Origin of the sequence: Gimesia fumaroli, from assembly GCF_007754425.1 — a bacterium.
In the GTDB taxonomy this organism is placed as follows: Bacteria; Planctomycetota; Planctomycetia; order Planctomycetales; family Planctomycetaceae; genus Gimesia; species Gimesia fumaroli.
This window is the reverse complement of record NZ_CP037452.1, coordinates 3,781,607-3,896,949: the sequence shown is the minus strand read 5'-3', so window position 1 is coordinate 3,896,949 and position 115,343 is coordinate 3,781,607. Positions and strand designations below refer to the sequence as shown.

The window sequence follows — 115,343 nt, the reverse complement described above, 5'->3', positions numbered from 1 at the left end:
TGGCTCTCAGTCGTCTGATTGAAGTCGTAATGTGTATTCCCACATTGATTTTAATTCTTGCGATCATCGCTATTATTGATTCACCAACCATCTGGCACATGATGGCGATTATCGGTTGTACTGGCTGGACCGGGATTGCCCGTCTTGCCCGCGCAGAATTTATGAAACTGCGAGAAAGTGATTTTGTCCTGGCAGCAAGAACAACAGGTGTTGGACAGTTCCGAATTATTTTCCGCTATATTTTGCCAAACTCACTGGCGCCAGTCCTCGTTCCGATTACCTTCGGAATCGCTGCTGCCATTCTAATCGAAAGCGGTCTTAGCTTTCTCGGATTTGGTGCGCCTCCCCCAAATCCCAGTTGGGGTACCTTGCTGAACCTGGGACGACAAAACCTGCAGATGTGGTGGTTGATCGTCTTCCCCGGAATGGCCATCTTCCTCGCTGTTCTGGCTTATAACCTGATTGGAGAAGGGCTCCAGGAAGCTTCTGACCCTCGACTGCGGGATGCTTGAATAGTCCCATTTAACTTTGTGACGGTTCTTCTTTGAGCAATACGGATTCGAGTGTCGTCAACTTACGCTGAATTTCTTCAGATTCCTGTGGCTCTAGAGAATGATCGCCATAACGGACCTGATAATAGAGTTCGGTTACCTGATCGGGATAATCAGTGATATGAGCTTCTGAGAGTTCTGATAGCAGGTCTGTTTTCACTTGAATTGAAAACTCTTTTTGCGTTTCTGAACGCTCTCGTACCAGTCCTTTCTTGGCGAGTAAGTTTTGAAACTTCTCATAGAAGGCAACATTGGCCGAATTCAGAACCCCGGATTGCTTTGTTTCTTTATTGAACAAAAATCGAAACACCCTGATTGTGATCTTGAATAACCATTTCAGTCCGAAGAAGAGACCAGCGATAATAAATACGGCAGCACCACCCTCCCAGCTAAACCAGCGACGAGGTGAAGACAGAAAACTTTTGACAGTTGTTACAGCGGCAGTCAGAGTTGCTCGAATATCCAGTAACTGTTTTCCGAGTTTTTTTCCCGCTCTGACAATAGGATCATAAAAAGCACGCTTTTGACGCTGAAAAGAAACGCCAATCACGTAATCATTCCAGAATTGGGACAACATTTTATTCGCCCCTTTCCAGCTACTTAACGAAGCGGCATTCTTTGCGACCATTTCCGCCCGTTGTAAAGCGGGAGTCGCATCCATCGTTTCCCAATGGTCATCCAGATAGACCTCAACCCAGGAATGAGCGTGGCGTTGTTGAACTTCGAATTGATTCGACAAATATTTTGGTTCGCCACCTTTAAATCCGGTGATTACACGCGTCGGAATGCCAATGGCGCGTAACATCAATGCCAGAGCCGACGCATAATACTCACAATGCCCCGACTTACGATTAAAGAGAAAGTCTTCCACAGGATCAATTGTGGGATCCTCGATGGACATATTCAGGGTGTAACTATAATCGCCGGAATCACGTAAATGTGATTCTAGAAATCGCGCTTTGTCAGTTTTGGTTTTTAATTCAGGGTGCGCTGCAATTAAAGATCTCGTATATTTTATCAGCCTCTTCAAATCATTCCGCGGCAACTCCAGATATTGCCTCTGGCGATACAACTGGGACATTTCGCTATTTTCTTGTGGTCTTTTCGCGGTAAACAGATTGTACTTGGTACTCTCATCTTTTCGCGGAAGCATCTTTTGTCGAATCTCATAAGACTCGACGTCTAACGTGTTTTCACTATCACTGAGCATATCCATGGCAACAAGTGGCTGCATGATAAACAAGACTCGTGTCCCAATCGGTTCGAGGATATATTCCTGCCGATAAAGGTCTTGAATATCGAGCTCTTTCGATCTCGTCGGTCGCCATTCAGAATAACCGCGTCTTAGTCTCCGTCTTTGGGCCTTACTCCAACTTCCATTCTGGTAATTGGAAAGCACAGTGCCTCGAAAGAGAGGTTCGTCTAAACCATATTTCTCAACAAATTCGGTGACGGTTACCGGCTCGTCAGTTTCATTATCATAAATTGCCAGTTCCAGCACACGCTCAGTGCTTTCAAGAATTTCTCCCATTTCACCAAGCTGTACCTTCTCAGTGAAACCGACAAGCGGTTTATTCCCGCCTTGGACGGTTTCATTATTGAAGATAGACCGATTTACCCATAACCGTGGTATCAGAAGAAAGAAACACATTGAAATCGATAAAGCAGCAATCGAGCAGCCAAATGTTGCCCAGAAGAATTCGGCGGTGAGCCATCGGCGACTTTGGTCTGATTGGACTCCCCCTTGAACCTGACTGAACTGTTGAAATGGTGAAACAGCAGCCTGTTCGACCTTCAGCCGGGGAAGCCCCACAGGTGCATCCTGTTTAAAAAATGTGTTTCGTGTTCTATAGAGCGAGAATACAGACAGTGTCCAGATTGATAAAAACATATAGACGACGAGCAAGCTACCATAGTAGCCGGATTCGGTAAGTACCGCTCCAACCGCGATCTGCAGGAAGCCTAACGCACAAAGCCACCAGTATTGAGGGTCACTTTTCTTCTGGAGAAGAATAATCCAGGTGAGATACACTAAAAAATGGGCGCCGGAAAGCAACCGTCCCTCGATATTTGAGAAAAACTCGGCACAAACGATCAAAAATGCCAGTAACCCCAAAATATTGGCCCAGAGAGGAGTCAAGCTGAACTTCTCCCACCGATCTGTAAAGAACAGCGTCAACATCCCTAAAGGGATTGTTAACAACTGTGGAAACAGTCCCCCTTCGGCCATCATGAACATGATGCTGGATAAAGCGACAAGCAAATAGATACTAATTTGAAATGTGAGCGTTAAATTCACAAGTGTTTCTCAGCTACTAGATGATTCAGAGGGCAATTCAATCTGTTTCCAGAACAAGCCAGCGGGATAGTATTTCAGGGGCCGCTTCAATCATTCTCCATTGCCCATGGACTTCGACTCCCTGTTCCTCAAAAATGGTTTGCAAGCGATTGTGTTTTTTGATCCCACTTTCATCACGCGTTGTGAGTAAAACCGTTCGCGAGCGTGGGGAACTCATTTGTGAAATTAATTTTGCAAATTCGCCCTCTGTCTGCGACTTGCCTGGTTCCAGGGTTGCCAGAAAATCCAATAAATATTCCAGTCCCATTGAACCAATGCCGACTTCTAACAGTTCCAGCGTTTTCCCCTGGGAAACCAAAGTCAGTTTCGTGTCGCGGCTGTATCGCAAATGTTCTCTGCAAAGTGTTCCCACAAAACTGATGGCCCATTCCACACGCTCAGCCTGTTCTGCATTGAAGTAGGATGGTAACCATAAATCCAGACCGATGATCAGGTCATAATTACGATTTTGGTGGTATTCCTGGACCATCAATTCTCCTTGACGGGCAGAACTTCTCCAGTGAATCGATCGTTGGCTGTCACCAGATCGGTATTCGCGAATATGGTTGAACTCATCATCAAACACACCACGTCGACTCTGATTCTGCTGAGCCAGTTCTGCGATTGAAAAAAAGTCATCGGCCCAATTCGTGCTTAATCTACCGATTTGTGGATGAACAATAATTTCACTGAATTCGGAGAATACAGCACCTCGTTTGACCAGCCCCAATGGATAACGTGTTGAGACCTGTAACGGGCCAAACTGATAAATCCCTCTTTGGCTCAATTTCGCATAGTAGTGCGCAGATAATTTCTGGCGGGGACCAACGCGTCTGAAAACAACCGAGGCTTCCAGTTTGTCATTGCGATTTGTGAACGAATCATTTACTTCCATTAAATAAGCTGCGATGAGTCGTTTATTATTCTCTAAAATGATCTCAGCGGTAAAGGTCTCGCCAACCATCACTCTCTGAGGAATGATTCGCTTTAATTTAATCTTCTTCAGCATGCTGTAGGTGATCCAGCCATTTAAAACAAAAGGCCCCGTCATCATCGCAAACACCAGCATTAACATATTTTCGCGCGAAAGCACAGACCCCACGAAAAGTACCATCATGATCAATAAATAGACGACACCATCTCGCGGGAGAGAAACACGATTTCGACCGATCCGTTTTAACTGATAGCGTTTTAATTTCGGAAAGAAAGAAATCAGAACCTGCTGAAACCCCCAGAGAAAGATGCTGCCCGACAGGATCCTCAGGATCAAAGGCAAATTGTGATGAAATCGCCCCAAAGTGACTGGAGCCTGGAATGTGTAGGTGAAAACAAACGCAGTAACGAGCATGACAACCAGCCCCGGACGCCATTCCGCACGTTTTTGCCAGAATTCGAGTAATCGATGATTCATATAGTATGATCTAAATACAGCGTCACTAATACCAGAAAGACATGAAACGATCTCATTGTGTTACATTCATTTTATCAGCAAGTAAAGAAAGATCTACGGCGAATCAGGCCGAAAAACAGGGATTAATGCGTATCCTCAACTGAATGAAATCTCAGTTTCAGAATTTACTTTAACGAGTGAAGTCCCGCCTGCTGTCGCATTTGATTCACCCAGCTCAACGCGCGTGGCTCTTTCTTGCAGAACTTGATCAATTGGGATGAAGAACATCCCAGAAACTGACTGGCGGATTTCACATCAAACTGAAAATGGGTAATCGTGTCGAGCGCTTCCGCTAATAACGCCGGAAAATCATGATGCTCCAGATTGACTTTGACTGTTCCACTACTGAGGCGTCGTTTCCAGAGCGTCGAAGGGTGTTCGGGAATGTTCTCCAAACGGCATTCCACGGCCAGATTGACCCGCAATCGGAATAATGCCGCCTGACGATTCCGAGCCTGCTGTCGTGTTTCAGACGCTTCCCCCATCACATTTGTCGGAAGATGCTTAATCACAACGCCGGTTTCGACTTTATTGCGATGCTGTCCTCCTGGGCCGGATCTTTTGACATGCTGGATCTTACAGTCTTTAAGCAACGCATCTTCGTCCAGGCATGCAGGATGGATCTTTCCTGAAAGCAGGTTGATGTTATCAGCAGAGGTCATCTCAAATTGATCTACTTTGCAAAAGAAATCTGGATCTATTTTCAGCGTGCTTCACAGAGCTGAATTTTCCGATTATGATACAAGGACGATTTGCTATTATAAATCATCTGGATTGTCTTTCGCTAGAAGTATCCGGCCAGAATAACTGGCTCTATCAGAACCTGGGAGTGACATGCTGAACCTGATCACCAAGCCGTTAGCTATCAGACTCTCTTCTGAAGTCTGTTTAATCATGATCTGCCTTCTGGCCGGTGGTTGTGGAAAGACTCATGACCCAAACAGCAAGGCAGTGACAGAATTTGTTCTAAAGGCCGGAGGAAAAGTCATTCCAGTCAATAGTGATCTTCCCATCGACACTCCGGGAAAAATACCGGAAGGAGATTTTGCTGTTCGCGAGATCGATTTAACAGATACCAAAATCAAAGATCTAGACATGAAAAAGATTGTCGATTTACCATATCTAGAGTCGCTTAATCTTCATGGGACCAATCTGACTGATAAAGGTCTGGCAGAGCTCTCGGGATTACCAGAACTAAAATCATTAGAAATAGCCTACACTCGCGTCGGTGATGAAGAAGTCAGCAAGCTCACTCGGTTTCCCAAATTAAGAAAGATCTTTCTCTACGGAACCGCCTTAAAACCTCAGACGATCGAAGACCTCAAATCGAATTTACGCGGCTGTGTGATTTACAAATAGACATTCTCAATCTCATTCAGATGGCGATGTCTTCGAGATTGGTTTCTGCCAGGGCACGCTGCCATAACGCTGGATCTCAGCCCGCAAAAGTGCCGACATCTGGTTGAACTTATTTCGGTTTTTCCCGGCTAGATTATTTTGCTCCAGCGGATCTAATTTTAAGTTGTAAAGCTCCAGCGGTGCGAAGGGACTGTTCTGCAGCAGCTTCCAATCACCGCTTCTCACTGCCTCAATCGTCTTTCCTCCGTACCGCGTTCCTCCTTCTCGTCGGCGAAAGAACCAGTCCCGGCGTAACGGGGTTTGGCTCTTGCCTTCAAGGATTGGCAAAAAACTGACCGCATCCAATCCGGCAGGAACCGTAATTCCAGCTGCTTCACACACCGTCGGAAACAAGTCCATGCTCATTGCCATGAAGTCGCTTTGAGACTGGGGGGCGATTCGATTTTTCCAGACAACACCAGTAGGAACTTTCAGTCCCCCTTCGTAAACGCTCTGTTTACCATCACGAAGATTTCCATTATTCGCGCCCACGCTTAATTGTCCGCCGTTATCAGAGCTGAATACGATGATCGTACTTTCGCTTAAACCCGCTTGATCCAGTGTCTGAATGACTTTTCCGATTCCAGCATCCAGGTGTTCAATTAGTGCAACCAGCTTCGCGCGTTTAGGATCAATACCGGGTTCACGTCGAACAACTTTTTCAACCCACTCTTCCGGAGGCTGAATAGGAGTATGGGGTGCATTGTAAGCCAGATACAAAAAAAACGGCTTTTGGCTTGATGCCTGTTGCTGTAGAAATTCACAGGCCCAGTCTGTAAACAGGTCAGTGGCATGTCCCTTTGGATCAATCGTCTTCTGATTGAGTCGCATGTAATTCACATTATGTCTGCGGTGCTGGTAATAATCATCCATCATGTCACCGAGAAATCCATGGAAGTGATCAAAACCACGTTCATTCGGTGTGTTGGGAGATTCCAGCCCCAGATGCCACTTCCCGATGATGCCTGTATAATAGCCTGCCTGATGAAACACATCTGCTAATGTGATTGCCGTTGGCAATAAGTATCCCCAACTGTTCTCGGGATGTGTTCTGATGACTCCCGGAACGCCGACCAGGTCTTGATAGCGCCCGGTCAATAAAGCTGCTCGCGTCGGAGAGCATACAGGACAGTTTGCATAAAAATTGGTGAATTTCATCCCGCGGCTAATCAGCTGATCGATCTGCGGCGATTTCAGATCTGAGGCACCATAGCTACTCAAATCACCATAGCCTAAATCATCCACCAAAATCACCAGCACATTCGGTCTGGCTGACTTTTCTGCTGCTTGAATCACAGACCCCGTCCAGAGAAAAACTGAAAACAGGAAAAATATCCCTTTGAGCATATTTGTTAGACGCATTGATTCAATCTCTTTCATTTAGATGATTCGTTGAAGTTTAGTCTCTTCGAGTTCAATCCAGGATTAAAGTTCAAATTCGTCCCAGAGTTTTTCAAACTCAGATTCAAAACGTAACAACAGGGCAGGGTCATTTGTGATAACCAGGTTTTCGGAATTATTTTTTGATGCACTGCGGGTCCAGTTATAGCTGCCTGTTAACACGAATTCAGAGTCAAACAAGGCAAATTTATGGTGCATGTGAAATTCCGTTTTATCAATCCGAACGGGAATTCCGGCCCGGGAAAGCTGTTCGATATCTGACCCCAGATCATAAGATTTATCATTATCGGAGATAATGCGAATGTTGACTTTACGCTGATGGGCTTCTTGGATTGCACGAGTGACTCGGTCGTCGGTGATGGTGAAGACACAGATATCAATTTGCTTTCTTGCCGAATCAATCATTCGACCAATACGATGCGAACAATCATCACGAGGACTGAAGAGCGCTTCTGATTTTAAATCTGGCTCCCGACTTTTGGTCTTTGCCAGAATTTTCATCACATCTTCCAGCCAGGCCAGGCTCTTCTCATCAGGCACCGTGGCAGGCTTGTGCTCCCGAAAAATCTCAAACGCTTCTTTACGGATCAGAGCCAGATTATGGTCTGTGAGGGTAATATGTGAAAAGATTTGGCTTAATGCGGAGCGTTCACTGCGTGTCATCTGAAAATCTGCAAAGGTTTGCAGCAACATATCCCGAATTTTTGAACGATCCATAATTTAGTCTTGATCCTGCGAGATTAATTGGAATGATTACGATTGATATCTAGAATGTCATGCCGCTCCTTTTATGGTAGCGTGAATACTCTTACTGGAAAAGACTCTCGTATGAAACTATTAATCTCAGGTAGCTCTGGACTGGTCGGTTCACTGTTATGTCAGAGCCTGGATTCCGATTCTGCTTTTGAAATCGTGCGGCTGGTTCGTTCTCCTTCTTCGAAGGGGATTGGCACATCCGTGATCTGGAAACCTTCCCAGGATCGTCTCTCTCCGGATTTGTTTTCTGGAATCGATGCCGTAATTCATCTGGGAGGGGCAAATATTGCAAATCAACGCTGGTCTCCTGAAGTCAAACAATCGATTTACAACAGTCGTGTGCAATCGACCAGTCTGCTGGCCAATACGCTGGCTTCACTGGAAACGCCGCCATCTACATTTTTGTGCGCTTCGGCGATTGGCTTTTACGGCGATCGTGGAGCAGACCGACTCAATGAAAGCAGCCCCAAAGGGCAGGGGTTCCTGGCGGATGTGTGTGAAGCCTGGGAGCATGCGACTCAACCCGCAGTAAAAGCTGGGATTCGTGTCGTGAATATGCGGTTTGGAATGATTCTGGATCAATCAGCGGGAGCCCTCTCCAAAATGCTGACGCCGTTCAAACTGGGAGTCGGTGGGAAAATTGGCGCGGGTTCACAATATTGGAGCTGGATCGCCTTACCCGATGTCATCAAGGCGATTCAATTCTGCCTGCAAAATGAAACGATGCAAGGACCGGTTAACTTTGTTGCCCCAGATGAAGTAACCAATCTGGAGTTCACAAAAACGTTAGGCAAAGTTTTGTCGCGTCCCACATTTTTTCCGGTTCCCACTTTTGGAATCAAAACCCTGTTCGGTGAAATGGGGCGGGAACTGATGCTCAGTAGTGCCCGTGTTACTCCTGAGAAACTTCAGTCTGCCGGTTTCGAATTCCAATATGCAAAACTGGAAGATGCGCTGCGCGCCATATTGTCAAGCTAAGCAGAACTCAGTTTGAGACGGCTATGAATTACTGCAGAATCGGAAGCGAGGAGCCTGGGTTATGTTGAAACTCTTTCGTGACGATCGATCCAATTAACGTGGTTGGCGTCACGTCAAAGATTTCCACACGAGCCAGAGTACCCGCTAATCGCGGATTGCCGTCAAAGACAACGATGCGATCACAGTTGGAACGTCCCATCAACTGTTCGGCCAGAGTGTCACCGGCGTCTTCACTGGCTTTCAGTGCTGATTTACTGGGCCCTTCGACAAGAACCTCGACTTCTTTGCCAATAAACTCGGCGTTATCTTCTTCGCTGACTTCATTTTGCAGCTTCAACATTTCGTTGTTGCGGCGTTTCTTGACTTCGTCCGGAATGTCATCCTGTAAACGCTCTGCTGCTTTGGTCCCCGGTCGCTCGCTGTATTTGAAAATAAAGCTGTTCTTGAAGCGAAACTCCCGAATTGACTCCAGGCTTTTCTGATGTGATTCTTCCGTTTCTCCCGGATGCCCGACAATAAAGTCGCTGGAGACAGAACAGCCAGGCAGAATTTCGTTGACCCGCTGCATCATGTCGCGGTAATCCTCAACGGTGTAGCCTCGCTTCATGATTTTTAATACATCGTTGCAGCCATGCTGCAGGGGAACATGCAGATAACGCGTCGCTTTGGGGAGATCACGGATCGCTTCCAGAAGATCGTTCGTCATATCTTTGGGATAACTGGTGACGAATTTGATGCGTGAAATCCCCTCGACATCGTGAATCAGATACAGCAGATCAGAAAGCCGAAACAGTTTGCCATCTTGTGTATGTTTATAGCTGTTAACTGTCTGTCCCAGCAGCGTGACTTCTTTCACCCCCTGATCAGCGAGGACTTTGACTTCCGAGAGAATTTCGCGAGGGGAACGGCTCTGTTCCGGTCCTCGTGTTGAAGGCACAACACAATAGGAGCAAAATTTATCACAGCCAATCATAATCCGCACAAACGCCTGATAGGGTGAGGGGCGCATTTCCGGATCACGCAGGGGATCATAGCTTTGGAAACTGTTGGTGATCTCAGCCAGCTTGCCATCTTTGCGGCCTAAGCCTACGGCAAGTTCACGGCTGCGCTCACTTTTACTGTGATGAACGCGTGCTTTATCGATCAGTCCGGAAACTTGCGCCAGCTGGCCTGTCCCCACGACAAAATCGACCTGGGGGGCTTTTTGAAAGATCAGTTTTTGATCTTTCTGTGCCATACAGCCCATGACTCCGATGACTTTCTTCGGGTTTTTTCGGGCACCATATCGCAGTCGGCCTAAAGAGCTGTAGATTTTATGCTCTGCATGTTCGCGAACACTGCAAGTATTGAATAGAATCGTCTCTGCTTCTTTTACATCCTGCGTGAGTTCATATCCCCGTTTGCGAAGGTCTGCGACCACCAGTTCGCTGTCCAGCATATTCATCTGGCAGCCCACGGTTTCAATATAGAGCTTATGGTTATGGTCTGTCACAACATCTGGCTCGACTTCTGTCGCATTGACAGGAATCTGCTCTGCATCGAAGTTACTTGTTTGATCGATCTGAGACATGAACTGATTCAACTACTGGAAAAAAGAAAAACGCATCTCAAGCGGAAGAACGTTTCCACCAGATCTGCGAATATTCAAGGGCCTGTAAAAGCAGAGTCTAAGCTGCTGATGCATTTTGATCTACTGAAGCAGGGTTTGCTTCCGCGTTTAACGACTCACTATCGGACGCATTCTTCCCGTTTGAAGAGAGTTCCTGCGTGTACTCAACGGCCAGTTGCTGGACAACAACTTTCTTGTGATGCGTCATCAACGAAGCCAGAGACTTCAAAGCCATAAGTGACGCGACAACGTACAAGATCAGATTCCAGACATCCATGTCAATCCTCCTTGAGATCCATGGTGGCACTAAATAGTGATTTTGGTTGCGACCTTTAGTTAACAACTCCCTTAAACCCGTCGCTCACAAGCTGATACAAGGCTTGAACAGGTATTTTGGCAACACCTGTTAATATTTCAATATCATTTAAGCCAGTTTCATGAAACCCACACAAAAGAATCACAGAAAACAGGCATTTCGAGTCTGATTGGGGAGTTTGAGAAGCGATTTAAGCTCAATCAACCTTCCCAGACTCCTATTTGACTAATCGCGAATTCGTTCTACATACGAACCAGTCGCGGTATCAACTTTGATTTTTTCACCCACATTGATAAAGGCCGGCACATTAACCGTAGCCCCTGTTTCAATCGTGGCTGGCTTCGTCACGTTCGTTGCCGTGTTCCCTTTGGCGGCTGGTTCCGTGTAAGTCACTTCCACAATCACCTGCTGAGGCGGGTCCATTCCAATCAGCTGATCATTCCAAAATAACAGGCTGCAGATCGCCCCATCCAGAAGATATTCTGCGGCATTTCCACAGACCGATTCCTCAATGGTATATTGTTCATACGTTTCATTGTCCATGAAATGCAGCCCGTTCGCATCTTTGTAGAGAAACTGTCCATCGCCTTTGCGGATATCAGCTTGTTCCAGGCTCTCACCACCACTTTTGTAAGTACGATCGAGAATGGTTCCTTTGAGCAAATTTCGCAGTTTCGTTTTGTACAAGGCTTGGCCTTTGCCTGGTTTGACGAAATTGACTTCGATCATTTCATAAGGATCACCTTCGACGATCACCTTAACGCCCTTACGAAAATCGCCTGTACTGATTTGTGGCATCGCTTCATTTCTCTGACAATAAAAGTGTTGTGAAAAAGACATTTGTGTTTTGTTTCCAAGCCCGAGAGAATAACATATCTTAATCCGGTTGCAAACGGAGAGCAGGGGAAATGTCGACCAATTTCTGGCGCCTCCTCATTTCTGCTGATGCCGTTTCGCAAAAGAACGATCTCGCTGATACCTCGCTTTTTATAAACCACGTATGGCTTCTATCTGCTGAATTATTTGGAAAATTGCCTTAAATGACCTCGACGCTTTCAGAATCCACCTGGCAAAAGTCACTCGCACAGGCCATTCGTGACCCCCGGGAACTGATTTCCCAGCTCAAACTCCCCGAATCGCTGTTACTCCCGGCCCTCGATACTGTTCAGTCGTTTCCACTCATGGTCCCTTTGAGCTATCTGAATCGCATTGAGCCAGGCAATCCAGAAGACCCGCTTCTCAAGCAGGTTCTGCCTGTTGATCGTGAAAATCAGACCGTTCCGGGGTTTTCTGATGACGCGGTCGGTGATCTGCAAGTTCGCCCCACGCCGGGGATTTTACATAAATACCAGGGCCGCGCCCTGTTAATGGTGAGCGGGGCCTGTGCCATCAACTGCCGATACTGTTTTCGCAGGCATTATCCCTACAGCAATGAGCCGCGCACGCTGGCTGAGTGGGAACCAGTCTGGGATGCACTCAGCGCAGATTCATCGATCCAGGAAGTAATCCTGAGTGGAGGAGACCCACTTTTACTGACTGATCTTCGACTACAGGATCTCTGCAACCGAATCGCGGGGATTCCGCATGTGAAACGGTTGCGGATTCATAGTCGCCTGCCCGTGGTGCTGCCTGATCGAATTCACCCTGGTTTGCTGGAACTATTTCAACGACTCTCAGAAAACGGAACGCTCGTCTGGATGGTGATTCACGCCAACCACCCGAATGAAATTGCACAAGATGTTGAAACTGCACTCAAACAACTTGTTTCCGCAGGGATTCCGGTTCTGAATCAATCCGTATTACTAAAAGGCATCAATGATTCAGTTGACGAGCTCGTCAGTCTCTCGGAGCGATTAATCAATCTGGGAGTGACACCGTACTACCTGCATCAACTGGACCGCGTTGCCGGTGCTGCGCACTTTGAAGTGCCTGAAGAGCAGGGGAGAGCGATCATCCGCGAGTTACGCACCCGGCTGCCAGGTTATGCTGTACCACAATATGTACGAGAAATCGCTGGGGAAGCTCATAAAGTTTCGTTACTCGGTTGAGTCTCGCATTCTGGCATTCAGCTCAAAAAACAGTTTCACAAAACGTTCTCCTCGTTCGACGAAACTGGAAAACCAACCGTAACTGGCACATCCCGGCGATAGTAAAATCACGTCCCCTGGTCCAGATTGCCGAATTGCCCAGTCAAAGGCGGCTTCAAACGAAGTTTGCTGAGGGGAAATCACTGTCGAAGAATTTACGTCCGACCGCTCCTTCAAATTATACATCAGCTCAGAAAGCACCGGCCCCGTCTCTCCCATTAATGCAGTCGCTTTAGAATGCTTCAGGATCTGAGTGGCAAAATCCGTCAAATCTACTTTTTTGTCTGAGCCTCCTGCCAGCAGGATGATGGGACAATCCTTAAACGCATCCAAAGCACAAATGGCAGATTCCGGGGTTGTTGCCAGGGAATCGTTATAAAAACGACGTTCGAGAAATTCTCCGACGAACTGGAGTCGGTGGGGCAGTCCCTCGAAATTTTTCAGTCCCACCTGAATCGCAGCAACTTCCACGCTGGCACAAGTACAAGCAGCAATCGCTGCTGCCGCATTCATCCGATTATGCATTCCAGGAACATTCAAGTGTGGCAGAATTGTGTAATTCTGTTTCGTCAATTCAAATGCTTCTCCCTTGATCAGGAGATCGAGTTGCGTATCCGGGGCAGCTCCATACCGAACTACTTTTCCGGCTGCACTCCAATTTTGCAGTTCCCCTTCGTCGGCATTGAGAATGCTGAAATCGTTTTGTGTCTGCCAGCGAAAAATAGTCTGCTTTGACTCACGATAGTGCTCGACCGTCTGATGCCAGTCCAGATGATTCGGACTGAAATTAGTGACGACACCGATCTGGGGGCTGGCCTGAATCCGATTCAACGCTTCCAACTGGAAACTGCTCAGTTCCAGAATCACCCAGTCGTCAGGTTGAATCTGATCGACCACCGGCAGCAGGCTAATGCCGATGTTTCCACCCAACCAGCAGCGGGCACCTGAAGCTTGCATGATCGCATGAATCATGGCTGTCGTTGTCGATTTTCCATTACTCCCAGTCACGCCAATCACTCGCGCGGGGTTCAACTGCCAGAAGAGTTCCATTTCACTCGTCACAGGAATTTGCAGCTCTTCTGCGTTTTTCAGCAGGGGATGACAGGGAGGAATCGCTGGGTTGACGACCAGCAGATCGGTTTTCGGCAGTTCGTGTGTCTCGCTTCCCAGTTGATATTTGACCTGAGATAGACTTTCGAGCTGCTGCAGGGAATCGGTAAGTGACGCTTCGTCTTTGCCATCGATAACCGTAATCTGTGCCCCTTGAGCCGCCAAATATCTGACCGCAGCGACCCCGCCACCGAACCGGCCTAATCCCAGCAGGGTGATGAGACGTCCCTTCAATTCAAAATCTTGGATCAAAAATGGTTTTAATGGCATAACGAATTGCGACTCTTTCTCGAGTCAATGAATTGATAACGGTATTCAGAGGGGCCTTGCATCAGTAGGTTTGCATATTAGGCCGATCCTCGGTAGTCTGATTTCGGAATTAAATTTATTAATCATCCCTCTTTCAGAGGATCGGTCAATGATACTCGCTGCCGAAAAGAATGCCTGGCTGGGACTTCACCCTGCCGACTGGATTGTACTGGCTTTGTACTTCGTCGTCATTCTTGCCATTGGTCTGTGGTCAATCAAAAAAGTAAAAGATATGACCGACTTCTTCATGGGCGGCCGCCGGTTCGGCAAAGTCTTCATGATGTTCTTTGCCTTTGGATCGGGTACAAGTAGCGAACAGGCCATCAGTGTGGTGGCAGGAACCTGGCGCGCCGGTCTGGCGGGAATCTGGTGGCAGTTTCTCTGGCTCTGGGCGACTCCCTTTTATTGGATCGTCGCACCGATCATGAGACGCATGCGCGCGTTGACCACTGCTGATTTCTTTGAAACTCGGTTTAATGGCCCCACGGCTGTTCTGTATTCTTTCTATGGGATTGCGATCTCGATCACGTTTATCGCCGGCGGTTTATTCGGCACGGGAAAAATGGTGGATGCCCTGACGGGTAATGAACTCGATCGCATGGCGATTCAAGCCAATATAATGGTTCCTGCCGCTGAGTGGGATGCGAAAGAGAAAACATTTCAGATCACAGAACGTCGACTGCAAGGATATGAGTATGCGATCCTGGCAGTGACCGTCATGTTCGTCATCTATGGAATGGCGGGCGGGCTGGGCGCAGCGATTATCACCGACTTCATTCAGGGTATTCTGACAATCATTTTCTCTTTTTTACTACTCCCCTTCGTCTTTTTTGAGATCGGCGGCTTCGGCAAACTCCACCCCCAGTCAGAGCTCAAACCAGGTATGCTGGATCTGATTGCCAGCCCGGAAATCGCCGCCACACTAGGCAGCGAGCCGATCACCCCGTTTTATGTCTTTATGTTATCAGTCACCGCACTGGCGGGAATTGTGATTCAACCGCATATTATGGGCGTCTGTGGAGCAGGGAAGACCGAATTCGAAGGCCGCTTCGGATTCACAGTGGGTAACTTTCTGAAACGCTTTTGTACCGTCGCCTGGACCTTTACCGGCCTGGCATGCATTATCTGGTACATGGGGGACAGCAGCCCCCTGAAGACATCCCCCGATCCTGCAGATCAGGCGATTTATCAATCATTGATCATGCGGGCCAGTCCCGATTTTCACGACTTACCTGCGGAAGAGAAAGCGAAAATCGAGACCACTGATCGTAATTTCGCCGACCGTCTCTTTGGAATGGCGGCCCATGATATTCTACCTCGGATCGCACCGGGACTGATTGGTTTGTTGCTCGCTTCGTTGCTGGCGGCTGTGATGAGTACCAGTGACGCCCAGATGATTATCTCCAGTGGCCTGTTTACCGAAAACATCTACAAAAAAAGTTTGGTAAAAAATCGTTCGCAACGACACTATCTCTGGGTCGGGCGTATCGCGGGGCTGGTGATTGTGATCCTTGCACTCATTTTGCAGACGACGTTTACGGATATCATTGCGGCTTTGAAAGTCATTGTAAAAACTCCCGCCTGTATCGGGATCAGCCTCTGGTTTGGAATCGTCTGGAGACGCTGGAATGTGATCTCCGTCTGGGTATCCACGGCAACCGGAATACTGGCGTGGATTGTGGTTGCCTTCTATCCCGACTGGTTACATCAATCAGGACTGCTGCCGGAATTAATGTTTAAGATCGATGGTACTTCCGTCAAAATGTGGGACGTCTGGCAGATGTTTTCTTTCATGAGTCTGGCGGTTCTCAGTGGGATCATTGCCAGCTTTCTCACTCCGCGCCAGTCACAGGAAAAACTGGACCACTTCTATAATTTGATGCATACTCCCGTCAAACTGAACGAAGTCATCGAGTCACCCTGTACCCTTCCAGAGAACCCGGAACCGGTCGGGAAGAAACTCTTTCCCAATTCAAAAGATATCGAAATTCCCAAACCAACATTTCAGGATCTCGGCGGCTTTATCCTGGCCTGGTGTGCCGTGGGTGCCATTATCTGGTTGACGAAATTTCTCGCTGCAGTCGCTTAAGATGGGACGAAACGGTTTCTGGTTGACAAACTCAAGGCTCTGTTTTTCTGAAAAGAAGTCGAAATACGCCTGTTTTCAAGGACGGCGGAACCTGCTTGACGCTCCGAAGCAGAGCCCTATAAATGTCGCACATGCGTCGCGCGCGTGAGAGAGCTTACAATCAGCCCCGTTTTCCTGAACAGTTTGAATCTGTTCTCTTCACCTCGAACATGAGCAGACGATTGAAAAACGCCTGAATTCAAGACCAATTTATAAATTCTCCTGTTCGCAGGAAGCTCTGGTTAGCGTTGAAAAACGCGTCTATCGATTGCTTTCACAGGCACTTCAAAGTAGATCACAACAGCTTCTGTGTCTATCAAAGGGGATCACGGGGTGTTCATTTTCGGTCAGGGTTTTCATCTGTGCCAAGCGGAAACTACTCAAACCTGCAGGCAATCACTTTTCAGAGAGCGCATAAAAAAACAGCCAGAAACGAAATGTTTCCGGCTGTTCAAAATTGTGATGAAGCTACTTAATTCTTAATTAACTGCGATAAGTCACAGTTACTTTTCCACGTCGTGATTCAACCACAACGCTGTATTTACCATAATCAAATACTTTACGATGGCCATCTTTACTGCAGCGAACACACTCGCAGGCACAAGCTGGAGCACAAATTTCTACAGCAACACACCCAGGCTCACAACAGCTGTGTTTGGGAGCACAAGGATCAACAATGGTGACCAGTTTCGGATTTGAGCAGGGGGCAATGTTGCGAGGCCGCTTATATTTCACACAATCGAATAGCGGAATCGCGGGGGAAGCAGCATGATGCGAATACGGTTGGGGTGGCAACTCTGGCATCGGCTCAGGTGCAATTGCAGTCGCAGGGGGCGCTGCAGTTGTTTGACTCAAATAAACACCCTGTCCCAAATCAAATGCAGGACCTTGTGCCTGAGCAGCCGTAACGGTAAAGGCGATCATGCCCAATGTGTAACAAACAATCTTGTTCATCTCTGTGTACTCCTTTTGCTACCATGGTGAACTCCATGAAGGTAGCGGATTGATAAAAATCAATAAGGTCTCTCCCGGACAACGTGCCTGGCCATTCTCCAGAATGTTAAAATTCAGGCAATTGAATAGTCGGGATTTTTTCGCGGTTGTCCACCACCAAATTATAACCTACCTGAAACAGGCGGCTGATATTTTCGAGCTAGATAATGAAAAACCGGTATCAGTTACGAGTCTGATAATGGTCAGAGATAATAAGTCAACTTTGAGATGACAAGGCTGGTTCGTACTTTTTTTACGCAAACTGTCAAACAGCCCCGAACCGCCCGATCGGAATATTTTTACACTATCCTATTTCAAGCTCTTTTACTGCAAGTAATTGTGTCATTCGAAGTGCAAATTCCGACTGTTCGACACATGGTATATTTGAAAAATGGTAATTTAGGTACCCCACACGTCACAGGAAACACGAAAATAGGATTTAAACAAATGAGGTAAGCTGGAGTTGCATCAGCGGCTGAGATCACACATAATCTAATTGGTTTAATTTCAAGGACTTGAGGGAGATATCCATGAACGAGCCGGCAAACCGGTTGAAACAGAAACCAATCGTGTGGTCAATTTCAGCGTCTTATGCCTGTCTGTCTGTTTTGTTGCTCTTTACAGGCTGCGGTGGCAGTACACCACCGGCAACACCTGCGCCACAGCCTCAAACAAACACAGCTCCCGCTGCAGCGCCAACGACTCCCGTTACTCAGACGGCGCAAGCACAACCTCAAAAAAGTGAAGAGAAAAAAGATGGCCGCAAAATGATTGACGGCATCCCATATGACGTTTGGTTTGATAACCCATTAGCCGTCGCCGGTAATAATCAGTCCGTTACCCCGGTTGCACTACCCGGTAATACGGTCGCTGCAAATTCCACAACCCCCGCTGCCGGCAAAATGAAACCAGCAGCGAATCCAGAAGCACCTGCTGCAGGGGGAGTTGACTGGAAAACGATCATTCCGATGCCGGTATTGGAATCCCAGGTAAAAGACATACGCAATCGACTGACGAAAAATATGCAGTCGGTCGGTACTTACAACAACAGTTATCTGGAAATCCCTACCTTCACCACAACTCTTGCTGCACTGGCAGGGATCGTTACGGAACACCCGGAAGATGTTGGCTGGAAAAAAAATGCCAAATATCTGCGTGATCTGGCTGCCGGTATTTCAGCAGAGCCACTAAAACGCGGCGCGAAATCTTTCCGTGAAATTCAAGTTCCCTACGAACAAATGATTGTGATCTTAAATGGGAGCGTGCCAGCCGGTATTGCGGATGCAGATGAAAAGAAACCTCTCTCTGAAGTCGCTTCGATGGGCGATTTGATGAAACGCGCCGACATTGCCTCCAAATGGCTGAAATCAAATGTCGGAAATGCAGACGCTTTGAAATCAGAAAAAGAAAAAGTGATTGAGGAAGCACACCTGTTGGCAGCGATTTCGAAAATCATTACGACTGAGGGATATGGTTATGTTGACGATGAAGGTTTTCTGAATCATGCCAACCCGATGGCAGACGCCAGCCTGCAAATGGTCGCTGCGGCAAAAAGTGACAATTTCCCTGAATTCGATAAAGGCTTAACACGAGTCTATAAAGCCTGCACTGAATGCCATAGCGAATATAAAGAGTAAAACCATTCGACGTGAGGTCACTGCTGACTCAAAACACCAATACCAGCAAGCAAGTCACAGAGAGGAAATCGAAGGAATGATACAAAACTGGTGCCATACAGGGCTGAGAACCTGCTTGTTAATTATAATTCTGGCTACCTGCAATTCGGTTCAGGCAGATTGGATTGAGCTCGTCAGCGGGCACAAAATTCAGGGTGATGTTCTCAAAGAGAACAACAAGCACTTACTTGTGGATATCGGAATCGAGGTCTTGCGGATTCCCGTTGAGCAGGTTCGATCCCGGACCAAATCCGAACCCGTTGCAGATGGCAAAAAAATGATTACCAAGAGTAAAGATAAAATTTACTCTGTTGCCGAACTCCCGGTTAAAAGTATCAAGGAACTGGCGCGAATCTATGGGGAAGCGGTCACACTGGTCCAGACACCGAGTGGACTGGGCTCCGGCTTTATTATCAATGATCGCGGATATTGTGTCACGAACTACCATGTTGTCGAGAAAGAGACTCGTATCGCCGTCACCATATTTCACCGTACTGCCAGTGGTGAGTTTCAACGCCGCCAAATTAAAGATGTGGAGATTGTGGCGTTAAACCCGTTTTTTGATTTAGCATTACTACGCATTCCTCGCCAGAAGGATGTCCCATTTCGTACCGTCTATCTGGCGGAAAATGACCAACAGCGCGAAGGTGAAGAAGTCTTTGCAATCGGGAATCCACTGGGGCTGGAACGGTCTGTTTCACGAGGGATCGTCAGTACCCGTAATCGTAACATGCAGGGGATTGTCTATATCCAGACGACGACCCAGATCAATCCGGGGAATAGTGGCGGCCCGCTGTTTAATTCGCGCGGGGAAGTGATTGGCGTGACCAATATGAAGTTGATTCTCGGAGAAGGCCTGGGCTTTGCGATTCCGATTACCTATGTGAAACATTTTCTGGATAACCGCGATGCCTTTGCATTCGATAAAACGAGTCCCAATACAGGTTATCGCTATTTTGATGCCCCCCGTAGAAAAACAGTTGATTCTGTAAAATAAGCGTTATTTTTTGCAACCAAAGTCTGTTTTGGCTGGTACTCCCTGATGAGCTTCTCTTGCCAATATTTTTCACCTGAGCAGGATGCCGGGCAGGTTGGGGTTGTCAGAAAAAACAGAAATGCTACAAATAAACAGTATTTATCATCGTCGCGCTCTTTTGTTTCGACAGGGCCTTTTAGTCGAAGCAAGCGGACGGTCTTTTAAATTCCCTTCTTGAAAAGAGAAAGAATGAAGGCTCCAATGAGAAAGCCACTTTTGTTTTTCACTTTAATGCTGATGCAGGCGATGTTCCTGCTGACAACGGTTCAGGACAGCTTTGCACAAGACAGAGTCAAGGCAGCTCAACGTATCCCCGCTGATGCTCTGCTCTACTTTTCAGTCCCCGATGTAGAAACACTGGGCGATAAATGGAGCCAGTGCTCCATGGGCCAGATGACTCACGATCCCGCATTTGCGGATCTTAAGAAAGATCTGATCAAGCTCACCGAAAAATTCTCCGAAAAATTTGAAGCAGAAACCGATTTGAGCCTGAGCAATGTTCTGAGTATCCCCAGCGGCGAAGTCAGCCTTGCCTTTGTCAAAAGTGACGAAGGGAAATTTGGCGGCCTGGCCCTGATGGAATACGGCGAAAGTGGCGAAATCCTGGAGAAGATCCTGGAAAAAGCTGCAGAAGGTTTTGATAAAGAAGGTGCGCAACGCTCCATTCGCAGTGTTGATGGAACAAAAGTCGTTGTGTTTTCCTTTGAATCAGACGAAGATGATCAAGCACCTGTCAAAGTTCCTCTGGCAAAGAAATTTGCTTACTTCCTCAAAGACAAAACATTTGTTGCTTCAAACGATGACAAAATTCTGGAATCAGTTTTAGCCAAGTGGGATGGTCAGGGACAAAACACATTAGCCAGTAAAAAAGAGTACCAGTACATCCAGACAAAATGTGCTGATCCAACGGCTCCTGCTGTGATGCAATGGTATATGAATCCCATTGGGGCACTGCAGTCAATCCTGGGAGTTGCCAGCCGCGTCAATCCGCAAGTGGGGATGGTTCAGGGTTTTCTTCCTGCATTGGGGATTACCAATCTGAAAGCAGTGGGGGGATCAACTTATCTTGCCACGAAAAATTATGATTCCATTTCTAAATCATTTACCTATGTCGAAATGCCGACCTCCGGTATTATCGATATGTTTAAGTGCCCGGCTGTTGCTCAGCAACCACCCGTCTGGGTATCAGACAAAGTTTCAACCTACTACTCGATCAACTGGAGCATCAGCGGTGCTTATGATTCGATTGAAACCTTGTTTGATGGTTTTCAAGGACGACCGGGCGCACTGGCAGCAATCATTGATCAGATGGCTGACAAACCCGAAGGTCCCAAAATTCACATCAAAAAAGATATTGTTGATAACATGAGTGGCCGAATTCAGGTCGCCACTGAAATGATTGAAGGCGAACAATTGGACCTGACGAAAATGTCTGGCCAGTTTACCGTGGCGTTCGGTCTGAAAAACTCTGATGCATTCCAGAAAGTCGTTGCCTCTCTGACTGCCAGAGATGACTTCCCTGGCCAGACACGCGAATTTCAGGGAACGACACTCTACGAAGTTCCTGGAGCAATCCTGAGCTCTCCTACCGATGCAGCATTCTGTATCGCAGAAAACCAGCTCTTCATTGCCAATGATGTCAAGCAGATCGAAAATGTATTACGCAAAGACCGTGGCGTTGGTTCACTGGTCAATAGTGATAACTACAAGCGAATTTCAGAGAACTTCCCTGAAAAGACCTCGATCATCACTTACCAGAATTCCGACGCACAGGTTCATGCTCTCTATGAATTGATGAGAAAAAATGACAACAACGTCGATCTGCAAGGGCTTGATTTATCGAAGTTGCCTTCATTCGAAGTGATTCAAAAATATTTACCGATTTCAGGTGGATACACAGTGCCCGATGATCAAGGGTTCTTCACTTCTACATTTGGCATTAAAAAATCAGAAAAGTAATCAGCTTTTCATCGCTTAGTTGAGATACAAAACCCGGTGAGGCCGCTCACCGGGTTTTTTCGTTTTAGCTCGCCTTTTGACAATTTAGCCAATACTTTCCAAAGAATTCTGTGTTTAATACTCTAACAGTAGACTTATTAATCAGGTTTCTGGTCCTGTTTTGATCTCAGCATTCCCACGAAAGGGGCTGTAATGAAACGTTCTTACCCGTTTTTAGCCTTGTTGGCCCTGCTTGGCCTTTCTGTCAATCCGCTCTCCGCAGCGCCGGAGGATGCAGAGTCGGCCTCGCAGAGCATCTTTCAGCAACTTGACAAAAACTCAGATGGAACAGTCACTGCGGAAGAAGTACCGGAGGATAAAGAACGGTTCTTTGATCATCTGATTCGCAAGGGAGACCAGAACAAAGACGGAAAACTGTCAAAGGACGAATTCGAAGCAGGGCTAAAAAAAGAAGAACAGAAATTTCCAGCAGGCGAAGGCCTCAATCGTAATCGGGGGCCCCGCAACTTTGACTATAAAATGTTCCTGAGTCGTCTGGACCGTAATGGTGACAAGAAAATTTCTAAAGAGGAACTTCCCGAACCGTTACGGGCACGAATGGAACCGTTGTTTGAACGCTTAAATAAAGAGGAAATTTCACTGGACGAATTTGAGAAATTCGGAATTCGGTTCAGAGGAGGCAGACCACCTGGAAATCCTTCTCCCAAGCCGGGAGAGATGTCGGAAGGTGCACAGCGGTTTTTCAATATGCTGGATACCAATAAGGACGGGAAACTCACCTTGGACGAAGCCCCCGATCGCGGTAAACGGATCTTGAAAAGCATCCTGGAGAAATCCGGAAAAGGGAACAATGCAGAACTGACGAAAGAGGAATTTCAAAAAGGGCTGGCAGCCTTTCGTCCCGATCAACGACGTCCCGGTCGCGAAGGCGACAAAGAAATGAAACGTCCGGAGATGAGAAAGGATGCTGAAAACCGTCCCACTCGTTCTTCAAGCCGTTCGCCAAAGCGTAGTGAATTGCCGGAAGGTGCACAGCGATTTTTCGAAAGGTTGGACACGAATAAAGATGGTAAACTTACACTCGATGAGGCTCCTGTAAGAGGAAAACTTTTTGTTCGCCAACTTTTGGACAAATCAGGAAAAGGCGCGGATGATGAACTGACGATGGAAGAATTCAAGGGCGAGTTCACTTCGTTCCGCCCTGACCAACGTCGTCCTGGCCGTGAAAACGAGAAAGAAATGAAAGGTCGGACAATGCGCGCCCCCCAAATACGTGATCAAGCGAAAAACCAGCCGAGTGAGCCATCCAGGCGGCGTCCCGGTTCCAATTTCTTTCAAACGGTTGACCTGGATAACGATGGAAAACTGAGCAAATACGAGTTAAATCAAATTGATCGCGTCTTTGATAGACTGGATCGAAATCGGAATGGATATCTCGAAATTGATGAGGTCGTGGGGCAAAGGCGAGGTAGAATCAATCCCATTCGTATTGAGTATGGACAGCAAAAATTGAAGCTAAAAACTGAGACTGAGGGGAAAAAAGCATCGGAGTAAAATAGCTACCGATTGATTTCCAGTCAAGATTTGAGTTCCTCAGAGGCAGTCTGCTCTACCAGCGTTGGACTGCCTTTTTCTTTTTGCAGATGCTGTACCCAGGCAGGCGGCAGATTGAACCAGACCCAGTCGGTTTGAATACGGTACAAGCTGGTGTAATGACGCATAATGTCATCAATCTGTCGAATCCGCTGATTCTCTTCACCCCGCGAAATCACTTTCCGTACAGGCCGCACATACATATATTCAAAATACGACAAGACGCCGCCCGGCTTGAGCAGACGGAAATAGGATTCGAAGATCTCCCCCACCAGATCCGTGGGAAAATTATTCAGTGGCAAACCGGAAACAATATAATCGTATTCTTCGCCCGCACCATATTCCTGCAACGGGCAATTATGGATCGACGTCTGATCCTTGATCTCCCGAAAGCCCTGTTCGCGATCAAAGCGTTTATGCAGAATCTCGACAAACTTATCATTCAATTCTACCAGGTCCAGTTGGTCTCCCGGCCGAATCTGTTTGACGATCTGCCTGGTCACAGCCCCTGTCCCCGGACCAATCTCCAACACTTTCTTTGACCCATCATGCTGCCTCATCGGTCCCGCCATATCGCTTGCCAGGAAACGGCTGCTGGGGGCAATTGCACCGGTGGTTTCAAATGTCGTACGAAACTGTTTGAAAAATTCCAGATAGTGTGACACGGTAATGGTTCCTGGTATGTAATCAAAACAACGGGAATAATTTGAAACCGGCATCGGCTAAAGTGCGTTCCGTCGCGCGTCGCCAATCTGTATAGCCTGACTTTTTATGTCGACTCCGACGGCTGCGCTCCACGCCGACAACAACTGATTAAAAACAGGCCCTGGAACGCCACCCGAAATTGGTGTTTCGCCGAAACGAGTCACAGGCATCAGACAATACCCGGTCGAAGACGTCAATGCTTCGTCGGCTTCAAGAATGGCATTTGACGAAATATCTGTTTCTTCATAGCGAAGTCTTAATTGTTTCGCTAATCGGATCACCATTTGCTGACTGATTCCTCCCAGCACATGCTCCGGGCGGGGGGACACGATGACATTCTCTTTCACGAGATAGAAGTTCCCAATTGTGGTTTCCGCGACAAATCCTGATGCATCAAATAATAGTGCGCTGGCCTGGGTCTCTTGCTGGCGAACCAGTTTGTCAGCGCGATATAGATGAATGCGGCTGCGCGACTTGACCCGGGGATCAAATACCGCTGCATTCAGCTGTTGCACTTCGGATTTCACTAAATGTTGACCGGTAGTATATTTTTGATCCCAAAGCTCAAACGCCAGAGGAAAAGTATGCACGCAAATCGTCGGTGTACGGCAGGTCTCCTGTTCTGCCAACCCCAGGTAAGGCAGATTCTGGCCGGCAGTCAGGAAAATCGTCAAACCCAGATCCTGATCTGCCGGTAGCAATGCTGCATTGTTTTCGACCAGACGCTCACTGATTTGCTTGAGTTCCGACTTTGACAGAGGAGACTCAATACAAACATAGTCCAGCGCCGCGTAGAGACGGTCCAGATGTGCTTCCAGCATAAAGGGGCGATGCGCGAAGGTGCGTATCATCTCAGTCACCGCAGCGCCGTACACAATTCCCAGGTCAGTAACTGACAGCTTGGCTTCTGAAAAAGGGATCAAGACGCCATTGAGGTACGCCAGTGGTTCAGTCATTTCGGAAATTTCATCACAAGAGGAGAATTCGTTAAAACGAATAGATCGAATCGCATCGACAAGTCGATTTAGTAACCAGAATACACTGGATACGAATAAACGGGGACAGGCGTCTGGTACTGTGGATACTGTGAATTCAAATAAGGCCGTCTACCATAAAGTCGGACCTGCAAGTACATGAAATTGGACACCATCCGACAGCCGAGTGGAAATGCGGAATAATCACAGCGGCGGTGCAACTCCTGTCGAAACTGCAAATCACAATACCGTCGACTGATACCCGGAATTTCATAACATCGATCATGCTGATAGCAGCTTCCCCGAAAATCGGCGCCCATGAATCCCTGAGGCGTTAAATACTGTAAGAGCGGTGCACCATCTGGCCCACAGGGATAGCCCCATCCCTGGGCATAAACGGCTCTTTGATTATCTGCAGTCAGCAACAGCCAAAGCGCCAGAAAGAGTATCGGTAGTTTGAATTTCATGTGAGAACTCGCTTTAACATCTGAAAATTAGTCGACTGACACCGAAATGAGGAGCGGGGCAGGTGCTGATGTCGATTCTTACGATTTTCCCTACTTGGCGTGTGAATCGCAAGTTTCTTTTATCACCTCTCTTTAAATCCCACACAAAAGACCAACTCGGGGTAATTGTTCTCAAAAAAATGAACCAGTGGTATGACTTCTGAGTCAGAGCTCGATATACTGCCAAGGAGAAATATTGTGCTAACTTGAGATCTGGCAATCATTTTTTTACGATTTCCAGTAGTCGATTGTGAATCAAAATACGAATCCGAACTGAGAGCTAGAGGAATTGAATAATATGGCGATACCAGCAATTCAACCAGGAACAACGAAAGTCGGCTGGATTGGAACAGGGGTAATGGGTGCCAGCATGGTTGGACACCTGATGGACGCCGGTTTTTCCGCCACAGTTTACAATCGTAGTAAATCAAAAGCAGAGCCGCTTATTAAAAAAGGTGCTAACTGGGCCGATTCTCCGAAAGCGGTCGCTGAAGCATCCGATGTCATCTTCTCCATTGTCGGGTTTCCTGCTGATGTAAGAGAAGTGCTTTTGGGTGAGCAGGGGGCATTAGCCGGAGCCTCTGCGGATAAAATTCTGGTCGACATGACGACCAGCGATCCCTCATTAGCCGTCGAAGTTGCTGAAGCCGCATCTGCCAAGGGAGTCTATAGCGTTGATGCCCCTGTTTCTGGTGGAGACGTCGGCGCCAAAAACGGCACCTTGTCCATCATGATTGGCGGAGAGCAGGCCGTGGTTGAGGCACTGAAACCCTGCTGGGATGCGATGGGTAAAACCATTGTATATCAGGGTGAAGCGGGATCTGGTCAGCACACGAAAATGGTGAATCAAATTCTGATTGCCACCAATATGATCGGTGTCTGCGAAGCCCTGTTATATGGCTACAAAGCAGGACTGGATCTGCCCACCGTTCTGGAATCTGTTGGCAGTGGTGCCGCAGGCAGCTGGTCACTTTCAAATCTGGGTCCGCGTATTATGGATAATAATTTCGATCCGGGATTCTTTGTGGAACACTTTATTAAAGATATGGGCATCGCACTGGCAGAAGCGAAAGCGATGAACCTGAGTCTGCCTGGCCTGGCATTAGGTCACCAGTTGTATCTGGCGGTTCAGGCTCAGGGACATGGTCGCGATGGAACCCATGCCCTTCAGCTGGCACTGGCGTCTTTATCCAATGTCGACTGGGAAAATCGTTCCTGATTGAAAGCGGATTATCAACTAGAAAAAGATTATAGATCTGGTCGAACAGGACTGACCAGTCGAATTTGTTTTGAGGTAGAATAAGCATGTCTAATCAAAGTGACCTTTTTGCAGGTCTTGCGGTGGCAATGATCACCCCTTTTAAGAATGGTGAAATCGACGAAGCAGGCCTCTGTGCCTTGGTCGACTACCATATTGAAGAAGGGACTGATACCTTGTGCCCCGTCGGAACAACCGGTGAATCGCCGACACTCTCCCACGATGAACATAAGCAGGTAATTTCGATTGTTTGTAAGCATGCTGCTGGCCGGATTAAGGTCATGGCGGGGACCGGCTCCAACAGCACCCGTGAAGCCATCGAACTGACCAAATACGCCCAGGGAGCAGGTGCCGATGGAGCACTGCATGTTGCTCCGTACTATAACAAGCCGACCCAGGAAGGCTTCTTCCAGCATTACAAAGCCATCGCAGAATCGGTTGAGATCCCGATTGTGATTTACAATATTCCGGGTCGAACTGCCAAGAATATCGAGCCTGAAACGATCATTCAGTTAGCGGACATCCCTAACATCGTCGCAGTCAAAGAATCGACCGGTTCTATGGATCAGGCATCACACATTCTCTCTGCCTGCGATCTGGCCGTGCTATCAGGCGACGACAGCCTGACCCTGCCACTGATGGCTCTCGGGGGGAAAGGCGTTGTTTCGGTTGTCGGAAACATCGTCCCCGGCGACGTCAAAAGCATGGTGAATGCCTTCAATGCCGGCGATTTGAACCTGGCGCGCGAATGGCACTTTAAACTGTTCACGCTCTGCCGCAACCTGCTGGGGCTGGCCACAAACCCGATTCCAATCAAAGCTGCCATGCAGCTCTTGGGCCGCGATAACGGCGAAGTCAGACTTCCGATGACGCCACTTGACAGTGCTTCGATCAAAGTTCTGGAAAAAACACTAAAAGATTACGGTCTACTGTAATCGGTTCGCTGCTGAGTCTTCCGGCGTCGGCTGGGTAAAATGCCTGTCACTCCTGGCTGAGAGTCATCAGAAAAGAATTTCAAGTCAGATATGTTCCCCATTTGAAAGAGGTATCGCTAGTGATATTTGGTTTTGGAAAATCCCGGGAAGAAGAGGATGATGAATTCGAAGAGGAAATCGAGCCGGTCTCCTTCCAAGGCGCTTTAAATGGTCAACCAGCAAACCTGAAAGACAATGCACGACTTGTAAAAGCAGGCCTGATGGCTGCTAAGGATATTGTCACTGACGGTCTTGCTCTGCGTGCTGAACTGATTCGGTTTGAGCCCAAAGGGGAACGATATCAGGTTGCTTTTTATATCGATGGAGTTGCGAGCCCGGGGCCCAAACTGTCGAAGCAGCAGGGTATGGCTGTCGTCCAGGTAATCAAGTTACTGTCGGGCCTGAATATTCAGGAACGCAAACGCCCTCAATCCGGAGGCGTTCTGGCGGAACTCGAAGAAGTTCCCTACCAGCTCCGTGTTTCTACATCCGCTACACCGGGCGGAGAACGCTTAGCCCTTAAAGCGATCAATATGAACCAGCCATTAGATCGCGCTGATGACATTGGTATTACCGAAGAGATGCGGGAGCGCATTCGTGAGCTTAGCAAAGGCCGTCACGGTTTGATCCTGGTCAGCGGGGCTCCCAGTTCCGGCACCACGACGACAACGGTGGGGGTTGTGCGTTCTGTCGATGCATACCAATACACCATCTTTGCGCTGGCAGATCCGGAACACCGTGAACTGAGCCATATCGCAACACTGGACGAAAAAGAAGGGGATACGTTTGACGATGAACTGCGTCGCATCATCCGCATGGAAGCAGACATCATTTACCTGAACCCTATAACAGATGAAGCGTACGTCGGCAGTATTCTGAATGTTGCAGATGAAATCACCATGATCGCTGAAATTTCAGCCAAAGACGCGGTCACCGGCTTGCTCAAATTCTGTAAATTGGCTGGTAGTGTGGAAAAAGGCGTTAATGCACTTCGCTGTGTGGTTGGTCATAAACTGATTCGCACGCTGTGTGATGAATGCAAAGAAGCATTCCGGCCGAATCCCAAACTCATCGCGAAAATGGGCCTGCCTAAGACCACCAAAATGCTATATCGGCCTCCGCGTCAAACTGTTGACGAAGAAGGAAACGAAATCGAACCCTGCGAGAAATGCGATGGGTTGGGGTACTACGGACGTACCTTGATGCTGGAACTGATTGAGATGACTGACGAAATGAAAAAACTCATCATCAGTGATCCCGATCCGGCAAAAATCAAAACCTACGCCAAAAAAGCAGGAATGCCCGGCTTCCAGCAGGATGGAATACGCCTGGTCGCTGAAGGCAAAGTCTCACTCGACGAATTACAGCGTGCCTTTAAATCATAGGCGAACTGTTTTCAGATATGAGATTGTCCGATTAATATTGGCGTCAGACAACACTGCTGTTACGATCCGTCACGAAACTGACAGTCTTTTCAGGAGCTGACGATCAATGGCTTATTTACCCCACGCCAAACGGACTGGTATTTGTCTGGGACTGCTGCTTCTTTTTGGTTGCACATCCGAATCGGAACCGATCCTGGAACTCTCTCCGTCCGTGACTTTGATCAGTAACGGAAATCCGACTGAAGTCTATCCAATCAGTCCCGAAGAGCAGCAAAAACTGCTGGAGGAAATGTTAAAATACCAGCAGGAGAAGAAACGGTCTACAAGACCTTAGTCTCCCGTGATTCCCCCTAAGTTACCATTCGAGCTTCTCTACCGACTCAGATAGTGTTCATGCACTCCACCTCTGCCATATCTATGCCCTGCGGACTTTCTTTATACAAAATATTGTCCGATTAGGCAGAATGTACCGAAGATTCCGGTTTTAAGTGTCGATAAACCTAATACACACATTGCACTCATGTGTGGCCTTGTGTGTGACTTCCCGAACAAGTCACTGGATTCAGTATAAGGACAGACTGATCCCAAGGTATTCCCGGCTCCTGTCTTATCCTGTTTACACAAATCTCCCCAACAGGTGCCTTTCGACAACTTTCAATTCCGAGGAAAATCATGGTCATTCGCCAGTTTAAAAATTGGTCAAGTGTAGGAGTTCTGGGTTTAGCATTAATCGGACTAACCAGCACCGGTTGCCAATCCAGCATCGGCGGCCAGACGCTGCCTTCTGCCTATTACCTCAATGATGATGTTCAGTTCTATCCAGCCGGCCCTGAAGAACAGCTTTACAACCAGCGTGAAGTTCTGGAACAATACAAACTGGAGCGAAAGCTTCAAGAGGATCAATAAAATCCTTAACTTATCAAATTAGAACAGGCACGCTGTTTGAAACGTGTGCCTGTTTCTTTTTTCTTGCCCTCAATAAGACAGGGGGGACTCCTTTCGCGTTCTCTATTGCAGTCTCATGCGCTGGAATTACATGGACTGCATGCGAAAGGAAATTAGCCGGGCACGGAGAACGGGACTCTCGCCCGGCTTTTTTACGTACCAGTTTAAATCAGGCTACCTAGTGGAGTGTCATTTTTAAATTTTGGGTTGATCGATATCACGAGAGTGCGACAACGGAGCACGCCCCCCAACCCTCAATTCCTAGCTTGACAAAGCACTAGAGCTGCTTTGACATCTTATCTGCCAAGCGGGTAAGTGCCGGGCTGACGTCTGTTGGCTTCAGATGCACGTTGATTACGCTCAAACTGTCCCTATTCGCTAACGCTGCTTTGATGGCTTTTTCCAGATCACCTTCCGTGCTGACCTCAAAGCCCCAGCCCCCACCAATCAGGTCGGTGATGTTATGATATTTCCAGTCTGGGATATCATTAAACGGGCCTTCCTGCAGGAACCGCTCGGTTGTATAGCCTTTGTTATTCAAAACAATGACAATTGGATTGTAACCCAGCTTGAGCGCCGTTGAGAGCTCAAGGCAAGTCATCTGGAACGCCCCATCGCCAACAAGGACAATCGGTCGCAGATCCGGATTGGCCACCTGCGCCCCAATCGAAGCCGGGATTGCAAACCCCATCGACGTATAATAGGCAGGACTCAGGAACTTCGTATGCGTACTGATCATCAAATCAACGGCGCCGAACAGACAGTCTCCCACATCGGTAACTACAACCGTGTGGTCGCCTAGAATTTGATTGATACTTTCAAACAAGTGTTTTGTGGTGATCGGCTGGGAAGGTTTCACCTGAAACTCCACAGGCTGAGGGCGCACATTGTCCGGAATTTTACGCACGACCACCTTCATTTTCTGCTTGCCCAACTCCTTGACAAAATCAGAGAACACCACATCGTGGAAGTGATGATAACTGATCCTCAGCTTTTCGCTGGTCGCATAAATGCACTTACCGGGGTCCAGGTGAGCCGTATAAATACCCAGGTTGATGTCCGTCATGAACGTGCCGAGCAGAATCACGCAGTCACTCTCTTCGACATATCGCTGGACCTCATTGCGCCCCATTGCCCCTTCATAAACGCCCAAATACAGCGGGTGAGACTCACTTACGACCGACTTACCCAGAATCGTCGCACACATGGGAATCTTGTTTTTCTCGACAAACTTCAATACCTCTTCCCGCAAGCCGAAGCGATGCACTTCGACGCCTGCAATAACCACTGGTTTTTTGCTCGCCTGAATTAACTTCTTCGCTTCCGCCAATGACTCACGCAACGCGTTTTCATCACTGATCGGTTGCCGATCATCGGGAAGATGTGGAATCACGGCTTTCTTGTGAACACAATCACGAGGAAGCTCCAGGTAGACGGGACGTTTATACCTGACACAAGCTTCCAGGCAACGGTCAATCTCCTGAAAGGCTGTCAGGGGATCATCAAGCAAGGCGGTGGCTACCGTGATCTTTTCGAAGACATCCCGCTGCGTGTGAAAGTCTTTTACGCGATGGTGGAGCAGGGGATCGGTTTCCCGTTCTTCCATTCCCGGCGCACCGCTAATGACTACAACAGGTGACTTTTCAGCATAGGCACCGGCGATCGAATTACACAAACTCAATCCGCCTACACAGTAAGTGACACACACGGCTCCCAACCCATTGACGCGTGCATAACCATCGGCAGCATAACCGGCATTGTCTTCTCGTGTTGTTCCTACAACCTTAATCGGACTCTCTTCAAGCATCCCGTAAAACTGCAGGACAAAGTCCCCCGGTATGCCGAACATCTCGTTGATCCCATAGTCCTGCAAACGCTGAATGAGATAGCTGCCAATCGTGGGAACCTTACCATTATCCTTCGTAGAGGTACGTTTGGGACTTTTTTTCGTTGCAGCACGCGACTTTGCAGCACCTGACTTGGACTTGGATGTTGTTTTTCGAGCCGCCATATCAACCCCTTCCTTGCAGAACTAAAATCACCGTAAATACTGTATATGACTTCATATAGTCATTATAACACGATAAACGGTTTGATTAAGGGCAGATTTCGTAAGTCATTGTTTTACATGATGATACAACACAAGAATCGCATTACGGCAGCAGAATTCATGAAATTAGCGACGGATCAGCTTTCGAATCCCACGCCGCTCGGCATGCTTTAGCGGCTCAACATCCTGATCTGGAACGGATTGAGGCAAGACCGGCTCACTTCCAAATTGCCCCCAGTAACTGTTCAACAGGCGATAGCAGTCCAGATACCGCTCGGAATCCCAGGCAAACGAAAGGGTCGAGACAAGCTTTGTTAACTGCCTGTCGTCTTCGGGAGAAATCTGATGAATCTGCAGATCGACATCATCAATCCACAATTTCTCAGCCCCCAGTTTTTCAATCAGAATATGGGCATTCGTAATCTGCTGAGATGGGATATCCTTCACCCGAAACAGATATTTTCGCCACTGCTGATCCACTGAAATAATCGCCGATTGAACTTTGAGTTTTCCATTCTGCTCTGCTTCTAATGCAATCCGAACCTGCATATCTTTCGAATTGGTTTTCATCCAGACGCTCATATTCAAATAACGGCAATCTTGCAGCGGAATCGCATTTGTCTTGAGAGAATTATTTCCCGCTGTTCGATCCAAGAGCAAAGACGCCTTTCCGGAATGCGACTGAGTTTGATCCAGATTCCAGGAATGCGGCTTCTGCCCTTTCGATTCCCAGCCAGCCAGAATGTAATCACGGGATTGCGATCCTTCAAAGCCCGCTTGCAACACAACAGCAGTAGCGTCATTCATCGACTGATGCAACTTGATCAAACTGCGTTTCTTTTGATCAATCATCGCCTGCAAACGCACCAGGTTCTGGCTTGCTACTTTTGAGCCAACCGAAATGATTTGAACCTGGGAATCCTGAACTTCAAACGCCTGAAAATCAAAGGCTGCTAATTCAACCGAATGACTCACATGCCCCTGTGCCGACTTGATCGTGTCGACTTGACTTCCGCTTGCCAGATGAATTACCGGCTTACCTGAAGGCACATTCAGTTCAACCGTGACTTGACTGGCATATGGAAAATCATTGACCAGATAGTAAAATGTTTTGTTTTTCCCACGTGACAATCGGGCAACAACAGGCTGTTTTGCTACCTGAATTGTTTGAAAGGGTCTTGCCGGCAATTGCTGCAACTGGGTACGGATTGAACGAGTCACCTGCTCCTGCCCAAAAGGAATCGTCCAGCCACCATCGAAGACAAGATAAGGATCCTGTTGTGCAATCGAATGCACATAACGCATCCGATTTGAGATGCCGACAGGTGATGCTTGTGAGACGAGCCAGGTAAAGGCAGGTTGCCACGGAGAAAGTGAGTCAAACTCAGAAATACGAACTTCCACCGGATGGTGATAGTACAAAGTGCCATTGACGCGTGTTTTAAAAGCATCATCAACGGTTGGATGCGTATTGAGAATATGTGCAGCTGACATTTTTTCCTGCGCGGAATAATACTGCTTTGGTCGCAAAACGACACCATTACTGATTTGATCATAGCTGGAAAAATCAAGTCCCATTTCCATTAAAACCGGTTGAATCTGTCCCCCCGCTTTCAATGAAGAAATCACATCACCGGCTTTACTCCGTGATGGCAGCAGCTCTCTGGCAGCAAACACAATCTTTGCATCAGGACGTGCCTTTAACAGTATTTCGGCCAGTCGCTGGTGCAACCCCTTAATCTTCTGACACCGCCATTGTGTCCACTGTGGGAATGCCGATGTGGTTAAATACTGATACCGTTTTTCATATTTCTGTACCCCGGAAGCGACAGGAACTTTAACGCCTGTCTCTTTTTCAAACTGAGAAACCGTAAAATCATCATAGCCCCAGTCCAATCCCGGCAGCTGGAGATAGCCATTCAGACTCAATTGAATCGCCACGCCTTGAAAGGAAGCATGTTTGCTGTAACGTGTTACCAATTCCTCGAAAATACAGGCGATCTCATCCTGAACTCGGGGATGCAGGGGATTGTAATAAGGGGCTTGTCCTCGGGGTGCCCCCTTGGAGTGCCTCCAGGTCTGTCCGTGTTGATTCACCAGTTCAACTCCGACCGCTTGTTCTGAATCATCCTGAATCGTCTGCTCCAAGCCTGCTAAAATCGAAGAGAACTGCAACTCGGGCATTAAGGTCAACCGCTCGCGGTCAAAAATCTGATACAGCAGTTCCAGCACATCTTTTTGTTGAATGTCCTGACCAGTGGAATGATACACACCGGAATCATAACGGGGAGTCGGCGACAGATATTTTGAAGGATAAATCGCGCTTCCGTCAGCAGAAACTGATAACAAAACACTGTTAAAATGATGGTACTTCAAATAAAAAGCCAAACGATTGCCGGCCTCATAAAATGTTTGCCAGTCATCCAGACTACGATTACTACTCTGATCCAAGGCCTGAGACGCACCAAAGATTTCCGGTAACAATGGTTTTTGCAAATACGGGCCTACCAGTCGTTTGTTTTCTCGACCGGAATCTGCTGAATCCTTTCGACCTGCTTCCGAAATGGGCAATTCATAAACCTGCACCTGCAGCACCTCTGGCGCGACTTGAGTTCCCAGACTATGAAATAAAAGAATCGGATTATCGACTTTCGGCCAAAACAGCACTTCCGTTTGATACTCCCCAGACTGAGTCTCAGACGACGATACCAGCTCAGTTCCTGAGAGATACACTCCGGAGTCCACTCCGACTGGCACCAACTGGCCGGATGCATCCGGCTCCAGAATACTAAACCCAACATGAGCCTGAGGCCGACGGGGGTAGCTGATCACCAGCCTATGAGGCCGCCCTCGATGATTCAATTTTAAATGATATGCTGACCAGGGAGGGGAAAGACTTGCCGGATTGCCTGTATTCGCTCCCGCTTTAAATAGTGACTTGAACGAATTGCGGATTCGCTGGCGGGGTCGTCGGGTGACGAGCGCGTGATGATTCTGGATCCCCTCCAGCTCTATTTCATCTACGAGCACTTGCCCCTCGTGATGAGAGGCACTTTGATCAAACTGTTTTGTTTCACTTGAGAGCACAATAAACTGAGCAACCGCTTCATGCTCATCGCCCATCCTGACGACCAAATCATAAACTCCTTCCGCAGGCGCTTCGACAATCAACGGAACCCCCAGCTTCAAAAGCTCATTTTGGCCCTGAGGTAAGACGGGTTTGGAACCTGAGGCAATCAACTCTCGCGTACGAGACCGATGCAGAGACCACTGAAGCTCCGCTCCAACCGCTTCTCCTGAAGTCATCAAATACTTCGGAAATGCCTGAATTTGAATCTGTTCGCCCGGTGCAAATACCAGATGGGGACGATCGATCTTCAAAGCAAAGGAATCACCAGGGGCTTGCTGTACTACCAGCTGTGTTCCTGTTGGAGGAACCGGTAGAATTATTTTTTGCTCCAGAATTTCCTGCAGCTGAAACTGATGCTTGACCTGAATGCGTGGATCATTCCGATCCTGCATCAGCACTTGTAACCGGGTCGACAGAGTGCCGCGAATCTGAAATTCCATACTATTAAACACACGGCTGGCACGAGGTTGATAAACGACTTTTCCATCAACGTGCGACACTACGGCTGCTTCATCCGCATCAACGCCTAGAGAACTCACAGAGACAAACTCGCCACCAGTTAATGCGAACCGGGCATTCCAGAGCCGGGGAGTTTGTTCTCCCCATTCAATACGCAATTTGACTGAAACCGGCGGGTCGGGTGCAGCCCAGGCAAAAGCGACTGCCTGCACACAATACAAAAACATGATCGAGGTCAGTATCTGAATACGATTCACAGAAAACCCGCTATTCCATACCAGAAAAATCAGGTATTTAAGATCGAACGAAAGCCAAAGGAGAGAAATTGAAAGGCGCCAAAACAGGCATTGCGAAATGAGCTTTGAAGTGAAGTCCGAGAGTATAGTTATTTTCGATAATCAGCCAAGGCCAATTATTTTTATGAGAACTTACTCAAAATCAGCCCTGATTTTCGGAGAATCCTCTTGACCTAAACCCCGAAAAATGCAAAAAAACGCATCCTCTCTCAGGCAGCTTACTTTTAACTCTCAATATAAAGTGAGTTGCAGATAGTTCAATATTTGACCTCAAGGTAAATCAAGCTGATTTTCCTGAAAATCAATATTGCAACAACAAATCCTCGTTCCTCTCAAATCCAATACCTACCTGGACTGATCATGATGTTAAAAAACGGTTTCTCTCTGGTAAGCGGCATTTTACTCCTCACACTGATGACCGGTTGTGCTTCCCTGGTCGAAACACAAACCATCGAACAGTTTGCCAAAGCGATCGAAAATGAGGATATCAAAACGCTGAAACATCACAGTACGATGAAATTTTCGAAAGTAGCTTTGAGAAACCCGTCTTCTATGGATGATTTGAAAATCCTGAAAATTCCGACAGGAGAAACCACTGTCGTCGAAATCAAAGACGTCTCTGAGAATCACAAAAAAGTGGTTGTTGAAGTTGGTAAAAACAAAAAGAAACTGCTATACGATCTCAAAAAAGTAACCAAGACTGGTGAGTGGGTCGTTGATGATCTTTATATCAACCAGAAACAGAAAAACCTGAACGTCATGAAATCGGTTACCGAGCAGATGGATCTGCTGTTAACCGTGCGTGAATTCGTCGAAGCCTGGGAAACCGGAAATCGAGACGACATCCTGGCGACAACTGATGGTGAATTTAAAGAAGACCTTGATCAGCTGCATCCGGGGTTCCTGGCAAAGCTCGCCAGGAAGGTTGCCGGCGAATCGCGTAAGTCTAAAAAACAGCGTCCTGATGCCCAACTGGACAAAGATATCGCCATTGTCACACTGCCACGTCGCTCAGGCCAGATGGTCATTTCCATGAAACTGAAAGAAGGAAAATGGAAGGCGACCGATGTTGCTGTCGAATCAAAGTCTGATGGAAAACACCTGAATTCAGCCCACAAACAGGCCAAAATGCTATTAACCATCAGCAATTTTCTTGACGCGTACAATCAGAACGACAAAGAGAAGCTCAAAAAATATACCGACAGTAAGTTCTATCGCGGCAGTCTGGATTTCGGAGACCTGACAATTGCACCATTACCACATGCTGATGAGGCTGCAGCCGACTACGAGCTGAAGATCGAAGGTAATCTTGCCAACTTTGTCACACACATTCAGGGAAAAATGGTTAACCTGTCTGTCATTAAAATTGAGTCTGATGAAATTGATATTCCTGATAAGTATCTCGTAGAAGAAGTCACGCTGTTCCAGGATCAGGGGAATCAGCAAATTACTTTGACTTCACTATTCTCTGCACGTGCTATTGCCCAATTATTTAGTGAAGCACTCTCAAATCGGGATCTCACGATCCTTGACTTCAGTTCAACACCGGACTTTTCCGCACGGGTTTGGAAAAAAGTAGTGCCCAAACTAGTCGCACAGTTGCCGGTACAGGATATCACTGAGCCCGGTTTTAGCATTTTAGATATCAACTTTAATGGAGCTGTCACAAAAGTCTCAGCAAGACAGGGGAACCTTCCGATCACTTATATCCTGCGGGAACACTTGGGTAAGCTGTTAGTCGATGATGTTCTGGTGGACCTGAAAGGCAGACCCAGTTCCATCAAAGAGACTCTGGAGTTGATGGTTCAGGTACAAAATTATGCCTACTACATGCACGAGGATAACATCCGCAACCTGCAACGCTATTCGTCACGCGATTTTAATGAGCTGGTCTGGCGCCAGGTAGCCCAGGTTCCTCAGACTTCGTTTGAGATCCCCGAACTATTGATGTCAAAGCTGACAAGCCTGGAGCGAAATGACAACGATGGATACGCACGGATTCAACTGGGTACGAATCAGCGAGGAGTGACCGTGATTCTACAAAAACAATACGATCAGTTCGTGATTGATGATATCATGGTGAATTCCGACAAGGTTGCATCCAATTATGTCTCAGCGAAAAAAGAATTGCGATTAGCCATGGCCGCCACTCCCGGAATGCTTCGACAACCAGCCGTTCAAGCAACCTATACTATTTCCAACAAGACTGAAGTAGAGAAACCAGCAGTCCCCGTAATTGAGCCTGCGGCTTTTGAACTACCTCAACAGGAGCCTTAAAAAGGATCAATCGGGCCTTCTTCGTTCCCCGAACTCAGATATCGAATATGCTTGTGGATACCGACGTTGACACTTTGATACCGGGATTTCAAATGCCCGGTATCAAACAGATCTTCCCGTAAGATTTCCAGATCGTCTGAACCAATGGCATTGTCAAAGATCCTGGAAAGATAGTTGACCCCCAGTTTCGAAGGTTGATATCGGTGTTCGTCATAAAAAGAAGGATGTAACAAGCGTGGATGAATTCCGCGCCAGGAGTCTCTAAGGGCGTTTCCATTAATCGAACTGACATGAAACCCCTGTTGTTCATTCCACTGTAGAATGGCCACATAGTTGTTTTGACGCTGGACGAGCAGATCAACGGCCTTTCCCCCCAGTTGTGTTGCATAATATCGATCAAAGCGAATCGGCCGCCCGCCACGTTGTGTATGACCGATTTTACGTGTGAAGGTAGCTGCCGCAGCCTGTTCATGCCGCTTACGTGAAACAAAATAATGGTCGCCCATCGAATCCACGAGCATATTCTGGAGCACTTCCGCAGCCCCGCTGAAAATGATATTCCCTGCCGGGTCAACACTCTGGGAAATATCACCTAACCGCTTTCCATCCTGATCACGTAGCCCTTCGCCGATCACAATCACGACATTTTTCTGTGCATCATAGAGGTCGCGCACGCGGCGTTCAAACCGTTCATAATCTAAGGGAATTTCCGGGATCAGAATAATATCGGGTTGACCATAGGCGGCTCCCAATGCAAGATAGCCTGACTCTCTTCCCATCACTTCGACAATGGCAATCCGGCGATGGCTTTCCGCCGTGGTTCGAATGCGTTGAACGCCCTGGACGCAGACATAGACTGCTGTGGCGTATCCCGGAGTCGCGAAGTTCACGATATCTTCCAGATCCAGATCCTGCTTGCTCGGAAGCTTCCGAAATTTTTCCTTTTTACTTTCCGGATCGACTTCACGTACCCATTCGTTCGGCTCGTCCAGATAGTTCAAACCCAGATCGTTGTCGATTGTTTTCGGCGCCAGCACACACGGCATGAACTGCGAAATGGGCTGCATCCCGTTCAGAGTGCCATCACCGCCAATACAGATCAAACCTTCGATGCCTAATTGATCAAGACGCTTCTTGACGAGCTGCAATTCTCCTGCATGAGAATCATCAATATAGGTTCGGGAAGAGCCAAGAATTGTTCCGCCGCAACGTGGATCAAGTTCGGGAATCGTCGAATACAAGGGGTTGAGTCGAAGATGGGGCACATTCGGGTCGAGTAAACCGCCAAACCCTTTGATGATCCCGACGACCTGTACCCGAAGTTCATTTGCTCGCTCGACGGCTCCAAAAATGGTCGCATTCAGAGCCGGTGTATCTCCACCTGCTGTTAAGAGGGCAATCCGACGCATATTGATCCTTTCATGCTGAACTTCGGGTTGATCGTTGAAAACGTCATTGTTTTCAATGTTTTTTCATTCTTCCGGGTAGCCTTGAACTTGATCGTGTGTGAATCCCTATTTACCCCTCAGACAAATTCAGGATAATATTAGTTATCGAAACTGTAGACTGAGAACTATAATACGGACAAAATTTTCTCTGGTAAGCTGGCATTGAATTATGATGTAGTTCCTTCCAGAATTCATGTGCTATTTGATAAAACTTCGCAAATCATTTATCAAATAGCACTACGCATGAAGCACCCTGACCTCTTGTTTTACCCAGATTCCATGAGTCCAGTGTCATACGAGGTATAACATGAAATACATTATCGGTTGTTTTTTCTCAGCAGTGCTAGGCGGCTTGCTTGTCACTTCCTTTGAATCACCATCTTCGATCTGGATTACCTCCTCTGAAGCACAAGTCGGAGTGAAACCAAACGGGCCACGGATTATCCCTCCCACACCGCTGGACTCCACCCCGTCGAAGCCGGCAGCCCAAAAAACAGAACAGACTCTCTCGCCCCCATTATTCAACGAACGTGGGCTGTCACCTGAAGAAGAAATCAACGTTAGCGTCTACGAAAAATTAAACAAGAGCGTCGTTCATATCACGACCAAAGGCACAAAAACAGATGGCTTCTTCTTACTCGAATACGACACGGAAGGAGCGGGCTCTGGCGCTATCATAGATAAAGCAGGGCATATATTAACCAACTATCATGTCATCGAAAACGCACAACAAGTGAACGTGACGCTATTCAACGGTCAGTCTTACACAGCAACGTTTGTTGGCGCGGATCCAATTAATGATATTGCTGTCATCAAAATCGAAGAGGCCCCTCAAACACTGCAGCCCGTAACAATGGGAGACTCCAGTCGGCTCAAAGTGGGCCAGCGGGTCTTTGCGATCGGAAACCCGTTCGGGCTGGAACGCACCATGACCTGTGGCATTATTTCCAGTTTGAACCGTTCTCTGAAACTGCGTGGCAATCGCACGATTAAATCAATCATTCAAATCGATGCCGCGGTCAATCCCGGTAACTCGGGAGGCCCCTTATTGAACTCGCATGGCCAGTTAATCGGTATCAACACGGCGATCGCCAGCAGCACCGGCCAAAGCTCTGGTGTCGGGTTTGCGATCCCTTCCAACCTGGTGGCCCGCGTTGTTCCCCAACTTCTCACACACGGCCATATGATCCATCCGGAAATTGGTATTCAACGCGTGTATGAAACCGAACAGGGTTTACTTGTCGCCAAGTTAACTCCGGAAGGCCCCGCCGAAAAAGCAGGATTACGAGGTCCTAAAATTGAGCGGCAGAGAAGGGGATTGATTGTGATCGAACGCGTGGACCGAACAGCCGCGGACTTAATTGTAGCCGTAGACGGAAACCAGATCAAAACGGCTGCCGACTTTCTGGACTACATCGAAAGCAAAAAACCAGGAGACACCGTAATCGTGACCGTACTACGAGGCAAAGAACAAACACCAACCAAAGTCTCTGTAACATTGACGGCCAGCCATCCACAACGAAAATAAAAAAGGCTTCCTGAAAATAACTTCAGGAAGCCTTTGATGTGTCTCTTAGTGGAACCAGTTTAGTTCAAGGCAGGCTCAACGTTGATACGTCGACCCTCTTTGTCGAAATAAACCTTGCCTTCAACCAGAGAAAAGATGGTATAGTCTCGTCCCATACCAACATTTTTTCCGGGATGCCATTTGGTGCCACATTGACGGGCAATAATGTTTCCTGCCAAGACGCTTTCCCCACCGAATTTTTTAATTCCGCGGCGTTGTGCTTCTGAATCGCGTCCGTTACGGCTGGACCCTTGTCCTTTCTTATGAGCCATTGCTTTTATCCTCAGGTAGCAAAAGATGCCCGCTAAAGGGGCGAATTCAATAAAAAGATGTTATTTGAGGGCGTATCTTGGCGAATTGGGCCTGAAGTTGCAAGAGATAAACGGTTTTCCAGAGAACTTACCGCTATTTTCCAGTAAGAAAACCGAGTATCAGGGCGTCGGCTTGGCCGAATCGTCGATTTTAAGCTCTTTTTTCATTTTGGCAGCCATTTGCGGGTCATCGGGAAGGTAAACCCAATAAGGGTTCCCTTTAGGACGAAATTCCTGTTCCTGCTGACCGAATTCATCGCCGGGCCGCCAATACTGCTGAACAAGTACTTTTCGCAGAGTGAGCTTCTTGCCATCGGAACCGTCCACAATTTTGTACCCATTGGAAAGCCCTGAAAACAAGAGTGTGAAATAATCGGTACTGGGATCCACACCCGTCCAGACACAAACACCATAGATGGCATGTTCCTCTTTTGAATCTGCGGGAGTGACGGTGGGTAATTCGCCGATAATGTCGACCGCGTTCTTAAATTCTCGTCGCTCCCGCTTGTTGATAATCGCTTCGGCCTCAGGCAGAATCTGGTTGGGATAGATCTTCTGCTGGCCGTTATCGTTTGTGATCAGGGTAATTTCAGGAACAAATAACGCAGGTCCCGGTGGAGGCACTTCGGCATTTTCCGGAGTAAATTCATCTTTATCGCTCGGACGTTCAATCGGTCGCAGCACACACTTGTAAACAATGTACCAGACCAGTGTTTTCTCTTTTTTACCCGTCTTGGGGTCAGTCAGATCCATTCGAACCATACGCATTGGCTTGAAGGTCGCATCCAGCACCCACAATGATTTCTGAGCAGCACGTTCTTCACCAGTTGCCGCAATGTCGGCTTTAATCGTGAAACCACGATTCAGTGTCTGCTGTTGAGCAAAGCTCTGATTGCAAACCGAAGTGAGAACTAGACAACCACAAAACAGGGTTGCCAGAACAGATTGTCGCAAAGAAAAACGCATGAAATACCCCAGAGCTTCTGACGATACAATAGTGTGTACTGTTTTTGAAAATATCAGTATATCGACTCTCTGATCGAGATTCCTGTAAAAGCTTGCCGAATCAAAGAGAAATTCTTAGAGAGTTGAGACAATTCAGATTCCAGCCAATGTACGGGTTATCGAAACCTGAACATACACACAAGAACAGACTTCTCTGCTCTTACTGCAGCGCAATCGAGGCTGATTGGCCAATATTGACTATATCAGTGGTTTGAATGGACGGTCAAGATCTTGATTTATGATCTCACTGATTTCATCGGCAAAATCAGCCCGAAACTGTGGTTCAAGCCAATGATGAGCCCCTTTCGTATCTCTCAGAAGCGGACAGAAGTTCGAGGAAAAGCAAAAAGCGGATTGATGACTCAGCCAGTCAGCACGAGTAAAGAAGAATAAGCGGCATAACTGTTATAAACGGCCGATGCTCAGCTCAGCTTTCCCGATGCGTTGTGCTTAATGTAAGTCATGACCGGTGAGCTGATGTTCGATTTCATCAGCGTGGTGTGCGACAGCCATGACACTCTTGCGAATGTCTTCTGCATCCACAGTCGAGCGGGGGAACGTATCAACCATCACAAACTTGGATTTGCCGTTGACTTCACGAATGGAAATCCCGCCGTGGGATATTTCCGCATTCAACCTGAGTGCTTCTTCATAGTATTCGGGTTGCGCATCACAACAGGTGCTGTAAATCAGCAGGAGCCGCTCATGCATTTGATGATTGCTGGGCTCGATGAAAACTGTCTGCTTTCGTTTCGCAGCCTGTCTGACTTCTAAGATGTACCGCGAACCATCTCGGATCCAGGAAACGCTCTGATTCTCGCCAAATGCCTCATGCAGCATGACCTCAATATTTTGAGCCTGTCCCAGAATGGCGTTCAGATAGAGTGCCGCCATAAAGCCATTTTGAAATCGATTAGCGGGGCTCTTATCTAACATGAGCGAAACACATTCTGAGATTTCCAGTGGAATCTTGGGACATAAATCACGCACGCTCGGTGCAGGCTGAGATGTCACGGCCTGAATCAGTGAATTAAAATTTTCACCACGATGGGGAAGTTGTCCGGTTAATAACACAAAAAAGCAGACTCCCAGCGAGTAGACATCGGAGGTCGCGGTGGCCGGGCTTCCTTGAAATAACTCGGGAGCCATATAATTGGGAGTTCCCGCCAGATACTGCTGAGCTGAAGCACTCTCTTCAGCGGAAATCCGTTTCGCAAGTCCGAAATCGGCGATCTTAGGGACGCCGGAACTGGTTAACAGGATATTTTCCAGCTTCAGATCCTGATGAATGATTCCTTTGGCATGTGCCGTCCCCAGGCCAGAAGCCACCTGGGCAATCAACGACGTGGCATGCAGGGCACTCAAAGGTCCATCTTCGCGCACCACACGGCCTAACGCCCGGCCCGCAATCAGTTCCATTTCCAGAAAACGATAGCCCCGTTCTTCCCCGATCGCATGTGCTGTCACAATATTGGGATGGCTCAAAGTCGCAACGGCGCGACCTTCATGTAAAAATCGTCGGACATAATCGGGATCTCGTTCGGCCAGGCGCGGCATGAGGATTTTCAAAGCACAACGCCTTCCCAGATCACGGTGCGTTGCCAGATACACCATTCCCATTCCGCCACGGCCGATCATCGATTCGCATTGATAAACATGCAGGTCGGTCCCAGAAATCGGATCGTCCTGATCGCACTCCGATGACAGTTGCTGCGGAAGTCGGTCTGCCAGATCATGAGTGACGATGGTTTCCTCTAAATTGGAAATCGCCACGCCGTCGGCTTTGGCGCCACACACGGGACAGTTTTCGACACCTGCTTCCTGAAAGAAGGTGGAATTACAGTTGGCGCAGTATTGCAACTGGCAATTAGGGTCGGCTGTATCTGCTTCAAGATCTTGATCTGGTAACATTTCTGAAACTTGCCCGACAGAACAGATGGGATCTGTAGTTATTGACTCGTTCATTGATTTGGCCCTGTTAATATCATACTCGGTTTTGAGGTAAAAGCGACAACGAGTTTTCTGGAGACGGGATTGTTACACTCTCTTATTCGCTGCTGATCACCTGTTATTTGCGTCGAATCTCATTTTTCCTGAAAAAAACTCGAATTCGCACTTCTGAAATGCGACTATAAAGACATAGACTGAACGGGAAGGGGCTGATGTGCTATTTCATAATGTCAGGGACCCTATACCATTTGGCTGATACAGTTTACGTCGACTACGCCGTTTTAGTCATGCTGAAGCAGTCAACCAACCAATTACCCTGAAGCAGAATTTCTCTATGGCAGCTCCTGAAAACAGACCTTCCGAAGACTCGGAATCCGAATTGAAGACTCGGAATCCGAATTATCGAATCTGGAATTCCTGGATAGCGACAATTCTGAAAATGCAGACACCTCTTCAGACTCAGACAATACTGCGACTGATATCGAGCAGGTATTTCAGGATGCTATCGAAGTTGCTGCCCGTTCAGAAGACACGATACAGCAGCCTGTAAATCGTCGTCCACCAGGTCCTGGTCTGTTTGAATCCATAATCTGGATGTTTGGAGTCTTTGGCGCCCATTTCGCGGGCATCATGCTGTTTATTGTCGGTGCGTTCATTTACTTAATGTTGACGACCGATCTGGGACAGAACGCCGCCACTATTCAAAAACAACTGACTCAGTTTTTCGAAAGTCACCCTTTAGAGATGGCGGGAGTCGAGCAGGGGGTGTTTGTCTTCATCGCCATGGCTGCGATTGGACTCCGTCTGAACAAAGGGGTTTTAGCAAAAGTCAATTTACAACCCTTTGCACTCTCGACGGGTCTGCTTCTCTTCATTTGTGTCTTACCACTTTCTATGCTTTCGGGGGAATTTTACCGTATCGCCTTCGATGCATGGAGCTCGTTCACAGAGCAGATCCCCTTGTTGAAACAGTTCAACGAGATGCAAACAATGGAAATGGTCAAGCAGATGGCCGAAAACAGTCCTCTCTGGGCACTGGTTCTGGTCATCGCCGTCTTTCCTGCGATCGGTGAAGAGATCATCTTTCGCGGCGTGATCGGTCGCGGACTGTTGGCGCGCTGGGGACTGATCCCCGGGATTCTGATCACGTCGATTATGTTTGGTCTCGTGCATGCACACCCGGCGCATGTCGTCGCCGTTATTCCCTTAGGCATGTTTATGCACTTTGTGTACTACGTCACCCGGAGTTTCTGGGCACCGATTCTGGTCCATTTCCTGAACAATGCATTCGCCGTCACCATGGCCAAAATGATCAGTGAGCTTCCGGAAAATGCGGCCAAACTTGGCGATGAAACACAGGCCGTCCACCCGATGATTACCCTGGCAGCAGCACTGTTTATTACCGTCGTCTGCGTGTACTTATGGAAGACACGAGCTAGATACGTCACACGGGCTGGTAACGAATGGACTCCCGGTTACGTCTCCAACGAACAACCACCAGAGGGTCATGGCATTACGCTCGAGCGAAAGTCGGCATCGCTGGCATATTTTCCTGGTATTGCTCTGCTCTATCTGATGTTCCTGGCGACGATGGGCATGTTTGGACTGCAATAAGCATCCAACAGTCGCGTTTATCGATCACAGTTCGTCGGATCAGAGTGTTTTCAAATATTCGAGCACAGCCTGTTTCTCAGTCGGATCGAGCGCATTGGGGTAGTCATGGCCACTCGCTGCTTTGCCAAACTGCGAAGTATCAAAATAGCTTCGCTTTTGCATGATGGATAAGTTGTCTGGCAACTTGGGAAACGTTGAAATTTCCAGACCGACTTTCTGTTTATCGTAGCCGTTTTCGGTACGCTTCCAGATTTTGGGTCGTGCTTCCGGATGCAGCACATGCCACAACGTCGGCACCGACCCATTATGAAAATAGGGAGCAGACGCCCAGACGCCGTTCAACGGGGGCGCCACATAGCCGCCCGGATCTTCGACGACCGGATCTTTTCCATACCGCGAGAGCCAACTCTGATTCAAGGCGGCTCGATAAGCAGGCGGCAGCGATTTCAACCGCACTGGGTCTGTTTTCAGTTCCGCAATTGCGATTGTTTTCTCAGGATAGTCAGAGTTTTCTCCATAGGTACCATGACAGCGTGCACAATGATCATTGAATACCAGCTTGCCCCGGTGCGCCAGCGATTCATCAACGGGCCAGCGATAGCGGGGGGCTTCTAATGATTCGATGTACGCCAGAATGTCTTCAAAGTCGGCTTCCCACTGCTTGATCTTCTGCGCGTTGTTGCGGGGAATGAGAATGAACTGCATTAAGACGCGGTGGTTCTTGGTCATGAATGCGTCGGCATAAATTTTCTGCTTCCGCTTCACATTCCACCACGCCGGTGGATCCATGTCATGATGCAATAACTGGGGGACTTTGCGGGTGCGATCAAAATTCATATCGGGATCACGGAGTGAATCAAGAACTACGCCAAAGATTACCGAATTGGTGGTTCCATGCGTCGTCCCCAGAGGAATACCCACTGCTGCCAGATCCAGATGACTCAATTTTTTCAACTGCTGTAACTTAATCTTACTCACATCTTCCGTCAATGTATGCAAAGCAACATGGCTGTTGGGGGCGCCCGGAATCACAGTTCCTGCTACTTTTCCACCATGACAGTTGAAACAGTTCATGACCCATTTCTGCTCTGGAGTGACTACATATCCCAGTGGAGACGATTCCGAGTCAGGCCGATGCATGATCCCATAATACGAGAAGATCATTTCACGCCGTTCTTCAGGCGACGCCTGTTCTGCTTTGGCGCGCAGTTCTGCAGGCCAGACTTTCCAGAGATCTGCCAACACGGCCTGATCAAAATCAGGCGGCAGATAGGCTTTTGATGTCAAAATACGATAACCGCGTTCGGCTGCCGTTTCTTCCGCCGCCAGTGAGCGGATACAACACAGCACTATCGTCAAAACACAGATCAACTGAACTCGATTTCGCATAGACACGTGGCTCTTCAAATATGATCAGGGTAGGAATGGAAATAACGTTTTGGTGTTTTCTTCTGTTAATGGTGAGCCGTATTCACAAGGCTCAAATGCTTCGATCAATTGAATTTCGTTGCCTCGTTTTTCACCGTAGGTTTGAATAATCAAATCACGATAGCGGTCGGCCAGAGGAGCAATGCGGGCCTTCATTTTTTCGCTGAGCCAGGCTTTACGTTGTGACTCGTCGGCTGGCACTTCCTCTTCATAGAAATGATTATAAGGCAGCCAGTCGTAAAACTGGGAACGATGGCTGTCGAGCGCATCCACCAGTCGATCCCAGACCGGTTCAACATCGGCCACCACGGTGGGAGAGAAGGGGTAGGGGCGCGTAAAATGATCGGACAAATAGGCAATCACGGGGTTCGTTCGCAGTGCGGGAACCTCAGGAACGATGGGAGGCACCGTGACCATATAAGCTGCATCACATACCAGCTGTGAGGTATACCGGTGATCGGGATGATAATCATTGGGACGATGTGTCAAAATCAGATCAGGCTGAAACGTGCGGATCAGCCGAATGATTTCAAATCGTGCTTCAATGGTAGGCTGCAGATACCCGTCCCGGTTTTGGAGTACTTCGTATTCAACTCCCAGTGATTTCCCAGCGGCAGCCGCTTCTGCACGACGGATGTCCGCCAGTTCAGGCCCGGAAAGGCGCTGATGGCCCGATTCACCATTCGTGACACTGACAAATTTCACCGTGTGCCCGGCTTGTTGATATAAGGCAGCTGTCCCCCCCGCCTTGATGTCACAATCATCAGGGTGAGCGCCAAAAACCAGGATTCGCAATGATTGATCTGCCATAGAGTTCTAAACCTTCACACAATTATATAGAATAATAGCAACTTGACGAGGATCTTTTTTCGTCAACAATAGTACTAAAGTTGTACCGGAAGAGTTTCAAATTCTCCAGTATAAGTTAAATGAAGTCTTGAACTTTTGACGGCGATCTCCTGTCCGTACTTTAAGTTCTGTTATGAATCAGCGTTTTTTGAGGGCCTGCGCCAATGTCATTGCCAACAATCGATAACAATGAAGAAGTCTATGAAGATCCACTCGATCTGATGGACGAAATTGACGCCCTCAAAAAAGAAAAAGATGCGACGCTACTGGCTCACTTCTACATTGATGGCGATATCCAGGAAATTGCGGATTTCACAGGTGACAGCCTGAAACTGGCCCGGGACGCCGTGAAAGTGGAGACATCGACAATTGTCTTCTCTGGCGTACATTTTATGGCTGAATCAACCAAGATTCTGAGCCCGGAAAAGAAGGTGCTTCTGCCAGACCTGAATGCCGGCTGTTCTCTGGCTGACAGTTGTCAATACGGAGACCTGCTCCAGTTCCAGGAAAAACTGCGGGCGGAAGGACGCGATTTCGAAACCGTCGCCTACATTAACACGACAGCCAAAGTCAAAAGTCTCTGCGACTGGATTGTGACCAGTGGCAATGCACGGGAAATTATCGACCGCGTTCCTAAAGACAAAGAAATTCTGTTTGTTCCCGATCAGCACCTGGGACGTTACCTGCAGGAAGTATCAGGGCGTAATATGATCCTCTGGCCCGGCTCCTGCATGGTCCACGAGATCTTCAGCGTGCAGGATCTTCTGCGTGCCAAAAAGAACAATCCTGGTTCGATCGTATTAGCACACCCCGAATGTCCGCATCGTATTCTGGAAGTCTCTGATTTCATCGGCGGTACGGAAAAGCTGCGACAATACGTCATGTCCATCAAAGAGCCGGGAACTTTTCTGGTTGCCACCGAAGCAAATATGATCCACCCGCTGCACAAGTCAGCGCCTCAACATACGTTTATTCCAGTTCCGGGAATCATGTCTTCCACCGGTGAAACCTGTGCCTGCAATCGCTGTCCGCATATGGCCCTCAATACACTGCAGAAGGTCCGTGACTGCCTGAAATACGGTAAGCCAGAAATTGAATGGCAGCCATATTTCGATAAAGCAAAAGACGTGCTCGAACGTAGCCTGCTACAGTAGTCATTCAGCGCGCCATTGCACACAAAACCTGCCCATTCTCTAAGCATTCAGCTTTGTTTCTGCTCAGAAATCAGACTGGACATTCGCCTCTCCTAATATTTTTTGAGTGGTAAAAATCCTCTTTTCCTGTCCAATAATAGAGTTTTTCTTTCAGAAAGACTCTATTCCCATTTTCTAAATATAGTTGTCTTATTTTCTGGCACATGCTTTGCCTTTCAAGTATTTCATCTAATTTACCCCCTGATGATCATGCATCGTTGGAGGTGTGGGCCACTCTGATCTCTTCTGCGCTTTCAGGAGATTCAGACATGAAGATAGAGAATGAACACAAAGATCACTCACAATTAAAAACCACTGAAAATCGACCCATTTTTTGTGCAAGCTATCAGAGCCGCGCTCCCCTCTTCAGCTTGTAGAAGAGATCCAGGCTGATCCAACCGGCTCTTCTTATTTTCGATTCAAAACACTGTGATCGCATTGCGCGCAATGGATTTCAGTCTTTTTAGAAGAGAAGGAACTGAGACAGCCCCCCTCAAAGAGAACCAGCTCAAGAAAGCCTTTACGAAATGGATATTCCAAACAAAGCAACCAGAATCAATCTGTTTAATTTTACGACGCCTCAGATGCGGGCATTTCATATGTCCTGGTTCGCCTTCTTTCTCTGTTTCTTTGCCTGGTTTGGAATCGCCCCGTTGATGAAAGTCGTACGGGAAGAAATGCTGCTGACCAAAGAGCAGATCGGCTGGTGTATTATCGGCTCGGTTGCGATCACAGTTATTGCCCGACTGTTTATTGGTTGGCTCTGTGATCATATTGGTCCGCGGCTGGCTTACACCTGGCTTTTGGTTCTCGGAGCCATCCCCGTGATGGGAATTGGATTCGCTCATGATTATACCACATTTCTGATCTTCCGAATTGCCATTGGTGCCATCGGTGCCTCGTTTGTCATCACTCAATATCACACCTCAGTCATGTTCGCACCGAATTGTGTGGGAACAGCAAACGCTACCACGGCCGGCTGGGGAAACCTGGGTGGCGGTGTCACTCAAATTATCATGCCCCTGATTTTCACCATGTTTATCGGCATTTTCGGTTTCAGTGAATCTCTTGGCTGGCGAGCCTCCATGTTTTTAGCCGGGCTAGTCTGTGCTTTGACGGGCGTCGCTTATTTCTTCCTGACGCAGGACACCCCGGATGGAAATTTCAAAGACCTGCGAGCAGCAGGCAAGTTGCCACAAAAAGAAGAAAAGAAAGGCATGTTTTTAAGTGCCTGCAAAGATCATCGTGTCTGGGCATTGTTTGTGATCTACGGAGCCTGCTTCGGAATCGAACTCACGCTCAACAATGTCGCAGCACTCTATTTTCTGGATTACTTTGATTACTTCAAGAATATGGATACCACGAAAGCCATCAAAATGGCCGGTCTGTTTGCCAGTATGTTCGGGTTGATGAATATTTTCGCCCGAACTCTGGGTGGGGCCTTTGGTGACCGCTTCGGCAAAAAATGGGGACTCAGCGGACGTGTCAAATGGTTATTCATCGCGATTTTCTGTGAAGGGATTGCTCTGATGGTCTTTTCACGAATGGATGTTCTGGCCATGGCATTACCAACACTTATCGTCTTTAGCCTGTTCGTACAAATGTCGGAGGGAGCGACCTACTCGGTTGTCCCGTTCATCAATAAAAAAGCCCTCGGTCCTGTTTCCGGGATTGTGGGTGCGGGTGGGAACGCCGGGGCAGTGGCGGCCGGATTCCTGTTTAAAACCCAGGCCATCAACTGGCCTACGGCTCTGTTTATTCTGGGTGCCATCGTTACCAGTTGTGCGTTTCTGACGTTCCTCGTTCGGTTCAATGAAGAATCCGAAGAAGAGGCTCGTCTGGCAACAGAATCGGCAATCACCCTCAAAACGGGAGAGAAAGAACTGGCAGCATCGATGGGGAATTAGTTCCTCACCGATACCGCGTTTAAAATAAAAAAGTGCTCTGATTTAAAGGTGGACTCTCAGTGATTCAGCGAAATTCTGAACAAAAACAAAGTGTAGTTGTAATTGGTAACGGCATGGTCGGCTTGCGGTTTTGTGAGCAACTCATCGAGAAAGACCAGTCACAGGAATATAAAATTGTCACGTTTTGCGAAGAACCCCGGGCCGCGTATGACCGGGTCGGCTTAACACAGTTTTTTGCCCATAACGATGCCGAAAAGCTGATGCTGGCACGCAAGGAATGGTACGCGGAAAACAACATCGACCTGCATCTGGCCGACCGTGCAGTCAGCATTGATCGCGAAAACAAAATAATTCGCTCTCAAAAGGGAGTCGAGATCCCTTATGATAAAGTCGTGATCGCGACCGGCTCTTATCCATTTGTGCCAACGGTCCCCGGAATCAAAAACCGGGGCGTTTTCGTTTATCGAACGATCAACGACCTGGAATTAATCATTGATTACGCGTCTCACTCCAGGAAAGCCGCGGTCATTGGTGGGGGACTGCTCGGCCTCGAAGCCGCCAAGGCGGCTCTGGACCTGGGACTGGAAACACACGTTCTGGAATTCGCCCCGCGACTCATGCCACGTCAAATTGACGATGCGGGCTCCAAAATTCTGGTTCAAAAAATTGAAGAACTGGGCGTCAAGGTCCATCTGAATAAAGCCACCGACGAAGTTCTCGGCGAAAACAAAGTGACCGGCATTCGTTTCCAGGATGGAGAAGAGCTGGATCTCGACATGATCATCGTCTCGGCCGGGATTCGTCCCCGCGATGAACTGGCGCGGGAATGCGATCTGGAAGTCGGTGAGCGGGGCGGCATTCTGGTGAATGATCATCTGCAGACTTCCGATCCCGACATCTACGCAGTCGGCGAAGTCGCTCTGCACTCCGGTATGGTCTATGGACTGGTTGCACCCGGCTATCAAATGGCCGAAGTCGCAGCGACGCATTTGTGCCAGAGTGGGGAAACGCAATTCACGGGCAGCGATCTCTCTACAAAATTAAAATTAATGGGCGTCGACGTGGCCAGTTTTGGTGACTACGAAGCTGATCCGGCCCATTCCAAAAGCCTGACCTTCGAAGATCCCTTCAAAGGCGTCTATAAAAAACTCGTGTTTAATACAGAGGGAACCCAGTTACTGGGTGGCATACTAATTGGAGACGCTTCTGATTACGGTAGCCTCTCTATGCTGGCAAAATCAGAAGACGTATTACCTTGTAGCCCTCACGAACTTGTGGTCGGTGCAGGAGGCGGCATTCCGGGTGGTAGTGCCGCTGATATGCCCGACGAAGCACAGATCTGTTCCTGTAATAATGTCACCAAAGGACAAATCTGTTCTGCGATTCAAGACGGAAGCTTAACCTCGGTCGATCAGGTGAAAGCCTGCACCAAAGCCGGGGCAGGCTGTGGGGGCTGTCTGCCTCTGGTCACCGATGTGTTTAAAGCAGAAATGGCGGCCTCTGGTATTACCGTTAACAATCACCTCTGTGAACACTTCGAATATTCGAGAACAGAATTATTCGATATCATCAAAATCAAACAGCTGAAAACTTTTGCCGCTGTGATTGATGACTGCGGTTCGGGCTCCGGCTGCGAGGTCTGTAAACCCACTGTCGCCTCGATCCTTGCCAGCCTCTGGAACGATCACATTGTGGAGCATGCCAATCTGCAGGACACAAACGATCGTTTTCTGGCGAACGTACAACGCGGCGGTCTCTACTCGGTTGTCCCCCGAGTCCCGGGTGGTGAAATCACGCCCGAAAAACTGATCGTCCTGGGAGAAGTCGCGAAGGAATACGGACTCTACACCAAAATCACCGGTGGCCAACGTGTCGACTTATTCGGTGCGGAAGTGCACGATCTCCCCGGAATCTGGGAAAAACTGATCAATGCCGGCTTTGAGAGCGGCCACGCTTACGGTAAGGCACTGCGCACGGTTAAAAGTTGTGTAGGTACGACCTGGTGCCGCTACGGGGTCGGAGATTCGGTTGGTTTCGCAATTCGACTGGAAGAACGTTATCGTGGTATTCGTGCTCCCCATAAAATTAAAGGGGGCGTCTCGGGATGTGTGCGTGAATGTGCGGAAGCACAAAGTAAAGACTTCGGACTCATCGCCACCGAAAATGGCTACAACCTGTATATTTGCGGAAATGGCGGCTCAAAGCCCCGGCACGCCGACCTGTTTGCTTCTGACCTGGATGAAGAAACCTGTATTGAATACCTGGATCGCTTTCTGATGTATTATATCCAGACCGCTGATAAGTTAACCCGCACTGCAACCTGGCTGGATAAACTGGAAGGTGGCATTGAGTATCTGAAAGAGGTCGTGATTGAAGATAAGCTGGGAATCTGTGACGAGCTGGAATCCATGATGCAATCGCTAGTCGACACGTATCATTGTGAATGGAAAGAAGTCGTCGACAATCCTGAGAAACGGCGACTGTTTGAACAATTCGTCAATACCGACGAGCATCAGCCTTCAATTGAACTGATCCCGCAACGGGGTCAACACCGTCCTGTCGACTGGGCACCTGACTTTATCCCCGTTGATGACCTCAAGCCATTAGAATCATCCAAAGATGAATTAAACACGGAGCCCCGGGAATGGATTCGTGTCGGAACCGTCAGCGACTTTCCTGCCGATAATGGTTCGACCGTGAAATATGGAAATTCTCAAATCGCTGTCTTCAACTTTACCAGTCGCGGCGAATGGTATGCCTGCCAGCAGATGTGCCCCCATAAAAAAGCCATGGTACTGTCACGGGGAATCATCGGCGATCAGCAGGGAATCCCTAAAGTCGCCTGCCCGCTGCACAAAAAAACGTTTTCTCTGGAAAACGGTGCCTGCCTGGGTGGCGAAGAACAGTATTCAGTCAATGTGTTTCAAGTTAAAGTAGACGAACAGGAAAATGTGTATCTGGAACTTCCCGAAGAAAAAGTACTCGATGAATTATTGAGTCAGGTAGAATGTGCTGGCGCTCACTAAGCACAGGTAAAAAAATGATCGATTCACAACAACAAGATTTCAAAAAGCAAAACGAACAACTGGTTTCACTTCCCGTAATCGAAGTCATTCAGGAAACAGATGAGGTGCGCACCTTTCGGCTGGATAATTTGAAGGGGCAACTTGCCCCTCACAAGCCAGGTATGTTTGTGAAAGTCTGTCTCAACATTAATGGAGCTGAGGTCTGGCGGAGTTTTTCAATCAGTTCGTCGCCTCGACACCCGGAGCGAATTGATCTCACCATCAAACGGAATCCATTGGGACAGGTAGGCAATTATTTTTTTGACCATATCGGGCCTGGCAGCAATATTCTTCTCAAAGGTCCACTTGGGAAATTCTATTTTGATCCGCAAGAACATACCGAACCACTCGTGCTGTTATGTGCGGGAATTGGGATCACTCCCATGATCAGCATGGTGCGTTACTTGAAAGAAGCAGAAATCAATAATCCCTGTTACTTATTTTATGGGGCCAGAACTCACAACGATATTATCTTTGATGAAGAAACCAGGTCGCTCATTACGGAAATGCCCGACTTTCATTATTTCCTGACGCTTTCCCAACCCGCGCCACACTGGCTCGGTTACTGTGGTTATCTCAATTCTGATTTCGTTTTGTCAAAAATCCCCCAGGTGCAGATGTCTCGCTTCTTCCTGTGTGGCCCCCGACGATTCAATCAGGACTTTGAAATCAGCCTGTTAGAAAACGGCGTCCCACATGAAATGATTCACAGCGAGCAATTTCACAAAAACCGAAAGCCTAAATAAACAGACATGAATTTCAACGCTGAGGGAAACAATCAGAACCTTTCATTTAATCTGGATGAAGCTGCGATACATCCACAAGGAAATGCTTCCTGTGGGACAGAACTAAATCTGATTGCACAGCTGCTGCAGGAACAGCAGTCTTTAACAGCCGTTGATCAATTTGCAAGACACTATGAATCTCAAACCAGTCCAGCCCAGTCACGCTATTACGCCGATCTGATTCCCTCCGCGAAGCCAGAAACAGGCGAGCAATATGCGTTTGAAGTCGATCTAGATCGCTGTTCCGGCTGTAAAGCCTGTGTCACGGCCTGCCATTCACTGAATGGACTGGACGAACATGAGACATGGCGCGATGTCGGCTTACTGATTGGGGGATCGAGTCAGGAACCCATTTATCAGCATGTCACCACCGCCTGTCATCATTGTCTGGAACCCGCCTGTATGCATGCGTGTCCGGTGAATGCTTATGAAAAAGACCCGCAAACGGGAATTGTAAAGCATCTCGACGATCAATGTTTTGGTTGTCAGTATTGCACCTTGGCTTGCCCGTATGATGTTCCCAAATATCAAAGTCATAAAGGCATTGTTCGTAAATGCGATATGTGCAGCCAACGCTTGTCCGACGGCGAAGCGCCCGCGTGTGTGCAGGCCTGTCCACATCAGGCGATTTCCATTGAAATCGTCAATCGAGAACAGGTCATTGCTGATTCAGAAATCAATTCCTTTCTGCCGGCGGCTCCTGATCCACAACACACATTTCCAACGACGACTTATAAATCGAAAAATCCGTTTCCCCGTAATGTCTTGCCCGCCGATTACTATTCTGCCAGCCCGCAGCATGCCCACCTGCCGTTGGTGATTATGCTGGTGCTGACCCAGCTTTCGGTCGGTGCGTTTCTTACCGGCTCGGCGCTGGAATATTATCTCAACGGTGAAACCACAGCCGTGATGACTCGAATTCAAGCGACAAGTGCCCTGTTCTTTGGCTTAGTCGCATTGGGGGCCAGCACACTACATCTGGGCCGCCCCCAGTATGCATTTCGTGGCATCCTGGGATTGAAACATTCCTGGTTGAGCAGAGAAATCCTCGCCTTCGGTGCCTTCGCAACTCTGGCAATGGTAGATGCCGCTTTGACCTGGGTCTCCGCATCATCGTTTCCGGAATTGAAATCATGGCAGCCTCTGACAGGACATACGGCGGAGGCAGTCGGCGTCGTTGGCATTTTCTGTTCGGTCATGATCTATGTCTTTACCAAACGCGAATTCTGGAGCTTTGAATCGACGGCGATTAAGTTTTCACTGACAGCCATCCTGTTAGGAATTGCATCGACCTGGTTAACCCTGTTTATTTTAGACATGAAGAACAACTCTCCCGAGTCAAATCGACTCATGGCAGAAGCAGGACCGCTTCTCTCCAAGGCCTTAATCATTACCACGCTGATTAAGCTCGGTTTTGAAGCGTCCATATTCCGTTATCTGCTGCGTCTCCAGAATTCGCCACTCAAACGTTCTGCTTTACTCATGAGTGGTGAATTGTCGAACGTCACTCTCGCCCGTTTTGCCTGCGGTATTCTGGGCGGCATTCTGATGCCGGCCTTCCTGTTGAATCATCAGACAGAGCCGCTTCCCAATATCACTCTGTGTATTATTGTCTGCATTTTATTTATTGCCTGCTTAATTGGCGAATTCTTAGAACGATACCTTTATTTCTCCGCGGTAGCCGCTCCCCGCATGCCCGGTGTATTACGATAAAACTCCTTTGCCATACTGGAATCGATTTCATGTCAATCATCGATCGATCAAAATTGACTTCGCTGATCCATCAAAAAGAGGGACACCTGACCCGCGAGCTACTGCTCTCTCCCGGCGGGTTTGGTCTTGGTAAGGTCCCTGAAAAAAATCTCCCCGATGCAACAACACAAATGGTCTGCGGATTTTGTGGAACCGGCTGTAACCTGAATGTCCATTTGAAAGATGGGGAAGGCGTCTGCATTACACCGACCACAGAATACCCTGTGAATCTGGGAATGGCGTGCCCCAAAGGCTGGGAAGCCTTATCGGTTCTCAAATCTCCTGATCGGGCAGTGAGCCCCTTAGTCAAAAAGTCGCCCAGTCATTGGGAACCGGTCGACTGGGATACCGCTCTGAGTCTCTTCTCGAGAAAGTTCAAAGCAATCCAGGAACAACACGGGGCCGATTCGGTCGCTTTCCTGAGTACCGGCCAGATGGTCACCGAGGAAATGGCGTTTCTGGGAGCACTTGCCAAATTCGGTATGGGCATGGTTCACGGCGATGGCAACACGCGGCAGTGCATGGCCTCTGCAGTGACTGCCTATAAGCAATCGTTTGGCTTCGATTCGCCTCCCTTCACATATCAGGATCTGGAAGAGTCAGACGTTCTTGTTTTCGTTGGTGCCAATCCGTGTATCGCACACCCGATTATGTGGGAACGTGTGATGCGCAATCCCCACTCTCCGAAAATCATCGTTGTTGATCCACGCCGTACCGAAACAGCGATGCAGTCCACGCTACATTTACAAATTGCTCCCAAATCCGACCTGCCGCTCTTTTATGGGATTGCGAATATTCTTATCGAACGCGGCTGGATCAACGAGGAATATATTCAGGCACACACGGACGATTTTGAAGCGTTCACAGCCCACGTCAAAGCATATCCGATTGAACGGGTTGTTACCGAGACGGGGCTCACTCAGGAAACCATCGAACAATTTGCGGAATTGATCCACTCCGGAAAACGCGTTTCCTTCTGGTGGACGATGGGCGTCAATCAAAGTTATCAGGGTGTTCGCACGGCTCAGTCGCTCATCAATCTGGCGCTGATGACAGGAAACATCGGGAAACCAGGCACAGGCCCCAATTCAATCACCGGCCAGTGTAACGCGATGGGGTCCCGTTTATTCAGCAACACCACCAATCTGTTAGGTGGGCACGACTTCCTGAATGAAGAACATCGCAACAAGGTCGCTGATATTCTATCGATCCCTGTGGATCAGATTCCTGCGGAAAACAGTCTGCCTTATCACAAAATTATCGAAGGCATTCTGGCGGGAAAAATTAAAGGGCTCTGGGTTATCTGCACGAATCCCGCGCACTCTTGGATCAACCAGGGACAGATTCGCGATATTCTGGACCGACTGGACTTTCTGGTGGTTCAGGATATGTACCATAACACAGAAACGGCGCGGCACGCCGACCTAATCCTGCCCGCTGCGGGGTGGGGAGAAAAAGAGGGGACCTTCATTAATGCCGAACGTCGGATCGGTCGGGTCAAACGGGTGACCCGTGCGCCCGGCCAGGCATTGTCTGACTTTTCGATCTTTAAATTGATCGCACAATACTGGGGTTGTGCGGATCTCTTTTCAGAATGGAAATCGCCGGAAGATGTATTTCAATTCATGAAACAGCTCTCGGCTGATCAGCCCTGTGATTTTTCCGGAATTGAAGATTACGCAGAAATTGAGGAGCAGGGGGGCATTCAATGGCCGCTTGCCGAAACGGAAGCGAAGCCGCCCGAACAACAGCGACGATTATTTTCTGATGGCCAGTTCTTTCACTCCAATGGACGGGCCAGATTCATGTTTTCGGAACCCACTAAAATGCCGGAGCCGCCGAACGAGCAATATCCGTTTATCTTACTCACAGGGCGGGGAACGGCCTCTCAATGGCATACACAAACCAGAACAAAGAATTCCGACGTCCTGCGCAAACTCTATCCCAACCAGATCTACGTCGAAATGAATCCACAGGACGCAACACATTATTCCATCAAACCCAACGAAGTGATTTTTGTGGAATCGCAACGGGGCCGCCTCAAAGCACGAGCGTTTGTAACACAGTCGGTCCAACCCAAGCAGCTGTTCATTCCGATGCACTATGAAGAAACGAACCGACTGACCGACGCCGTCTTCGATCCGTATTCCAGCCAACCCTCGTATAAGTGTTGTGCGGTTCGCGTGGTCAAAAATTAGAAACAACTCTACGATTCTTCCAAAACTACCTGCCTTTCCTCATCTCAGACTGACTGTGTCTGCCTCACCACATGGCACTTTAGTCTGATTGCATCTTTTTTCGCTCTCCCCCCAAAGAAACAGGGCTGCAACCCCTAAAACCGGAGATTGTATCAAATTGCGCTATTATAAGTGGGAGAAGACCGATACCCCTTAAAAGCACTTCGTGCATTACCAGACAGATAATGCGCGCTGCATGAGAGAAAAGATGATCTTGAGCACGCCAGGGGAATCGATCACGGTCTCGGTTTCACGTTGCAGCTCAAATGGTTCTGAAAGCCAACACCAAACCCGACTTCGGGCTTGTCCCACTCATCCATTGAATTGAATAAATCAGGCCAATGAATTTATTGAATACTCAATCCATGCAGATCAAAGCATTCCTCTGCTTTTGCCTGCTGCTCTGCTCCACTCAACTGTTTGCGCAAGGTGTACCAGCGGCTCCTCCGGTTTGTGCGACCGAGGAAAGCCCCTGCGTTTCGGCCCCCGACTGTACTTCGTGTGTAACCGAGGTCAATTACTGGGTTGTCAGTAGCCGCTGTTGTATTCAGAAAAGTGAATGTTGCTGTCCCTGTTGTGAATTTGATGTGTATCGCTCCAGCGAAGAGGGTTGTGTGACGGAATCTACGTTTGAGACGATGACCCAGGCCCTCAACCCCAATGCACCGATTTGCATCATGGTGCATGGCAGTTTTGTCGAATGGGAAAGTGCCCTGACCGATGCCTATAACACCTACTTCTGGTTGAGAAACGCGGCACCACAGGCACCGTTGAACGTAATCTTTTTTACCTGGCCCAGTGATGAACTGAAAACAAAGATCTTACCCATCGATGTCAATATTCTTGGGAAACGGGCAGAATACAATGGCCACTATCTGGCACGTTTGATTTCCGAATTACCTCCACATCATCAAATCAGCCTGCTGGGACACAGCCATGGTGCTCGCACCGTCTCTTCAGCGATGCACCTGATGGGAGGGGGCTCGATTCAAGGGGTCTCTCTACAGGAATGTGGAATTCACATCTGCTGTCGTTGTCGGCAATTTCGCGCTGTTTTTGCCGCCGCTGCGATCAATCACAACTGGTTGAACCCGGGACAACGATACGGCTGTGCCTTGAACTGTACCGACTGCCTGGTGAATCTTCGCAATAAAAAAGACCGCATCCTGCTGTTCTATCCGATCCTGGCCCCCATCTCTCGACGCGCTTTAGCTCGCACTGGATTCACCTGGCTCGATCGCCGCGCATTGGGTGATGAATACAACCGCGTCCACGATATTGATGTTTCCAAGTGTGTTGGTGCCGGCCACATGTTCCCCAATTATTACAGTCACCCCGAAATCGCCGAGACAATTGTGCCTGCGATTTACTTCCGTCAATAACACCTGAGAGAGACTGCTCTCCTGCCCGCCTTTTTCCATTCACGCATTGAACGACAATGCCTCATAATGGACCTTCCCGGAAGTGCACGCCCGTCACCTCCCACTGAGTGATTCTCCAGTTCCAACGCCGATTTCCTCATTTCTTTTTGCATAACGGCCTTGAGATGCTTATTCTTTCTGAGGTTTTACAGGATGACCACAAACTGATTCATGCTGTATCGTAATGTCTTTATTAGACTTACACTCTCTTATGCCCAAATGAACTTTTTGGAAAATCTAATGAGTTTCTGAAAATAATTCGGGCAGGTCGCGCATCATGATTACTAAAAGCCGTGGTTTTGTTATGAGACGGGAGTAGAAATTGGCCACCGGTAACGATGGCAAGCTCGCCCCCGAGATCGTCCATCAATTAGTCGAAACACATGCGGTTGAGCTGCGCGCTTTTTTGACGGGGTTACTACGCAACCATGATCTGGTTGATGAAGTATTCCAACTGACGTTTTCCAAGGCACTCCAATCGGGAGGGCAATCAAAGGAAGAGACACGTAAAGGCTGGCTATTTCGAGTGGCTTATCATGAATCCATGGCGTTGCTCCGTCGCAATAAGATTCATAAAAAATCGCTGAACAATCTGAGTCATACAACCAATGCCTTCTGGACAGAGACGCCAGAGCAGGGGCTTTTAGAGGATGAAAATCGAGAACAGATCAGACAGGCGTTGAGTAACCTGCCTGAAAATCAACAAGCTATTGTCATCGCCAGAATTTATCAGAATAAAACGTTTAACGAAATCGCTCAAGAATTCGGTCTTCCACTGGGAACCGTGCTGACTCGCATGCGACTCGCCATTAAAACCCTGTCGAAGCAAATTGATCATCCATCCGAGAATCCTTGATCTCGTCTATTACTTAAGTTGGTTATTATGAAAAACCATTTCAGCAACGCAACACCTGACAATGATCCTGTCGATCTGGACTGGGTCGCGTTTCAATACCTGTCAAATGAACTTTCTGAACAGGAATCGGAAGCCTTTGAATTGCTACTCTCAGAACGGCAGGAGGCCCGCGAAGCATTAGCCACGGCGACGCAACTGCTGGCAGGACTGAAAACGCTGGAGCCCGTACCAGTCGTCAACTCCTCAGCCGCCAGAACAACACAGGCAACCCTGAATACACGTAGCACTCTTGTCTCACGGCCCCAACAATGGGCTCTGATCAGTTGCGCCGCGGTCCTCTTAGTGACTGTCACGTTTCTACTGACCAGGCCAGCCGCTGATGACACACCAGGCACAACGCTCGCTCAAACAGAACCCTCACAGGAAGACTTGGAACATGTGCTGGATCTCTGGTCTGAATCGGCTGAAGACAGCAGCATTACCGTCGCTTTGACTCCCAGTGCCGAATCGATTGATTTCATCGATCAACCCAACGCCCTGGCCGAGAACCAGTCACTGGATATTCCTGAATGGCTTTACACCGCCGTCTCTCTCCCGGAAGAAAGTGTGAATTGATTTGATGTTATTCACTCATATGAAAATTCGAAATCTTTCCTGTCTGATCGCCGGTCTGGTGTTCTGCCTCTGCGGTTCACTGGTCTCTTTTGTGAATGCAGAAAAACCAGCTCAGTCGGAAACTGTTTCGATCTCGAAAGGCGACTCATCCAAAGGCAAACCATCCAAATCAAGCGAAAAAAATCGCAAGAATTCCCATCCTCTTAACGTGGAGCGGGAAAAACTGGCACTCGAATTCGCAAAGTCGCATCACCCGGAACTAGCAAAACTGATCCAGCGTCTCAAAAAACATAAGCCCCGCGAATACAAACGCGCCATTCGCGATCTGGATAATACGCTCACCCGACTGGAACGTTTTAAAAATCGGGACGGTGAACGCTATCGGCTGACGTTAGAACGCTGGGAAATTGATTCCCGCATTCGCCTGCTGGCAGCCCGTGTTTCCGTGATGGGAAGTTCGGAAGATAAATCCGAATTAAAATCGTTAATTAAACAACGCGTTGATCTGCAACTGGAATTATTAAAACACGATCAAAAGCTGGCGGAAAAGCGAGTTCAAAAACTGCAGAAATCCATTGAAGAGATCGAACAAAACCGAAACAAATTTGTTGATGCAGAATTTAATAAGATTAATCGCAGCATCAAAAAATCGGGTCAAAAAGACAAGAAACAAAAGTAAACGGATTACCCTTTGGCTGACATTATGTCGTCCCTTATGCAAGGTGTGTTATGAAATCAATCAGAATGACAAGTTACTGTTTTACATTCATGGCCGGTTTACTGGCATTGACTGCAGCCGCGACTGCCGCAGACATCAAACAGCCAGTCACCCAGAGATTCGCTGCACCAGAGACTAAGGAAACACCTCAGTTCCAGCAGCATGTCGTTCCTTTACTAGGCAAGCTGGGCTGTAACGGCCGTGCCTGCCATGGCTCCTTCCAGGGAAAAGGAGACTTTCGACTTTCCCTGTTCGGCTATGACTTTGCCATGGACCACAAACAGATGACGGCCGAAGATGTCGCTCGAATCAATCTGAAAGATCCTGCTAAAAGTTTAATCCTGCAAAAAGCACTGGAAGAAGTCGACCATGAAGGGGGCCAGCGTTTTAAACCCAACAGCTGGCAGCATCGGCTCTTGTCGCGCTGGATTGAAAATGGCGCACAAGGAGTTCTGAAAGACGCGCCGAAATTTGAGCGACTGGAAGTCACTCCCAATGCCATTCAGTTCAAGAAAGAAGGGGAGACGGTTGCTTTGCGGGCTGTCGCTGTCTGGTCGGATGGCACAAAAGAAGATGTCACACCTCTGTGTCGCTACCAGACCAACAATGAGCAGATCGCTACGATTTCTGAAACAGGTGTTGTCATCGCCGCCAAGCCCGGAGACACACATGTTGTCGCCTTTTATGACTCAGGTGTGATCCCGGTTCCTGTTCTGCAGCCGGTTTCGGATCAATACGGTAAGAACTACCCGCAAATCGCTGCCAACACTAAAATTGACAAGCTGGTTATTGCTAAACTGCAAAAACTAGGCATGGTCCCCGCTGAGACCTGTGATGATGCTGAATTCCTGCGTCGTGTCAGCCTCGACCTGACCGGTACGCTGCCAGCCCCTCATGAAATTGAAGCGTTCCTCAATAACAAATCGCCCAACAAGCGATCGGAAAAAATCGACGAGCTGATCGAAAGCCCCGGCTATGCTGCCTGGTGGACGACCAAGCTTTGTGATTTCACACAAAATAACTATGACGATTTGATTAACGCCGCTCCTGTCCGGGAACTCCCCAGCCAGCACTGGTATGACTGGATTAAAAAACGCGTCGAGGATAACGAAGGCTATGATAAAATCGTCGAAGGCATCCTGCTGGCGACCAGCCGGGAGCCTGGCGAAGATTTCGACCAGTTCACCAAATCGATGAATAAGATCTATCAGGAGAAACCAGGACAGGAATTCGCAGACCGCGATCATATGCCGTACTACTGGGCCAGACGGAATTTCCGCAACCCCGACGACCGTGTACTCGGTTTTGCCTACACATTCCTGGGCATCCGGATTCAATGTGCCCAATGCCACAAACATCCTTTTGATCAATGGACACAAACCGACTTTAAAGAATTCCGTGGCTTCTTTACACGGGTCAATTTCGGCGTGAACCCCGAGTCACGTCAGGAATACACGGCCATGGTGGAAGAACTCGGTGCCGACAAAGTACGTGGTAACCAGTTGGTTCGCGAGTTGAATAAACAGATTAAAAACGGCAAAGAGGTTCCTTTCATGGAAGTGTATGTGCCTAAGGCACGCGTCCAGAAAGCGAACAATAATAAGAACAAAAAACAAAAGAAACGACGTAACAACAGACAGAGCCCGGCTACTGCCAAGCTGCTGGGAGCCGAAGTGGTAGAAATCAATAAAATGGATGATCCACGGACGGCTTTGATGGAATGGTTACGCCGTGAAGATAATCCCTATTTCGCCAAGGCGTTCGTGAATCGGGTCTGGGCGTCTTACTTCAATCGGGGCATTATCGAACCCGCAGATGACTTGAACCTGGCGAATCCTCCCAGCAATGGTCCACTGCTTGATTACCTGTCTCGCGAGTTTGCCCGCCGTGACTTCGACATGAAGTGGCTGCATCGCGAAATCGCAAACAGTGATACTTATCAACGCAGCTGGAAAACCAACAAGACGAACGAGCTGGACGAAGTGAACTTCAGCCACTTTATCCCCCGTCGTATGCCGGCGGAAGTTTTATACGATGCCATTCATCAGGCAACCGCTTCTGACGATGCCATCGATTCCTTCAAAAACAGCATCGACAGTCGTGCGATCGGAATTGCCGCTTCCGGTGTTCGTAATCGCGCAATACGCGACAAGCAATACGCCTTGACGATCTTTGGCCGCTCAACACGCGAAAGTAACTGTGACTGTGATCGCTCCGTCGATCCCAGTCTGCTCCAGACGATGTACATTAAAAATGACAACGATGTCTATTCCGCGATCAACCGTTCTAACAGCAGTTGGTTGTTCCAGGTCGGACAGCAACTGGGTGCCGTTCAAAAACCCAACGAGCAAAAAGAACACATGAATGATCGAATGGATCAGGTTAAAGAACAGGCCAAAGCGGCAAAACAGAGAGTCAATCAGTTGAAAAATCAGGAAGACAAGAAGAAGCAGCTGCAACAGGCTCAAAAACGGTTACGCACTTTGACTGCTCAGTTGAAGAAGATGAAGCAGCTATCGTCTCGCATGGGCAAAGGACCAGCCCGGATGCAAACTCTCGAAAAACCAATCCCCGCTGACAAAACAGAGGAGATTATCACAAGAACGTATTTGAGAAGCTTGAGTCGGTATCCTACTGAATCAGAAAGAACGGCTGCCAGAAAATATCTGAATGAGTCTCAAGATAAAATGGCAGGAGTTTACGATCTGATCTGGGCGGTACTGAACACTAAGGAATTCATGCTCGTTCATTAAACAAAACTCAAAGCAACAGCTTCGATATTACAGCAGACACAAACATCTCACGCCTGAATAAAACAGATCAGGCACTTCAATGTGAAAGGAATTCAAATGGCTTTATCAATGACATGCGATGGAGTGAAACGCCGCGACTTTCTCAAAATCGGCACACTCGGTTTTACAGGATTGACGCTCTCTTCGTATTTGCGAATGGTCGATGCAGGCCAGGCCAAACCGCAGAAGGCAAAGTCCGCTATCTTTATAGAACTTTCCGGCGGTCCTTCGCATATGGATACATTCGATTTAAAACCCGAATCATCCAACGAGTATCGCGGTGAATTCAAACCAATCAAAACCAACGTGGACGGCATTGAAATTTCCGAGCACCTGCCGAAACTTGCTGCCTGCATGGATAAATTCGCCTTGCTGAGAGGCGTCTCTCACTCGGTCGCAGCACATGCACTGGGTCGTTCCTACGTGAATACAGGAAATCGTCCTCTGCCTTCACTGGAATACCCGGGCTATGGCGCGGTCTTCACCAAAGAGAATCCCGGACCGGACAACCTGCCGCCTTATGTCTCGATTCCCAATTCGACACAAAAACCAGGCTTCCTCGGCGTGAAACATGCTCCGCTGAATACAGGTGCTACACCACGCCCCGGTCAGCCCTTCAATGTCCGTGGCATCTCTCTGCGGTCCGGTTTGACTGTGGAAAACATCGAACGACGTGAGTCTTTATTACGGGATATTGATCAGACCTTCAACAGTCTGGAAAAGAACTCGCAGCTTATTGAAGGCCTGGACCGCTTCGGCCAACAGGCACATTCGATTATCACCTCAAAGCGAGCTCGTGATGCGTTTGACATTTCCAAGGAATCACCGACATTCGCCAAGCAGTTCGGCGAATCCAGCTTTGGGCAAAGCTGCCTGCTGGCTTCGCGACTGGTAGAATCCGGAGTTCGTTTTGTCACCGTTTCCATGGGCGGCTGGGATACCCACCGCAACAACTGGGACAGTCTGGAAAACAGATTGCTGCCTCCCTTTGATGAAGGTCTGGCGGCACTGTTTACCGGACTGGAAGAAAAAGGACTGCTGGAATCGACGGCCGTTTATGTCACCGGCGAATTCGGGCGTACTCCCAAAATCAACACAACCCGCGGCGGTCGTGACCATTATCCACGTTGCATGTTCATGCTGATGGCAGGCGGACAAGTCAAAGGGGGACAGGTCATCGGCAAGAGTACTGAAAACGGTACCGAGCCTGCTGATGAAGGGCGTTCCCCAGATGATGTGGCCGCTTCTTTCTATCACAATCTTGGTATCGATTTCACAAAAGAATACCACACCAATACAGGTCGTCCGATTACCATCGTCCGTGATGGGGCTGTGATTGACCAACTATTTTCCTAACTGAAGAGTCTTCTTTTTTAGCCAATATCGATGTTGTATATCTGGCATACCATGTAATTTCCTGAGGGGGAATGAGAATGTTGAAAGTAACCAAAGCGCTTGTGACTATGGCCTTAATCCTGGCTTGTGTCACTTCTATTGATGCCGCTGAAAAAGGGGCCAAAAAGAAAAAAGGAAACAAACAGCGCACCGTCCAGATTCAGGCGCTGAAATTACCCGCCACCATTGAACTTTCTGCAGATCAGAAAGAAAAAGTGGCTGCACTGAAAAAAGAGTACTCACCCAAATTCGTCGCTTTGCAAAAGAAAAATCGTGAGATTCTGACTCCCGATCAGGTCAAAGCACGTCGCACAGCAATGAAAGAAGCGAAAGATGCTGGTAAAAAAGGCAAAGAACTCCGTGAAGCAGTCAACTCGGCTTTGAAGCTTTCTGATGAACAGTCAAAGCAAATGAAAGAAGTAACGGGAGAAATACGAAAGCTGAATGGAGAAGTTCGCGGTAAACTGGAATCCGTTTTAACCGCAGACCAGCTTGCGAAGATCAAAAAACCCGCCAAAGGTGGCAAAAAAAAGAACAAGAAGAAGAAAAACAGCTAACTCAACCAGCAAATGCATTTTTGTGTGCTGAATGAGTTCTGTGGTCACTAAGCGATCTTCGCGAAATCCCCCGATTCCAACCCTGGAATCGGGGGTATTTTATTTTCCGGTCATTCTGAAGTGAAAAACAGGCTCTGCCTCCCTCTGATCCTACCCGAAAAGGAGTTGTTTTCACCCCTAAACCATGATATAAACATAAGTTGATTCGCCTTAACTTTCAAATAATTCCCGACTTTCATTCCACTAAGGAGCATGCGTAATGCTACGGTCTGAACCAGGTTTCAGCTTGAAACGGGTCCTTGTCATCATTGCCGTCATGATGTCAAGCGGAGCGCAGGTTGCGACCGCCAAAGACGCACCTGAGAAAGACCGGGGAATTGAATTTTTCGAAGCCAAAATCAGACCCGTTCTGATCAAACACTGCTACGAATGCCATGCCGCTGATGCCAAGTCGATTCGCGGGGGCTTATTACTGGATACCCAGGCTGGAACATTAACGGGCGGGGATTCCGGCGCATCAATCGTTCCCGGCAAGCCGGAAGAAAGTCTGCTGCTGGAATCGCTTCGATTTGAAAGTTTCGAAATGCCGCCGGCGGGTAAACTGGCTCCGGAAATCATCGCGGACTTTGAAACCTGGATCAAAATGGGCGCGCCTGACCCGCGAGAAGGGGAAAGCAAAGTCGTCAAGCAGACGATCGACCTGGAACAGGGGAGAGAGTTTTGGTCCTTCAAGCCAATTGCAAAGCAACCGGTCCCGCAAGTTACTGACGCAGACTGGTCGCATACCGAGATTGATCGGTTCATCCGCGCCCGGCAGGAACAACAAAACCTCAACCCGGCGTCTGTCGCTGATCGCACGTCGCTGGTCCGCCGTCTCTATTTTGATTTGATTGGTCTACCACCTACGCCCGCTCAAATCGATGCATTTCTAAACGACAACAGTTCTGATGCAGTCGCGAATCTGGTTGATGAATTACTGGCGTCGCCTCACTTTGGAGAACGCTGGGGCCGCTACTGGTTGGATGTCGCCCGATACTCTCAATCAACGGGAGGCGGACGTTCGCTGCTTTATAACTCTGCCTGGCGTTATCGTAATTATGTGATTGACGCCTTCAACAAAGACAGACCCTTTGATCAATTTATCAAAGAGCAAATTGCCGGCGACACACTCAAGTCAAATGATTATCGGCAACAACAGGAACAATTGATCGCGACTGCCTTTCTGCTGCTGGGCCCGACTAACTATGAGCAGCAGGACAAAGAACAGCTGCGAATGGACGTGATTGACGAACAGATTCAGACTGTCGGCCGTGCCTTTATGGCGATGACGCTGGGCTGTGCCCGCTGCCACGATCATAAATTTGACCCGATCCCCGCCAGCGACTATTACGCACTGGCAGGGATTTTTCGCAGTACGCACGTCTTGACTCCCGGCAATGTGTCCGGCTGGACCAAACGTTCGCTGCCTGTTCCCGCTGAACAACAAAAAGCACGCGATGCCTATGACCAGAAACTGGCCAGTCTGACTTCCCAACAGAAAAAGAAACAGAAGCAACTAAAAAAACTGGAACTCCAGTTAAACAGTATTGTGCTTGACGATTCCGCAGCCACGCTGGTGGGTGACTGGAAAGAGTCAACGTTCATGAAAGACTACATCGGCAAAGGCTATATCCACGACCAGCACCAGGCCAAAGGCAAGAAGCTGGTCAAGTTTGTTCCGAAAAAGCTGAAGTCAGGCCGCTACGATGTGCAACTGGCCTATAATTCTGCAGAATCCCGTGCCTCACGTGTGCCCGTGACGATTAAAACGGCCAAAGGCAAACATACCGTATATGTGAACCAGCGAGTGGAACCGACTGATGGCGCATTTTCTTCGCTGGGGCAGTTTGAATTTACCGGCACAAAAGATGAAGAAATCATTGTCTCCAATGAAGGTACCGATGGTTTTGTCATCGTCGATGCGATCCGTTTCATCTCCGCTCCCGTTGAGGCAGAAAAAGACACACAGCAGCAGGCGGCAGTCGCACATTACAAACAGACCACACTCAAAATCACACAAACCAAAAAACAGCTCAAACAACTGAAATCGGAAATCGCACAGACAAAGAAATCAGCTCCCCCTCAAATTCCAGAGATCATGTCTGTTTATGAAGGGGAAGAACCCGGCGACTATCATCTCTTGATTCGCGGCGACGTGCATAATCTGGGAAAGAAAGTGCCCCGTGGTTTTATTACGGTAGCCCAATCAGATAAGCCGGCAGACAAACCGGTTTCCATTCCAGAGACTGCCAGTGGACGACATGAACTGGCCGATTGGATTGCCAGTCCCCAGAATCCACTCACCGCGCGGGTTTATGCTAATCGAATCTGGCACCATCTGTTTGGTTCAGGACTGGTTCGCACGGTCGATAACTTTGGCTTTCGAGGCGAAACTCCTTCGCATCCAGAATTACTTGATCATCTGGCTTTGAAATTGATCGATCAGGGCTGGTCCACCAAGTCTCTGATCCGTGAGATCGTCCTGTCCAGAACCTATCAGCTCGCCAGTGAATCGACAGAAAAACAACGCGCAGCCGACCCTGATAATCGGCTGTTAACACATCAGAATCATCGTCGCCTCGATGCGGAATCTATTCGCGACACGATTTTGTTTGTCAGTGGCAATCTCGATCTTTCACAACATGAGCAGACCATCAGACCTGATACCAAAACGGAATATGGTTACGTCTTTCAAAAACACTATCGGAGCATCTACATTCCGGTATTCCGAAACCGCTTACATGATTTACTGGCTGTGTTTGATTTCCCCGACCCGAACCTTTCCGTGGGACGCCGCAATACCAGCACACTTTCAACGCAAGCGTTGTACCTGATGAACAACCCTTTTGTGATGGAACAGTCACAAGAACTGGCAAGCCGTCTAATCAAGGACTATCCTGCTGACGAACCAGCCCGTATTGATGCGTTGTTTCGAACCACATTAGGGCGACTGCCTGGCCAAACGGAAAAAGCCAACGCAACGCGTTTTCTCCGCCAATCGCAGACATCGGGAGGCCCTTCTGAAACAGAAGTCTGGTCTGCGCTTTGTCAGACAGTCATTGCCTGCATTGATTTTCGCTATATTAAATAAATCTGGAGTAATTCCATGATGGATACAAACAGTCTCGTTTCACGACGTCATTTATTAGGCTCGTCCGCCTGTGGATTTGGCTCTCTGGCGTTATCAGGCATGCTGTCTCAAGCGAAGGGAAATACTCCCAGCATCACTCATCAGAATCCGTTGGCACCACAAGAGCCAATGTTTCCTCCCCGTGCGAAACGCGTGATCTTTATCTTCATGCAGGGGGGGCCGAGCCATGTGGATACGTTCGACTACAAGCCTCTACTGGAAAAGAAAAACGGCGAAGAGCTGGAGTTCAAGGACTCACGCTCGATTGCCAAAACGGGAAAGTATGGCAAAGAGAAGGTCATGCAGTCGCTCTGGAAATTCCGCCAGTACGGTGAATGCGGTCACTGGGTCTCCGACCTGTTCCCGGAAATTGGCCGTCAAGTCGATGACCTGTGTTTCGTTCACAGCATGCACACCAACGGGGTTGCGCATGGCCCCAGTACGTTGTTTCTGCATACGGGAACGACCAATTTGATTATGCCTTCGGTGGGCTCCTGGATTACCTATGGTCTGGGCACGGAAAACGAAAACATTCCCGGCTTCATTACGATTTCGCCTTCTTCCTCGAATGGCGGTCCTCGAAATTTCTCCAATGCATTCCTGCCTTCGCATTACCAGGGAACGGCGCTCGGCAGAGCAGGGCAACCCGCTGACAAAGCACGCTTTAATAATATCAAAAATGGACAATGGTCGTTGAATAAGCAGCGCCAGCAACTTCAGCTTCTGCAGTCACTCAACCAGAGTCAGTTGCAGTCGCATAAAGAAGACGATGAGCTGGCGGCAGTGGTGAATTCATTCGAACTGGCCTTCCGCATGCAGCAACATGCGCCGGGATTAACAGACCTTTCCAGTGAATCCAAATCCACATTTGATCTGTATGGAATTGGAACCCCCGAAACCGATGACTTCGGTCGGCAATGCCTCTTGGCACGGCGTATGGCAGAGGCGGGCACGCGTTACATTCAAGTCAACTATGCCGATAACGGCAATAACCCGCGCTGGGACCAGCACAGTAAAATTCAAAAACATGCATTTCACGCCAAAGCGACAGACAAACCTGTTGCTGGCTTGATTCAGGACATGAAACAGCGTGGCTTGCTGGAAGACACATTGATCTGGTGGGGGGGAGAATTCGGTCGAAATCCGTTTTTACAAAATGGCGATGGCCGTGACCACAATCCCAAAGGATTCACACATTTTCTGTGTGGTGCTGGTGTGAAATCGGGCTTCTCATATGGGGCTACCGATGAATTCGGGCATGAGGCCGTAGAAAACAAAGTGCACATGCATGATATGCACGCCACTATCCTGCACCTGTTGGGCATTGACCACGAACGCCTCACCTATCGCCATGCCGGCCGGGATTTCCGTCTGACAGATGTGGAAGGCCGTATCGTCACTGATCTTATTGCCTGATTAAATAAAACCGGTTCGCAAATGCCCCCCATTTGCGAACCGGTTTTTACTTTGTTAACTCGGCTAATTCGATAAGATACCTCCTGCTAAATCAGTCTGGTCAAGAAGAGCGAGGCTACTCTGATTGTGAAACGACTTTAGAAAGTCAGAGTCAATGTCACTGTGGTTCGGCTATCCAGCAAATCCTTTCTGTTGGAAATCGGAAATTCCCAGACACCAGCGAGTGACAGACAATCGTTTAATTTATAGTCGGCACCGAAGGCGGTTGTGACAACGTTATTGCCGGCGACATTATTTGAGCCGAGGTTAATCCAGTCGCCGCCTTCAAAGCTGGCAGGAAATGCCCCACCGCTGCGTGTGTACACAATCCCGTTTAACTCTGCGATCGCAGAAAGTTTTTCGGTAAGGGGGTGATCATAATGCAGGCTGTACCAGAAGGATGTTGACTCATCCACATGATCAGCAGGCAGGTGAAAACCAGCGTTAGCGATAAAGTGTCCGCCGCCGTAAAGCTCTTTCCCTGCGGTCAGGAACGGATTCCAAACTCCCTGGCCGTTACCCTGAAAGACTCGCAGACTGCCATTATGGGCTTCATAAATCAGTCCGGTTGAAAGCAGGAACTGATTTTCGACGTCCCGCACCAGAACATATTTGACCCCCAGAGCAATATCGGCCCAGCCACGCGAATTCCCAATTCCGCGTGTCTGCAGCGTGTTGTAGCCATCTTTGACGGCAATAATCGAAAGCCGCTCGTTCAATGCAATCCCCAACTGCAATGCATACACCTGCAGGTCGCCAGCTCCTAATACGGGGGTCGTAGAATCAATCATCTGATTTACAAAAACGCCACGAACATATGTCAACGACCGTGGATCAATAGACCAGACTGGATTACTGACCGGCATCACCCAATGCTTGAAACAAGGGTCACTGGGAAGTTTACTGAGTAGGGGAATCCGGTCGCAAAGCGTGCATGCACTACAGGAGTCACAGCTGCAACACTGACCACAGCGACAAGCTGACTGGCAGGTCTGACAAGACTGGCAAGCCGCTTCCGGAGCAACACTCTCATACGAAACAAAAACTTCGTCGGGGCTTACTGTAGACTGATCTTTGACGTCGGCTGATTCAATTTTGACTTCATCAGCCGTTGTACTCACCAGATCAATTCCGAGTGGATTCGCATCCGTATTCTCGTCCGCGTTCACCGGCATTAAGACACAGTTAAGCATCAGCACCGTCGCTGCACTGACTATTAACTTGAAATTCATTTCTCTCTCCCTGAGATTCTTATATTTACCGTTAATGAGAAAATGTTCCTCGGCCGGTATGTTTTATTCTTTTTACTGAGACAGCACTACAAATTCCGATAATTCTATCTTCAAATATTATTTCGCCCCTAATAGAATGCGCGCGTGAGGACGAATATAACCCTAGTGATATATTTACCGAAAAGCACAATCAGTAAGCCGCAAGGTTTCACAATGGATGTCGTTTGCGGTTTGTTAGTTCAGTGGGTGGGGTATATCCCTGAAATTAGTAAGTCCCGCCTCTCATCCCCCGAATCGGATAGGCGGAATTTATTAATTGGCTAGAATATCCCCTTTTCGTAACTACTGCTTAATAAAAGAGATCTAACGTTTTTTAATACGGTCCATTCGAGTTCAGGAGCAGAGGAGCACACGTGTCGGCTGAACCATCTATCGAAACTGTCACAAACAGCGGGAATCTGGAGAAATTCATTTACGATGACCAAATTGCAAGGATGTTTGCTCTCGCGACACTCGTGTGGGGGACCGTCGCATTTCTGGTTGGAATTATCATCGCGAGTGAACTCGCTGCCCCTTCAGTCAATATGGGGTTCGATTTAATCACCTTTGGCCGTTTACGCCCTCTGCATACCAACGCTGCCATTTTCGCTTTTGCCGGGAATGCCATTTTCACTGCTGTCTACTATTCGACTCAGCGTCTCTGCCGTGCCCGTATGTGGAGCGATAAACTATCGCGACTTCACTTCTGGGGCTGGCAACTGATTATTTTGGCAGCCGCCCTGACGCTACCGTTTGGGATTACCCAAAGCAAAGAATACGCTGAACTGGAATGGCCCATCGACATCGCGATTGCCGTTGTCTGGGTCGGATTCTTCGGCGTGAACTTCTTTATGACACTTGCCAGACGCCGAGAACGGCACATGTATGTCACACTCTGGTTTTATATCGCCACCATTGTGACCGTGGCATTGCTGCACGTGTTCAACAATCTAGTGATTCCCATCGGACTGTTTAAAAGCTATTCGGTTTATGCCGGCGTGCAGGATGCCTTCATGCAATGGTGGTATGGCCATAACGCGGTGGCGTTTTTTCTCACGACCCCGTTTCTGGGGCTCATGTATTATTTTCTTCCCAAAGCAGCAAATCGCCCGATTTACTCTTATAAGCTTAGTATCCTCCATTTCTGGTCGCTGGTCTTTATTTACATCTGGGCTGGCCCACACCATCTGCATTACACCGCATTACCACAGTGGGCCTCCACTTTAGGCATGCTGTTCTCGATTATGCTCTGGATGCCTTCCTGGGGTGGAATGATCAACGGTTTACTAACTCTACGAGGGGTCTGGCAGAAAGTGACCTCCGATCCGGTTCTCAAGTTTTTCGTGGTCGGAATTACATTTTACGGAATGTCAACTTTTGAAGGCCCTGTGCTCTCTATCAAATCGGTGAATGCCTTATCCCATTACACCGACTGGACCATCGCACACGTCCATGCGGGTGCTCTGGGCTGGAACGGCTTCATGACATTCGGCATGATCTACTGGCTGCTTCCCCGTTTATTCCAGACACAGCTTTGGAGCCAGAAACTGGCGAATCTGCACTTCTGGTTGGGTACCGTCGGTATCCTGTTATACATTTTCCCGATTTACGTTGCCGGACTGACTCAAGGGTTGATGTGGCGAGCCATCACGGAAACCGGCCAGTTGGCGTATCCCAACTTTGTCGAAACCGTCCGCGTGTTGATTCCCTTGTACTGGATTCGCGTTGCAGGCGGGCTGGTTTATCTCTCCGGCTCTCTGTTACTGGGTTATAACTTCTTCCAAACCTGGAAAACACGTCCCGCTGTTTACGAGGAAGAAGTTCATACTGCGCCCCCATTGGAACGTCATTATGAGGATGAACCGGCTACCAAGTCTGATTTGACCGGCGTACTGGAAATTGCCAAATCAATCGATGTCTTTGAAAAGCTGAACTGGCACCGAAGATGGGAACGCTTACCGCGGCTGATGACGATCTGGGTGATCATCTCTGTCGTCGTCGCCTCGCTCTTTGAAATCATTCCTACTTTCCTGATCAGATCGAACGTGCCTACGATCGCGACGGTGACTCCTTATACACCGCTGGAACTGGCGGGCCGGGATATCTATGTGGCGGAAGGCTGTTATAACTGTCACTCACAAATGATTCGGCCTATTCTTTCCGAAACAAAACGGTATGGGGAATACTCCAAACCGGGTGAATTTATTTATGACCATCCGTTCCAGTGGGGATCACGCCGCATTGGTCCTGACCTGGCTCGCGAAGGGGGACAACGTTCCAATCTCTGGCACCTCGTCCACTTCCGGGACCCGGCAAAGATGACCGATGGGTCTATCATGCCGCCTTACCCCTGGCTGGAAACGCGGAAATTGAATTTCAAAACGATTCCCGACCGTGTCTGGGCTGCCTCTTATCTGGGGGCGCCCTACACGCGTGCCCTGGATGATTCGATTGCCATGGCGAAAGAGCAGGCGAAAGCCATCGCGGATGACATCGAAAAACAGAAAGGTCCCACAGGCCTGGAAGACAAGCAGGTGATTGCTCTGATCGCGTATATGCAACGCCTGGGAACCGATATTTATAAAACACCGGCTGCACCGAAGAAATCAGAGTCTACAGAACCGCCGCCGGCCGCGAATAAAACGGCACAAAAATAATTTGTGAACGAGGACCAAGACCATGATTAAACAAGTAATGGAACTCTTGAATTATGATTACTGTGCTGAGATTGCACTCGTCCTGTTTTTGATTGCATTCACGCTGGTCATTATCAAAACCGCATTCACAAGTAAAAAAGAAATCAAACACCAATCAGAAATTCCGCTTTCTGACGACTAATACTGATTCGGAGAAAAACATGTCAGAGTTAGAGAAAGATCAGTTAAGAACCCACGTTTATGACGGGATTCAGGAATACGACAATCCGATGCCGGGCTGGTGGGTGATGCTTTTCTGGGGATGCATCTTTTTTGCGATTCCCTATTGGATGTATTATGAGTCGGGTGTTCCCGGGCGTTCGATCTATGATAATTATAATGAAGCAGTCGCCGACAACTTGCGACTGCAGTTTGAGGAGATCGGTGAACTCAAACTGGACTCTGCCACCGTCTATAAATATAAGGATGACCCAAAATGGCTTAAGGTCGGCGCCAGTGTTTATGAAATGCACTGTGTCGCCTGCCATGCTTCCAAAGGGGAAGGAAAAGTTGGCCCGAATTTGACGGACGACTACTGGATTCATGTGAAAGAGATCGGCGACATCGCCAAAGTCGTCGAAAAAGGAGCCAACGGCCAGGCGATGCCTGCCTGGGGAAATCGTTTGCACCCCAATGAAATTGTTCTGGTTGCGTCCTATGTCGCAGGACTCCGCGGATCATTGCCGCCGGGCACGGGAAAACCACCAGAACCGAAAGCAAAAAAAATCCCCGACTGGAAAGCACCAGCGGAAGCAAGCGAAAAACCCGAATCAGAGTCTTCCAAAGCAGATGAAGCCAAGCCAGACGACACGAAGTCAGAAGATAACAAAAAAGAGAAACCGCCAGAAACGAAACCCGCCTCATGAACAAGAACTTTCTTTTCGATGAACGGTAAACTTTGATGAACGACCAACTTCTCGAACCCGAGGAACATGTTTTATCAACACTGGAGAAAGATGGCTCCCGTCGCTGGATCTACCCCCGTCTCTTCCAGGGTAAATACTGGACCAGACGCCGCGCTGTGGGTTACCTGCTGATCATTGTTTTTATTGCGTTACCTCATATAAAAATCAATTCCAGTCCTGCCTTCTTTTTGAATATCGCGAAACGGGAATTTACCATCTTCGGTTTCAAATTCCTGCCGACCGATACGCTCCTGCTGGCGTTCTTTATGATCTCGCTGTTTCTGTCGATCTTCCTGTTAACGGCACTATTCGGTCGCGTCTGGTGTGGCTGGGCATGCCCGCAGACGATTTACCTGGAATTTGTGTACCGCCCAATTGAACGATTATTCTGCGGAACTGCCGGCCATGGTGGCAAACCGCATAAGTCCGTTCCCGTGATCCGCCGGCTGATGATGTACGGCGCCTATCTGATCATTTCGATGGTGCTGGCACATACCTTCCTGGCCTACTTCGTGAGTGTGAGCGAACTCCAGCGCTGGGTTCAGCAATCGCCGTTCACTCATCCAACCGGCTTCCTGGTGATGACAGCCACTGTGGTTCTGATGATGTTTAATTTCTCATTTTTCCGAGAACAACTCTGCACGATTGCCTGCCCGTACGGCCGTTTTCAATCTGTGCTGCTCGATCGGCGATCCTTAATTGTCAGCTACGATAAACAACGCGGAGAACCACGAGGCAAAATCAGCAAACAAAAGACAGAAGAAACCCACGGCGACTGCATCGACTGTGGGCAATGTGTGCGTGCCTGTCCGACCGGCATTGATATTCGCGATGGCTTACAGATGGAGTGCCTTCACTGCACTCAGTGCATGGACGCCTGCGATGAAATCATGGTGAAAGTGGAACGTCCCACCGGACTGGTGCGTTACTCCTGCCAGGATGAAATTGAAGGTAAACCAACCAAAAAACTGCGGCCGCGCGTCGTCATCTACCCGTTGCTGCTGCTCTTATCCGTTTCTGCATTTACCGTCACTCTGATGAATAAAAAATCTTTTGATGTGACCGTCATGCGAAATTATGGAAACCCGTTTATTGTAACGGACGATGATTTCGTCGAAAATAATCTCCAGATCAAGCTGGTTAACAGAACGGATCTTCCCGAAGAATATCAATTCGAGCTACCCGAAAAAACCGACGTCAAAATGGAGATCATGGGAAACACCAGCCTGAAGGCACGCGAGACAAAAACGATTCCACTACTGGTTTCCGCCCCCCGCAGTTCGTTTGTCACAGGTTTACGTGAAGTGGAACTCACCATCCGTTCCCAGAAAGATTCCGAAGAGAGGACAGTCACATGTCAGTTGCTGGGACCATAACAACCGACGCAGAGCAATCTGCCGAAACACTGGCCCGCTGGACCTGGTGCGGCGTAATCTTCTCATTTCTCGGATTGCAAATTCTGCTTTCGTCAGTCGCCGTATTTCTGGCGACCAGCGATCCTTCAAACGTCATTGTCGAAGGCTATTACGAGCAGGCGATCTCCTGGGACCAGCAACGGCAAACTCAGGCCGAAAGTGATGCACTGGGGTGGAAATCTGTTGTCTCTCTCGAAGCGGCTCCCGACATACTCCAGAAACCCAAACTGGAACTCTCTCTGCTGAATCAGGCCGGCACGCCCGTAGGAAACAGTCAGGTGGAAGGCCTGTTATTCCATCATGCCAGGGCAGGGGACGTCTTTAAAATTCATTTTACCGAAACCAGACCCGGACATTACGCAGCACTGGTTCCGATAAACAAGCCAGGCCTCTGGGAACTTTTGATCGCTGCGTCCGGCAATGAAGGCACCTTCCAGGAAAAGAAACAATTTCTGCTCAAACCGTCGGGAGAATTAAAAAACCTCCAGGCACAACACTGATTAACATTCGCGAGACATTGACCGCGAAATAAGGCATAGCATGACGGACTTCCAATCGACAATTCCCTTACTGGCCACGATCTTCGTCGCCAGCATTGCCGGAAGCGGTCACTGTGTTGGAATGTGCGGACCTTTGATGCTGCTGGCGGTGAATCGCAATTCTGCAACAAACAAAAAGTCCTTCGGGTTAGAGGCCCTCTACCACGGGGGACGATTACTGGGCTATGCCATATTAGGGCTTGTCGCCGGCAGCCTGGGCTGGATGCTGGAATCGGGCGGCGAACTGGCGGGTCTGCAGAAAATTGCCGCCTATGTCTCAGGAGTCGGCATGATTCTGTTCGGCAGTTTTTCCTTGTGGACCATTTATCGCAAAGGAAGTATTCCTCATTTCGGTACCGCTGCGGTCGGTAAATATCTGACAAAGTTCATCAAAAAGAACCAACGGCTCCCGCAAGGGATCAGACCTTTGGGAATCGGCTTGATTACCGCCTGTCTCCCCTGTGGCTGGCTTTATGCATTTTTACTGTTGGCCGTCGCCGCCCGGACTCCGCTTACGGGAAGCCTGGTGATGATTGCCTTCTGGCTGGGAACGATTCCGGCGTTATCATTGACCGGACTGGCCAGCCGCCTGTTCCCTCAAAAGTGGAACCTGCTGGGCAACACCTTGATTGCAGGTCTGCTCATCGTCAGCGGCATCTTTACCATGAGTGTTCGTGCTCACGCGGATATGGGAGAACTGCAACAAAAAGCCGCCGGGGCATCGAAGTCGGAAATTCTGAAAACCATTAATGACCAGCCGCTTCCCTGTTGCCAGCCAAAACAGACCGATTAATCCGTTCCCGTATGCGATAAGGCTTCATTCCGTTGATTGAGCAAACGCACGAAAGTGAAACGATCCCCCAACAGCAGCAGGGCACTTGCATCCACTGCAATCTCCCGGTCCCCGCCAGTCGACAAACAGACGAACAACCCTGGTTTTGCTGCGCCGGGTGTGAAGTCGCCTACGCGATCCTGCAAGACATGGATGCCTGCCTGCTGGAAGAGCTCAATAAAACAGAAACAGCCCCCTCTTCGGACCTCTCCTATGAGGAAATGGATCATCCCCGTTTTCGAGAGCTCTATGCCCGTGAGATCGAACCAGGGCTGTTCCGAATCCGCTTTCATCTGGAAGGCATGCATTGTGCATCGTGCGTGTTTGTGATTGAGAAGCTTCCCGACTTCCTGCCAGGCGTCATCAGTGCGCGAGTAAATTTAACGAACACCAGCGTCGATTTAATCTGGGATTCTAACAGCGTCTCTTTGTCCGAGATCGCCAGAACCCTGGATCGGCTCGGTTATCGTCCACATCCGCCGCAACACAATGATGCGGAACGGATTTATCAGCGGGAAAACCGAACGTATCTGATTCGTCTGGGCATTGCGGGCGCCTGTGCCGGCAATGTGATGTTGATCGCGTTTGCCTTGTACGCGGGTATGTTTACCGGAATGGCGGCAGAACACTTGAACCTGTTTCGCTGGACCAGTGCGGCACTGGCGCTGGTCTCCATTGTCTGGCCCGGGCATGTCTTTTTCAAAGGCGCTTTCTCTGCGATCAAAACACGCAGTCCGCATATCGACCTTCCCGTAGCGCTGGGCATCACCATCGGCGGCGTTGCCGGGCTGGTCAATTCCATTCGTGGCACAGGGGAAATCTATTTTGATTCGTTAACGGTTCTAATTTTTTTACTGCTGGTCGGTCGATACATTCAATTCCGACAACAACATCGAGCCCTCAGCCATCTTTCACTGCTCAAAAGCATTACGCCGCGCAGTGCACGACTCATTTCAAATGACGAAGTGATCACAGTTCCGATTGAAGTACTAAAAGCAGGCGACCAGGTTGAAGTCAGAGCAGGGGATGTCATACCCGCGGACGGCATTGTGTATTCCGGGGATTCCACCGTTGATGAATCGATCCTTACGGGAGAAGCACGGCCGCGCATCATTCAATCTGGCGCGAGGGTGACTGCCGGGACCATCAATCTGACTTCCCCACTCAGAATGGATATCGAAAGCGTCGGCGAAAACACACGCATTGGCCGTTTGATGAACCTGGTGGAACTGGGAGTCAGCTCCAAGCTTCCTTTACTGGAACTGGCGAATCGCATCGCTGGCATTTTTGTAGTTACCGTGATTATTCTGGCGATCGTCTGTTTGGGAATCTGGTGGTCGAGCGGCATCAAGATCGCCGTTTCGAATTCGATATCCCTACTTATCGTCACTTGCCCTTGTGCCCTCGGCTTAGCCACTCCATTGGCGCTCGCCGTCGCTCAAGGAAAAGCCGCCAAACGGGCGATTTTAATTAATTCGGGCGATGTGATCGAGCGTCTTTCTCAACCAGGGATTCTCTGGCTCGATAAAACGGGAACGTTAACCTACGGAAAAATGCAAGTCCATAAATGGCACGGCGATCGTAGTCTCTTTCCACAGATTCGTGCTTTGGAACAACAAGTCGTTCATCCCATCGCCTGTGCGCTGACGACCTGGATCGACGAGCAAATCGGCATAGAGGAACAGGACAGCCACACGCTTCAGGACATTGACTATTCACCCGGCCTGGGAATTCGAGGAGCCGTCGATGGTACTCAGCTCGCAATCGGTAGTGAAACCTATATCACAGAAGAGGGCGGACACGTCCCGCTTGAATTTCAGCAGAAGATCACCGAGTATCGGCAGCGGGGATTAACAGCTGTGCTCGTTATCGCAGAGGGAGAAACCCAGCTTGTATTGGGGATCGGCGATGATTTACGGCCCGATGCAGCCGTCACGATTGAAGAACTGAAAACAGCGGGATGGTCTGTCGGCATCCTCTCTGGCGATCACCCTGAAATTGTCACCCCCATCGCCAGCCGCCTGAATATTGATCCCAAGCTGGTTCATGCCGCAGTACGTCCGGAAGAAAAACTGAAAATCATTCAGGATTCTACCAGCCGTGGAATCACTGTGATGGTCGGTGATGGGGTGAATGACAGCGCGGCGTTAGCGGCGGCTTCGGTCGGCATTGCCGTGCATGGCGGGGCGGAAGCCAGCCTGCAGGCGGCCGCCGTTTATCTGAATCAACCGGGGCTGGCACCACTGAAAGAACTGATAGATGGCGCGCGTATGACGAATCACGTAATTAATCGCAACTTGCTGATGTCTCTGGTATATAATGTGATTGCAGCAGGACTGGCGATCGGAGGATTTATTAACCCGCTCATCGCGGCTGTGCTGATGCCGATCAGTTCCCTGACTGTCCTGATCTTATCCTTTATGAACCGCGCTTTTCAGGAGCCCCATTCTTGAGTGTTCTGTATATTGCATTACCGGTCGCAATCCTGTTAGCGTTAGCTGCGGTCATCGCTTTTGTGTGGACCGTTTCGCGCGGCCAGTACGATGATCTTGAAACTCCCGCCTATCGTATTCTCGAAGACGATCAGAAACAGAAACCAAAAGAAGAAAAGCGTTAAGCCTGCTTGCCTGCAATTTTGCGCGAGCGGAAAACAAAAACGCCCGGATCTGTTCCGGGCGTTTTTTGACTGATTTTTATAAAATCGATCAGGTCTCTGCCAGGCAGAACTTACTCAACAACGCGAACTGAAGTTGCACAAGGCCCTTTACGACCTTCACCTACTTCATACTCGACCGTCTGTCCTTCCTGTAATTCTTCGAGAGTCACACCCTGAACTTCAGAATGATGAAAAAACAAGTCGCCCCGTTCTCCCTCGATGAACCCAAAACCGCGATCTGAAACCAACCTTTTAATTTTACCCTGTGGCATTTCTGCTCTCCAACATGATAACCTACGACACTCGGCAGCTTTGATAAAAGAGGCTGCCGAAGCCCAAAAAATGAAAGCAGATAGAGCCACAAAAAACAGAAGCTGAAACTTACTTAGAAGCCCTGCTAGTAAAATGAAGCGGGAAGAGATGAACGACCCGAAGGCGGTTAAACTACACCTTGTCTCTGCTCGTCACAACTGGCGTGACACCTGTATTATACCCGGTACTGTGTATCTGTAAAGCTTGCCCCGTCCGCTTTCATTCAAATCCTGACATCCCCAAAGCCTTTTCAGACAGAGGAAAACAGCGGTTAGGGAAGCTTTACCGGGAGAGAAAGCGGATAAGCCAGACGATTCCCGAGAACAGCAGGCTTAGCAGGATGCAGGTCGTGAGTGGGAAATAGAACCGGAAATTCTCCCGTTCAATCAAAATATCGCCCGGCAACTTTCCCAGCCAGGGAATCGATGGTGCCAGTAACCATATGATTCCCACCCCCACGATCAAGAATCCTACAGAAATCAAAATCCACACCGGCTGGTTTGTCATCTCTCTTTTTCTCGCCTACCTCGCAACAACGTTCAAACGCAATTAGAAGCTCGACGCTCAACAGCGAGAGCAGACCCGAGTTGATCAGGAAATAAGAGGCACGCCTGACTAGTTTTGACAGCACGGGATTCTTCCTGCGCACCGAACCGGCTTCAGAAAAGACATTACCGCATTCCAACATTATTTTATTGATGCTGGCAATTCTGAATCAGGAGGAAAATGTGAGATTTCGGAAATTCGCAATCTGCATCCACTCTCGAAGCTGTCAGAAAAAAGGCGTTTGTTTGACACAAGCATAACTAACTGGCATACTGTTCATCACATATCATTTTAGTGCTTTCATCGTGTCCCATGAAAGCAGTTAAGTGACCGTGACTGTTGCAGGGGCCTGAGGCAGATTCACAAGTGCGTCGGGATTCAGATTCAATCGTCGTCCTAATCAACTGCGAGAAAACAACTATGACGCAAATTCTTGAGATTCCGACAGCAGCAGGGGATTCTATTCTGGTTGAAGTGCGTCAACCAGAGTCTCGAGAGCATCGTGCCGGAACCAAAACGCTGATTGAAAAATCGACAACAACTCTGGAAACGATGCTCACAAAAATTCGCCCCCTGGCCGATGCAGCGGTCTCCGCAATGCAGGGGACAGGAACAGATGAAATGACCCTGGAAGTCGGTGTCAATCTATCGCTAGACGGAAATGTTGTGTTTGCCAGCGTCTCCACAGAAGCAAATTTTAAGGTCTCCCTCACCTGGAAGGGACAGACAAAAGCAAGCAATGAGAAATAAGGTTCCCCCTGTTGTCAGTATTTCCAGTAGCAAGGCAGCCCCCCTCGTTGGTATGGGGGTTGTTGTTGATGCAAGCCACGTTATCACCTGCGCTCATATTATCAACTACGCGCTGGACCGCGATGCCGACGATCAGTCCCGGCCGAACGCCAAAATCTGCGTCCGGTTTATCCTTGATGCTCAAGAACCGGTTGCCTGGGCTACGATTTTGAAATGGCTTCCCCCACTAGACTCGGGTGACAATGAAGATGTGGTCTTACTGGGACTGGATGCCCCAACCAGCGTCGACATTGACCACTCGCAATTTTCTATTCCGCGGATTAATGAACCGATTCGCGCTTATGGACTTCCGCAAGGCTCAACACTGGGAATCTGGTGGAGTGGTCTCGTCTCCTTGCCCGTGCGGAGTAATCGCTTTCAACTGGAACAGAACGAAAACGCCTCCACAATTCTGGAACCAGGCTTCAGCGGGACACCGCTCCTTTCCATTAACGGACAAAAGATGTATGGGATCGTCGCGCGTGTGCGCGGAAAAGTCGGCTATATGATTCCCAGCCAGGAACTGAATCGGATATTTAAGGTAATGCCTTCTGCCCAGAGCGATGGGGAAGCGGAGTCCGAGATGGAGGAGCCTCTCGTGTCACAGCCACAGGACAACAGAACGACTCTGACCATGGTTGCGACAGACACGGAACAACAAGGCGCTTTGATTGAAGTCGAAGTCAATGCAGACTATGGCGATTTCTCAGATGAAGACACATTCTATTATCAACAACTGATTGAATTCATGCAGGGGTTCCCGGGAGTCATCTTAAAAGTCAGCTATATCCGCAAAGGGAGTACCATTATCGGCTTCCGTGTAATCTCTGAAAAGGCCGATGATGCAGCATCAACCATCGTATCGGTAATCAATGAAGGCACGCTGGCAGAACATGGTGTCGTGCGTGCCAGCATTCCCTCACCGGAAACACAACAGAACTTCACAACCGGAGTTCAAGTCTCTCGTTACTTGCGCTGGAAGGGTCCCTTCGATCAGATTCTGGCCGCAATACTCCTGGTTCTGCTGGCACCGCTTATCATAATCGGGATCTTGGCGGTTCGGCTAACTTCCCCCGGTCCGGCGTTGTTCCGTCAAACCAGAGTCGGAAAAGACGGTCGCAATTTCACGATGTATAAACTAAGAACGATGCACGCTGATGCAGAAGCTGCAACGGGGCCAGTCTGGGCGATTCAAAGGGACCCCCGAGTGACATCCGTAGGATATTTCCTGCGCAGAACGTCTCTCGATGAACTTCCCCAACTGTTTAACGTCCTCCGCGGTGAAATGTCGCTCGTCGGTCCGAGCCCGGAGCGTCCTGAATTTATTGATGTCTTTTGTAAAAGTATTCCGGACTACGAAACCCGGACCCGAATCAAGCCGGGGATTGTGGGATTAGCCTCGTCTTATCTCCCCTGGGTCATGGGACTTGAAGAGATCAGAAACAAGTTTTTGATCGACCGGTTCTACATAGAACATGCCACCCTTTGGATGGACGTGCTGATCTGCCTGGAAAACCTTGCCCGAATCTTCTTCATCCCAATCAGACTGACAACACACTATGTGAAACCAATTCTCCCCAGTTATTCAAAGCCTGGGGAAGATAAGAATCAATAATGAAACGTCGCTACCCCTTCATGCTGACACATTTATCGTTGGCATAAAATACAATTCTTTTTACACCAAGCTGGGCAGGATTATAATATGAGATTATTCCACGATCTCCATGCACACTTTTAAATTCAGGTAAGGGGACCAATGATGGGCGCATTAAACGAGAAGATTCTAGCTGCGGTACTGGCACATGAAGACACGAACTTGTCTCCACCGGCCACCGTAAAAGCCATCGATGCGTTTGAGAAAAAACACAACTTTCGGTTTCCCTTAAGCCATCGCGAATTTCTGCTGCAGGGCAATGGGGGCGAAGTTGGCTATGCCCGGCTGTTTGGTGTAGGCGAATCAGATCATATGAGTCTGGAATGGCACGTCACCGAGATGCGCCCCGAACTGGAAAGCATGGCGCAAGGCCCGGTAATGCCATTCGCCAACGACTGGGGCGGAAGTTATTTCTGTTACGATTTACAGAAAGCAGACTCTAACGGAGAGTACCCGGTCTTATTCTGGAATCACGAATATTCCGAGGAGCCGGAAGACCTGCCCCTGGTCTGGTCTGACTTCGCCGCAAACTTTGTCGAATTTCTGCAGAAGATCATCTCGTAAGGAGATGATTGCATCACCGTGACAAATAGGATTGCGCAGGTTTCTAATAATATTTTCCTGCCACTTAGTTACTACTTCACTAATTTGAAAGTGCAATTTATTTCAGCGAACGGACATTGATAACGCTGTCACAGAGTGTAGACTGGGAAAAATCCTCCTACTTATCCGAGGCAAGAGAAAGGAATCAGAGACGTGATAATTTTATTTCTTCTGGACATGCACATGGTCGAAACCCATTATGGATCAGGAGGCGGCTCTGGCGGAGATTCTGGACAGGGGCCTGGAGGAAAATCAGGGTATCTGATCATTGTGCTCATCGTGATTGCTCTCGCTTTATTGGGTTGGCTCTTTTTTTAATAGAACGTTTCAATGAAGAAATTCTCCCGTCAGCATCATGCGCAAATCATTGCTGTTCTCATTCTGATCATCCTGATTCTCTTATTCTTTAACCTCATTAAACACGAGCTAATCAGGCCTGACTGGCTCGCAGTAAATAAGGACTCGATCAGTGCAGCTTACGATATATTCAGCATCGTTGTTCTGTTGATTGTCTCCATTTTTTCCTACTATCGTTTTTTCCGTGGCCGGACCTTTGCGATGCGCGCACAACCAAAGATTACTGCTACGGTGCACGATACGTCAGACAATTATTATATTCATGCGATTACAGTTGAGATTGAGAATGTAGGCCCGCTTCCCATCTGGAATCCATCTCCTGTCACTGTCGCCAAGATCCATGGCCCCAATGAGATTGAAAGAGAAAAAGTCATTGACCAATGGAGCAGACCTCCTTTCAGCTCTGACAGAGCAACCAATTATGTGATTATTGAAACTGGCGAAACGATTTCATTCTTTGCACATCAAAAAATCCCCAAGGAAGCATGGGCCGTCACCTATTCCACTTCAATTAGAGCCGAAAGCAAAGACATCTGGGCTACGAATATGACGGTTTCAAACATCCCCTTAAAAACAGTGTCCGACTAAGAGCCCCGGGTAGTAACAGGGAATCGGGAGCAGGGCGTTCTTTTCAGGAATACTGAGCCATTAAGTTCCCGCAGGTTGAGTAATGACCAACACAGATAAAAGGCCGACCCAATTAAAAAACACGCTGGCTAAGCTCATGGACAATCGAATTGTACTGTCGTTAGCTTGTCTGCTCGTCGGGGGAGTAATGGCTTATTTAAGCTGGGACTTATACGAGGAAATCACAGCAAAAGAAGCTTTGAATCACGAAGTCAAATTACATAAGCATCTGCAGTTTTTTTATCACATTTTCGGTAAGTGGGGCGTTGTTTCTATCACCGGCTTGACCGCTTTATTTCTTTGGGGAGTTGCGATCTACTGTCTCTTTGTAGGGGATATTTCTGACAAACCTGTCGACATTGAAGAAGTAACGACAGAAAGTGCCGTTTGGAAGAAGATCATTTTTTTGTGGATGGGCCCACCACTACTTGCCTGGGGGCTATATGTGATCAAAGCAATCGTAGCAGGCAATCTTTCATTGAACTATGCAATGTATCTCGTACTCGGAGCAGCACTGGGAGCGATCGTCGGAATTGCAGGTGGAAAAGCAGACGAAAAATATTCACTGGCAGTACTCGTCTGCGTTACTTCATATATCGGCACAACCATCGTATGGGCTGTTTATTTTTCTTAAAATGGTTTAACAGGGACAGCATTTTACAACCTAGTGTCCTGCCGCCTTTATAAGCCTTTTTACGCAAAACGAGAAAGTTCATACAGAAAGCAGAATTATGATCGAGTGGCCTAATGACTATCGCAGGCTTCAGGTGACTGGATTACTACATCGACTAACGAATTCGGATGATCCCATAGACATTTGGGATGCAGAATTTCTTCCAGAGGGTAAGATCGATTCGTTCGAACGTCTTGGCGATCAGAAGGTTGAAATATCCCCCTTTGCGATCACAGGAGGTGGCCACTACTGGGCCTATCTTGCTGACTCACTTCCTGAATCAGATATTGTATTGTGCTACCGAGATTCATATGAAGCCGAATACTATTCCAGAAGCATCCAGGACTTCATCTTCAAACGCACGGTCGAATTTGCAGGAAATGAAGAACTAGGAGATAGTTCGGGGTGGACACAAGACACAGCTAAGGAAGCGGTGTCCCTTGTTTGTTCAGGTTTTGCTGACATTCTATCCAGAGAAATGCTCGTGGAGCTACGTTCAATTGCTAACACTGTTTCTGCCCACTCCATAAACGGGTGGACTACGCTAATTTCCGAGAGCAAAGCAAAGGAAATAATTGAAAGACTCGCACCAATGAAAAGAGAAGATGCTATTTTCGAATGGCGAGGGTAGAAGCTCAATAGTTTGGATGTGTCAGCGACGAATGGTACTACCGTGTTTTTTGCCAGTTTGCTCCCGCGGTCCGGTGTGATCGACGATCAGCACTGACACGTTCATTGCAAAAGCACCAGTGCCGGTCATGTTTACCGGGGGCGGTTTATTCACGTCTGGTGAGGCGTGTTCATCTCTGATGCTGCTGGTGAGATCTGATAGGATTTGTTTGCCGGTAGCTTGGCTTGTTGCCAAACGTTCAGACGACGGCGGACGTCGCGCATGATTGTTGGTGTAAGCTGGTTCCAATCCATCAGTAAATTGGAATATCGCCAGGCAGGGGCCACCCAGGGCCGCGATCTACTTTTTTTGTTTGAAATCATGGGCTGGTATTGTTTGTTGATTTGTCATGTTCCCGCTCGCTGGTCTCGGCCTGGATGTGTGAAAGAGATAATCATGTTTGTGAGTAAGATCATCGTGAATGGCGTAGGGGAGTCAATGTGGAACCGCATATTTCGTTTGCAAACGACATGTGATCGTCTGGGAAGTCTTTATGAAGCACCAGGAATGCGGAATGAAGCGTTGCGATATCGTTTGATAAATGAGGTGCATGGGAGCAGTGGTTTGACAAATCTTGCTGAAACAAGCGGGTTTCATAGTGCTGATTTTCTCAGTGGTTTGAAAATGATAACTGAATCTAAGGTGCTCACTCGCGCGCCCGACTTTATCTCCGCATCATCATGCCGAAGGACGCGATGCAATCAAGACCAATTTCTTCAGCAGGATGTTACCGAAGTTCAGAGATGAAAATAATGCGGGCGTTCAGAAATCCACAGGATCGCGCGAGAGTCAGACATCAGGCTGATCCCGGCCTTGATCCAAAAACAAAAGCCATAACCCGGTTTGAGTTATGGCTTTGAAAGTGCCCCCGCTAGGAATCGAACCTAGAACCTACTGATTAAGAGTCAGCGAACATATTCGTTTTCTAACTGGAAAACAGCACTTCTTGTATCTAATTTTTCTAAAAAATGGCACGAATTAGATACGCTTAACTGATAAAAACAAGCATTATACATCTATGTTTATACCATGCTGTTCGGTTGCTGCATTAACGAAAAATTGTATCTGTTTTCGGGTTACCCATTGCTTATCACATAAGTGCCGAACGAAACTTAATATCGCTTCTGGTGTTTCACATTGATCTAAACCAATAGGATATTGTCCGCCTGTACCTTCAGATGGATCAATAAGAATTATTTCGCCATTTCTAACTTCCATTTTGTTTACTCCATTCATGTATTTTTATTGAACTAAACACGATGGAAACATTCTCAACACTTAGTGAATATTTATCAACCATAAATATAAAGCATTTATAGCAAATTCGTTAGAAGTTGAATGTTATCAGGTCAATCATATCCAGAGCTTTTTGCCCCCATGTTGAATTGTGAAGTACTGAATACAATTTTATCCGTCAAAGAAATTAAGCCCTTCAGATTTGAGTTACTTTCGCATGCTAATGTGATTCTTCATTAAAAATTAGTTCGTGTTGGAAAAAGGATTCCTATGTGAACTAAATATCTCATTTGCCGTTACTTGATAAAAATGTCTTCCTCGTATTAGTCCCCATTGACCGAGCCATTCATCTAAAGCATCTCTCGCTGCTCCTCCTGTAAACGGTCCTGCAGCAATAAGAACCTTTCTTTCTTCAAGCTCTTTCTTTTCAAAATAATCAAGTCTCTCAACGTTTTCTGTGGCAAACCCAAAACCAAAAACAATTACTCTTTCAGAATTTTTCAAAAGGCGAGATGCCTTTTCAAATTCTTCTTGTTGTGAATCTGCTTCAGAAACAATTTTGATTGATTGAGATCGTTTGAATATTTTGTTTTTATCTCCGTATGTGAAGTCAGGATATTTGCCTAGAACTCCATGAACGTGAACAATTTCTATTGATTCATTAAAGATCTTCCATGCTTCATCAGAACTTAGTCTGAATTCATTTTCTATATATTGGTGAAGCCATGCATCCAGAGACCTATCATAGTTGAAAGTAACTATTGACAGTCTGTTGTCTTTTAGTTTTTCAGGTGAGTCTACCTTAAGTGCTGATCTTAGTTGTTCATACCAGCCAGCATGTGTAATAAATTTATCTTCTATTTCATATTCGACTAATTTCAGACAAATCAAGTATTTCCCGATTTTCATGTACTCAGGATTCTTCTCTAAAAAAACATCAGGAGAAGGACAGTCAGAGTAGAGCAAACCTTTATATAGCTTATTGATTTTGTTTTTATCAAAATCATTTGTTTTATAAACATCTGGCAGATCTTCAGATGAAAGCTTTCTCAATCTTGCAAGCTCAGCAAGCATATCCTGCTTTAATTTAAAACCTAGAGGAAAGTCAAGATGTTGGCTAGCACCTGCCCCCAACAACAAACAAGTTTTGTATTTCAGCATTGATGTTCTCTTTCTGATTATGTCCGCAATAAGTCTTTCAAATTATATGAATTCAAAACCAGAATAAAATATATGAATGAGCAGATAGTTGTTGTTTGAGTTTTGCATTTGGCAGATAGAAAGATGAAGTCCATCGCAGTAATTAAGAGCATCTGAAAAGAGATTGAACCTACTGATTAGCACGCAGTAGATACACAATCAAAATCGCATAAATTAGATACAAAACAGCCAAACAAAAAAAGCCATAACTCGTTGTGAGTCATGGCTTTAAAAGTGCCCCCGCTAGGAATCGAACCTAGAACCTACTGATTAAGAGTCAGTTGCTCTGCCAATTGAGCTACAAGGGCGTTTATTATTTTTCGTATTTTAGTTCGCTGAAAATCATCCGACAAGCGAATCGATGGACCTTCTCTGTGTTGGTTTAAAGATTTATCGTCAGGTAAGTCGCAAAACATCGGTAAACTTGTTTGAAAATCAGGAACCGGCCGTTTTTTTCGCAGCCGGCTCCTGGTTTCAAAATCAAAACTCGTACTCAGAACTCTGGAATCAAATCTGGTCCAGAGCCTGTTTGAGATCGTTGATTAAATCGGCCTGATCTTCCGTTCCGACAGACAACCGAATGAAATCAGGAGTCACGCCGGAACTGGCTTGTTCTTCCGGTGTCAACTGCTGATGCGTTGTGCTGGAGGGGTGGATGATCAGCGATTTACTGTCACCCACATTTGCCAGATGGGAGAACAGTTTCACACTGTTAATCAATTTAATTCCGTTGGCCTGCTGTTGCTCTGGAGTATCCCCTTGAATCCCGAAGCCAAACACAGCGCCACTTCCGTTCGGAAGATATTTTTGTGCCAGCTTGTAGGAAGGATGTGATTCCAGACCACAGTAATTGACCCAGGAGACCTTGGGATGGCTTTCCAGGAATTGTGCAACGGCGATTGCATTCTCGCTGTGCCGTTCCATTCTCAAGTGTAACGTTTCCAATCCCTGCAGGAACTGGAATGCGTTGAACGGACTCATGGCCGGTCCCAGATCGCGAAGCAACTGCACCCGAATCTTGAGGACATAAGCAACGTTCATGCCACCAAAGGTCTCATAGAATTTAAGACCGTGATAGCTGGGATCTGGTTCGGTCATACCAGGGAATTTTCCATTGTCCCAGGGGAAATCCCCTTTTTCGACAATGATCCCACCGATGGACGTTCCGTGTCCGCCGATGAATTTGGTACAGGAGGCAACCACGATGTCTGCACCATGCTCAAAAGGTCGAATCAGAGCAGGGGAGGCCAAAGTGGTATCGACAATCAGAGGAATGCCTGCATCATGCGCAATCTTGGAAATGGCTTCGAAGTCAGGAATATCACAACGGGGGTTTCCGATGGCTTCGACGTAAACGCAGCGGGTATTTTCATCGATGGCGTTTTTGAAGTTTTCCGGATCGCTCTGATCGACAAACTTGGTCTGAATGCCAAACTTGGGAAACGTATAGTGGAACAGGTTGTAGGTTCCGCCATACAAGCTGGAGGATGACACGATGTTCTGACCAGATTCGACGATATTGAGAATCGCCAGCGATTCTGCAGCCTGACCGGAGGCGACGGCCAATGCACCGGCTCCCCCTTCCAGAAGGGCCAGTCGTTTTTCGAGCACATCACAGGTGGGGTTCATCAACCGTGAGTAGATATTGCCGAACTCCTGCAAGCCGAACAGTCTGGCCGCGTGATCAGTATCGTTAAATACGTAGGAAGTCGTCTGGTAGATTGGAACGGCCCGCGAGTTGGTAGCGGGGTCAGGTTCCTGACCGCCGTGCAGACAGAGAGTCGCTAATTTCAATGCTTCGGCATCCATTGTAAAACCTTTTTTTGTAATGGGAATGATTCGGCTTTTACAAGCACAATTGATATTTCAGAGAACTCAAATCATCGGAAAATCAAGCGAAAGCTATGTGCAACTTGATCCGAACTGAGTTACAAACGAGGCAAATTTTGCAGAGGAAAACAGCCCCTCAGAACAATCTGCCATCCTATCGATGTTCATCGTAAAAAACAATTCGCCCGCGGGGATCTCTTGACTGAACCGTGCATTCCCGAAAACTGGAGCGATTACCTGACTTACGCTGAAAAAGGGCACATTTTCCCCTGATTGGCCAGATTAGATTTTCGTTCCGAATTCCACTTTCCTACAATGAATGATATCTTGAACCGAAACTTGTTGGTTGAAACTTCATTTTGAGACCTTTGGTGAAGAAAGTACAACTATGCCACGCCTGCTGACCGTCAAAACGCTCTCCCTGCTATTATTGTCTGGGTATCTTGGATTTAGTGCGACAGCCGTTTCTATGGGAAAAGATCCTAAAGCCACGACACCTGACCAGCCCGGACTGGTAATGCAGGAATTCGTTTATGACGACGCTTCATTTCCTTCGTGCCATGCCTCAACAATCGCAGAAACTCCAGAAGGTCTGGTCTGTGCCTTTTTTGGTGGGACCGCGGAAAAGAACCCGGATGTAGAAATCTGGTTGTCTCGGAACGAGGGAAATGGCTGGGCTGCTCCCGTCAGTGTTGCCAACGGCGTAAAAAATGCTTCGAAACGCTGGCCTTGCTGGAATCCGGTGCTGTTTCAGACGAAACCGGGAACGTTGTTATTGTTTTACAAAGTCGGTCCGAATCCCAGCGAATGGTGGGGAATGCTCAAAGTTTCTCATGATAACGGCAAGACCTGGGGCCCCGCCAAACGCCTGCCGGACGGCTTTGTCGGCCCTGTCAAGAATAAGCCGTTTCTGCTGGCAGACGGAACACTGCTCTGCCCGGCCAGTACCGAACATGATGGTTGGCAGTTGCAGATGGAATGGACTCCTGACCTGGGCAAAACCTGGCATCGCACCGGTCCCCTCAACGATGGCAAGAAAATGGCGGCAATCCAGCCTTCGGTGCTCCGTTATGGAGATCGCTTGCAGATTCTCTGCCGAAGTAAAGGGGGAAAGATCGTCGAAGCCTGGTCGGATGATGAAGGACGCTCCTGGAGCGAAGTCACAGAGACGACACTCCCCAACCCCAACAGTGGAACCGATGCGGTGACTCTCAAAGATGGCCGTGCTCTCTTAGTTTATAACCCGACCACCCGAGGCAGAAGCCCGTTGCATGTTGCGATTTCTTCTGATGGGAAACACTGGAAAACCGGTCTGGTTCTGGAAAACCAGAAAGGGGAGTATTCTTATCCGGCTGTAATTCAAACAGACGACGGCAAAGTGCATATCACTTACACCTGGAAACGGGAATTGGTCAAACACGTGGTCCTCGATCCTGCGAAGCTGCAACTCAAAGAGATTGATTGAGAGGCAGAGTCAATTGGCTGAATTGAATCCCGTTTCTCCACGGAAACGTAATCGTAGAAACCTTCCCTGGATCCTGTTTCAATGGATCCTGCAGGTGATCTTTGCGTTCTGGTTGCGCTATCAATCGCGCGGAAAAGAGCATTTGCCGGCAGAGGTGGGAGGCTTAATGGTCAGCAATCACCAGAGTTTTCTGGACCCGTTGCTGATTGGCCTCCCACTCAACCGCCCGGTCAGCTTTATGGCCCGCGACTCGCTATTTCGAATTCCGATCCTGGGACCGTTTCTGCGATATGAATTTGTGATTCCGATCAGCCGTCGCGCAGCCAGTTCTACCAGCTTTCGTGCTGCCATTCAGAATATTGAAAACGGAAACTTTGTTGGTATCTTTCCAGAAGGAACACGAACTGAAGATGGCGAAGTCCAGCGTTTCAAGCCAGGATTTTTAGCCTTATTGAAGCGAACCGATTGCGCCATCTATCCGATTGGGATCGCGGGCGCGTTTCATGCATTGCCCCGCGGGGCTTACTTTCTGCGTCCGCGCCCGGTGCGAGTGATATTCGGCGAACCAATTCCCTCGACTCTGGTCAGGGACTATTGTGAGCGGGGGGCGGAAAAAGAATTACTGGAGCTCACCAGACAACGGGTTTCTGAATGCCAGCAGCAGGCCGAAGAATGGGTGTTACCTGAACACATCCGCTGATTTCTTTGAGAGTCGGGATTGTCATTTCAAGTCGTCTGCATTATGGTTTTCCCAAATCATCTCAAAGTGACAGGACAACTCTTTTTTCTTGAGCAGGTACATACCATGTCGGAACGGATTCTCAGTATTTCCGGTTTGCGAGGCGTTGTGGGGAATGGATTGACGCCCGACTATTTAACGCGTTTCGCCGCAGCAGTGGGCACGATCGCCAACAAAGGGACAGTCGTTTTATCCCGTGACGGCAGAGCCAGCGGAGAAATGGTACGACACGCGGTCATCGCCGGCCTGATTTCGACAGGCTGCCGGGTCGTTGATGCGGGCATCGCGACGACTCCCACATGCGGCGTGCTCGTGACACATCTCAAAGCAGCGGGGGGGATTCAAATCACGGCCAGTCACAATCCGATTCCCTGGAACGGATTGAAACCCTTTTCGGCGGAAGGTTCCGTCTATAACCGGGAGCAGGGCGAGCAACTGCTGGATGTGCTCAACAACGAAAAATTCAACTATGTTTCGTGGGATGAACTCGGGACTCTGGAAGTTTATGAAAATGCTGCCGGCCCACATATTGTCCGTGTGCTGGAACTGGTGGATGTCGAGCAGATCCAGCAACGGAAGTTCAAAGTGGTTCTGGACTGCAATCATGGTTCAGGCGGAGTGGCGACGCCTCAATTACTGGAAGCCCTCGGTTGCGAAGTCATCGTTCTGGGCGGTACACCAGACGGTCAGTTCGATCATACCCCGGAACCGCTCAAAGAGAATCTGACGGGGCTCTCTGAAGCAGTCGTCAAGCACAAAGCAGACGCTGGTTTTGCCCAAGATCCAGACGCCGACCGACTGGCGATTGTGGATGAAACCGGTCGCTATATCGGTGAGGAACTGACGCTGGCGTTGGGAGCTGACTATGTTCTGGCGCGAACTCCCGGCCCGATCGTCGTGAACGGTTCGACCAGCCGCGTGACAGCGGATATTGCTACGAAATACAACTCTCCTTTTTTCCGCTCGTATGTGGGAGAAGCACACGTCTGTGCCAAAATGAAACAGGAAACCGCGATCATCGGCGGAGAAGGAAACGGGGGCGTAATCGACCCGAAGGTGGGATACGTCCGCGACAGTTATGTCAGCATGGCATATGTGCTGGCGGGCCTAGCCGCATCTGGTCAAACATTGAGTGCCTGGGCCGATTCGCTGCCTCAATACAGCATTGTCAAAAACAAAATCACCTGCCCGCGCGAGCAGGTTGACAATGCCTGCAAAGCACTCGAAAGCCATTTCAATGACGCGACTGCTTCTTCGGGTGACGGCCTGCGACTGGACTGGGATGACCGCTGGGTTCAAGTCAGAGCCAGTAATACGGAGCCGATCATTCGTGTGATTGCAGAAGCACCACAGCAGGCAGCAGCGGAAACGCTCTGTAACACGGCGATGGAAATTGTCGAAAAAGCGGTTGGTTGAGATATAAAAAATGGAGTAAACATTCAGCACAATGTTTACTCCATTTTGATTCAAAGCTCGGGAACGTTATCCTTCCCAGCGGGTTTTCATAAATTCCAGACCTTTGGTTGCTAAATGCTCTTCTGACGGGAACATCTTCCGCCAGATGCGAGTGGCGGCTGCCAGGTCGGGCAATGCCAGTCCGAAGGCTTCAATCATCAACCAGCCATCGTAGTTGACTTCTTTCAGAGCAGAAAACGTTTCGTCCCAGTTCACGCCGCCTTCACCCGGAGTGGAGCGATCGTTTTCAGAAATGTGGACATGTACCATCTGATCAGCACAGGCTTTGACGGCCCCAGTGATTGATTTCTCTTCAATGTTCGCGTGGAACGAATCGTACATCATCTTCAGGTTCGGATGATTCACTTCGCGTGTGAACTGAGCACAGTCTTCTGCACAGTTCAGGAAATAACATTCGAAGCGATTTAAATATTCGCAGACGAGAGTCACGTTAAGAGTTTGTGCATAGTCGGCTGCTTTCGCCAAGGTCTCTTTGCCGTAGTTCCATTCGTCGGCAGTCCGTCCGGCGCCGGTGAATTCACCCAAAGCAGAGTGAATCGGCCCACAGATATGAGTGGCTCCTGAAGCGGCACACATATCGAGCATGCGTTTCAGTCGTTCCAGGCCGGCTTCACGGATTTTCGCATCGGGGGAAATGGGATTTTCATCAGGCGTGCAGACTGTGACGGCAGTACACTCTAAACCTAATTCAGACAGTTTTTTGCCAACCTGCGAAAACTTCTTTTCATCGGCTTCGAAAATCGGCAGCTCGACGCCGTCGTAGCCCCAGCCTTTAATCTGTTCCAGCAGTCCAAAATGCGATTCATTCACATCGGATGTCCAAAGCAGCATATTCAAGCCGTACTTCATAGTTGTTTTCTTTCAATCAATTGAGATTCAAAATGCTCAGGCGGCAATAAATCGTCGAGACGCTTTTCTACGATTCTTCGGCCTGTCTTCAGTATGGAAATAGTTTCCGCAGGTAATGCTTGTAGTTTGACCCGTTTCATCACTTGATTCAAGCGTACCAACAGTCTTTGTGAATCCAGGTAATCTCTTAAAAAACCTTCTTTAGAAAAATGCACCAGCCAAAGCTTTAACTGATCCGTATTTTTCGTGGCCATTTTATTGGTTGCCTGTTCGATTTCCACCGGATCAATCTGCTCGAAGGCTGCGTAATACTGGTCGATCAATCCGGGGTTCTGATCCATTAACACGCCGTCCAGCAGGACCTCGGTAACAATATGCCCCAGAAATCCAACCCGTGCGTACTCATCGTCGGCAAAGAGTTTACGGAACAGGAGCGATAAATCGGTGCTGGTTTCCAGAAAGCCTTGCGTGGAATGAAACCAATGATCATCTTCCAGATGTTGCTGGATTCCGGATGCTACTTCGGCCTGAATGGTTGAATCATCGCCGGTAAATGGAATCACATTTTTCATCCGTAGACGGACGCGACGATCAACCACCGCCAACAGGTCGGGCAGGGCAGTTCCCACTAGATAATAGGGACGATCGACGAACCTCATCCCGTGCGCAAAATAATTCATGAAAACGCTTTATTGATGAAAGTCAGGAAAATTCTGCTTGAAAATACTATCGTAGCTGATCCTGCGAGAAAATCACAGTTTCCGCGAACTATCTCCTGATTTGTTTCGCTGTTAAAGAGAACAGTCTCGGAAAGCGGTAAATCCTACTCATTTTTACTTACAAATCTGATCTGCCTTGCACGAGAACGGGACTCGGGACATTGGATACCACAGGATCGGCGCGTATAATGCTTGACACACGACCGGGTCCATCTCCCTTTGATTCTGTGCTGAAAGTAAAACATGCCTGATTCGCCTCTTAATTTAATGTTCCTGTTACGGGACCAAAGCGCGCATATTCAATCGGCGTGGGAACAGATTCATAATCACCTTCAAGCACAATCCTCGGTTTACGTCTCTGCGGTTTCGATCATCGAAGATTTTTATCCCGATGATTCGAACGTCGATCTGGTCGTTGTCCTAGGGGGCGATGGTGCCATTCTCAGAGCGTGCCGTCAGATGCGGCTCAAACAACTGCCGATGATCGGCGTCAACCTTGGGCGGCTGGGTTTTCTGGCAGACCTGACACCGGAGGGATTCTGTAAGAATTTCGCCTTGATTTTAGAGCGAAAATACAAAATCGTCGAACACCTAATGTTTGAATGTAAGCATTTTAAGGCAGATGGAACCGTCGATTCCTATCTCGGGCTGAATGAGGTCGTCATCAGTTCGGCGGGGGCGTTGTCGATGATTGATGTCGAATTGGCTGTGGATAACGAACTGGTCACTACCTACAGCGGAGACGGGCTGATCATCAGCACTCCCGTTGGATCGACTGCCCACAGTTTGTCCGCAGGAGGCCCGATTCTGAAACAGGACCTGCAGGCATTTGTGATCACTCCGATTTGCCCGCATACGCCATCGAATCGACCTTTGGTTGATAATGCGAATTGCCTTTACTCTTTGACCGCTGCAAATGTCCCCGAGGGGGCGATGCTGGTCATTGACGGGCAAATCAAGGTTCCTTATTCAGCGGGTGATCGCTTGGAAATTACCAAAGCATCGGTCACGTTTAAGCTCGCGCGAATTCCGGGATTCAACTACTATTCCCGACTCAATCGTAAATTAGGCTGGGGCGGGCAGCCTAAATATGGGGCAGAGTAGCCTGATTACTCAAAATTTCTCCTCTCTGCGGCAAAAATGGCCTCCCCATAAAATCTCCGATCTGATAATCTCACCACAGGTTATGGAGAAGTTGGTAATCATTTTTAGAGGGAAGGAGTCCCTGATGCGGTCTTTTGTGTTCTGTGTACTTTCATTTGTGCTGAGCCTGTCAACGGTAGCATTACCGGTTACGTTTGCAGAAGAGGACGCCACTCAATATTCGCTCCGCTATAAATTCACTCCCAACGAATTTGTCCATTACAATGTGGATTCACAGAACACTATCGTCGTTCAACTTAACCAAGACAAACAGACGACAATTAATACTGCAAACACCCTGAAGCATTATCGGGTGATCTGGGTCGACGATGAGGGAAATGGCACACTGGAAACCATGATTGATCGTGTCAAAATGAGTGCCAAGTTTGATGATGAAGTGCCTGCGACCTTCGACTCGAAAGATCCCTCACAAAAAGACCTGAAACAATACGAGAAGATTCGGGCCACCATCGGCAAGCCAACGCGAATCGTCTACAGCCCCTTGGGACAAGTCGTTACTAAAGATGACAAGCCTGAAGTGCAAAACCAGGGATTTCTGATTCCGCTTCCTGAAAACAAGGTGAAAATTGGTGATTCCTGGAAGGAAGAATATGACGTGGAAGTCTCGGTTGGTAAAAAACTGAGGAAAAAAGTCCCGATCCGCCGAACCTTTACGCTGGATTCCGTTGAAAACCAGATCGCGGTCATCACCTTTAAAACTAAAATTCTGTTACGCCTGAATGATCCTAAGCTGGGGCTCCAACTCATTCAGAAGACCCCCTCCGGAACGATTAAACTGGACCTCGACCGTGGAATTATCCTTTCACAGGACGTTTCACTCGATAAAGCACAAGTGGGAGTCTTCGACGGTAAGGGCGCAATGCGAGCTGTTTCGACCCGTATCGAAACTCTGGTCGACCCAACAAGCCTGGCTCAGAAAGACACTGATTCTGATACAAAATAACGAACTTCCCTCACGGAAAAGCATACCAGAAGATCAAGGATTGGTGATCTCGCAACCTTTCAGGTACTTTCTTGCCCCGGTATTGCTTTTTTTGAATTCTGACAAGTACTTATGTGTTGACGCTGACAACAATTATTTTACACTTAGAGATCGCCATGAAGGTATGTAAGCCCTTGCAGACTACCACTTCTCTTAGCCCTCAGGCCTTGTTCATCAAAATGTGAACACATCCTGAACAACCACCGTAATTCATGTATTTTGACGTGGAAAATGTTGTGGATGCCGCTAAAGAAAGGCAGGACTTCGACGAAATCGAAAAGACGCGATATAATAATCACAGCTTCTATTGAGAACGGACATGAAACGGGTTGAGCTTTCTCCACAATTAATAAGCTTGCTGAAAGTAGCCAAGCGCTTGGCCAGTGATTGTGAGATTGAAGTCGTCTTCCTGTTGGCTGATATCCCGTATGATTTTCTGGAAATCAGTAAATCACTCGGCAAACTACGACTCGTAGTTTCCTCCGATAAGCCCGATGTCCAGCGCGCCGCACAAGAAGATGGCATCGCACTGGTTCCTCTCATTCACGAGCCGCAAACCAGGCAGGTTCAGATCAGTCAGGCTATTCTGGAGGCGATTGCTGATGAAATCCTGGCATCCGGCGATCGCATTATTGCCCTCTATGCTGGCTTTGAAAGAGAACACGCAGACTCCTTGAGTATCGTAAGTCTTGCTGATCATCTGGCTAAATTGACCTCTCGCGATTTACAGCGTCTCGAAACCAAAGTTCCACTCCAGACATTAAGAACCGTCGTAGACCTGGCAGTCGAAATTGGACGGGAAGGGCGCGAAGGAAAGCCAGTTGGTGCTTTATTTGTCGTCGGAAACCATCGTAAAGTCTTATCTCTGTCGCACGAGCAGGTTCACGACCCCTTCAAAGGCTACTCGCAAAAAGAGCGTCTGGTGAGCAACCCCCGTGTCAAAGAGAGCATGAAAGAACTGGCACAAATCGATGGTGCCTTCATCATCAGTTCAGATGGGATCGTCCAGTCTGCCGGTCGGATTTTAAATGCTTCTGCTGAGGGATTAACCCTCTCAAAAGGACTTGGCGCCCGCCACTGGGCTGCCGCTGCGATCTCCAAAGAAACCGGTGCCATCGCCATTGCGGTCTCTGAATCAACGGGGACCGTCCGGATCTTTCAGGATGGTTATGTCGTCCTGCGAATTGAGCCAATGAGCAGTGCGATGAAATGGTTCGATTTTGATACCGAACCCCCTCAGTCTGAGTAAAATACGATGGCCCCATCAGGATTACCCCTGAACCTATCATCGTCTTTTATAAGCAGATACGCAGATTTTCCCAAATATTCTCTTCCCTTAAATTGTAATATTTGCTATGAAACCCTCGCACAATGCGAACATCGTTCGGTTTCCGTTTTGATGACGACTCTGAGCGATGGCAGGGCCATTCCATATATCTGACTTTAATAAACATAAAGTGAGTGGCCCGTCTGGTAATTCTGTGTTTTTTAAGAGCTTGTTCAGCGGGAAGGGAGTCCCATGTCGAATGTAGCGATCAAACTCATCGCCGTCACTGGTGTCGTAGGCCTCGGCGTCTTGATGTTTCTCCAGGCACAGAAAGGGATCCAGTCTGGTAATATTGAAAACCAGATGAGCCAACTGGATGTACTCGAACCAGCGGATTCGAAATCGGCAGGCGAACAGTCTGAGCCATCAATGCCGCCCGAACAGACAGAACCCCAGGCCGGCGAGATCGTCATACCTCGCGATAAGGTACCAACCGAACTTTCTGAACTGGCAGCAAAAAATGCCACTCCGATAAAGTCAAAATCAGAAGTCCCCTTCGCCCCAAATGCAACCTCAGCTTCTTCCAAAATCAAACTCACAGCAGCAACAGAGAAGTCAGCCCTCGACCACCTGGATAAAAATGAGTTTGAACCCGAAGATAAAAACGCCTTCAATGCCCCTGCCAAAGGTCTGGATTTTCGTGAATCTCCCGCATTGAAAACCCCAGACTTCGATGAGAATCCCTTTGCTGAATCCGCACAGCCAGCTGCTACAGAAAAGCAGAAAGAGGCTATGGCAGCCCCCCTGGAATCAGACTTCAAAGCCGGCCCACAGTTTGGTCTGGATAATAACTTCGAAAATACACCTGCCTCCGACGACACAAAAACAACAATTCCACCTCGGGAATCAATTTCAAATGCTCCCACACCTGCCAGTCCTTTTGAGCAGGAAACAGCACCGGCAAAACCAACTTTGTCTCCCACACCTGAATTACCGATGACGAGTAACACGGAACCGGAAAGCCAGGAGAACCCTTTTTCGGGAAATACGTCTCCCGCCACAAAACTGGAGACTGATGACTCTCCATTTGAAATTAAAGAGGGAAGCCTCCCCGAGACTCCCAAAGTTGACTCCAATCCCTTCATGACAGTTCCCAAGTCCGAGGAAGCACCTGAAGCGAAGCCGCTTGCGACTTCGCCCGCTCAATTACCAGCCCCGAAAGTCGAACCAGAATTCAACCCGTTTGGTAATGAGCCTGCTGCAGAACAAGTAGAACCGGCTCCGGTACTCGAATTGAAGTTGCCTGAAAGTACTCCATCAAATTCAGCGAAAAGCGAGGAAAAGCAAACCAATCCCTTTTCGAAGGAACCTCAGACAACTGCCAAAGACCCCAGTCCGGCGCCACTGCAAACAACTCTCCAGCCAGAAGAGACATCCTCGTCAGAATCCTCAGATATCGTTGTAATAAAGAAACGCAAAGAGCCTGCCCCCGAGGAACCTCCGCTTTTTCCGATTGAAGGCAAAACAAGAGCACAGAATACATCCACACCACAGCCGATCCAGATTTCTCCTGCAGCGGAACCAAAACCATTGAATCTCGTCGAGGGAAATCAACCCGTTCCCCAAGAGCCGGCAAAGTTGACAGCCCAGCAAAAGACGCAATCTCCCAAGATGACAATACAGAAAGTAGCTCCTCCCGAAGCTATACTGGGACAGCCATTTATTTATCACGTGCTCGTCAAAAACAGCGGCACCACATCTGCTCAGAACGTCGTGGTCGAAGATCGTATCCCCAAAGGGGCGAAATTAACCGGTACGATTCCTCGTGCAGAACAGATTAAAGATCGCATAATCTGGCGACTGGGAGAAATGAGCCCTGGTACAGAAAAGAAAATTTCCATTCGGGTCATTCCTGAAACCGCCGGACAAATCGGCAGTGTGGCAACCGTGAATTTTGTCACGGAAGTCGCCTCTGAAACAAAAATCACTTCTCCTAAACTGGCAATTCAATCGGACCAGCCGGGAGCCGTCAAACCGGGCGAGATTACCGTCGTCAATTATACCATTACCAATTCAGGCACAGGCGATGCCAATAACGTTTACATTCGTAGCATCATCCCACCACAATTCACTCACCCTGGCGGCGATGATCTGGAATATAACGTTGGAATTATTCCTGCCGGCGGATCCAAACAGGTTCAATTGAAACTTAAAGCAATCAAGCCCGGCGCCGGCAAAAACATCTCCAGTGTAATGGGAGACGGAAATCTTAAAGCTGAAACTGAAGTTCCGCTGAAGGTCATTGGAAACGGCGAACAATTTTTATTAACTCGCAAAGGTCCGAAGAACCGATATCTGGGGCGTTCCGGTGTCTACGAAAACACCATCGCAAACAACACAGAAAGACCAATTCAGAATATCTCCGTCTTCGAATCAGTCCCTCCCGGCATGAAGTTCATCACTGCCTCAGCCAACGGGCAGTTTGATACGGTCCGGAACGTCGTCCAGTGGGATATCTCGGAGTTAGCAGCTAGTGAGCAACGCGTTCTGACGATTGAACTGGAACCCATTGAAGTTGGTAAACTGATCAGCACAGTCCAGGTCGTCACCGACAACAACACAAAATATTCGGCCAACCTGCAGTCAGAAGTCACAGTCATTGGCCAGCCATTACTGAAAGTAGAAACCAGTGAGTTAAAGGGGCCACTTGAAGTCGGTGAAAAAATGGCGATGCAGATTCAGCTTGTGAATCAGGGAAGCGCCTCTGCCACCCATGTGGAATTTCGCGTCAAGATCCCCAATGAGCTGGTCTTTCTCGCTGCCAAAGGTCCAGTTCGCTACAAGCAGGCAGGCTCTTACATCATCTTTGAACCTGCTCAGGAATTACCGGCGAAGCAGGCGTTAAACTTTGAGCTCTCATTCTCAGCACAAAACAAAGGAGATGCCCGCGTTTTAGTATCTGTCCAGTCGAAGCAGATGCAAAAACCACTCAACCAGGAAGAAGCGATTCCTGTGTTGGAAAAGTTGCAGTAGAAATTCAAAAACAAGTGCTCCCGTTTCAAGAACAGAAGCACTTGTTCATTTTATGATTCCAGTTCTACATTCCAGTATGTTTCACTGATGAACCGGGACCAGCTGTCAATTCGAATGCTTTGCATCGCGTAAAATGGCTTCCACTTGGGACGCACTGGTTCTTTCAACAGCTTCATCCCTGCCTGACGAGGCGTATGAGCCGCCTTACACGAATTGCATTCAACACACGCCAGCACACAGTTTTCCCAAGAGGTCTCACCACCTTGGGAACGTGGCAGCACGTGGTCGATCGTCAGTTCTTCACTACCGGGTTGGCAACCGCAATACTGACAGGTAAACCGGTCACGTTTAAAAACGTTACGCCGGCTGAATGTGACTACATTGCGAGGCACCCGATCGTACTTCAACAGAGTGATCACTTCAGGTACCCGAAATCGGGAATGACTGCTCTGGATCGATAATTCATTATCTTCGGGCTGGAACTGTGCCCAATCCGACCAGGAGTAGGTCTGGTAGTCGGCAGGGTCAACCACGCGTGCCGTTTCATTCCAGATTTTAACCACAGCACGTGCCACCGTTGTCACACCAACCGGTTGCCAGTTCCGATTGAGTATCAGCGTTGGTCGCTGCAGCGTTGATACCACCATGATTTCACCATTCCTGTAATTCTATAAACAAGGGTGTTCGAGGGGAATTGAACCCGCCTCCTTAACAGTCACAGTGTTACGTGCTAACCATTACACTACGAACACCATATCGAATTCTAACCAAAAGCGGAAGGCATGGGATTCGAACCCACATGCCCAAACGGGCACACGCATTAGCAGTGCGGTCCGGCGAGCCATATCCGGCTACCTTCCTCAAAACAATTTTTCTCAAATCCGGCCTGATTTCTGCAAGACGCCCAGAAATTTCACATCGCCAGATTCCTAGCGGAAGCCGTGGGACTCGAACCCACAAGTACTATGCTGCACCACCGGTTTTCAAGACCGGGCCCTCATCCAGCCGGATGACTTCCGTATCAGATTGACTCTTAACAATATAAATACCCCGTGCGGGAATTGAACCCAGCGTCTCCGGCTTGAGGGGCCGGTATCCTTGCCATTAGACCAACGGGGCAAAAATCTCTCCAGCTGTAAGTGGATCGGGAGGTGCTCGAATCCTCGTCTGCGATTCTTCAGATCGCCGCTATACCATCTTAGCTACCGATCCCTGATAAAAAAGCCTGATGCTCCAAAAACACCAGGCCAGATCAACAATCAGATTCTTTATGACCAGATGTTATAAACGGAGCGGATGACTTTCCTCTGTTCCTCGGGAGAACGAAAGATCGTCATTACTCAAGCTGAATTTACTTGCCATGTCGTTCAAAATCACTGTAAAGCCTGTACTTCGAAAAAAAGAACCAACTCATGCTCCATGAGTAACTTGCATTGCTTCCACTAATGACTAAGACGAACCTGCCGAATAAAAGTTCGCATGAGATTTCATAATTTTTGAATCACAAAGGAAGAATTCGAAGTTCCCGGTAGACAGAGCATTCCCTGCTCAAGCTCCGTACTTTTCAGAAGACGACCGCAATTGGATTCCACAAAATCTTCACCGATTTGATCAATCCCTCTTGACCTGAACACGAATTTTATATCATATATTATATATCATATAATTAATCTAATTATAACGGATGTCTAATTAATCGTTGTTTTCTATTACTCTAATTATTGAGGGCTAAAAAATGTGGTTATCCAGACCTCAAAAACATCACGGGTTTACACTAATCGAATTACTGGTTGTCATAGCCATTATCGCGATTTTAATTGCCCTCCTGCTCCCGGCGGTTCAACAGGCACGCGAAGCAGCACGTCGATCGACCTGTAAAAACAATCTGAAACAGTTAGGTCTGGCGTTACACAACTACCATGATACATTTGGCGTTTTTGTCCACATGATGGGAGGGACTGCCAATGGTCGCTGTTTTGGTGGATCTCCTGTCACAGATGGATGTGGAACGGGTTCGTTTGGCACTGGAAACGAAAGTCGTGTCAGCGGATTTATTGGGTTATTGCCATACATTGATCAGGCACCATTGTTCAATCAAATTTCCTCGCCTCTGGGAAGTTACCCGGCATTTGGTTCATCTAGAGACGATGGTGGCTATGCCCCCTGGAAAGTCAAGCTCACTTTAATTCTTTGTCCATCCAATCCTGCCCCAGCCACGTATCGCAACTTCGGATGGACAGTTCCCCAGAGCTATGTCTTCTGTATGGGAGACACCATCAACAACTGGGGCGTCCGAAACACCCGCGGTATGTTTGGATTTCAGTCCAGCACCCGAATGCGTGATATTATCGATGGCAGCAGCAACACCATTATGCTGGCAGAGCGGGGCATCTACTCCGGAAATGACCGTGACGTTCGCGGACTCGCCGCCAATGGGATCAGTTCCGTTTTGACAGCCCCCAACACCTGCTTTGCCACCGCCAGTGGCGGACTTTACAACGCCGGACAAAGCGTCCAGCGAGACAGACACATGGGTGGCATGTGGCAACACGGACAACCCCATTTTGCCGGTTTCTGCACAGTACTCCCCCCGAACAGTCCTTCCTGTATGTCCAACACGCACGGCGACAGCTGGGCTCTCGCCAGTTCCAGCAGCTACCACGAAGGCGGTGCCCATATCCTGATGGCAGATGGTGCAGTCCGTTTCATCAGTGAAAATATCGATACTGGAAACCTGGGAGCAGCTCCTGCCACCACAGGTCCCAGCAACTATGGCGTCTGGGGCGCCCTCGGTACCAAACAGGGGCGCGAGACGATCGGCGAGTTTTAATTCTACAACTCTGAACCATTCGTTGATCTTAACTTTATACCTCATTCGTTCCAGTAAGAGATGATCATGTTTTTCTCGCAGTACTTCGCCCGACAAGAATTTCTGCTTCTCCTGCTCGTCCTCGGCTTAGCAGTTGGTTGCTCGTCTGCATCTCTTGATATTCCTGATACCGCCTCCGTCAAAGGGACCGTGACCTACAAGGGAGAGCCGCTCAAACGGGCTTCGATTGTTTTTTCCACTACTGCCACGAAACCCTCAATGAATGCCACTATCAATGCGATCACGGATGAAAAAGGGCAATTCGAGCTCAAATCCTATTTTGGTGCGCGCACGGAAAAAAAAGGAGTGATTCCAGGAACATACAAAGTCACCGTTTTGAAAATGGTCCCGCCGGGGAAAATGACGGAAGCGGAATACCAGGCCAAAGTAACAGAAGCAGATCGGATTGTGTCGGGGGGTGGAGTCCTCACACAGACGCAAACACCACCGGAATTGAAGCAACTGATTCCGCGTCAGTACTCTGACGTGACAGTCTCAGAACTGGAAGCAACGGTTGTCGCAGATCAGGAAAACGAGTTTCAATTTGATTTGAAATAATCGCCGGCAAACTCGCGTTTACTTAGTCTGCAATCGGTCCTGCATCAGTTTCTCAACCAGATTCGCCGTATTCCGGATATGCTGTTCCATTTCCGAAGCGGCTTTGTCGCAATCATTTTTCTGCAAGGCTTTAATGATCGCCGCATGATCTGATAATGCTTTCTCCTGAGCCTGACTCTCATTATCAACGACTTCTCGGATCGCCTGAATCAGCGTGTTGTAGCGACGTAGTTCATCCTGCAGCCGCACACTCCCACAATGCTCGGCGATCAGACTATGTAATCGGATATCCAAAGCCATTGCCTTCTGCGACCAGCTTGCATCACGAGGCTCTTTCGCGATGGCAGTAAATTGCTCTGACAGTTCAGCCAGTAATCGCGGCTCAATTTTCCCACACGCCGTCTGTACCGCTTCCACTTCAAGAATCCGACGCAGTTGGTAAATTTCACGGATCTGTGTGACGCCAAATTCACGCATCACGGCCCCGCGATTTGGTAGATTCTCAACAATCCCGATCGAAGCCAGTTCCACCAGCGCTTCGCGCACGGGAGTCGCACTCACCCCGAATTGCTCAGCCAGATTTTGAATCACCATCCGATGACCAATCGGAAATTCACCTCGAATGACAGCCGTCAGAATTCTCTGAACAACAACCTCGCGGATATTTCCTCGGGGAACCATTGAAAATGATCCGGGTAGATTGGTTGTCGACATAATCTTTCCTCAAGCCACCTTGTAAAGGCTTATAATAAACGGACTAACAGAGCACGTATATTATATATGATTAACCGGGGAGATAAAAGAGGACGTTCTAAAACTTCCCCTAAAGGAGTTTAACGCATCGCCCCCTGTTGATATGAAGCATCAGGCAATGATATTTTGAACAACTTCGCCCGCCACATCTGTCAGACGGAAATCACGTCCGGAATAATGATAGGTCAATCGTTCATGATTGATTCCCATCAGATGCAGGATTGTCGCATGCAGATCATGGACGTGAACTTTATCCTGCATCGCCCGGAACCCGAATTCATCCGAGGCACCATGAATGGTCCCTCCTTTGATACCGCCTCCTGCCATCCACATGCAGAAGCCAAACGGATTATGATCGCGGCCATTTATCCCACCTTGCGCCGTGGGGGTTCGACCGAATTCGCCCCCCCAGACAATCAACGTCTCATCCAGCAATCCGCGTTGCTTCAGGTCTGTCATCAATTGTGCAATCGGCTGATCGATATCTTTGCACAAACGTTCGTTGCTCTTATCGTGATTACTGTGTGTATCCCAGGGTTGACGATTTCCGTAATAGACCTGCACGAACCGTACGCCACGCTCACTTAATCGGCGCGCCAACAAACAGGCCTTCGAGAACTCACTCTTACCATATGCCTCTTGCAGTTTCTCAGGCTCAAGTGAAATATCGAACGCATCGGTCGCAGCAAACTGCATTCGATAGGCCAGCTCCATCGACTTGATCCGCGTCTCCAGTTCATTATCGCCGGCGCGAGATGAAAGATGTTGCTTATTAATTGCCTGCACCAAGTCCAGCTGCTTTTTTTGTTCGCTGGAAGAGAGCGCTTCATTCTTCAGGTAGGGAATCATCTGCTCTGGAGATAGATCTTTATTATTGATGTGAGTCGCCTGATGCTTTCCAGGTAAAAATGCGCTCCCCCATAATTTTGGTCCCACCACCGGTTTCCCCGGACACAACGCCAGGAAGCCGGGCAGATTCTGATTCTCGGTCCCCAGCCCGTATGTCAGCCAGGAACCAAGGCTGGGCCGTGTCGGTGTTAAGGTTCCCAGGTTCATCATACACAGAGCAGGGGCATGATTGGGAAAGTCGGTATGCATCGAACGAATGATCGCCATATCGTCGACATGTTTCGAAAGATGCTGAAAATGCTCGGAAACGGGAATTCCTGACTTCCCGGCATTGATGAATTTTACCGGCGAAGGCAGCAGCCCCATCGTTTTGGAAGCCGTGCGAATGTCAGCCGATTTCGGACGCTGGCCCGCATATTTCTTCAAAGCCGGCTTCGGGTCAAACGTATCCACCTGGGAAGGACCGCCGCTCATAAACAGGAATATCACACGCTTTGCTTTGGGAGCAAAATGCGGCGTTTGCCGTGGATTCTTTTTCGTAGCTGCAGAAGCTTCTGAAGCCGCCAGCATTCCGGCCAGACTCATCATCCCAAAACCGCCCCCAACACTCTGGAGCATTTTTCGGCGGCTGAATACATTCTGCGAATTGGAATTGATCATATTCGATAACTCTTTATCAATAAAAAATGAAAACTGCTTTCATCGACCGATTTTAGTATCAGTCAACAAACATCATTTCATTACTGCACAACAATGCCTGACAATAGCGCTGCCAGGGAGTAAGTTGCTTCGGGTCGCTCACTTGGCGGCCTTCGTAGATGCCATCATGATTATTATCTGTAATATCAGCGGCTTGCGCCAGATTCGGATTGTCCGTCCGTAAAGGCCAGCAGGAGAGAGGGTCTGACTCTAAAATCGAAGCTACATATTCTGCGTGCGATAACTGATCTTTCTCAAGTTTCGCCGACTGAAAATGCTTCTGAACTTCACTTGAGCTCAACACCCGGTTGAACAGCGCTACCGCGCCGAGCTGTCCTTGGAAATTCGAGAAATTGTCGTTCCGACCGGCGATAATGACTTCGGAAACCCCCGATTCATATCCCGGCTTTGCTTCACCTCTGATTTCCGGTTTCGGATTCCCGTTCAGATACACCTGAATCTTCTGCTGATCTCGAATGAAAACCACATGATTCCACGTACCCGGCTTGATCACCGTGTTACCAAACAACGACTGCCGCTGTTGATCTCCATTATAGAAAAACAGGCGGCCCGCTTTGTTCGGTCGATACTTGCCGGCAATCCCCAGATGATCACCCGCCGCCTTCGCAGCAGAGTCTTTCCCGCGAGAGAAGAAATAGCCTGTGATGATGCGTTTGTCATTGGGAATCTGATTTTTAACCCAGAGCTCAACTGAATAAGAATCGCCCAGTTCTTTTACATCGGCTCTCATTCGCTTGCCGGCAAAGGTAGGAATCTGCTCCACAGCAGGCTTGGGTTCATCAGTCAGACCAGCCCGTTCGATAAACTGCAAACCAATCTGCGTTTCCTTCTGTGTTGGAGCCCGGGAGAATAATACTTGATAGACACCGTCAATTCGTTGTTCCGATGATTCTCCTTCAAATCGCTTTGCTAACTGCTGTGCCTGCTGTCTCACAAACGGAGAGTTTAAGACAAACAGCTGCTGTAACGGTGTCGTTGTCTTCGAACGGCGGGCGGCATGAATCGCAGGATCAGGAAAATCGTATGACTGCAGAAACGTACTCAATTTATGTCGGGAAACATTGGCATAAATTCCACGCCGATGAAACGTCGGATCATCAATATCCCCCGAAGGCCCCGCCTGGGTGGCATCCAGATTATTTCCCGCGGCCAATAAAGCATCACGATAAACTTCTGCTTCCAGACGTCGGCGATTGAAGTAGGACAGCAGACGATTATTCGGATCCTGCTTCTTCTGTGCATCGGTCAACACAACGTTTGACGATTGACGATACGTCGCTGACAGCATGATTAAACGATGTAACTTCTTCAGCGACCAACCTTCGTTCATAAACCAGACTGTCAGATCATCCAACAGTTCGGGATGGCTGGGCAGGGAACCGGTTTTGCCAAAATTACTCGGCGTATCGACCAGACCTTCGCCGAAATGATGCTGCCAGACTCGATTCACCATCACGCGTGCCGTCAATGGATTGTCCCGACTGGCAATGCTCCGTGCTAATTCCAAACGACCACTGCCGTTCTTGAATGGCTCAGTATTCTCATCAGACAGCACGCGTACAAAACGGCGCGGCACTAGTTCTCCGAGGTTTCCGGCATTCCCGCGAATAAACACGTTCAAATCGCGTGGTTTGTTCGGATAATAGACAATCTTCATCCGGTCTTCAGTAATCTCTTCCACTCGCACTTGCTCTTCCGTCAGCGCATCAGCCAGTGGAAGATCAAAGCCCGGAGTCGCCTTCTTGATTTCTGCCGCTTTTGCTTTGTTCGCTTTAATTGTCTTATTGTAACCGGCTATCAAAGCTGTGTTCTGTTTCAGTTCTTCTGGCGGAATCGGAAATGTGACTGTCGTCTGTTTCTTCAAATCGGGACGGGGTGCGATCAACGCGAATTCCGTCTTGCCCGCTTTTTTGATTTCCTGTTTCAGAACCACATTCCGTTTATTTAACGCTTTAATTTTTGCAGTCAGATCCGTATTGGTTTTGGTCAACGCCTCCACCTTGTCTCGCGCAGGCTGCGTTTTCGCGACTTCTTCATCGGGGATAATCGGCCGTGTCGTCTGACGTACCGATGCGAACACACCAGCGATGCCATAATAATCTTCAACTGTCAGCGGATCATACTTATGATCATGACAACGGGCACACGCCATCGTCAGCCCCAGTAAACCACGACACAAACTGTCCACGCGGTCTTCCCAGTCATCTGCATAACGGTTTTCCAGAGTGACCTGTGATAATGCGACCTCTTTATGATACGAAGGCCCTAGCCCCATATATCCCAGAGCAGGATAGTCTTCCGGCCCCGTCTCCGGCAGAAAGTCGGTCGCCAACTGACGGATAACAAATTCATCGTAAGGCATATCGTCATTCAATGCCTGAATCACCCAGTCACGATAGCGATACGCGTGCGGATAAGGCCCATTGTGTGGTCCCATATTCGTATTGTCTTCTGCATACCGTGCCACATCCAGCCAGTGCCGTCCCCAGCGTTCCCCATAATGCGGCGACTTGAGCAGGCGATCAATCAGACGGGCATAGGCATTGGGAGAACTGTCTTTGACAAACTGTTCCACTTCTTGTGGAGTCGGAGGCAGTCCGATTAAATCGAAATAGGCACGGCGAACGAGTGTTTGCTTCTTCGCAGCCGGAGCAGGAGAAAAACCTTGCTCTTCCTGAGCCGCAAGAATGAAGGAATCGATCTTGTTCACAGGCCAATTCTGTTGTTTGACCTTGGGAGCCGGATGAGACTTAGGCGGCTGAAAAGACCAGAATTCTCGTGCCTTCTCAAAATCAATTTCTGCTTTGACCTGTTTCTTTTTTGTTTCGTTACGCGGGTCGGGGGCCCCCATCGCGATCCATTTTTCAAAATCCGCGATCACATCATCAGGCAGCTTCCCCTTGGGAGGCATCTGATAACTGTCTTCACCATAACGCATTGTTTCCAGTAGCAGACTTTCGGCAGGTTTTCCCGGCACGAGAGCCGTTCCCGAATCTCCGCCGTCAATGGTTCCCTGCTTGGTATCGAGCAGCAGACTCCCTTTGAGATTTTTGGAGTCGGCGGAATGACATTCGTAGCAATGCTGAATCAGAACCGGACGAATTTTCTTTTCAAAGAAATCGAGCCCTTCCTGATCCGGCTGTGCTTCCTTCGCTGAAACTTCCGGAAGGAACAAACCGAACAGGCCTGTGATTACGATGACAGCGGTCACTTTTTGCAAAGTTTTCATAGTCATGTCTACGATGATAAAAGTCAGGTGGGATAAAGCCGCGCCGGCTGAGGATCACTCAACTGTATCTCGTTGATCCACAACCAGATACATCAAGTATGCCTTATATCCTATCGGGAAAAACCGGGAATAACAATATAATATTTAAAAAAGGCTTCCCAATCCGTCGATTTGCACCGTTCAGTCCCGATTTCAGCCTGTTTTTTCATGATTTCCAGCCGCCGACAACACACAACGCTTTGCTCTCTCTCTGAGGTACCTTCTTCTCAAACCACTTCACCAGACTGACAATTCAGAAAAAGTTGCAGCGCCGTTCATTCCTCGGTAGGCTGAGAGTCGGCGAATACACCATTGTCTTAAGTTAACCAGCACGAGAAAGAAAGACCTCACATGTTACTGAAAGCATCTGCTCTGACAACACGATTCCTGCTTCTCGTCGCTACGATCTGCTTCACGGTCAACACAGCGTTCACTGCGGAACCGCAAGCACCTGGGTTCACCATTCCCTACGTTGACCTCAACGATGAAACAGAGCGGCAAATCATCGTCGACCGCGAAGAGGGACAATACCTGGGGCATCCCACAACCGTTTTGCTGGAAGACAATAAAACCATGCTCTGCGTTTATCCCAAAGGGCATGGAAAAGGGGGCATCGTTTATAAACGCTCCAACGACGCCGGTAAAACCTGGAGTGATCGTCTGCCGACGCCCGCATCCTGGGCGACCTCACGCGAAGTTCCCACACTGCACCGGGTCATTGATGCGAATGGTAAAAAACGGATCATCATGTTCTCCGGCCTCTATCCAACTCGTTTAGCAGTCACCGAAGATGATGGCCAGACCTGGAGCGAACTCAAGCAGGTCGGCGACTGGGGCGGCATCGTCGTCATGGGCTGTGTCGAACCGCTCAAAACCGGCAAAGGGCATTACATGGCTCTGTTTCACGACGACGGTCGTTTTATCGCAAAAGATTCTATGAAATCGACCCCCGTAACGTTCACACTTTATAAAAGCCTTTCCACAGATGGCGGCTTAACCTGGTCTGATCCCCAGGCAATCCATAAATCCTCCGACTACCATATCTGTGAACCCGGCATCATTCGTTCTCCCGACGGCAAACAACT

General features: G+C 48.5%; 91 protein-coding genes and 6 tRNA genes (2 of these 97 running past the window's edge). 58 read left to right on the top strand and 39 right to left on the bottom strand.

Features of this window, described 5'->3' with window-relative positions; all coding sequences use genetic code 11:
* Positions 1 to 512: the final stretch of an ABC transporter permease gene (locus Enr17x_RS14965; RefSeq protein WP_145310035.1), read on the top strand. Its footprint begins 598 nt before the window's first position; only the last 512 of its 1,110 coding nucleotides appear in the window; its start codon lies beyond the left edge, outside the window; its stop codon occupies positions 510 to 512.
* Between the two features lie 10 nt (positions 513 to 522).
* On the opposite strand, the gene Enr17x_RS14960 is transcribed toward Enr17x_RS14965, so the two are convergent.
* The 3 genes from Enr17x_RS14960 to Enr17x_RS14950 form a co-directional block, all read right to left on the bottom strand.
* Positions 523 to 2,850 carry a transglutaminase TgpA family protein gene (locus tag Enr17x_RS14960; RefSeq protein ID WP_145310033.1) on the bottom strand — a complete coding sequence of 776 codons (2,328 nt, stop codon included), beginning with the start codon at positions 2,848 to 2,850 and terminating at the stop codon, positions 523 to 525.
* A 37-nt stretch (positions 2,851 to 2,887) separates the two neighbouring features.
* The gene (locus Enr17x_RS14955; RefSeq protein ID WP_145310031.1) at positions 2,888 to 4,300 is read right to left on the bottom strand and encodes a DUF58 domain-containing protein; all 1,413 of its coding nucleotides are present in this window, start codon (positions 4,298 to 4,300) and stop codon (positions 2,888 to 2,890) included.
* Between the two features lie 164 nt (positions 4,301 to 4,464).
* Complete coding sequence (locus Enr17x_RS14950) at positions 4,465 to 5,001, bottom strand: peptide chain release factor family protein (protein WP_198000581.1); 537 nt, start codon at positions 4,999 to 5,001, stop codon at positions 4,465 to 4,467.
* 172 nt (positions 5,002 to 5,173) lie between these two features.
* Between Enr17x_RS14950 and Enr17x_RS14945 the strand changes: the two genes are divergently transcribed.
* Entirely contained in the window at positions 5,174 to 5,698 is a 525-nt protein-coding gene (locus Enr17x_RS14945; protein WP_145310029.1) for a leucine-rich repeat domain-containing protein, read from the top strand.
* A gap of 12 nt (positions 5,699 to 5,710) precedes the next feature.
* Here Enr17x_RS14945 and Enr17x_RS14940 read toward each other — a convergent pair whose 3' ends face one another.
* Together Enr17x_RS14940 and Enr17x_RS14935 are read right to left on the bottom strand one after the other, a co-directional pair.
* Complete coding sequence (locus tag Enr17x_RS14940) at positions 5,711 to 7,099, bottom strand: sulfatase family protein (RefSeq protein ID WP_198000580.1); 1,389 nt, start codon at positions 7,097 to 7,099, stop codon at positions 5,711 to 5,713.
* Positions 7,100 to 7,162: 63 nt separating this feature from the next.
* Entirely contained in the window at positions 7,163 to 7,855 is a 693-nt protein-coding gene (locus Enr17x_RS14935) for a phospholipase D-like domain-containing protein (RefSeq protein WP_145310027.1), read from the bottom strand.
* Between the two features lie 111 nt (positions 7,856 to 7,966).
* On the opposite strand from Enr17x_RS14935, the gene Enr17x_RS14930 reads away from it, so the two are divergent.
* Complete coding sequence (locus Enr17x_RS14930) at positions 7,967 to 8,872, top strand: TIGR01777 family oxidoreductase (protein ID WP_198000579.1); 906 nt, start codon at positions 7,967 to 7,969, stop codon at positions 8,870 to 8,872.
* Positions 8,873 to 8,900: 28 nt separating this feature from the next.
* Here the strand turns inward: Enr17x_RS14930 and miaB are convergent, their stop codons facing one another.
* The 3 genes from miaB to efp all read right to left on the bottom strand — a co-directional run bounded on the left by miaB (position 8,901) and on the right by efp (position 11,595).
* Positions 8,901 to 10,442 (bottom strand): tRNA (N6-isopentenyl adenosine(37)-C2)-methylthiotransferase MiaB, encoded by a 1,542-nt coding sequence (miaB, locus tag Enr17x_RS14925; RefSeq protein ID WP_145310023.1) that lies wholly within the window; start codon positions 10,440 to 10,442, stop codon positions 8,901 to 8,903.
* A 97-nt stretch (positions 10,443 to 10,539) separates the two neighbouring features.
* On the bottom strand, positions 10,540 to 10,758 hold the full coding sequence (locus Enr17x_RS14920) for a hypothetical protein (RefSeq protein ID WP_145310021.1): 219 nt from the start codon (positions 10,756 to 10,758) through the stop codon (positions 10,540 to 10,542).
* Between the two features lie 264 nt (positions 10,759 to 11,022).
* Positions 11,023 to 11,595 carry an elongation factor P gene (efp, locus tag Enr17x_RS14915; protein WP_145310019.1) on the bottom strand — a complete coding sequence of 191 codons (573 nt, stop codon included), beginning with the start codon at positions 11,593 to 11,595 and terminating at the stop codon, positions 11,023 to 11,025.
* A 242-nt stretch (positions 11,596 to 11,837) separates the two neighbouring features.
* Here efp and epmB point away from each other — a divergent pair, with 242 nt between their 5' ends.
* On the top strand, positions 11,838 to 12,845 hold the full coding sequence (gene epmB, locus Enr17x_RS14910; RefSeq protein WP_145310017.1) for an EF-P beta-lysylation protein EpmB: 1,008 nt from the start codon (positions 11,838 to 11,840) through the stop codon (positions 12,843 to 12,845).
* Here the strand turns inward: epmB and murD are convergent.
* A complete protein-coding gene (gene murD, locus Enr17x_RS14905) occupies positions 12,834 to 14,264 on the bottom strand; it encodes a UDP-N-acetylmuramoyl-L-alanine--D-glutamate ligase (protein WP_145310015.1) in 1,431 nt (476 codons plus the stop codon). The genes epmB and murD overlap by 12 nt on opposite strands.
* Positions 14,265 to 14,412: 148 nt before the next feature.
* Between murD and Enr17x_RS14900 the strand changes: the two genes are divergently transcribed.
* The gene (locus Enr17x_RS14900; protein WP_145310014.1) at positions 14,413 to 16,392 is read left to right on the top strand and encodes a sodium:solute symporter family protein; all 1,980 of its coding nucleotides are present in this window, start codon (positions 14,413 to 14,415) and stop codon (positions 16,390 to 16,392) included.
* A gap of 522 nt (positions 16,393 to 16,914) precedes the next feature.
* Here the strand turns inward: Enr17x_RS14900 and Enr17x_RS14895 are convergent.
* Positions 16,915 to 17,385, bottom strand: coding sequence for a hypothetical protein (locus tag Enr17x_RS14895; protein WP_145310012.1), 471 nt, complete (start codon positions 17,383 to 17,385; stop codon positions 16,915 to 16,917).
* A gap of 569 nt (positions 17,386 to 17,954) precedes the next feature.
* Here Enr17x_RS14895 and Enr17x_RS14890 point away from each other — a divergent pair.
* The 4 genes from Enr17x_RS14890 (at position 17,955) to Enr17x_RS14875 (ending at position 23,649) form a co-directional block, all read left to right on the top strand.
* Positions 17,955 to 19,061, top strand: coding sequence for a cytochrome c (locus Enr17x_RS14890; protein ID WP_145310010.1), 1,107 nt, complete (start codon positions 17,955 to 17,957; stop codon positions 19,059 to 19,061).
* Positions 19,062 to 19,137: 76 nt separating this feature from the next.
* Entirely contained in the window at positions 19,138 to 20,097 is a 960-nt protein-coding gene (locus Enr17x_RS14885; protein WP_145310008.1) for a S1C family serine protease, read from the top strand.
* Positions 20,098 to 20,337: 240 nt separating this feature from the next.
* Positions 20,338 to 22,095 carry a hypothetical protein gene (locus tag Enr17x_RS14880; RefSeq protein WP_145310006.1) on the top strand — a complete coding sequence of 586 codons (1,758 nt, stop codon included), beginning with the start codon at positions 20,338 to 20,340 and terminating at the stop codon, positions 22,093 to 22,095.
* A 192-nt stretch (positions 22,096 to 22,287) separates the two neighbouring features.
* The gene (locus tag Enr17x_RS14875) at positions 22,288 to 23,649 is read left to right on the top strand and encodes an EF-hand domain-containing protein (protein ID WP_145310004.1); all 1,362 of its coding nucleotides are present in this window, start codon (positions 22,288 to 22,290) and stop codon (positions 23,647 to 23,649) included.
* A 23-nt stretch (positions 23,650 to 23,672) separates the two neighbouring features.
* On the opposite strand, the gene Enr17x_RS14870 is transcribed toward Enr17x_RS14875, so the two are convergent.
* The 3 genes from Enr17x_RS14870 to Enr17x_RS14860 all read right to left on the bottom strand — a co-directional run bounded on the left by Enr17x_RS14870 (position 23,673) and on the right by Enr17x_RS14860 (position 25,834).
* On the bottom strand, positions 23,673 to 24,353 hold the full coding sequence (locus tag Enr17x_RS14870; protein WP_198000578.1) for a class I SAM-dependent methyltransferase: 681 nt from the start codon (positions 24,351 to 24,353) through the stop codon (positions 23,673 to 23,675).
* A 57-nt stretch (positions 24,354 to 24,410) separates the two neighbouring features.
* Positions 24,411 to 25,349 (bottom strand): aminotransferase class IV, encoded by a 939-nt coding sequence (locus Enr17x_RS14865; protein WP_145310000.1) that lies wholly within the window; start codon positions 25,347 to 25,349, stop codon positions 24,411 to 24,413.
* A gap of 68 nt (positions 25,350 to 25,417) precedes the next feature.
* On the bottom strand, positions 25,418 to 25,834 hold the full coding sequence (locus Enr17x_RS14860) for a hypothetical protein (protein ID WP_145309997.1): 417 nt from the start codon (positions 25,832 to 25,834) through the stop codon (positions 25,418 to 25,420).
* A gap of 337 nt (positions 25,835 to 26,171) precedes the next feature.
* On the opposite strand from Enr17x_RS14860, the gene Enr17x_RS14855 reads away from it, so the two are divergent.
* The 5 genes from Enr17x_RS14855 (at position 26,172) to Enr17x_RS14835 (ending at position 30,396) form a co-directional block, all read left to right on the top strand.
* Entirely contained in the window at positions 26,172 to 27,092 is a 921-nt protein-coding gene (locus Enr17x_RS14855; RefSeq protein ID WP_145309995.1) for an NAD(P)-dependent oxidoreductase, read from the top strand.
* 86 nt (positions 27,093 to 27,178) lie between these two features.
* Positions 27,179 to 28,066, top strand: coding sequence for a 4-hydroxy-tetrahydrodipicolinate synthase (dapA, locus tag Enr17x_RS14850; RefSeq protein ID WP_145309993.1), 888 nt, complete (start codon positions 27,179 to 27,181; stop codon positions 28,064 to 28,066).
* Positions 28,067 to 28,185: 119 nt separating this feature from the next.
* Positions 28,186 to 29,490, top strand: coding sequence for an ATPase, T2SS/T4P/T4SS family (locus Enr17x_RS14845; RefSeq protein WP_145309991.1), 1,305 nt, complete (start codon positions 28,186 to 28,188; stop codon positions 29,488 to 29,490).
* A 106-nt stretch (positions 29,491 to 29,596) separates the two neighbouring features.
* Positions 29,597 to 29,824, top strand: coding sequence for a hypothetical protein (locus Enr17x_RS14840; RefSeq protein WP_145309989.1), 228 nt, complete (start codon positions 29,597 to 29,599; stop codon positions 29,822 to 29,824).
* A gap of 338 nt (positions 29,825 to 30,162) precedes the next feature.
* Positions 30,163 to 30,396 carry a hypothetical protein gene (locus tag Enr17x_RS14835; RefSeq protein ID WP_145309987.1) on the top strand — a complete coding sequence of 78 codons (234 nt, stop codon included), beginning with the start codon at positions 30,163 to 30,165 and terminating at the stop codon, positions 30,394 to 30,396.
* A gap of 316 nt (positions 30,397 to 30,712) precedes the next feature.
* On the opposite strand, the gene Enr17x_RS14830 is transcribed toward Enr17x_RS14835, so the two are convergent.
* Both Enr17x_RS14830 and Enr17x_RS14825 read right to left on the bottom strand, forming a co-directional pair.
* Entirely contained in the window at positions 30,713 to 32,446 is a 1,734-nt protein-coding gene (locus Enr17x_RS14830; protein ID WP_145309985.1) for an alpha-keto acid decarboxylase family protein, read from the bottom strand.
* Between the two features lie 165 nt (positions 32,447 to 32,611).
* Positions 32,612 to 36,331 carry a family 10 glycosylhydrolase gene (locus Enr17x_RS14825; RefSeq protein ID WP_145309983.1) on the bottom strand — a complete coding sequence of 1,240 codons (3,720 nt, stop codon included), beginning with the start codon at positions 36,329 to 36,331 and terminating at the stop codon, positions 32,612 to 32,614.
* A 399-nt stretch (positions 36,332 to 36,730) separates the two neighbouring features.
* On the opposite strand from Enr17x_RS14825, the gene Enr17x_RS14820 reads away from it, so the two are divergent.
* Positions 36,731 to 38,647: a hypothetical protein gene (locus tag Enr17x_RS14820; RefSeq protein WP_145309981.1), complete on the top strand. Its 1,917-nt coding sequence runs from the start codon at positions 36,731 to 36,733 to the stop codon at positions 38,645 to 38,647.
* On the opposite strand, the gene Enr17x_RS14815 is transcribed toward Enr17x_RS14820, so the two are convergent.
* Complete coding sequence (locus Enr17x_RS14815; RefSeq protein WP_145309980.1) at positions 38,644 to 40,056, bottom strand: 6-phosphofructokinase; 1,413 nt, start codon at positions 40,054 to 40,056, stop codon at positions 38,644 to 38,646. The genes Enr17x_RS14820 and Enr17x_RS14815 overlap by 4 nt on opposite strands.
* A 346-nt stretch (positions 40,057 to 40,402) precedes the next feature.
* Between Enr17x_RS14815 and Enr17x_RS14810 the strand changes: the two genes are divergently transcribed.
* Complete coding sequence (locus tag Enr17x_RS14810; protein ID WP_232100733.1) at positions 40,403 to 41,623, top strand: S1C family serine protease; 1,221 nt, start codon at positions 40,403 to 40,405, stop codon at positions 41,621 to 41,623.
* Positions 41,624 to 41,682: 59 nt separating this feature from the next.
* Here the strand turns inward: Enr17x_RS14810 and rpmA are convergent, their stop codons facing one another.
* The 3 genes from rpmA to Enr17x_RS14795 all read right to left on the bottom strand — a co-directional run bounded on the left by rpmA (position 41,683) and on the right by Enr17x_RS14795 (position 44,889).
* On the bottom strand, positions 41,683 to 41,934 hold the full coding sequence (gene rpmA / locus Enr17x_RS14805) for a 50S ribosomal protein L27 (protein WP_144985837.1): 252 nt from the start codon (positions 41,932 to 41,934) through the stop codon (positions 41,683 to 41,685).
* A 159-nt stretch (positions 41,935 to 42,093) separates the two neighbouring features.
* On the bottom strand, positions 42,094 to 42,939 hold the full coding sequence (locus tag Enr17x_RS14800) for a hypothetical protein (protein WP_145309978.1): 846 nt from the start codon (positions 42,937 to 42,939) through the stop codon (positions 42,094 to 42,096).
* 489 nt (positions 42,940 to 43,428) lie between these two features.
* Positions 43,429 to 44,889 (bottom strand): serine/threonine protein kinase, encoded by a 1,461-nt coding sequence (locus Enr17x_RS14795; RefSeq protein ID WP_198001164.1) that lies wholly within the window; start codon positions 44,887 to 44,889, stop codon positions 43,429 to 43,431.
* A 633-nt stretch (positions 44,890 to 45,522) separates the two neighbouring features.
* Between Enr17x_RS14795 and Enr17x_RS14790 the strand changes: the two genes are divergently transcribed.
* Positions 45,523 to 46,542: a CPBP family intramembrane glutamic endopeptidase gene (locus Enr17x_RS14790; RefSeq protein ID WP_145309975.1), complete on the top strand. Its 1,020-nt coding sequence runs from the start codon at positions 45,523 to 45,525 to the stop codon at positions 46,540 to 46,542.
* 39 nt (positions 46,543 to 46,581) lie between these two features.
* Here Enr17x_RS14790 and Enr17x_RS14785 read toward each other — a convergent pair whose 3' ends face one another.
* Both Enr17x_RS14785 and Enr17x_RS14780 read right to left on the bottom strand, forming a co-directional pair.
* On the bottom strand, positions 46,582 to 47,931 hold the full coding sequence (locus tag Enr17x_RS14785) for a c-type cytochrome (RefSeq protein ID WP_232101059.1): 1,350 nt from the start codon (positions 47,929 to 47,931) through the stop codon (positions 46,582 to 46,584).
* A 24-nt stretch (positions 47,932 to 47,955) separates the two neighbouring features.
* Complete coding sequence (locus Enr17x_RS14780; RefSeq protein WP_145309973.1) at positions 47,956 to 48,780, bottom strand: PIG-L deacetylase family protein; 825 nt, start codon at positions 48,778 to 48,780, stop codon at positions 47,956 to 47,958.
* Positions 48,781 to 48,983: 203 nt separating this feature from the next.
* On the opposite strand from Enr17x_RS14780, the gene nadA reads away from it, so the two are divergent.
* The 15 genes from nadA to Enr17x_RS14705 all read left to right on the top strand — a co-directional run bounded on the left by nadA (position 48,984) and on the right by Enr17x_RS14705 (position 72,697).
* Positions 48,984 to 49,973 (top strand): quinolinate synthase NadA, encoded by a 990-nt coding sequence (gene nadA / locus Enr17x_RS14775; protein ID WP_145309971.1) that lies wholly within the window; start codon positions 48,984 to 48,986, stop codon positions 49,971 to 49,973.
* Positions 49,974 to 50,539: 566 nt separating this feature from the next.
* The gene (locus Enr17x_RS14770) at positions 50,540 to 51,919 is read left to right on the top strand and encodes an MFS transporter (protein ID WP_145309969.1); all 1,380 of its coding nucleotides are present in this window, start codon (positions 50,540 to 50,542) and stop codon (positions 51,917 to 51,919) included.
* A gap of 59 nt (positions 51,920 to 51,978) precedes the next feature.
* Positions 51,979 to 54,945 carry a nitrite reductase large subunit NirB gene (gene nirB / locus Enr17x_RS14765; RefSeq protein WP_145309967.1) on the top strand — a complete coding sequence of 989 codons (2,967 nt, stop codon included), beginning with the start codon at positions 51,979 to 51,981 and terminating at the stop codon, positions 54,943 to 54,945.
* Positions 54,946 to 54,959: 14 nt separating this feature from the next.
* Positions 54,960 to 55,730 (top strand): ferredoxin reductase, encoded by a 771-nt coding sequence (locus Enr17x_RS14760; protein ID WP_198001163.1) that lies wholly within the window; start codon positions 54,960 to 54,962, stop codon positions 55,728 to 55,730.
* A gap of 6 nt (positions 55,731 to 55,736) precedes the next feature.
* Positions 55,737 to 57,482 carry a DmsC/YnfH family molybdoenzyme membrane anchor subunit gene (locus Enr17x_RS14755; RefSeq protein WP_145309963.1) on the top strand — a complete coding sequence of 582 codons (1,746 nt, stop codon included), beginning with the start codon at positions 55,737 to 55,739 and terminating at the stop codon, positions 57,480 to 57,482.
* 29 nt (positions 57,483 to 57,511) lie between these two features.
* Positions 57,512 to 59,719: a molybdopterin oxidoreductase family protein gene (locus Enr17x_RS14750; RefSeq protein WP_145309961.1), complete on the top strand. Its 2,208-nt coding sequence runs from the start codon at positions 57,512 to 57,514 to the stop codon at positions 59,717 to 59,719.
* 380 nt (positions 59,720 to 60,099) lie between these two features.
* Entirely contained in the window at positions 60,100 to 61,140 is a 1,041-nt protein-coding gene (locus Enr17x_RS14745; protein ID WP_145309959.1) for an alpha/beta hydrolase, read from the top strand.
* Positions 61,141 to 61,501: 361 nt separating this feature from the next.
* Complete coding sequence (locus Enr17x_RS14740) at positions 61,502 to 62,035, top strand: RNA polymerase sigma factor (protein WP_145309957.1); 534 nt, start codon at positions 61,502 to 61,504, stop codon at positions 62,033 to 62,035.
* A 27-nt stretch (positions 62,036 to 62,062) separates the two neighbouring features.
* Positions 62,063 to 62,650, top strand: a complete 588-nt coding sequence (locus Enr17x_RS14735) for a hypothetical protein (RefSeq protein ID WP_145309955.1) — start codon at positions 62,063 to 62,065, stop codon at positions 62,648 to 62,650.
* A gap of 4 nt (positions 62,651 to 62,654) precedes the next feature.
* The gene (locus tag Enr17x_RS14730; RefSeq protein ID WP_145309953.1) at positions 62,655 to 63,329 is read left to right on the top strand and encodes a hypothetical protein; all 675 of its coding nucleotides are present in this window, start codon (positions 62,655 to 62,657) and stop codon (positions 63,327 to 63,329) included.
* Between the two features lie 50 nt (positions 63,330 to 63,379).
* Positions 63,380 to 66,121, top strand: coding sequence for a DUF1549 and DUF1553 domain-containing protein (locus Enr17x_RS14725; protein WP_232101058.1), 2,742 nt, complete (start codon positions 63,380 to 63,382; stop codon positions 66,119 to 66,121).
* 96 nt (positions 66,122 to 66,217) lie between these two features.
* Positions 66,218 to 67,516, top strand: a complete 1,299-nt coding sequence (locus Enr17x_RS14720) for a DUF1501 domain-containing protein (protein ID WP_145309949.1) — start codon at positions 66,218 to 66,220, stop codon at positions 67,514 to 67,516.
* 77 nt (positions 67,517 to 67,593) lie between these two features.
* Positions 67,594 to 68,112, top strand: a complete 519-nt coding sequence (locus tag Enr17x_RS14715; RefSeq protein WP_145309947.1) for a hypothetical protein — start codon at positions 67,594 to 67,596, stop codon at positions 68,110 to 68,112.
* A gap of 259 nt (positions 68,113 to 68,371) precedes the next feature.
* Positions 68,372 to 71,242: a DUF1553 domain-containing protein gene (locus Enr17x_RS14710; RefSeq protein WP_145309945.1), complete on the top strand. Its 2,871-nt coding sequence runs from the start codon at positions 68,372 to 68,374 to the stop codon at positions 71,240 to 71,242.
* A 15-nt stretch (positions 71,243 to 71,257) separates the two neighbouring features.
* Complete coding sequence (locus Enr17x_RS14705) at positions 71,258 to 72,697, top strand: DUF1501 domain-containing protein (RefSeq protein ID WP_145309943.1); 1,440 nt, start codon at positions 71,258 to 71,260, stop codon at positions 72,695 to 72,697.
* 137 nt (positions 72,698 to 72,834) lie between these two features.
* On the opposite strand, the gene Enr17x_RS14700 is transcribed toward Enr17x_RS14705, so the two are convergent.
* Positions 72,835 to 73,968 (bottom strand): hypothetical protein, encoded by a 1,134-nt coding sequence (locus Enr17x_RS14700; RefSeq protein WP_145309941.1) that lies wholly within the window; start codon positions 73,966 to 73,968, stop codon positions 72,835 to 72,837.
* Positions 73,969 to 74,381: 413 nt separating this feature from the next.
* Here Enr17x_RS14700 and ccoN point away from each other — a divergent pair, with 413 nt between their 5' ends.
* From ccoN to ccoS, 8 genes are read left to right on the top strand one after another with little or no spacing between them, the layout of a single operon-like run.
* Complete coding sequence (gene ccoN / locus Enr17x_RS14695) at positions 74,382 to 76,664, top strand: cytochrome-c oxidase, cbb3-type subunit I (RefSeq protein WP_232101057.1); 2,283 nt, start codon at positions 74,382 to 74,384, stop codon at positions 76,662 to 76,664.
* A 22-nt stretch (positions 76,665 to 76,686) separates the two neighbouring features.
* Positions 76,687 to 76,845, top strand: a complete 159-nt coding sequence (locus Enr17x_RS29635; protein ID WP_198001162.1) for a hypothetical protein — start codon at positions 76,687 to 76,689, stop codon at positions 76,843 to 76,845.
* 19 nt (positions 76,846 to 76,864) lie between these two features.
* Complete coding sequence (locus tag Enr17x_RS14690; RefSeq protein ID WP_145309939.1) at positions 76,865 to 77,569, top strand: cbb3-type cytochrome c oxidase N-terminal domain-containing protein; 705 nt, start codon at positions 76,865 to 76,867, stop codon at positions 77,567 to 77,569.
* A gap of 35 nt (positions 77,570 to 77,604) precedes the next feature.
* Positions 77,605 to 78,984, top strand: a complete 1,380-nt coding sequence (ccoG, locus tag Enr17x_RS14685) for a cytochrome c oxidase accessory protein CcoG (protein ID WP_145309937.1) — start codon at positions 77,605 to 77,607, stop codon at positions 78,982 to 78,984.
* Positions 78,963 to 79,523, top strand: a complete 561-nt coding sequence (locus tag Enr17x_RS14680) for a FixH family protein (protein ID WP_145309935.1) — start codon at positions 78,963 to 78,965, stop codon at positions 79,521 to 79,523. Before ccoG ends, Enr17x_RS14680 begins: the two co-directional genes overlap by 22 nt.
* A gap of 40 nt (positions 79,524 to 79,563) precedes the next feature.
* A complete protein-coding gene (locus tag Enr17x_RS14675) occupies positions 79,564 to 80,355 on the top strand; it encodes a sulfite exporter TauE/SafE family protein (RefSeq protein ID WP_145309933.1) in 792 nt (263 codons plus the stop codon).
* 32 nt (positions 80,356 to 80,387) lie between these two features.
* On the top strand, positions 80,388 to 82,847 hold the full coding sequence (locus tag Enr17x_RS14670) for a heavy metal translocating P-type ATPase (RefSeq protein WP_145309931.1): 2,460 nt from the start codon (positions 80,388 to 80,390) through the stop codon (positions 82,845 to 82,847).
* Positions 82,844 to 83,011: a cbb3-type cytochrome oxidase assembly protein CcoS gene (ccoS, locus tag Enr17x_RS14665; RefSeq protein ID WP_145309929.1), complete on the top strand. Its 168-nt coding sequence runs from the start codon at positions 82,844 to 82,846 to the stop codon at positions 83,009 to 83,011. The genes Enr17x_RS14670 and ccoS overlap by 4 nt, the downstream gene beginning before the upstream one ends.
* A 110-nt stretch (positions 83,012 to 83,121) precedes the next feature.
* Here ccoS and Enr17x_RS14660 read toward each other — a convergent pair whose 3' ends face one another.
* Positions 83,122 to 83,322 carry a cold-shock protein gene (locus Enr17x_RS14660; protein WP_145309928.1) on the bottom strand — a complete coding sequence of 67 codons (201 nt, stop codon included), beginning with the start codon at positions 83,320 to 83,322 and terminating at the stop codon, positions 83,122 to 83,124.
* A 322-nt stretch (positions 83,323 to 83,644) separates the two neighbouring features.
* The gene (locus Enr17x_RS14655; RefSeq protein WP_145309926.1) at positions 83,645 to 83,869 is read right to left on the bottom strand and encodes a DUF2905 domain-containing protein; all 225 of its coding nucleotides are present in this window, start codon (positions 83,867 to 83,869) and stop codon (positions 83,645 to 83,647) included.
* Between the two features lie 459 nt (positions 83,870 to 84,328).
* Between Enr17x_RS14655 and Enr17x_RS14650 the strand changes: the two genes are divergently transcribed.
* The 8 genes from Enr17x_RS14650 (at position 84,329) to Enr17x_RS14620 (ending at position 90,028) form a co-directional block, all read left to right on the top strand.
* The gene (locus Enr17x_RS14650; RefSeq protein WP_145309925.1) at positions 84,329 to 84,658 is read left to right on the top strand and encodes a CU044_2847 family protein; all 330 of its coding nucleotides are present in this window, start codon (positions 84,329 to 84,331) and stop codon (positions 84,656 to 84,658) included.
* Positions 84,648 to 86,312 (top strand): sugar transferase, encoded by a 1,665-nt coding sequence (locus tag Enr17x_RS14645; protein WP_198001161.1) that lies wholly within the window; start codon positions 84,648 to 84,650, stop codon positions 86,310 to 86,312. The genes Enr17x_RS14650 and Enr17x_RS14645 overlap by 11 nt, the downstream gene beginning before the upstream one ends.
* A gap of 141 nt (positions 86,313 to 86,453) precedes the next feature.
* Positions 86,454 to 86,915, top strand: a complete 462-nt coding sequence (locus tag Enr17x_RS14640; RefSeq protein WP_145309920.1) for an SMI1/KNR4 family protein — start codon at positions 86,454 to 86,456, stop codon at positions 86,913 to 86,915.
* 192 nt (positions 86,916 to 87,107) lie between these two features.
* A complete protein-coding gene (locus Enr17x_RS29630) occupies positions 87,108 to 87,272 on the top strand; it encodes a hypothetical protein (protein WP_198001160.1) in 165 nt (54 codons plus the stop codon).
* 12 nt (positions 87,273 to 87,284) lie between these two features.
* Positions 87,285 to 87,899, top strand: coding sequence for a hypothetical protein (locus tag Enr17x_RS14635; protein WP_145309918.1), 615 nt, complete (start codon positions 87,285 to 87,287; stop codon positions 87,897 to 87,899).
* Positions 87,900 to 87,981: 82 nt separating this feature from the next.
* On the top strand, positions 87,982 to 88,572 hold the full coding sequence (locus Enr17x_RS14630) for a hypothetical protein (RefSeq protein ID WP_145309916.1): 591 nt from the start codon (positions 87,982 to 87,984) through the stop codon (positions 88,570 to 88,572).
* Between the two features lie 97 nt (positions 88,573 to 88,669).
* The gene (locus Enr17x_RS14625) at positions 88,670 to 89,242 is read left to right on the top strand and encodes a hypothetical protein (RefSeq protein WP_145309914.1); all 573 of its coding nucleotides are present in this window, start codon (positions 88,670 to 88,672) and stop codon (positions 89,240 to 89,242) included.
* A 261-nt stretch (positions 89,243 to 89,503) separates the two neighbouring features.
* On the top strand, positions 89,504 to 90,028 hold the full coding sequence (locus Enr17x_RS14620) for a hypothetical protein (protein ID WP_145309912.1): 525 nt from the start codon (positions 89,504 to 89,506) through the stop codon (positions 90,026 to 90,028).
* Positions 90,029 to 90,289: 261 nt separating this feature from the next.
* Here Enr17x_RS14620 and Enr17x_RS14615 read toward each other — a convergent pair whose 3' ends face one another.
* The 4 genes from Enr17x_RS14615 to Enr17x_RS14600 all read right to left on the bottom strand — a co-directional run bounded on the left by Enr17x_RS14615 (position 90,290) and on the right by Enr17x_RS14600 (position 93,526).
* The gene (locus Enr17x_RS14615) at positions 90,290 to 90,499 is read right to left on the bottom strand and encodes a hypothetical protein (RefSeq protein WP_145309910.1); all 210 of its coding nucleotides are present in this window, start codon (positions 90,497 to 90,499) and stop codon (positions 90,290 to 90,292) included.
* Between the two features lie 261 nt (positions 90,500 to 90,760).
* Positions 90,761 to 91,678 (bottom strand): hypothetical protein, encoded by a 918-nt coding sequence (locus Enr17x_RS14610; protein WP_145309908.1) that lies wholly within the window; start codon positions 91,676 to 91,678, stop codon positions 90,761 to 90,763.
* 274 nt (positions 91,679 to 91,952) lie between these two features.
* A tRNA-Lys gene (locus Enr17x_RS14605) sits at positions 91,953 to 92,025 on the bottom strand.
* 199 nt (positions 92,026 to 92,224) lie between these two features.
* Complete coding sequence (locus tag Enr17x_RS14600) at positions 92,225 to 93,526, bottom strand: O-acetylhomoserine aminocarboxypropyltransferase/cysteine synthase family protein (protein ID WP_145309906.1); 1,302 nt, start codon at positions 93,524 to 93,526, stop codon at positions 92,225 to 92,227.
* A gap of 409 nt (positions 93,527 to 93,935) precedes the next feature.
* Here Enr17x_RS14600 and Enr17x_RS14595 point away from each other — a divergent pair, with 409 nt between their 5' ends.
* From Enr17x_RS14595 to glmM, 3 genes are all read left to right on the top strand, one after another.
* Positions 93,936 to 95,012: a sialidase family protein gene (locus Enr17x_RS14595; protein ID WP_232101056.1), complete on the top strand. Its 1,077-nt coding sequence runs from the start codon at positions 93,936 to 93,938 to the stop codon at positions 95,010 to 95,012.
* Positions 95,013 to 95,025: 13 nt separating this feature from the next.
* On the top strand, positions 95,026 to 95,712 hold the full coding sequence (locus Enr17x_RS14590) for a lysophospholipid acyltransferase family protein (RefSeq protein ID WP_145309904.1): 687 nt from the start codon (positions 95,026 to 95,028) through the stop codon (positions 95,710 to 95,712).
* Positions 95,713 to 95,817: 105 nt separating this feature from the next.
* A complete protein-coding gene (gene glmM, locus Enr17x_RS14585; RefSeq protein ID WP_145309902.1) occupies positions 95,818 to 97,167 on the top strand; it encodes a phosphoglucosamine mutase in 1,350 nt (449 codons plus the stop codon).
* A 66-nt stretch (positions 97,168 to 97,233) separates the two neighbouring features.
* Here glmM and Enr17x_RS14580 read toward each other — a convergent pair whose 3' ends face one another.
* Positions 97,234 to 98,076, bottom strand: coding sequence for a sugar phosphate isomerase/epimerase family protein (locus tag Enr17x_RS14580; protein WP_145309900.1), 843 nt, complete (start codon positions 98,074 to 98,076; stop codon positions 97,234 to 97,236).
* On the bottom strand, positions 98,073 to 98,756 hold the full coding sequence (locus Enr17x_RS14575) for a hypothetical protein (RefSeq protein WP_145309898.1): 684 nt from the start codon (positions 98,754 to 98,756) through the stop codon (positions 98,073 to 98,075). The genes Enr17x_RS14580 and Enr17x_RS14575 overlap by 4 nt, the downstream gene beginning before the upstream one ends.
* Positions 98,757 to 99,038: 282 nt before the next feature.
* Here Enr17x_RS14575 and Enr17x_RS14570 point away from each other — a divergent pair, with 282 nt between their 5' ends.
* The 4 genes from Enr17x_RS14570 to Enr17x_RS14555 all read left to right on the top strand — a co-directional run bounded on the left by Enr17x_RS14570 (position 99,039) and on the right by Enr17x_RS14555 (position 105,241).
* Positions 99,039 to 99,899: an NAD(+)/NADH kinase gene (locus tag Enr17x_RS14570; RefSeq protein WP_145309896.1), complete on the top strand. Its 861-nt coding sequence runs from the start codon at positions 99,039 to 99,041 to the stop codon at positions 99,897 to 99,899.
* Between the two features lie 124 nt (positions 99,900 to 100,023).
* Positions 100,024 to 100,902, top strand: coding sequence for a DUF6263 family protein (locus tag Enr17x_RS14565; RefSeq protein ID WP_145309894.1), 879 nt, complete (start codon positions 100,024 to 100,026; stop codon positions 100,900 to 100,902).
* A 358-nt stretch (positions 100,903 to 101,260) separates the two neighbouring features.
* Positions 101,261 to 102,190, top strand: coding sequence for a DNA integrity scanning protein DisA nucleotide-binding domain protein (locus Enr17x_RS14560; RefSeq protein WP_145309892.1), 930 nt, complete (start codon positions 101,261 to 101,263; stop codon positions 102,188 to 102,190).
* 270 nt (positions 102,191 to 102,460) lie between these two features.
* Positions 102,461 to 105,241, top strand: a complete 2,781-nt coding sequence (locus Enr17x_RS14555) for a COG1361 family protein (protein ID WP_145309890.1) — start codon at positions 102,461 to 102,463, stop codon at positions 105,239 to 105,241.
* Positions 105,242 to 105,291: 50 nt separating this feature from the next.
* Here Enr17x_RS14555 and Enr17x_RS14550 read toward each other — a convergent pair whose 3' ends face one another.
* The 6 genes from Enr17x_RS14550 to Enr17x_RS14535 all read right to left on the bottom strand — a co-directional run bounded on the left by Enr17x_RS14550 (position 105,292) and on the right by Enr17x_RS14535 (position 106,453).
* Entirely contained in the window at positions 105,292 to 105,888 is a 597-nt protein-coding gene (locus Enr17x_RS14550; RefSeq protein ID WP_145309888.1) for an HNH endonuclease, read from the bottom strand.
* 32 nt (positions 105,889 to 105,920) lie between these two features.
* Positions 105,921 to 105,993, bottom strand: a tRNA-His gene (locus Enr17x_RS14545).
* Between the two features lie 22 nt (positions 105,994 to 106,015).
* Positions 106,016 to 106,101: transfer RNA gene (locus Enr17x_RS29625), tRNA-Ser, on the bottom strand.
* 73 nt (positions 106,102 to 106,174) lie between these two features.
* Positions 106,175 to 106,259: transfer RNA gene (locus Enr17x_RS29620), tRNA-Ser, on the bottom strand.
* A 28-nt stretch (positions 106,260 to 106,287) separates the two neighbouring features.
* Positions 106,288 to 106,360, bottom strand: a tRNA-Glu gene (locus Enr17x_RS14540).
* Positions 106,361 to 106,381: 21 nt separating this feature from the next.
* Positions 106,382 to 106,453, bottom strand: a tRNA-Phe gene (locus Enr17x_RS14535).
* A gap of 523 nt (positions 106,454 to 106,976) precedes the next feature.
* Between Enr17x_RS14535 and Enr17x_RS14530 the strand changes: the two genes are divergently transcribed.
* Together Enr17x_RS14530 and Enr17x_RS14525 are read left to right on the top strand one after the other, a co-directional pair.
* Entirely contained in the window at positions 106,977 to 108,071 is a 1,095-nt protein-coding gene (locus Enr17x_RS14530) for a DUF1559 domain-containing protein (RefSeq protein WP_145309886.1), read from the top strand.
* A gap of 66 nt (positions 108,072 to 108,137) precedes the next feature.
* On the top strand, positions 108,138 to 108,668 hold the full coding sequence (locus Enr17x_RS14525) for a carboxypeptidase-like regulatory domain-containing protein (protein WP_145309884.1): 531 nt from the start codon (positions 108,138 to 108,140) through the stop codon (positions 108,666 to 108,668).
* An 18-nt stretch (positions 108,669 to 108,686) separates the two neighbouring features.
* Here the strand turns inward: Enr17x_RS14525 and Enr17x_RS14520 are convergent, their stop codons facing one another.
* The 3 genes from Enr17x_RS14520 to Enr17x_RS14510 all read right to left on the bottom strand — a co-directional run bounded on the left by Enr17x_RS14520 (position 108,687) and on the right by Enr17x_RS14510 (position 114,219).
* Positions 108,687 to 109,382: a GntR family transcriptional regulator gene (locus Enr17x_RS14520; RefSeq protein WP_145309882.1), complete on the bottom strand. Its 696-nt coding sequence runs from the start codon at positions 109,380 to 109,382 to the stop codon at positions 108,687 to 108,689.
* 150 nt (positions 109,383 to 109,532) lie between these two features.
* Positions 109,533 to 110,930, bottom strand: coding sequence for a DUF1501 domain-containing protein (locus Enr17x_RS14515; protein WP_145309880.1), 1,398 nt, complete (start codon positions 110,928 to 110,930; stop codon positions 109,533 to 109,535).
* A 58-nt stretch (positions 110,931 to 110,988) separates the two neighbouring features.
* Positions 110,989 to 114,219, bottom strand: coding sequence for a DUF1553 domain-containing protein (locus Enr17x_RS14510; protein ID WP_145309878.1), 3,231 nt, complete (start codon positions 114,217 to 114,219; stop codon positions 110,989 to 110,991).
* A 390-nt stretch (positions 114,220 to 114,609) separates the two neighbouring features.
* Between Enr17x_RS14510 and Enr17x_RS14505 the strand changes: the two genes are divergently transcribed.
* Positions 114,610 to 115,343, top strand: partial view of a sialidase family protein gene (locus Enr17x_RS14505; protein ID WP_145309876.1) — the 5' portion only. The gene runs 451 nt beyond the window's last position; the window shows 734 of its 1,185 coding nt (coding positions 1-734); its start codon is at positions 114,610 to 114,612; the stop codon falls past the right edge of the window.

Bases quoted from the DNA above. Each gene is read 5' to 3' on its own strand.
- Enr17x_RS14955 (WP_145310031.1), bottom strand. From the start codon at position 4,300: ATGAATCATCGATTACTCGAATTCTGGCAAAAACGTGCGGAATGGCGT.
- Enr17x_RS14950 (WP_198000581.1), bottom strand. From the start codon at position 5,001: ATGACCTCTGCTGATAACATCAACCTGCTTTCAGGAAAGATCCATCCT.
- Enr17x_RS14945 (WP_145310029.1), top strand. From the start codon at position 5,174: ATGCTGAACCTGATCACCAAGCCGTTAGCTATCAGACTCTCTTCTGAA.
- Enr17x_RS14940 (WP_198000580.1), bottom strand. From the start codon at position 7,099: ATGCGTCTAACAAATATGCTCAAAGGGATATTTTTCCTGTTTTCAGTT.
- Enr17x_RS14935 (WP_145310027.1), bottom strand. From the start codon at position 7,855: ATGGATCGTTCAAAAATTCGGGATATGTTGCTGCAAACCTTTGCAGAT.
- Enr17x_RS14930 (WP_198000579.1), top strand. From the start codon at position 7,967: ATGAAACTATTAATCTCAGGTAGCTCTGGACTGGTCGGTTCACTGTTA.
- miaB (WP_145310023.1), bottom strand. From the start codon at position 10,442: ATGTCTCAGATCGATCAAACAAGTAACTTCGATGCAGAGCAGATTCCT.
- Enr17x_RS14920 (WP_145310021.1), bottom strand. From the start codon at position 10,758: ATGGATGTCTGGAATCTGATCTTGTACGTTGTCGCGTCACTTATGGCT.
- efp (WP_145310019.1), bottom strand. From the start codon at position 11,595: ATGCCACAAATCAGTACAGGCGATTTTCGTAAGGGCGTTAAGGTGATC.
- epmB (WP_145310017.1), top strand. From the start codon at position 11,838: ATGACCTCGACGCTTTCAGAATCCACCTGGCAAAAGTCACTCGCACAG.
- murD (WP_145310015.1), bottom strand. From the start codon at position 14,264: ATGCCATTAAAACCATTTTTGATCCAAGATTTTGAATTGAAGGGACGT.
- Enr17x_RS14900 (WP_145310014.1), top strand. From the start codon at position 14,413: ATGATACTCGCTGCCGAAAAGAATGCCTGGCTGGGACTTCACCCTGCC.
- Enr17x_RS14895 (WP_145310012.1), bottom strand. From the start codon at position 17,385: ATGAACAAGATTGTTTGTTACACATTGGGCATGATCGCCTTTACCGTT.
- Enr17x_RS14890 (WP_145310010.1), top strand. From the start codon at position 17,955: ATGAACGAGCCGGCAAACCGGTTGAAACAGAAACCAATCGTGTGGTCA.
- Enr17x_RS14885 (WP_145310008.1), top strand. From the start codon at position 19,138: ATGATACAAAACTGGTGCCATACAGGGCTGAGAACCTGCTTGTTAATT.
- Enr17x_RS14880 (WP_145310006.1), top strand. From the start codon at position 20,338: ATGAGAAAGCCACTTTTGTTTTTCACTTTAATGCTGATGCAGGCGATG.
- Enr17x_RS14875 (WP_145310004.1), top strand. From the start codon at position 22,288: ATGAAACGTTCTTACCCGTTTTTAGCCTTGTTGGCCCTGCTTGGCCTT.
- Enr17x_RS14865 (WP_145310000.1), bottom strand. From the start codon at position 25,349: ATGACTGAACCACTGGCGTACCTCAATGGCGTCTTGATCCCTTTTTCA.
- Enr17x_RS14860 (WP_145309997.1), bottom strand. From the start codon at position 25,834: ATGAAATTCAAACTACCGATACTCTTTCTGGCGCTTTGGCTGTTGCTG.
- Enr17x_RS14855 (WP_145309995.1), top strand. From the start codon at position 26,172: ATGGCGATACCAGCAATTCAACCAGGAACAACGAAAGTCGGCTGGATT.
- dapA (WP_145309993.1), top strand. From the start codon at position 27,179: ATGTCTAATCAAAGTGACCTTTTTGCAGGTCTTGCGGTGGCAATGATC.
- Enr17x_RS14840 (WP_145309989.1), top strand. From the start codon at position 29,597: ATGGCTTATTTACCCCACGCCAAACGGACTGGTATTTGTCTGGGACTG.
- Enr17x_RS14835 (WP_145309987.1), top strand. From the start codon at position 30,163: ATGGTCATTCGCCAGTTTAAAAATTGGTCAAGTGTAGGAGTTCTGGGT.
- Enr17x_RS14830 (WP_145309985.1), bottom strand. From the start codon at position 32,446: ATGGCGGCTCGAAAAACAACATCCAAGTCCAAGTCAGGTGCTGCAAAG.
- Enr17x_RS14820 (WP_145309981.1), top strand. From the start codon at position 36,731: ATGATGTTAAAAAACGGTTTCTCTCTGGTAAGCGGCATTTTACTCCTC.
- Enr17x_RS14815 (WP_145309980.1), bottom strand. From the start codon at position 40,056: ATGCGTCGGATTGCCCTCTTAACAGCAGGTGGAGATACACCGGCTCTG.
- Enr17x_RS14810 (WP_232100733.1), top strand. From the start codon at position 40,403: ATGAAATACATTATCGGTTGTTTTTTCTCAGCAGTGCTAGGCGGCTTG.
- rpmA (WP_144985837.1), bottom strand. From the start codon at position 41,934: ATGGCTCATAAGAAAGGACAAGGGTCCAGCCGTAACGGACGCGATTCA.
- Enr17x_RS14800 (WP_145309978.1), bottom strand. From the start codon at position 42,939: ATGCGTTTTTCTTTGCGACAATCTGTTCTGGCAACCCTGTTTTGTGGT.
- Enr17x_RS14795 (WP_198001164.1), bottom strand. From the start codon at position 44,889: ATGTTACCAGATCAAGATCTTGAAGCAGATACAGCCGACCCTAATTGC.
- Enr17x_RS14790 (WP_145309975.1), top strand. From the start codon at position 45,523: ATGTTTGGAGTCTTTGGCGCCCATTTCGCGGGCATCATGCTGTTTATT.
- Enr17x_RS14785 (WP_232101059.1), bottom strand. From the start codon at position 47,931: ATGCGAAATCGAGTTCAGTTGATCTGTGTTTTGACGATAGTGCTGTGT.
- Enr17x_RS14780 (WP_145309973.1), bottom strand. From the start codon at position 48,780: ATGGCAGATCAATCATTGCGAATCCTGGTTTTTGGCGCTCACCCTGAT.
- nadA (WP_145309971.1), top strand. From the start codon at position 48,984: ATGTCATTGCCAACAATCGATAACAATGAAGAAGTCTATGAAGATCCA.
- Enr17x_RS14770 (WP_145309969.1), top strand. From the start codon at position 50,540: ATGGATATTCCAAACAAAGCAACCAGAATCAATCTGTTTAATTTTACG.
- Enr17x_RS14760 (WP_198001163.1), top strand. From the start codon at position 54,960: ATGATCGATTCACAACAACAAGATTTCAAAAAGCAAAACGAACAACTG.
- Enr17x_RS14755 (WP_145309963.1), top strand. From the start codon at position 55,737: ATGAATTTCAACGCTGAGGGAAACAATCAGAACCTTTCATTTAATCTG.
- Enr17x_RS14750 (WP_145309961.1), top strand. From the start codon at position 57,512: ATGTCAATCATCGATCGATCAAAATTGACTTCGCTGATCCATCAAAAA.
- Enr17x_RS14745 (WP_145309959.1), top strand. From the start codon at position 60,100: ATGAATTTATTGAATACTCAATCCATGCAGATCAAAGCATTCCTCTGC.
- Enr17x_RS14735 (WP_145309955.1), top strand. From the start codon at position 62,063: ATGAAAAACCATTTCAGCAACGCAACACCTGACAATGATCCTGTCGAT.
- Enr17x_RS14730 (WP_145309953.1), top strand. From the start codon at position 62,655: ATGTTATTCACTCATATGAAAATTCGAAATCTTTCCTGTCTGATCGCC.
- Enr17x_RS14725 (WP_232101058.1), top strand. From the start codon at position 63,380: ATGAAATCAATCAGAATGACAAGTTACTGTTTTACATTCATGGCCGGT.
- Enr17x_RS14720 (WP_145309949.1), top strand. From the start codon at position 66,218: ATGGCTTTATCAATGACATGCGATGGAGTGAAACGCCGCGACTTTCTC.
- Enr17x_RS14715 (WP_145309947.1), top strand. From the start codon at position 67,594: ATGTTGAAAGTAACCAAAGCGCTTGTGACTATGGCCTTAATCCTGGCT.
- Enr17x_RS14710 (WP_145309945.1), top strand. From the start codon at position 68,372: ATGCTACGGTCTGAACCAGGTTTCAGCTTGAAACGGGTCCTTGTCATC.
- Enr17x_RS14705 (WP_145309943.1), top strand. From the start codon at position 71,258: ATGATGGATACAAACAGTCTCGTTTCACGACGTCATTTATTAGGCTCG.
- Enr17x_RS14700 (WP_145309941.1), bottom strand. From the start codon at position 73,968: ATGAATTTCAAGTTAATAGTCAGTGCAGCGACGGTGCTGATGCTTAAC.
- Enr17x_RS29635 (WP_198001162.1), top strand. From the start codon at position 76,687: ATGATTAAACAAGTAATGGAACTCTTGAATTATGATTACTGTGCTGAG.
- Enr17x_RS14690 (WP_145309939.1), top strand. From the start codon at position 76,865: ATGTCAGAGTTAGAGAAAGATCAGTTAAGAACCCACGTTTATGACGGG.
- ccoG (WP_145309937.1), top strand. From the start codon at position 77,605: ATGAACGACCAACTTCTCGAACCCGAGGAACATGTTTTATCAACACTG.
- Enr17x_RS14680 (WP_145309935.1), top strand. From the start codon at position 78,963: ATGTCAGTTGCTGGGACCATAACAACCGACGCAGAGCAATCTGCCGAA.
- Enr17x_RS14675 (WP_145309933.1), top strand. From the start codon at position 79,564: ATGACGGACTTCCAATCGACAATTCCCTTACTGGCCACGATCTTCGTC.
- Enr17x_RS14660 (WP_145309928.1), bottom strand. From the start codon at position 83,322: ATGCCACAGGGTAAAATTAAAAGGTTGGTTTCAGATCGCGGTTTTGGG.
- Enr17x_RS14655 (WP_145309926.1), bottom strand. From the start codon at position 83,869: ATGACAAACCAGCCGGTGTGGATTTTGATTTCTGTAGGATTCTTGATC.
- Enr17x_RS14650 (WP_145309925.1), top strand. From the start codon at position 84,329: ATGACGCAAATTCTTGAGATTCCGACAGCAGCAGGGGATTCTATTCTG.
- Enr17x_RS14645 (WP_198001161.1), top strand. From the start codon at position 84,648: ATGAGAAATAAGGTTCCCCCTGTTGTCAGTATTTCCAGTAGCAAGGCA.
- Enr17x_RS14640 (WP_145309920.1), top strand. From the start codon at position 86,454: ATGATGGGCGCATTAAACGAGAAGATTCTAGCTGCGGTACTGGCACAT.
- Enr17x_RS14635 (WP_145309918.1), top strand. From the start codon at position 87,285: ATGAAGAAATTCTCCCGTCAGCATCATGCGCAAATCATTGCTGTTCTC.
- Enr17x_RS14630 (WP_145309916.1), top strand. From the start codon at position 87,982: ATGACCAACACAGATAAAAGGCCGACCCAATTAAAAAACACGCTGGCT.
- Enr17x_RS14625 (WP_145309914.1), top strand. From the start codon at position 88,670: ATGATCGAGTGGCCTAATGACTATCGCAGGCTTCAGGTGACTGGATTA.
- Enr17x_RS14620 (WP_145309912.1), top strand. From the start codon at position 89,504: ATGATTGTTGGTGTAAGCTGGTTCCAATCCATCAGTAAATTGGAATAT.
- Enr17x_RS14615 (WP_145309910.1), bottom strand. From the start codon at position 90,499: ATGGAAGTTAGAAATGGCGAAATAATTCTTATTGATCCATCTGAAGGT.
- Enr17x_RS14610 (WP_145309908.1), bottom strand. From the start codon at position 91,678: ATGCTGAAATACAAAACTTGTTTGTTGTTGGGGGCAGGTGCTAGCCAA.
- Enr17x_RS14600 (WP_145309906.1), bottom strand. From the start codon at position 93,526: ATGGATGCCGAAGCATTGAAATTAGCGACTCTCTGTCTGCACGGCGGT.
- Enr17x_RS14595 (WP_232101056.1), top strand. From the start codon at position 93,936: ATGCCACGCCTGCTGACCGTCAAAACGCTCTCCCTGCTATTATTGTCT.
- glmM (WP_145309902.1), top strand. From the start codon at position 95,818: ATGTCGGAACGGATTCTCAGTATTTCCGGTTTGCGAGGCGTTGTGGGG.
- Enr17x_RS14580 (WP_145309900.1), bottom strand. From the start codon at position 98,076: ATGAAGTACGGCTTGAATATGCTGCTTTGGACATCCGATGTGAATGAA.
- Enr17x_RS14575 (WP_145309898.1), bottom strand. From the start codon at position 98,756: ATGAATTATTTTGCGCACGGGATGAGGTTCGTCGATCGTCCCTATTAT.
- Enr17x_RS14570 (WP_145309896.1), top strand. From the start codon at position 99,039: ATGCCTGATTCGCCTCTTAATTTAATGTTCCTGTTACGGGACCAAAGC.
- Enr17x_RS14565 (WP_145309894.1), top strand. From the start codon at position 100,024: ATGCGGTCTTTTGTGTTCTGTGTACTTTCATTTGTGCTGAGCCTGTCA.
- Enr17x_RS14560 (WP_145309892.1), top strand. From the start codon at position 101,261: ATGAAACGGGTTGAGCTTTCTCCACAATTAATAAGCTTGCTGAAAGTA.
- Enr17x_RS14555 (WP_145309890.1), top strand. From the start codon at position 102,461: ATGTCGAATGTAGCGATCAAACTCATCGCCGTCACTGGTGTCGTAGGC.
- Enr17x_RS14550 (WP_145309888.1), bottom strand. From the start codon at position 105,888: ATGGTGGTATCAACGCTGCAGCGACCAACGCTGATACTCAATCGGAAC.
- Enr17x_RS14530 (WP_145309886.1), top strand. From the start codon at position 106,977: ATGTGGTTATCCAGACCTCAAAAACATCACGGGTTTACACTAATCGAA.
- Enr17x_RS14525 (WP_145309884.1), top strand. From the start codon at position 108,138: ATGTTTTTCTCGCAGTACTTCGCCCGACAAGAATTTCTGCTTCTCCTG.
- Enr17x_RS14520 (WP_145309882.1), bottom strand. From the start codon at position 109,382: ATGTCGACAACCAATCTACCCGGATCATTTTCAATGGTTCCCCGAGGA.
- Enr17x_RS14515 (WP_145309880.1), bottom strand. From the start codon at position 110,930: ATGATCAATTCCAATTCGCAGAATGTATTCAGCCGCCGAAAAATGCTC.
- Enr17x_RS14510 (WP_145309878.1), bottom strand. From the start codon at position 114,219: ATGAAAACTTTGCAAAAAGTGACCGCTGTCATCGTAATCACAGGCCTG.